The sequence below is a fragment of the Ruegeria sp. CDSC025 genome (genome assembly GCF_059610805.1).
The window spans coordinates 230,687-327,806 of sequence record NZ_JBXWOJ010000004.1 but is presented as its reverse complement, the minus strand read 5'-3'; the positions used below and the strand labels follow the sequence as shown (position 1 = coordinate 327,806).

Below are 97,120 nucleotides of genomic sequence, written 5' to 3'. Positions count from 1 at the left end.
CCGAAACCATCATCTCAATGGATCACAGGCCAATGATGCACTAACAATCAAATTGAACCAGTCAGATGAGGCTGCTCAGCCCTTTTCAGGGCTTTTTCTGCCTGCTCTGCGTATTCCCAGTAAATTGCCGCGTGAATCCCAATAAAGCTGCCGCCCAATCTTGTTGACAACGTTTATCCAGAACGATGGCCTTCAATCGACGTGCCACAGGCTACTTGGCAGTAAGGCCACACGGCAGACCTTCGCCGCGCTTGCATCAACAAGCCCTACAAACGGCGGCAATAGCATCGGAAGCGGACTTTTAATCCAAGATGCAGTGGTGTGGAGCTTTGGACAGTGGCCATGCGGGACAAAGCCGCCATCGGGAAATAAAATCAAAATGGAAGCATTTCCTTATACGGCGGTCAATGCCCCCTCCCAATTTGTCCACTCATACGCAACAACATTAACCGAACGTGAACAATGTATTCTCAGAGTGTTCAACCGTTATCGTTCATACTTCCTTACTCAGGGCCGATCAATGCGTGCCCGGATGCACTGAAGGGGAACAGCATGATCAATACTGCCAATGAGGGTGCGCCTAGCATTCCTACAGCAATGCAATCCTCGCGCACCGTCTCAGGCGGTGAAATGTCAAACATCACGAATTCGAGCAACGGTCGCTTCCCTCCTATCGAAAATGCACTGTCTGAAATTATCAACAATAAGCGACTAGAAGAGGCAAAACGGGGCGTCTGATCTCTCAACAGAACGTCTGCGTATATCCCAAGTCACGTGGTGTTGTCTGGGATGTAGTGAAACCCGCTCCGGATCGGAGCGGGTTTTTTTATTTGTGATGTTGTTATGCCTGCTGGCTCGGGTCTATTTGACCTGATGATTGATTGGACAATCAGCAATCAGCTATCAAGACCAAGCAGAGTTTTTACGGCAGCTTCGACCTCATCCGTCACAGGCTTGTTGGCGGCAGCCTCCAACGCTTCACGCTCGGTCTGCGGTTGATTTTCTACAGCCTCAGTCAGCGCATCGACTTCTGCCACCGTATCGTTGTAGTCGACCGCAGCCTGCCGTTCGGCGCCTAGGTCTTCGGCCGTATCGAGGGCTCCCTGAAGTTCGTTATTGGCGTCCTTAAGCTCTGCTTCTATATCCGGATCTGTGCCCCCGGCATCGGCAAGAGCGTCCTCAAGCTCGTTCACGCGATCCTGCTTCTCCTGAACATCTGTCAGAGCCGCATCAAGGTCCTCTTCGATCTCAGAGACCGGGCGGTCCGGCGGGGTCATGCCATCCAGCTGTGCCTGTGTTTCCGCAAGCTCCTCACGCAATTCATCTCCGGCCAGAACCGCGTCACGAAATGCGGCGATGCGGCCCACACGGGAATTAGGAGAGGCGTTCTTGAGAGCATTCTCATTAGCGTTGGCGGCGTTCAGTGCGCCTAGTTCAGATGGGTGCACGCCCAGCAGATCCGCCATCTTGTACCCTTTCGGTTTCGGGGCGGGGCGAATTGCTTTGGTCACCTGATCCACTGGTTGACTTTTGCGTACGGTCTTTACGGCTGTGGATTTGGCTTTGGTCTTTTTGCCCCCAAACAGGTCTTTCAAGGAAAACTTGTTTTTTCCCGATGACTTTGACTTACCCGCGTTGGAAGATTTCCGGTTAGATTTTCCGGCCGCTTTATCACTATCGCTAATGGACGCACCAGATCCGCCATTACCGTTTCCACCACCATTGCCGTTTCCACCGCCGTTGCCATTGCCGCCGCCGTTTCCGTTACCGCCGCCGTTTCCCCCTTTGGCATAAGCAGCATCAGGAAACGCGACAGCTCCGACAATCGCGGTCGAGCCCAGCAGGGCGATGGCAATAGCAGAGGCTTTTAGCAGGTTGATCGGTTTGGTGTTCATATTGGTCCTCGTTCGTCAGGTGCGATTCTTGTCTGTCACGGTAATCAGCGGCGAGCAGACGCAAAAACTGGGTGTCGAAAACAGAGTCCGACACCCCTGATCTAAACCCATCATCGTTGAACCCACGCGTAACTGGCTGTTCACCGTAGGTTCACATAGAAATCGGTAGATTGAGCCGGCGTTTTCGCAGTAATGAGTGACAAGGATGAAAAAGCTTATTGCCATTGCCTGTCTACTTGCCTTTCTCCACCCCGGAGAGGGACAGGCTTCTGCACGTGAGTTGACGCAATCCGAGTTGCGCAAGGCGACAACCTCAGGCAGTGCCATTCGTTTGAAAAAAGTAATCAAAGGCGTTGAAAAGGCTTTTGGTGGAACGCCAGTTGACGCGCGCGCCTTTCAGGCTGACAGGCTATATTACCGTATTCTCGTCAAGAAACCGGATGGTAAAATCGTCAGTGTCATCGTCAACGCTCAGACGGGTGTTGTTGTCTCCAACCGATCCGTCGTTGGCCGCCAGATTTCTGAAGCTGCCCGCGCTGCGCCGGGTAATTCCGGCAAGGGCACTTCGCAGGGGAAATCTGCAAACAAAGGCAATAGCGGCGGTAACTCCGGTGGCAATGGTGGCGGTAATTCCGGTGGTAACGGTGGTGGTAATTCCGGTGGCAACGGCGGCGGTAACGGCGGTGGTAACTCCGGTGGTAATGGCGGAGGTAACGGCGGGGGCAAAAAGTAATGGTTATACTTCCATTCGCTCGCCTATAGTCCCTAAGTATGAGAGTATTGCTGGCAGAAGACGAACCGCACCTCTGCGAACAGATCAAAAAACTCCTGAACGCAGAAGGCCGCGTTGTGGATGTCGCCAATAGTGGGCTCGACGCCCTGCATCTGGGTGCGACCGAACCATATGACATGATCATCCTTGACCTCGGCCTTCCAGAGCGCGACGGCATTTCGATTCTGCGCGAATGGCGCAACGAGGGTGTCAAAACACCGGTGCTGATTCTGACTGCCCGCGATGGCTGGAGCGAAAGGGTCGACGGCCTGGATGCGGGCGCAGATGACTATATGACCAAACCGTTCCACATGCCCGAACTGGCCGCGCGTGTTCGCGCCATCCTGCGACGGCAAAGTGGACAGCTGAATCCCGTGATTGAAATGGGAAACGTCATTCTGGATACCCGTAACGGCCGGGTGACAGCCGATGGCGTGCCGGTTGACCTGACTGCTCAAGAAATCGCGGTGCTGACTTATCTGGCGCATAATTCTGGTCGGATGATTTCACGATCAGAACTTTCAGAGCATATCTATGAATACGATGGAGACCGGGATTCGAACACCATCGCCGTATTTGTTACCCGTCTGCGCAAGAAGCTTGGCACTGACCTGATCACAACGGTTCGGGGTCGTGGATATATGATCGATTCGGCCTGATGTTATCGCTGCGACAACGGGCATTGCTGGGGGGAATTGCATCTGGGGCAGTGTCTGTGGGCGTAGGTACACTGGCGGTTTTCTCATACATTGATGCACGGGTGTCCAACCGGTTCGACTCTGCGCTGCTGGATCGTCACACACAGCTGGTTGTCGGGCTGAATGTCACAACCGAAAACCCGGAGGCACTACGAGATCTGATATTTGACCCGGCTTATGGCACCCCATATTCCGGACGGTACTGGCAGGTCAGCAGCGCCGACGGTGTGGTCTTCACCTCTCGCTCGCTGTTTGATGAGGTCATCGCGGAACCCCCCGGTATTCCTGACATCCCCACAATCTGGGACACAAGCGGTCCGGAAAATGAAGTGCTGCGCAGCGCTTTTCAGAAGATCACTTATGAAGATGGCACGGTATGGGGCGTCAGCGTCGCCGAAAGTCAGGCTCAGCTCGTGGCCGAGCGGCGCGCGGCGCAGAAAAGCCTGCTGCCGGTGTTTGGCCTAGTTGGCCTGATCGGTTTAGCCGGCTCGTTGTTTCTAATTTCAGTTGTTCTGGGGCCATTGCGAAAGCTGCGTACGGATGTGGCCCATCGCTGGGATCAGGACGAAGACCTTAGGCCCACAGATTACCCCGAAGAGGTCTCGCCATTGGTCGAGGACCTGAACCAGCTGTTGCGTCGGAACCGCGAGATCGTCTCGGGTTCGCGCCGCCAGGCCGCAGATCTGGCACACGCATTGAAAACTCCTACAGCCATATTGCGCAATGAACTTGTGACATTGTCCGACGCCGGAGCGGTGACAGATACCGCACAAGAGGCGCTGGACAGGATCGATGCTCAACTTGGTCGATCTCTGGCCAGGCTGCGGGCATTGAACGCTGCTGACCTGACCCATTCGCGGACCGATCTGTCTAACTCCATCGAGCGCCTGGCGCGGCTGTTCTCGGCCATGGCGGACCGCGAAGGCAAATCGCTGCAGATCGATGGCGATCCGGGTCTTTGGGTGCGCATGGATACGCAGGACGTAGAAGAGATTTTGGGCAACCTTCTGGACAATGCTGTCAAATGGTGTCGAAGCGCGGTACGGCTGACCGCGAAACGTAAGCAGAAATACATCGAAATCAGTATCGAGGATGACGGTCCCGGAATTCCAGAAGACGCCCACCGCGAAGCCTTGCGATCTGGCGGACGATTGGACACCTCGGTCGTTGGTAGCGGGCTTGGGCTGGCGATCGCGGTCGACTTACTGAAAGCCTACGATGCCAGACTAGATCTGGACCGCTCTGAATCGCTGGGTGGGTTGGTGTGTCGGATTGTGATCCCGACCTGAAGTCGCCCGGAATCTGATCTGCAAAGTGTCGTTTGAACAATTCGCAACTTTAACTACCAATGGGCCCGAACCTGTCGTCTGACGATCTCAGTAGGTCATCGGGTTGGTTCAGACCGCACAAAGTCGGCTTAATGGACGAAGCAGGCGTTCGACTGGGTTCACATTTTCAGAAAAATGAAGGCACTTTTTTTCTGCGCATTGGATTGGGCGATCAAAAGTTACAGCCAAAATACTTCTGTGAAGGTAAACCGATAGGAAGAACTGCCGAAGACAATGTATTCAGTCAAAAAGCCAAATTGCTTAAGTGAGGGACTCGGTGACTTCTGAGAACGCCATAATTTACCTGTCTGACGACGACCTCGGGGGTTTAGGCATCCAACCTTCGGAAGTTGCCGATGCCATCGAGGCTGCTTTAATAGCCAAGGCAGACGAAAAGCTTCACACTTCTCCCAAGACAGTCATCTTGCCCGGCGATGGACGCTACGCAATGTCTACATTGGCAATGGGAGATGATGGATTCATCGTGACCAAGCAGGTTACAGTGTGTCCGGAAAATCCGGCGAGGGGTCTTCCCGCGATAAACGGTGCCATCATGGTTATGGATGCGCAAACCGGACTACTTCGCGCGGTCTTGGGAGCGAATTGGATTACGGCAATCAGAACTGCGGCTCTGTCAGTGGTGGCAGCGCGACGGCTTGCTGACCCTCATGCCGAGACGGTGGCTTTTGTGGGCGCGGGCGTGCAAGCTCACTCCCATCTAGCTGCGTTTTCAGAACTGTTTCCCTTGAAACGAATCCGCGTGTTCGGGCGTGGTAAAGAGAATGCCGACAAGCTTTGTCGTTATGCTAGGGGCATGGGTCTCGAAGCTGAAACATGCGCCAATGCCAAGGAGGCTTTGAGTGATGCTGATCTGATAGTGACATCGATAACGTTGGACTATTCCATTGAACCCTTCTTGGATGCCCGATGGCTGAAGCCGACTGCCTTCGCAACCATAACTGATGCGTGCATCCCGTGGGTGCCGGCGCACATGACTGGTATTAAAACGGTAATTGTCGACGACCGTTTGCAGGAGCTGGAAAGCGACAAGCCGATGTTGCCATACGAGCAAATTGCTGGCGACTTGACGGAATTGGTCGCTGGCAAAGTCGACGTCCGAGCACGCAATAAACCGGCGGCTTTTGCTTTCAGAGGGATTTCACTGGGGGATTATGCTGCTTCGGTCCTCGCAGTTCGCCGGTTCACCGAAAAACCCGTGAAGTGAGGCCAAAGACATGAACACCCACTTTGTAATTAGATACCGGAATGGTCGCTTTGGGCTCAGATACGCCATTCTCTGCGATCAGTTCAATTAGTTAGTCGCAGCCCAAAGCGGGCATTCGCCACTGAGCTTTGGAATTTCAACTGCGCGGGACGGGAGTTACTATTGGTGCTGAAGGTTTGAACGCACGCTCCGAGCGCTTCGCCACGGCAAGAATGTAAGAAAGAAATTGACCGTGAAAAGCACGGCGGCTGAAACAGCACTCTTTAAGGAAGCAGGCGCCACCGCACACTTTCGGGCAAAACAGGTTTAACCCAAGGTGTTTCCGGTGATGAAGGTGTACGAACTTTCGACCAGATCGATGACTATATCCAACTCTTCTGGTGTGGTCGGAGTATAGATCATGACAAAGCCACTCCATCCGGGGCGTTGATTGGCCCAAGGGTGTCCTACGGCCCAGCCAGCCTCAATTGCTTTTCGCGCCAATGCTGGGTCGAGCGAAGCGTGCAAGCTGCCATCAGGATGCATATGCGCAAACTCAAACCCACCGACGATAGAGTTCGGTTGAGACAACAACATGTCAGGATCAAGCTGAAAGCCAAGCGCGCCAGGTAATGATATGCGTGTTGGGCCAAGTGTGACCCCTGGGAATTGCGCAACTCGCTCCAGCAATAACTGGGCCAAATCGGCATTAATTTCGACACCAATCTGAGTATGCGGTACGCCGCTTGTCGTTTCGGGACGGGGCGAGGTGCGCTCCGGCAAGGAGCGCTCTTGCGCGGACGCCATTGAGCACATCAATACCACTACCGTCACAGCAACCGCCAATGTTCTCAGGTGCACATTCATCGTGTTGACCATCTGCCAATCAAAAAGATTGAGTGCTGAACGCAGTATCAGCGCACTTGCACACATCATTCAGCCTTTAACGCTTCGATATTGATCAAGAGCTCTATTTCGTCGCTCACCGCAGGTGCAAACGCCCCAAGTCCGAATTCAGACCGCACGATAGTCGCCGTGGCTGCCAGCCCCAAGGTTGGCGTGCCCTCTTTTGGGCCAAACGGGTATGGCGCTGACTTGTTAAGCGTTGTTTCCAGGACAACAGGTTTGGTGATGCCATTCATGGTCAGGTCGCCAGAAATATTCGCGGAATTGTCCCCGGTCACTTCAATGCTGGTTGAGGCGAATGTGACCACGTCACCGTCACTCGCGCTAAAAAAGTCATCGGACATGAAGTGTTGCAAACGGGCATCCCAGCCCGTGATCATAGATTTTACAGGCATAGACACTGTGACAGATGACGCAGACGGATCATCTTCGTTGAACTCTATCTCACCGCTAAAACCTGAGAACATTCCATATGTTTCTGAGAACCCGATGTGGTTGTAGCTGAACAATACCTGGCTGTGTCCAGGATCCAGCTCGTAGGTGCCACTCTCGGACAATGCGGTTGTCGCGCCCATCGATAAGAGTACCACCAGCGGGGTTGCTGCCACTTTGAACATTGATACGCTCCCGTTTTGAAAAGACGTGTTTGTGGGATTTAGGTTTTGACCGACCATACTTTTAGAACAAAATGTTCTACTATGCAACAAGATGTTCTATAGGAGGGACGATTGAAAGAAGATCCTAGGCTGATCGCCACACGACAGACCGCGCTTGATGCCGCGCAAAAGATACTAATGGATGAGGGCGTGCTGCACGTAACTCATGGCGCAGTTTCGAAGGCAACGGGCATTTCGCGCAGCACACTTTACAGGCACTGGCCAGATGCGCGCAGTCTGCGTGATGCAGCATTCAGGCGCATCGCAACACCGCCGAACATACCACCCAAAACCGATGGCCCGCTGCGATCTGATCTGCGCTGGTTACTCGGAGTACTGATGGGAGCTTTGAATGACACACCATGGGGTCAAATCGCGCCTCAAGTTGTCGCTGCTGCGTCCACCGATGCAGAAGCGCGGTTGGTGATCACTGAATTTATGAAAGACAGGTTCGCAAGTGTTGAAGCAGTATTTGCAGCCGCAATAGGCCGCGGTGAGATCACCGCCGACGTTCCGGTTGACCAGCTTATAGAACTAGCAGTGGCTGCACCTTATTTCCGCAAACTCATACGTCACGAGGCACTGGACGAAGATTGGTTGGATCAACATGTTGATCTGCTTTGCAGTATAGCGAAAACCAATTCGGGACATTGAACATCGCCTGAATTTGCAGACAAAGCGACCAAGAAGCCTAACGATCTCCAAGATCGCGGTGAGGCTATGTTCGCTGCGTGACATCAGCACGTCGCATGGTCAAAACGAACCGCTACTCACAACGTTGATGTCTGTACCCTGATTTGTCGCTGCCGCTCATTCCTATTGCAACATGAACACCTTGGGCTCAGTGTTGCCATTCTCCGCAGCAAGCACGATAGGCCGCTAGCAGCCCGAAGCGGACCTTCAAGACAGGAATTTGCAGTTTCGTTGATGCGAGCCTACCCGCCGTTCGCTACTCTCGCATAAAAAGCATTCACAGTCTCGGTTAGCGGCCATTCAACAACGCTTGCCATGAATTGACTTTTGGTGCGAAGGAAGCTTTCGCTTGGATCTATGTTAGGCTCAGGATGCATTGATTTTTGCTGCGCTGCGTGATTCACAACTCCAAATATGGAGCGATGACATGAGCGACCTTTATTGGCTGACAGACGAGCATATGGCCAAGCTTTCCCCTTTCTTCCCGAAGTAGCACGGCAGGCAACGGGTCGATGATAGAAGGGTGTTGAGCGGGATTATCTTCATTAATCGCAATGGGTTGCGTTGGCGAGATGTGCCCTGGGAATCCGGACCTCAAAAGACGCTCTACAGCCGGTGGAAGCGTTGGAGCGAGAAAGGCATCTTCGCACGGATGATGGCTGGTCTAGCTGCCGAGCACGGTGAAAAGAAGATGGTTATGATCGACGCCACATATCTAAAAGCCCATCGCACGGCGTCCAGCTTGGGCGTCAAAAAGGGGGGCGTGGCCGCCTGATTGGCAGAACCAAAGGCGGCATGAATACCAAGCTGCATGCTATCTGTGATAGCCAAGGTCGCCCGCTCAACCTGTTCGTTACCGCCGGGCAGGTCAACGATTACATCGGTGCTCGGGCTCTGCTCAGCAGCATACCAAACGTGGATTGGCTGCTCTGGGAACGCGGCTATGACGCCGACTGGTTCCGAGAAGCGCTAAAAGACAACGGGATACGCGCCTGCATCCCAGGCCGTAAGCAATGCAAGACACCGGTCAAATACGACAAGCGCAGATACAAACGCCGCAACCGGATCGAGATCATGTTCGGCAGGCTCAAGGATTGAAGGCCCGTGGCGACACGTTATGACCGTAGTCCCAAGGTCTTCCTCTCAGCCTTCGCACTCGAGGCAACCGTTATGTACTGGTTATGAATCTTGACCCTAAGTAGAATTGGTCAAGTAGAGAACTCTGTCGGTTTCAGCGCCAAGCCTTGTTGCAACAAACGTCATTGAGCCGCCTGGCGCTCTTTTTCCGGCCAGAATTCATCTACCACGACATATGCGATGATTACAAAGAAGGCGGCGCTGGCAACTTGCAAAACTCGAATGATGCTCTTGACGTCAGCCTCGTCTGAAAACGGTGCAACCGACCCGCCATATACTATGAGAGCCGTTGTAATGGCTGAGCCGGCGGCGGCGGCGAGTGGGGCTTGAGATTTACCGAGTGCTCCGAGTGTCAGGCAAAAGAAAAAACACAGTAAAATGGGGGTGAGAATAACCGGCGCTATTACGTTTGTCTCATAGCAAATGATGGATACTGCCGCCCCAAGCAGGTTTGCCGTCAGCATAGCTTTTGCAACCGATTTACCCGCGGTAGGCATCGCTGCAAGTTGTTGGCTCAGCAGCGCGACAAAGAACAGAACCAGCAATGCAGACGCGCCGGAAACAAAAAATGCCATAGCAAACGGGACTGTGACAAGCGACATCCTGACTATGCGACGATTTGGGTCGAAGCTTGGCGGCGCTGCAGCTTTTTTTTGAGCCGCCGTTTGAGGTTCAGCGGGTATCAATACGAACATCAGTGTCGATACGAAGCCTGCGAACAGCAGGTTCAACGGTATCCAATACACGAGCACCAAAGCCAGGTCCTGTGATTGCAGAACCAGGTTCGGAATCATCAATGCGCCCATGAGAGCTATGACACCGGGTAATACTCCGGCGCCGGAAACTGACCACATGAAAGACAGGATTATTCCAATCGCCACCAGCATCAGAAATACAAGCGGATATGGTGAGAAGATCGACGACACCAGGAACGAAATGAACATCAACCCAATAGAGAAGACAAAGAGCTTCGCAAATGCTGTCAAAGGCAATGCGGCAGGTGCTTGCAGAAAAAGGGCGGCGAACACCGCCCCGACGACGGCAAGCGGCCACCCAAGAAATAGGCCCAATGAAAAGACGCCGGTAACACCCAGCGCAAGCCGGGTGACAGAGCGTTGGTCCTCAGTACGCATAGGACAGAATTGAAACCACGCGGATGTAGGTGCGACCTACGAGGTTCAGCAACGAGTTGTCGCTTAGGTACATGATCACATCGGCTTGCCCATTCAGTTGAAAGCGAAGGTCATCTTCGGCGCTTCCGGCTTCATAGCCAGGTAAAACGATCCTGACTGGGAATCTCTCAGGCTCGCGCAAAAAACCTTTAGTGCTTGGCGGGCTCGCCAATTGCCCGGGCACATCACCGCCACTTAGGGAAACAGCCGCACTAAAGCTCTCAATGACGCCCGGAATAACCTGACCTGGATGCATGTCCAACACTACATCAACCGGAGACCCTATCGAGGCTCTTCCTAGGTTGTTCTCGGAAAAATACGCCTCAATCCAGACGTCAGTTGCGTCCAGAAACGTCAACAGATCCTGGCCGGATCGCGCATATGTTCCGGGGGCTATCAGCAAATTAGAGATGACACCTGTCGCCGGAGCGCGCAACTCAGTCCACTCAAGGTTAAGCTCCGCATCCGCCAAGGCGGCCAACGCGCGCTGGATTTTCGGGTTTTCGATTCCGTCGTCACCAAGTCTCTGTTTTGCTTTTTCCAGATCTGCTTTTGCGTTCTCATAGTTTGCCTCGGACTCTGCCAGTTGCCCTCGCGCATCATCGGCCTTTGAGACGGCAATCAACCCTTTCTTTTCGAGCGCAAATACGCGTTCTGTTTGAATGCGCATCGTATCCAGATCGCTCTGCGCCCTTGCTAGTTTGGCCTGTGCCGCTCTTACTTCTGCCGAAGATGCACCGACTTCTTGAGTGGCTGCTTCGAGATCAGCTTCCGCCTTGTCGCGCTGAATTTCGTAGGGTCGCGCGTCGATCCGGACGAGGACATCTCCGGCCGAGACGATTTGACCATTTTCGACCAAGACTTCAGTCACAGTTCCAGTCACCTGCGGGACGATCTGGGTCGCCACGGCTTTTACTCTGGCGTTCCCGGTAAATGGCGTTTTCCGATCAGCGACCAGGTACCAGACAAGAAAAATCAGAATGACCGCCAGGGTTGCCCAAATTGTCTTCCTCATTTCGCCGCGCCTTCAGCAGTGCCCTCGGCTTCGGGCGAGGTATCAATCCAAACTTTGAATAGCTCATAGAAAACAGCGAAGAGAACCGGCCCCATAAAGACGCCGATCAAACCGTACGCCATCATACCTCCGAGAACACCGATGAGGATGACCAACATGGGAGTCTCAAGGCCTTTTGAAATGAACACGGGTCTTAGAAAACTGTCCATTATCATGACGGGAACGGCCAATATGGTGAAGATCAAAGCAGTCCCGCCGGACATGGAACTCCAAGCGTAGATAATAACCGGTATTAGAACCAATCCGGGCCCGATTTGGATAATCGAGAGTATCAGGCAGATAAATGCCAGAGTGGCGGCCGAAGAAATCCCAAACAAAGCCAATAGTATCCAAACGCAGACCGCTTGAATGGCAGCTACGCCAATCACGCCTTTTGTAACGTTCCGAATTGTTGCGCCTGCCAGGGTTACGAATTCTCCACCGCGCGGAGCGAAAACACGGTTGGCAAAGCGCTGAAGACCTTGGACCATATTTGGCCCGGGGCTGAACAACGCCCCCATTATCAATACGGACAGAGCTAAGCCAAGAAGCCCGATGCCGATGCCCAACACCTTTCCAAACAGCGACTTGGTGATCTCAAGGATTTGCGCGCCATATTTCGTAAGCGCGCCGTCAAGATTGCGCTCAAACATCCCCCAGACATCGGAAATTTTGTCTCCCACCAATGGTAATTCCTTGAGGCCCTCGGGCGCAGGGGGGACTTTCAGCTCACCCTTGTCTGCTTGTTCCGCGAATTCAGCCCCTAGTTCTGCAGCACCAGACACCGCAGTTGCGACTGGCCCCAGGGTCAAAACAAGGCCCAGCAAAACCAAGATCGTTGTGGCAAGCTTTTTCCGACCTCCCAGCTTGGACTGCAGCCAATCAAATGCCGGGTAAAGCGCCACACAGAGGATAGTTGCCCAGATAACCACGCTTGCAAGCGGGGCCACCATGACCAAAGCGCTGTAGAGAAATAGTCCGAGAAAGAGCAATCGTATTGCCAGATCGACAATCTTTGCGTCCTGTGTCTTTTCCATTCCATCCCTCCATATGTTTTTTGAATGTTATACTCAAAAAACATAATATGTATATTTTTTTAGTTTTAGTGATCATCTATCAGCTTGAAGACGCAAATGAATCCAGGCCGCAGCTTGAGATGCACAGACGGGCCAATGCCTGTGCAGGAACTCGGTTTGGCTCATTTGAGTGCAGTCTATTAGTCCGCTTTTTTGTCGTCCTGGGACAAGATTGTATCCGCCACTGTGGTCGCCGCGGTCACGAAGACACCGAGGCCCACGATGATGTAAATCATTGTGAAGATCTTCCCTGCCGCGGTTTCAGGTGAGAAGTCACCAAACCCCACAGTCGAAATCGTCACGACAGAAAAGTAGATTGAGTCGAGCCAACTCCAACCCTCGACAAAGTGGTAAAAGACCGAGGCCCATAAAATCATTCCAACCGTGAAGGCAAGAATGCCTTTCACTCTACCGTCTTTGAAAGCGACGCCTATCCCACGTGTTATTCTAGTTAGTGAGTTCATCCTGTCCTCGTCGTTTGAAGAATTCACATATAACAGTAATTAGATAAATGTGGGAAATTGAGGAAATCTGGCTGCCAATAGCTTGGGGATGCGTCGAGCCGCTGAAGTCGCAACCCCTGCAACGTGTCCAGTTCTGGTCGGTCAAACTCACTTCAAGCCAGCTGATTGGAAGCTGGGTCAGCGGTACAAAAGTTATTTTGTCATCTACCCGTGATTTAGCTGTCCGACCAAATCAGCGAGAGTTATCAGCTGTACGGTCAAGATCATTCAGAGGTCGGGAAATTTACCGACCATATAATCCATTAACCTAACAAATAAATGGTTTAGGTTGCCCAACGTATGAATCGGAACATTAGGAGAAAAGCGTGCGATACGTTGCAAAAGGTGTATTGGTTTGTAGCGCTGTCGCGTTTGTGGCTGTGTTAGCAGCTTGGCTTTTCCTGTCTTCTACGTTGTTTTCTTCTGTAAGGACCACCTTCGTTGAAAACCTGATCTCCAAGAAACTTGGTCAGGACGTCATCATAGAGGATGAAGTGCGTCTGGGCCTTGGCCGGCACTTGCAGGTGTCAGCGGCGGGGCTGGTACTACCCGGTTCGCGGAGAGCGAACGAGAATCTGGCAGCAATCGACGAACTTGAGTTCGAAATTTCCACGCGCGACCTCTGGAACAGTAATCTATCGTTGAGCAACCTTTCTCTCTCGGGCGTTCACCTGAACCTGATCACAGGCAAAGACGGCGTCGGAAACTGGCAGTCCCTTTCCCAATCAGATGTAGAAGCCGGGCAAGCTGCTAAGTCTCCTAAAATGCCTTTGGCTGGAGTTCTAACGGACCATAAAATTGACCTGACCGATATCACCGTTTTTTACCAAAACGATCTAAACGGGCTTGAGCTGGATCTGCAGCTTTCTGAGCTGCTTCTAAAACGCGATACGGAAACCGACGTTGCGACCGCAGTTGGGGCCGGTTCGCTAAACGGAGAGAGGTTTGATCTGAACGCGACATTCCCTGCGGAAGACCCGTTTCAGGTAGCGGTGAACTTCGAACAGATTTCGATTACCGCAGAGGAATCCCCCATAGAAGACGGGCTGCAAGTGAAGACGACCCTAGAGGTTGTAGAACTTGGCCAGCTTCTCGATATCCTGAAGCTTGACCGTGTCCTGGAAGGTTCAGGAAGTATTGGTGCAACATTCAAATCGGTCGACGGCGTTGCTCGGATTGATGATCTAAGTGTTTTGACGGAGTTGGATGGCGGGCAAAGCCTCTCGCTGACAGGACAAATCGGAGAATTGGGAAATCCGGAAGACGTATCGTTGACAACCCGCATTCGGTTGTATCCTGAAGATGCTGAACCAGCCCCCGCCGCATCGCGGTATGATCTTAAACTTATCTCGGTCGACATGGTTATCGACAGCGTCCCCGGGCAGATTCCGCAGCGGCAAATGGTCATTAAGACCAACGGATTCACATTGGACACGTCTGGCGAGGGCCCGCCTCCGATCAAGTTCTCCGAACTTTCCAGAACACCAGAAGGCAGCTTAAGGGTCGGAAGCATCAACTTGAGAATTGGGGACCCGGCTGATCCGTTTATCATTTTGGACGGTTCGGTCGATGACGCGCTGCAGTTACAAGGAATATCAGCAGAAGGTCTAATGGATATTCCGGCAAGCAGTTTGATCTCACCAGAACTGTTAGGACCGGACGACCAACTCGGCAGATTTTCCGGCGACTTTCATTTGAATGGCGACATCAATCAGCTATCGCTGACGAATTTAGATGGAAAGACAAGTGAAACAGAAGTCTGGAACCTCGAAGTACATGGCACTGTGAAGAATGTACTCAAATTCGAGGACCTGGATTTGGCAATTGATGTCGAAGTCCCATCAGGAGCGGACCTTTTGGAGGCACTATCGCTTGAACGTGTGGAAACCGGACAGGCTCGCCTTGAGATTGACCTCGCTAGCGAAGGCACCGATTGGAACGCGAGTGCCAATGTAGAGGTTGCTGAATCTGTCCTCGAAATTGTCGCCGATCTTGATGATGCAACAAGTGATCCTGCGCTGAAGGGTTCCATAGAGAGTGACCTGATAAAGATAGATCATATCCGAACCATCGTTCAGGCCGCCGCACAGTTGCGGAAGCTAGGCGGTACGGAGCCCGATGAGGAAGATGTCAATCAAGAAGCAGATGACACTGGCCCTTTGAGAGATGTGACGCTTAAACCAATTGGACGTTCAGTTCTCTTGTCCGGTATGGATATGGATGTCGACATTGACCTTCGGCACATAGAGGGCGCCAAAGGCATTAGCAGTTTGCAGAGCGAACTGACGCTTAACAAAAATGAGCTTAAGGCCGGACCTTTGAAATTTGAATACGGTGGCGCTCATTTCGACGTCAGCGGGCAAATGGATCTATCGAACGATGCGCACCTGCTCACGTTGACCGGCAAGGCAGGCGGCTGGCAGCTGGATGACATTCTTCACGGTCTGAACTTCAAAAAAGGTGCAAGCGGTACGATTTATGCAGATTTTTCGGTGTCAGGAGGAACCGATTCACCCAAGCACTTTGCCAACAGCATGAACGGCAACGCCACAGTTTCATTACGTGATGGCTCGATCGAGACCCAGCTTTTGGATTTGGCGGGGCTGGGTGTGCTACCTTGGGTGTTTACCAAAGAGAAACAAAAGGTTGCTCCAATAGTATGTTTGCGTGCTCCGATTAGTATTTCCAATGGAAGTATTTCGACGAAACAAACCACATTGGAGACAGATCATGTCCAAGTCGTTGTCTTTGGCGGTGTTAATGTGGCGGGCAAGGTTTTGGACCTGAATTTGCAGCCCCGCAAGATTGGCGAACCTCTTTCGAAGAGCCCCTGGCCCGTGACCTTGAAGGGCCCAATAGCAAAGCCGAAGATCAAGGTCAAAGACGGTCCGAAACGACTGAAACGATCGGATGGTGCGCACAAAATGCCAGCAAAAAGAAAACTATGCGTTCCGGATATTTTACAACTGCAGTAGTGGTTGAGGCAGTTGGTTCAGGAACATATCTAGAATTGAAGAAAGATGGCAATGCTCCCGAAAAGGGATTTCCGCTTTGAGACCAAAGCGGACACCAAAAAAATGCCAGGCGACGCCAACAATTAGCGTCGCCCGATAGTCGTGGCCGTCGCTTTATTCTACCAATTTCAGATCACCAGGACGCCAGGTTTTGTCGAACCAAGGCTCGAGCGGTCCGTAGAGGCGCATCATCACGTTGAAGCTTTGCCCTGGCATGGTTTGCGCCCAGTTGTTCTCCCAACCTTCTGGGGCTTTTGGTCCCATATGCGCTGACTTCAGACAGCTTTTTCAAGAGACCAACTCAGGCTCTTGGTAATATTGCTTACACAATGCGACCACAGACAGCCGGATGGGTCACTTGGTTAACCGATCTTCTGAGTATACGTGAGGGTCAATGATCGCGACTATGTCGTTTCCACTGTCCTCCAAGCCAAGTCTTTCGCAAAGCCGTGCAGAGGGAATGTTACCCGGAGCGATGCCTGTCTTGAACCCTGTGGCGCCAAGCTTTTCATGCGAGTGTATTAGAGCTATCGCCCCCAAGACTTTTGCAATGCCCTCGCCCATGCGTTCAGGTTTGGTCGAGAGTTGCCCCCATTGTGCGCGACTATGCAGCCGACTGCTGGAGGGATGACACAGAACTGAACCCGCAGTTGCGACTGGAGCACCTGATCGATCAACGACGACCATAGCAAACCCGGGACGAGACAATCCGCGCATCACCGGCCCTATTGGCGGTAGAACACCATGGCTCAACGCGACTTCCGCGAAAGCTTCAAGCCATTCTGGTGGAGAGCTGCGATCAATCACTCGTATGGTTAAATCCTCGGGCAAAGCATGAGTTGCGACCACTTGGCGAGCGGCTTCGACACAGTTCAGACCGCCAAGATAGCAAGCAATCGTGTCGGTTTTTAAACCCTCGCTTTCAATTCGTTCTCGCGCCGTCGCCACCTCCTCACGCGGTATGCTTTCTATCGCCGTGATGCCAAGAATTCGGGCCATTGCGACGGCATCATCCAACGCCCCGCTATACTCGTTGGCAATCTGTATACCACGCCCATGGCTACAAAACCGAGGGTCATCACCCAACAGCTGCATAAGATGCTCGCCCATGGTTGACATGCGTCGCTGTGCTTCACTTCCGAATACTTCCATGAGATCTCCCTTGAAGTACCACATGACAGTTCTGAGATGATCGTTTGATAGGGGTCGTGTCGTCAAGCGGACGTCACGCGCAAGACTGCGACACAAAGAGGATTTTGGGAAAGGGCGAATTGCAGCTATGTCCGCAGGGCCGCCGTTCGTTCCTCATTGTGAACTGGATGTGTCGCAAACTTTTGCAACGACCATAGGCAGTCAACTACCGGACACACCAATTCTGCGATCTCGGCAAACAGCCGAAGGCCCGACGTGGTAGTGCTGGGGAATTGCCGCTTCCGGATCATTTTGGCGACCTCGATGCCGTCCAAAGTAGCTGATGCGGATCTGAACGATTTGAACCCACACATATGCCGTACACGACGCTTGATAAACCGATGATCCTGTTCGATTAGGTTATTCAAATACTTGGACCTGACCGTTTGGATTTTGGCTGGGCAGCCAAACCGATTAAGGATTTTGTTCACCACTCGAATGCCAGCCGCGTTGGCGCCGCTTTTGTCGATGACGATCTTGCTCGGGATTCCATTTGAAGACAGCGCTTTGGCAAAGAACCTTGCTGCTGCTGGACGGTTCCTGCGCTCAGACAACATGAAATCAAGAGTATTCCCAGCTTTGTCGACGGCCCGATAGAGGTACATCCAGTTGCCGCGAACACGAATATAGGTTTCGTCCATGCGCCATGAACTCGGCGTTGGACGCTTCTTTGACAGCGCACGAGCTGCGACGATAGGCGAGTATTTCACCACCCACCTATTCAAAGTGGCATGGTCAACTCGGACACCGCGCTCAGCCATGATCTCTTCCAAGTCACGATAGGACACCGTGTACCGCAGATAGAAGAAAACAGCGTACAAAACTGCATCCTTGGGGAAATGACAGCCCTTTAACGAGATCATGCTCAAATAACCTGTTCGAAAATTATTCGACCAGTAAAAACCTCAGATCATGCATGCTCGTCAACTAGACACCAGAGTTTGCGACACATCCTGTTTTTTTCAGTCATGTCCGTATCTCCTGTTCGAGCGAAAGAACAAAACCAGACCCTATTTGGGAACTTGCTGATAAAAGAAAAATGATAAATAAACCGAGCTAACGCGAATTTTTCTTGGTGGTAAATGCCGTCCAACCAGATAAGTCTAACCTGGCTGCGTAGCTTTGAAGCCGCGGCCCGACATCTGAATTTTACCAGTGCAAGCGTCGAATTGGGGCTGACGCAGGCTGCCGTCAGCCTGCACATCCGATCATTGGAACAGCAGTTGCAGCACAAGTTATTTGTGAGGCGCGCAAGACATCTGTCTCTCACAGAGCTTGGTCAGGCTTATTGCTCAACTGTCCGGCAGGCGCTTGCTGATATCGATATGGCCTCGGCAAACCTTTTCGGGTCGATGGCGACGAAGACAGTTACGATCAAGGCGCCGATATCGACCGCTTCACTTTGGCTTGCGCCCCGTCTTCCGTCGTTCAAGAAAGACCACCCGACGATAAATCTTCGCCTTGTGACAAATATCTGGACAGAGACCACCAATTTAGAAGAGATCGACGTAGAGCTACGCTTGGGTCGTGGCAACTGGACCGACGCACTCTCCGATAAGCTCTCTGATGAAACGATCGTCCCGATATGCGCCAAAGGCCGGAAGAACAGTGCAAAGCAAGTGCAGGATCTGCTGTCTGGTCCATTTGTTCACATATTGGGCCATGAAGGCCATTGGGAACGATACTTGAGTGCATATGACTGCACCAAGCCGCAAGACGCCCCGCAATACCTGGTAGACACAACCATTTCGGCGCTGCAACTTGTCGCGAGTGGCGGTGGCTATGCCCTAGTGTTCTCGCGACTGGTCAATACCGAAAATGGGCTCGCCTCGGGCGTTCGATTTGCCGGCAAACCGCTGCCACATCCGGATGCACATTTCCTAATGCAACCTGTTTCCAAAAAATCTGTACGACCAGAGGTCGAGATTTTTGTGGACTGGTTGCGTAAGCAGTTTAAAGAAGATGTTTGATCTTGGGATGAAAACAGATTTGCAGCGAGAGGGACGGTTTTGTCGACCACGATCTGCAACGGAATGTCCTTGTTGACCAATGCCTCCGCGAAGAATTGCTTCACGGCCGCGGTATCGCGGCTTTCAAACGGCATAAAATCAAGGGTTTCGCCGTCGCGATCAACCGCTCGATACCGATACATCCAATGGCCGCGCACTTTGAGATGGGTTTTGTCCATGCGCCATGAAACTGCACTAGGGCGCTTGCATTTGTGCGTCTCAATCTTGACTTGGGGCGAGAATTTCACCACCCAATCTGCTGATTGTCACATGATCAACCGCAACGCCCCGCTCAGCCAATATCTGCTCCAGGTCGCGTTAAGGCACTGAGTATCGTGAGTAAAAGTAGATTGCGTGGACAACGATGTGCTTTGGAAAATGGCATCCTTTGAACGAGAGCGTGTTGAGCATCCGCTTTGCAGATTGACTCACGCATCATGCCGGTCGGGGTTATTCCAGGCAATCAAGTTGAAAAGTTTGCGGCAGAGCCTGCAGGAGAAATTCCACCTGACTAAACCGGCAACGCGGTGCTTCAGGTGCCACTAGATGCGTTGAAAGATTAACTGCCGGGATTGCTGGTTTCTGCCAGCTCGTGAACAGGTGGCATTTGGTCGGGTAACCGATTTCAATGGCCAAAAAGTGCTGCATAGAGTCCGAATGCTCCGACGGCGATGAGGCTGAGTGCCCAAACGACATCAAGATTGAACCATGTCTTTGAGAGGAACCTGAGCCCCAGCCAAAGGTAGATCACAACTGCGATGGTGCCGCCAGCAATTGTCATCGACAACGTGTGTACTGCTGCAACAAGAAACGCAGTCGTCACGTTGCTGCTCATAAGTGTTTGTGCTGCGGCATGACCGGTTTCGTTCGCTCCAATCGCACAGATGCCCAGAAAAATCGGCACCAGCATCAAACCAGCCCCATGCGCCATCGCAGCGAGGAATGACCAGAGCGCCAACCGGGCAGGATGCACGCGCGCCAGAATTTTCGGATGTCTTCGGTTGATCAGCAGATAGAGGCCCATGGCGATAACCAAAAGCCCGGCGACCACGCGGATTTGAACTTCCCACTGAACAAGGAACATCATCAGTGAGAGCGGCAACAAGATGCCAATCATCGCGAGGAAATGCCCCGTGGCCAGCATTGCCAGCGCTTTTGGCAGGGCGCTGTGCTTTCGCTCCATCAACGCCGCCGAAACGGCCAACGGCCAACCCATGCCGGGGTTGATGCCGTGGTAGAGTCCAGAAAAAATGACAGCCCACCAAAGGGCTGTCATTGTTGTTATGTCGCCCATTTCTTAGACGGACGGATAGCAGAAGCTGTCGGTCGAACAGTCACCGCCTTCTAGGCGAATTTGGTGGCTGCGCAGACCTTTGGGGAAGTCGACATAAAAGTCATTGTTCAGCGTCAGCCCCCCGTTTTCGCCCACATCGGCCATCACCATTTGTCCGCCTTCGTCGTCGGGATAGAACTGGTTGTCCCAGGTGGAATAAAGCGAGTTGGTCCAGTAGACGCGCTTGCCGTCGCGGCTGATTTCTACCATTTGCGGGCCATAGGCAAAATCCTTGCCGTTGGAGTGCTTGGTGCCGCGGGCGATGCCGCCCAGCTCGACTTTTCCGGTCAGCTTTGGGTTCATCGGGTCGCTGACATCGTATTGATGCATCTCGCCCAGCCCCCAGCACGCAACATAGAGGTATTTGTCGTCTAGGCTCAGGTCGATATCGGTGACCAGCGGCGGCACGGCCTCGAACCCTTGCAACAGTGGCGGCAGGTTCTCTGGCTTTTCGGGGCGCGGGTCGATGGTGATCGTTTTCTTGGACTGCCATTTGCCGTCGTCACCGCGCCACCATGTGAAAATTGCGCCTTGCAGGTTGGTGGTGTCCACCACGACACCACAGAAACCATAAGATTTTGTCGGGTCATGCGCAGGGCGAATTTCCAGTGCCATCTGGTAATTGTCGCCGAAATCCATCGTCTGGATATTCTTGCGCGCGCGCAAGTCCCAGAAGTGGATCGAATGACCATACTTGTTCGACAACAGGTCCTCGGGCACCACGCCGTTTTCAAACTGCGGCGGCAAACCCCATTCGGAACTAACCATGTAGTCCTGCGGCAGATTCCACCAGAAATCATAGTGCTTGTCCTGCTTGCCGCGATCCATCTCGTATTGCCCGATAATTTCGAACGTCTCGCAATCCATAATGAAGATGCCCGGAGGTCCGTCTGTACCGTCTTCGCCGCCACCTCCAAGGCAGGAAACATAGATCCCTTCGGGACCGCAGTGGATGGTGTGCGGGCGCGAATACCCGGTTTTTGCAAATAGTTCTTCGGGTTCGATCGTCTTGTGGATCTTGGCCTTCAACGGGTCTTTCACGTCGATGATGTAAATACGTGAGGATCGGATTCCAGGTACGATCAGATAACGTCGTTCCAGAAAGGCGTGTCCGGTCAGAGGAGACAGAGATGACGAACAGGCGTTCCAGCCGAAATGGTGAAATTCGTCGCCTTTGTTGGGGACAATGACCTGATGTACGATCTGGCCATAGGTGTCGGAGTCCGGTTTGAGGTCAATGACCGCGATGCCATCAGATTGCGATCCGTCCGGGCTGAGCATAACAGTGAAGGCGTAGTTTTCCACCGGTGCCTGCATGGCAAGCTTAGGCGAGGCGTGAAACGTTGGATCTGGTCTCAGGTTCATTTGGTTTCCTCCGGTTTGTTGAATTTTTCCTATTCTCAGTGTCATCCTTTTGGCCAAAAGGGCCGGTAGTTGTTCGTTTCGTTATGTATCCGTCACGTTGCACAGCTGGATTGCGCCACTGACCTTCTTGGACAAACCTTTCAATTTCTCGCCGATCTTCATGCGGTATTCGGTGCGGAACCGGCGAATGGGGCCAACCGCACCAATACTGAAAGTAGCTCCGATGTTGCCGATCGATACCGGTGCCGCAACGCTGGCAATTCCGATGTCGATTTCCTGATCACAATCGGCAAAGCCGCGTTCGCTAATTATCTCGAATTCGCGGCGTAGCTCATCTTCGGTCGTCTTGGTGTGTTCAGTATACGCCTTCAGGCTCCCTGACATGATGCTTTCGCGAAATTCCGGTTCCGCAAAGGCGGCAATGGCTTTCGAGCACGAGCAGGCATGCATGGGACGTACGCCCAAGCCCGGATGAATGAAGGCACGAGCGGGATCATCGGGTGTTTCTACGTGGATGATTTCAACTTTGTTGTCGCGAAAGCGCGCAAGAAAAACCGTTTCATTAAAATTTGTCGCTGCGAGGCGCATAAGGGGGGCTGCACAGCGTCGGACATCGGCATCGGACTTTCCAAGCAAGGCAATCCTGATCATCCGCTCGCCAATGATGTATTTTCCGTCATCAGAGGGTTCGTCGAGGAGATTTTGTTCAACAAGTGACTGAATGAGCCGGTAACATGTGGGCTTGGGCAGATCGGTTGCACGTTGAACCTCTGCCACCGAAACAGGGCGTCCGACGACTGCGATGATTTCAAGTATCTGGATCAGACGTTCTAGGTGCATGTTAATGAAATTCTCACAATACGAGACTGTATATCGAATGATGGGAATCTTTCGTCCAAACGCAAGTATAATCTTTGGGAAATCTATATGCGGACAATGGCGGTGGCTGCGATTGAGACCGAAAAATTCCTTGAGATCATTGAGGTGGAGCTAGATGGATCACAGGCTGGCGAAGCCCTGATAGAGATCTATGCGACGGGGACTGTAGCTATTACCAACCCGGCCGAGGCCGAAATTGACTGAACCGGTTTCGCGTCGGATAGGGCGGGATAGGCCCAACGCTATTCAAAGATTACGACCTGTTGGCGCGGTTCAGATCATTAGTGTCTGCCCTATGCATGCACCTAAGTAGATCCATGCGGTTGTTGAATTCTGGCAAGGAAAGTTACCGACTTCATCTTTACTGAAGTTAATTAAAGCTAATTGAGTTTGACTGATATCGCCCTGTAGCTGCATTCTGCTCTGAATCGGAATTGCCGAATTTGGAGCCAGACGTGACCACTTCTGAACCTGATCGCGTCGTTTCAGTCGGCGAGCAATGCTCGGCTGCCAGATGTGAACCGTCGGTAATCCTTGAATGTGCCGCTACCGGAGACGTAGCGCTAACCGCCACGCTGCATGAGAAAATCGGCACGTGTGTTCGAACCAAAGGCCTGTCGGGTTCATGGTAAAAAGCCAACTAACCTGTGCGGAAAAATAATGAAAAAGTGACAACTGGGAGGAACCTTATGTCATTACCTGAACCATTTACGGATCTAGAGATAGAAACGGCGGATGCCGGTTTCTATGAGAATTACAGCGTACCGATTGCGCTGATCAGCAAGGGCATCATGGTTGCCCTTGTACTGTGGGCGCTTGTCTTCCCGGCCAATGCCAACAGCACCCTCGGTAGCTGGAATGGCAAGCTGCTGGAAATCTTCAACAGCTTCTACATTGTTATTGTCGGCCTGTTTGCCATCTTTCTGGTGATTGTGGCGATCCTGCCGTCGACAGGGAAGCGGGTGATGGGAACACCTGGCGAAAAGCCCGAGTTCTCGAACTTCTCGTGGTTCTCGATGATGTTTGGTGCCGGTCTTGGTGTTGGTTTGATGGTTTTTGCTACGGCTGAACCGCTGGGCCTGTGGGGATCAAACCCCGAGGTCGTGTCCGGTGCAGTTGCTGGCAACGATCCCGAATCCGTTCAGTCGGCCTATCGGTATACCTTCCTGCACTATGGCTTCCACGCCTGGGCAATCTATGTGGTGACTGGCCTGTCGCTGGCCTATTACGCCTATACCCGTGACATGCCTCTGACCATCCGTGCGGCTCTGACCCCGCTGTTCGGTCGTTTGATGAACGGATTCCTTGGCCATGTGGTCGACGTTCTGGGCGTTGTTGCAACGATCCTGGGTGTGTCCGTGACCATCGGTTTTGGCGTCAGCCAGTTCATCGACGGTTTCTATGCCATCACCGGCATGGAATGGATCATGGACTTTGGCGGAGATGTTCCGACGCCAAGCAAAGTTGGACTGATTGCAGGTCTGGTCGTCATCATGGGTCTGTCGATTATTTCGGCGGTTTCGGGTGTGGGACGCGGTGTTAAATACCTCTCGAACCTGAACCTTGTCCTGTCGATCATCCTGTTGGGCACGTTCGTGATCTTCGGGTCCTTCGTCTTTGCCATGACCACATATGGTACGGCCCTGGTTGACTACCTTCTGCACTTCCTTTCGCTGAGCTTTGGTGCATATGGTCCGTTGTCGACCGAAGCCTTTGCGGCGGCTCTTCCGGCCGAAGCGCAGGCGCATGCGGACGCCCTGATGGGTGGCGCTACCAATGCCTGGGGCAGCTTTGACGGCTTCAAGAGCGGTCTGGAAGGCGCAGCTGCGGAGTTGGACGAAGCAACTTTGGCCGCAGCTTATGCAGCGGGCGAGCAGGGCCGTCAATTCGGCTGGCAGTCTGGCTGGACCACGTTCTACTGGGCCTGGTGGATTGCGTTCTCGCCGTTTGTGGGCCTGTTCCTGGCGCGTATCTCCAAAGGTCGCTCCGTGCGTGAGTTCATTCTGGGCTGTGTCTTCGCACCGGCACTGGTGTGCTTCGCCTGGATGACAGTACTGGGTGGCACCGCGATTGATCTGGAGCTGGCCGGTGCCGCAGAAGGCGCGATCATTGGTGCCTCGAACACCAACAAGCTGTTCGTGACCCTGTCCTACATGATCGACGGAGGGCTACTGTCCATGCTGAACGTCATGTGCGTGATCCTGATCATGACCTTCCTGGTGACCTCAGCTGACTCGGGCATTCTGGTGATGAACACCATCATGTCCGGCGGCAGCCAGGAGACCGGCATCAAGCACCGCATCATCTGGGGGGTGATCCTGACGGCTGTGATCGGCGCGCTGATCCTTGCTGCAGGGGAAAACAACCCGATGGATGCGTTGCGCAACGCGATGATCATCGGTGCATTGCCATTTACCATGGTGATGGCCCTGATGATGGTCTCGCTGACCAAAGCGCTTTACCGCGACGGACAGCGTGACAAGCATGCTGACGCAAGCACACAGGCTGCCGAGTAATCAACCTATAGCGTTACGAACCTTGCGCCGCCCCTTTGATCGGGGGCGGCGTTTTCGTGCAGCGGTGGGTTAAGTTCTGACCAGTGTTTCGTGCCAGACGTCAGACAGGCAGCATATTTGCAGAAGCAGCACAAATGCTACTGCGCGCACATGGTATGCCAGATCGGTGGTGATGCCTGGGCCATAATCCGCCTCTTCGCTGCAATCAGAGACGAACATTACCCGTTGCACGAGCTAGACTTGCGGCATTGTCAGTGCTGTCTCGAAGAACTGGTACGAATTGATCTCGTACAGTTTGGACGAAAAATTGCTATCGGAATTGGAATCGGCACCTAAAGAACGGTGCTGCCGCTTATGTGAATCCGGCGATTCAGACCTCGGTCAGGTGCTTTCTGACAGTTGGATCAATCCTATTACTTTGAATTGGGTAAATGCCACAAGCTGCGATCGCCTCGCGCGCAGTTACGCGTTCGTGCAGACGTTTCCAGATTGTTTTGGCTGCGTATGGATGGGGGTATGGGCGCCAAGCAACGCCCATGGTCATCCCTCGCAAATACTTCAGTTGCTGGCGATGCGCCGAGTACAAGATTGTATTGGAAACGCTGCCTTCGCGCGCGAGCTCGTGTTCGGTCACGAATATCCTGTTCCCGCGCATAGTTACAAAGCCAGCGTAGCGCGAAATCTGATGCATGCTCTTGTCTGGAGACGTGGCAATTTCACGGGACCGGATCGTGATTAGCCCTTCAACTTCCTGAATGCGGATCAATGAACAGAAGATTTTTCCTTCCCAAGATGGCGTGCAGAAATAGGAATGATAAAAACCTATGTAGCGCCTCAGGTTCTTCTGTTGCCCCCGGAAGGGTTCCAAAAACGCATCTGTGGGCGTTTTCCCAACTTGTGGCAGGACGCCTCTTAGCATTCGTTCGAAGCTTGCAGTTTCCTCGAAAAGCTGTGCTTCGGTCAGGTCGAAATGACGTGCAATGCGGCGCATGTTATGGGCAGAGGGCAGGCTGGAGCCATTCAAATAGCGATTGAATTGCTGTCTATTGACGCCGATTTCGCGGCAAATCTGCGAAATGTTTCCATGCTCTGCGCACAACGATCGTAAGTTGGCAGAAAAATACTCGGGCACAAGAAAAACCTTTCGCGTTTTGACGCTATATCACTGCAAGCTGCGTCAACTCGCATAAGATTGCACAATTTGATTTATCTGCAAATCGGTTTCTTCTTCAGCATCAGATCGTAACAGACAAGCTTCAGATGCCAATCGAAACAATCGAAAACACATGGATCACACTCGCCGATGGGCGACGGCTTGCGGCGCGCCTCTGGTTGCCCGAGACAGGCCCCACACCGGCCATTCTGGAATATCTGCCATATCGCAAACGTGACGGCACCGCGCCCAGAGACGAAACAACACACACGGTTTTTGCAAAGGCGGGCTATGCCTGTATTCGGGTCGACATAGCTGGCACCGGGGACAGCGAAGGGCAATTCGACGACGAATACTCGGAACAGGAACTGCATGATGGTGAGCAAGTCATAGCCTGGATTGCCGCGCAGGATTGGTGTGACGGCAATGTCGGGATGATTGGGATATCTTGGGGCGGGTTTAATGGTCTGCAGCTGGCCTTCAGGCAACCACCTGCACTGAAAGCCATCGTCAGTGTCGCTTCGACTGTGGATCGATATGCCGATGACATCCATTTCATGGGTGGGTGCCTGCTGAGTGACAACATGAATTGGGGCAGTCAGATGTTTGCCTATCTGACGCGCCCAGCAGATCCAGAGCTTCGAGCAGATTGGCGACAGGACTGGCTTGCCCGACTGCAAAACGTCCCATTCTCTTCTGCAGATTGGCTGCGACATCAGACGCGCGACCCATATTGGAAGCACGGCTCAGTTTGCGAGGATTGGACCGCGATCCAAACCCCTGTCTTGGCGATTACAGGCTGGGCAGATGCTTACGTCAATTCGCCTCCGGCTTTGGCAGCCAACCTGACGGCGCCAACCAAAGCTATCATTGGGCCGTGGGAACACCGCTATCCGCACATCTCAAAGCTTGATCCCGCAGATTTTCATTCCGAAGTCGTTGGATGGTTTGACCGCTGGCTGAAGGGACAACAAAACGGCGCCGAGGATTTGCCTGCCTATCGGACTTACATGCAGGAACACTTCAATCCGACTGCGCAAAACGGTCCTCGGAAAGGTCGTTGGATTGCAGAGACGGCATGGCCGTCACCTCATGTCTCAGAACGGGTCTGGCATCTGGTTCCTGGAGGGTTTTCGCGGGACCCGGTGGTTGGTGCGGTCGCTGTCGCATCGCCTTGCTATGTTGGTGAAGACAGCGGGTATTTTTGCGCGGGCATGCGTATCGACAATGAACTTGCAGGGGATCAGGCCGGTGATGATGCCTTATCGGTCTGTTTTGACAGCTCGCAGCTGCAAGCACCGCTCGAGCTGCTGGGTCGGGCAAAGCTAAAGTTTCAGTTTTCAGTGGATCAGCCTGTTGCCCAGCTTGTCGCGCGACTGTGTGATGTTTCACCCGAAGGTGTGTCACAGCGGATCAGCTATCGTCCGTTGAACCTGTGTCACTACCACAGTCATGAGACGCCGCAGGTCCTGCAACCAGGTGAGCTCTACGAGGCTGAAATCACGCTGAACGAATGTGCGCACCATTTGCGCGAGGGCCACGTTTTGCGACTGGCGTTGTCGACGTCTTATTGGCCGATTGTCTGGCCAGCACCTCAATCGGCCACGGTAACTTTACACTTGCTGAATTGTGCTCTGCATCTGCCGGTGCGCGAAGTTGCGCATGAAATTCAAGCCTCTGAACCCGGCCCGGCGCAGGCGTATCCGGTTCTGGCAGCTGAGCAGTTGCGTTTACCTTCAGCGCAATCAGAACGCACGGTGACGGAAAGCGGTTGCGTGGTTCTGGAGACGTTTGATGACTATGGTAAAACGCGCGATCCCTACCACGATCTGATTGTTGGCAGCGACGTACGCATGCTTTACCGCATTCACCCCGATGATCCGAAAACCGCGTATTTCGAGACCGCTTGGAGTTTTTCGTTCGAGCGCGAAGAATGGCAGGTCGCCATCACGACCGAGTGCCGCATGAGCTGTGACACCGAGAATTTCTATCTCTACCGCAAACTACGCGCCACCGAAGGCGCACATGAAATCGAAGTCCTAACAAGGGAATGGTCCGAAACCGTTCCACGCGGACTTCTCTGACTTAATCTAAGGGAGGATACTATGAAGATCGAATGGACAAAGGCCAATGTTGGTCGCCGGAGGTTTCTGAAAGGCGCAACAGCGCTAGGGGCCGCTACAGCGCTTCCGATGGGGTGGGCGAACCGCGCGTTTGCAGCAGATGACGGTGTTCTGCGGGTGCGGGCTTATGGTGATGCACAGAACATGGATCCAGCACATTCCGTTGGTGTCGTTGAAGAAGAAGTGCATGCCTCCATCTACAACAAGCTGATCCAATACAAGCCGGGCGAGGAATGGGGTTGGCAAATGGATGCGGCAACTATGATCGAGCAGGTTGACCCGACCCATATCAAGTTCGCATTGCGTGACGATATTGGATTCACCAACGGATTTGGCGCGATGACTGCTGAAGACGTCAAATTCAGCATGGAACGGATCGTGGAAGACACGACCGACAGTCCGAATAAGCCCGACCTAGGGCCATTCAGCCATGTTGAAGTGACAGGAGACCGTGAAGGGACAATCGTTCTGAACAGCCCGTTTGCCCCGATCTGGTCGATTGCCCTGCCGTATATTACTGGAAACATCGTCTCGAAGGCAGCGGTCGAAGCCGCCGGTGGCCGGATCGGTGCTGATCCGGTTGCGGAATCCGGCCCGTATCTGCGAGACAGTTGGTCGCCCAAAGAAAAGACCGTTCTAAAGCGCAACCCTGACTGGAAAGGGGATGCCCCCGCTTGGGATACCGTCGAGATCTATCCGATCGATGATGAAAACACCGCCGAGATTGCGTTCGAGGCAGGCGAGTTGGACGTAACTCGCGTGTCGCTGGGCTCGGTTGAGCGGTATCGCGCCGGGGTTCCCAATGGTGGGTCGCTGGTTGAGAAACCTTCGCTCTACTACGTCTGGATGGGCATGAACGTCGAGCATCCGAAGCTGCAAAATCAGAAACTGCGGCAGGCGATTCAGCACGCAGTGGATGTTCCGAGCATCCTGGAGGCAGCATATTTTGGATCTGCTGAACCGGCTACCGGCATCATCGCACCGGGCCTTGCTGGCCATCGGCCATCTTCGCTTGTACCACCTGAGGCGAACTTCGAGAAAGCCGCGCAGTTGCTCGCGGAATCCGGTGAAACCAATGTCACGCTAACCCTCGATACGTTGAACAAGACGACCTTTACAACAACTGCACAGATTATTCAGGCGACGCTGGCGCAGATCGGAATTACGGTTGAGGTTAACGTTCTGGAATCCGGGGCATTCTGGGCGTCTGGTGACAATGAGAACCTACAGCTTGTTCTGAACCGTTTCTCGATGACGCCTGATCCGTATTATGCGACGTCGTGGTTCACACCAGAACAGATCGGAAAATGGAACTGGGAACGGTTTAACAGCCCGGAATTTAACGAAATCCATGAATCTGCGGCTGCTGAAACGGACATCGCAAAGCGAGCAGAAATGTATCAGCGTGCGCAGGATCTGATGGAAGAAAGCGGTGCTTATCGCTTTATCACTCACGAGGCGACACCGGTTATTCACAGCGCACGCGTCATTCCAGCGCTGCGGCCAGATGGCCTGTCCCTGCTTCGCTATTTTGGCAAGGCGACCTGATCTCCCCAGGTCGACCGGGTGCGGCGGGTGCGTAACGCTCGCCGTACCAACACCAACGCCATCAAGCCAAAAGGAGCCAGTTGGCCATGCTGAAATTCGCAACCCGTCGCTTCGGGCTGTCGCTGCTTATCCTGTTCGTGGCGGTCACCGTCATGTTCCTGATGATCCGCGCCGTGCCAGGCGATCCGGTCCAAATCATGCTCGGCCCACGCGCCACGCCCGAGCTTCAGGCCCAACTCACAGTAGCGTTGGGGCTGGACCAGCCAATCTGGAAACAGCTTTTGATTTTTTACGGAAACCTCTTGCAGGGTGACTTAGGAACCGATGTCTTTTCGGGTCGTTCCGTGACTGACATCGTGTTCCAGCAACTACCATTCACATTGGAACTGATTTTCGCGTCGATCCTGTGGTCAGCTACGCTGGGCATCGCACTCGGCGCCTATGCGGCTGCGCATCCCAATACGTTGATCGACCGAGTTGCCGCCGCGATATCTGTCAGTTTTGTGGCCGCTCCGGCCTTTGTTGTCGCGCTCTTGGCTCTTTTGGTTTTTGCAGTGCATCTACAGTGGTTTCCCGCGATCGGTGCCGGGGAAGGCTTCCTTGACCGTCTTGACCATTTGGTCCTGCCCGCCTTTGCCATCGGGCTCAGTTGGGTTGGCTATATTGCCCGGTTGGTACGCGCGTCGATGCTGGAGGTTATGGGTGAAAGCCATGTCCGCACGGCCCGAGCCTTTGGTATCGCCGAACGTCGCGTGGTCATGGTGTACGCGCTGCGGATCGCCATTTTGCCCGTGGTTACCGTGATCGGTGTTGGGATGGGTTTTCTTCTCAGCTCGGCGGTTTTCGCTGAAATCGTCTTTGCCCGACCTGGTTTGGGCAAACTGGTCATCGACAGCATTACGACCCGAAACTACCCGATTGTGATGGGCTCTGTCCTAGTATCAACAGCTTTGTTCGTGGTGTCGACCGCATTGGCCGATCTGATCAATGCGCTGCTTGATCCACGCGCGCGCACGGCTCATTGAGGAGGCAGGCACATGGAAAAATCTCGTTCCGAAATGGGCCAGATCATAGTCGGCGTTGCGCGCGACCCGCTTGGTCTCATGGGCTTAATCATCGTCGGTGTCATCGTTTTCTGCGCAATCTTTGCGTATTGGATCGTACCCTATGATCCGATTGCGATGGATATCAAATCCCGCTTGCAGGGACCGTCTATGGCACACCTGCTGGGCACAGATCAGTTAGGGCGCGATACGTTTTCGCGGGTCATCGCGGGGGGCCAAGTTGCGCTCAAGGTGGCATTGCCCGCCGTGTTCGGAGCAATGGCGATTGGCCTGACACTGGGCATGATTGCAGGGTATGGGCCGAAATGGCTCGATAATCTTCTAATGCTTTTCTTCGATACCATCCGTTCCTTTCCGACAGTGATGTTCGCGCTGGCTGTTGTGGCCCTGATCGGGCCCAGTCTGCAGACGGTCGTGTTTGTCGTCATGGCGACCTCGATCCCAACCTATGGGCGTGTCGCGCGGACCCAAACGCTGACATTGCGCAATTCCGAATTCATCTTGGCCGAACGGTCGATGGGGGCCAGCATGGCGCGCATTCTGGGTGTGCATATGCTGCCCAACATCATTGGCGTTCTGGCTGTGTTGGCGGCAATGGATATCCCTACAGTCATCGCGCTTGAGGCCGGCCTGTCCTTCCTGGGTCTGGGCGTTAAGCCTCCGACCCCGAGCTGGGGTGCTTTGCTTAAGGATGGCTATTCCCTGATCCGCCAAACTCCTTGGTTGGTTGTTGGCGGAGGTCTGCCGATCATTCTGGCAACGCTTGGCTTCACGTTTCTGGGTGAAAGCCTGCGCGATGTAGTTGACCCGAAACTGAGGAAACAGCGATGACCGAGACACTTCTGGAAATCGACCAGCTTTGCGTCGATTACGAAACAGGCCGTGGCGACCTCAGGGCATTGAGGGACATCACATTCAACGTCAACAAAGGTGAAATCGTTGGCATCGTGGGAGAGTCCGGTTGTGGTAAATCCACATTGATTTCATCCATTCTGCGTTTGACCGCGCCCAATACCCGGTTCCGTGAAGGAGAAATTAGGTTCAAGGGGAAGGATTTGCTGCAAGCTTCTGATCGGCACATGCGGGACCTGCGCGGGGCGGATATATCCATCGTCTTTCAGGATCCGATGCAAACGCACAACCCGGTTCTGACTATCGGTCAGCAGATGCTGGATATTCAGCACCGATCCAGACAGTCCAAGGCTGACAAGTTGGCGCACGCGGCCAAAATGTTGGGCGCTGTTGGCATTCCTGACCCTGAGGCGCGTCTGGCGCAATATCCGCATGAATTCTCTGGCGGGATGCGTCAACGGATCGCCATCGCGATGGCGTTGATGTCCGAACCTGATCTTTTGATTGCGGATGAGCCGACAACTGCACTGGATGCGACACTGGAGGTGCAGATCATTGAGCGCCTGCAAGAGCTGCAGCGCGAGTTTCACTGTGCCATCCTGTTCATCTCGCACCATTTGGGCGTGATCGCAGAACTCTGCGACAGGGTTGTTGTGATGTATGCTGGCGCAGTTGTTGAAAGCGGGGACGTGCGGGAGATTTTTCACAATCCTAAACACCCTTACACACGCCGACTGATCGAATGCGACCCCGGTCACATCAAAGAGCGAGCCCGTGTATTGCCAACCATTCCCGGTGAAGTGCCCGACTTGGCCAACCTGCCGGGGGGCTGCATTTTCAGGGATCGTTGTGATCAGGCCATGGCGCGCTGCGCCACCGAAGTGCCGCCACTGGATCAGTTGAAAGAAGGCCATCACGCTGCGTGCTGGCTGAACCATCGGGAGGTCGCATCATGAGCTTGCTGAACGTTGTGGACCTCAATACCAGCTATGGCCCGGTCAATGTACTGGCGGGTGTCAGCTTTACCGTAGAACCCGGAGAGACTTACGCGCTGGTTGGTGAAAGTGGGTCTGGTAAAACCACGGTCATTCGCGCCATTGCCGGGCTAGCACCTGCGCAAGATGGCTCGGTCACCTTCGAAGGTCAGGAAATTCGGGGTGCACCCGAAAGTGTTATGCGCCCGTTGCGCAAAGACATGGCGATGATGTTTCAAGACCCGGTTGGAAGCCTGTCGCCGCGTCTGACCATCCGCAGTCTGATTACCGAGCCTTACCGCATTCAGGGCATGAAGGACCGTGACATGGACGCCGAAGCCAAGCGCCTGTTGGAAATGGTCAACTTGCCCACGCATTTCGCGGACCGCTATCCTTATCAGCTATCTGGTGGCCAAGCTCGGCGTGTGGGTGTGGCACGTGCACTGGCACTGGAACCCAAATTGATCCTTGCGGATGAGCCCACTGCAGGTCTCGATGTGTCGGTTCAGGGCGAGCTGCTGAACCTGCTCAACGACCTGCGCGAAAGGCTGGGGCTTGCGATGGTGATTATCACGCATAACCTTAGCGTCGTACGCCATGTGGCTGACAGAATGGGCATCATGTATTTGGGCCGATTGGTTGAAGAAGGTACAACCGAGGCCATCTTTAACGAGCCGCGCCATCCCTATACCCGCTGCCTGCTGAGTGCCAACCCAGAGCCGGACCCGGATGCGCGGTTGGAACGGATCGCTCTCAAAGGTGAGCCCCCCAGTTTGCTCAAACGTCCGTCCGGTTGTGAGTTCCGCGAGCGTTGTCCCTTTGCCAAGGATATCTGCACCCAGACTCCGGAATGGGAAGTAAATGGCGGCCACGGGCTGCGTTGTCTGGCCCCGCTGTCGTAGTAGGAAACCCGATGCCAAGCACACTATATTTTAACGGCACAATCCTGACTATGGATGCACAGAACTCCTCTCCCGAGGCTGTTCTGACCGAGGGCAAAAGAATTCAGGCCGTCGGTGCTGAAGCAGATCTGCGCGCACGCATGCCGGCTGACTCACATGAGTATAACCTTCAAGGTCGTACACTGATGCCGGCGTTTATCGACCCGCACGGGCATTTCCCGGATCCAGGGTTCATACGGCTGTTCCGTGTCGACTTATCGTCGCCCCCTTTAGGGGACTGCAAGCACATGGCGCAGGCGTTGAACAGGATTCGGGAAAAGGCTGGCGAGACGCCCGAGGGTGAATGGGTCATGGGGGTGTTGTTTGATAATACTGCCATTCGCGAAGGCCGCATGCCTACGCGGGCTGAGCTGGACGATGTATCACAGCGTCATCCAATCTGGGTTATTCATGCGTCGGGGCACTGTGGCGTAGCCAATTCTGTTGCCCTTCAGAGGCGCGGGTTAAACTGTCAAACACCTGATCCAGAAGGCGGCCGCTTTGGCCGTGATCCTGAAACCGGAGCCCTGACGGGATTGATCGAAGGATTATCGGCCATGGGCGAGATGGGCGATACTGATTTCCTGATTGACCGCGAAAGGTTCTGGCAAGGCTTTGAGGCCTGTCGTGACGAATACCTATCCTATGGTGTGACCTATGCCCAAAACGCCTGGGCGTCGCAAACCATGTTGGAACACTTTGCCAGCCAGCCCGCGGATCTGGATCCTGGAATAGACATTGAGCTCTTACCTGTCGGAAGTCTGGAACCCGAATTGTCCGAGCATTGGATCGGTACGAACTGGCCCGGCAACCCGCATTTCACACTGGGTCCGCGCAAATTGTTCACGGACGGGGCTTTTCAGTTGCAGACCGCGTTTTTGTCTACCCCGTATTTCAAGCCATCCGATCCCTGTCACCCTTGTGGGATGGTTTACACCTCACAAGAACAGCTAGATGCCGACGTCAGAAAACTCCATAGCAAGGGCTTGCAAATGCATTGCCACTGCAATGGTGATGCCGGTGCCGAGATGTTCATAGATGCGGTGGAAAAGGCGCTTATTGCGCATCCCCGCCCAGATCATCGCCACACCATTATCCACGGACAGGCTCTGCGGGATGATCAGTTGGAGCGTATGGTCCAGCTTGGACTTACCGTCAGCTTTTTTCCGGCTCATATACATTTTTGGGGTGATCGCCACTACGATACGTTCTTGGGGCCGCAGCGCTCCGAGCGGATATCCCCTGCGGCGTCTGCTGAGCGGTTTGGCTTGCGATATACAATCCACAATGATGCCTCGGTCACTCCGACGCGTCCGATTCATCTTGCCCACTGTGCGGTAAATCGAAAATCCGTTTCTGGCCGCGTGCTCGGTGAAGATCAGAAGATCAGCGTTCTGTCAGCCTTACGCGCTCAGACCATCGACGCTGCTTGGCAAGTCTTCAAGGACGAGCAGCGCGGTTCTGTCGAACCGGGTAAAGTTGCTGACTTTGTTGTCCTTTCGCGTAATCCACTGCACGATCCGGACCGTCTGACAGATACGCGGGTGCTTGAAACGATCCGCAATGGCCAAAGTGTTTTTTCTGCACCCCATGCCGAACAAGAAATCGAGCACACATGATGGCGACCAAGCGTATTGCGATCGCGGGTTTTCAGCATGAAACTAATTGCTTTGGTGTGACGCAGGCCGGTCTGCACGAGTTTGAGATGGCCGATTCCTGGCCCAGCATGTTGCACGGTGCGCAGGTGATATCGGAAACGTTTGGCATGAACCTACCTATCGCCGGTTTTGCGAAGGCTGCAGCGGCAGCAGGATTTGAAGTCGCACCAACCCTGTGGTGTTCTGCCGAGCCGTCTGCACATGTAACCGATCACGCATTCGAAACAATTTGCGAGATGTTGTTGGATCGCATCCGGGTTGTGGGTGACATTGATGGCGTTTATCTCGATCTCCATGGGGCAATGGTCACCGAAAGCTTCGCTGACGGTGAGGGAGAGCTTCTGCGTCGTGTACGTGAAGTTGTGGGCTTCGAAGTGCCAGTGGTCGCAAGTTTGGACCTTCACGCCAACATCTCGGCTGAGATGGTCGACAATGCAGACTATTTGTCTGTTTTTAGAACCTATCCCCACTTGGATATGGCGGAAACGGGCGCACGATGCGTTCCTGTCCTGCAGCGGTTGCTAGCGGGCGAAACGCTCTACAAGGCTTTCCAACCGGTGCCTTACCTCATCCCTCTGCATGCGCAACATACGGGCTCCAAGCCATTCAGCGAGATCTATCAATTGCCGAAAAGATTTGAGAAGCAGGAAATTCTGGCAGAAATCGCCCTTGGCTTCACCGCTGCGGACTTCTCAGACACAGGCCCATCATGTCTTGCCTACGCGGCCACAGCCCAGAAAGCTGCTGCTGCCGCGGAAGAAGTCGTGCATTTGTTCGTATCTCGCGAAGCCGATCTTGATTGTTCAATGTTGTCTCTAGAGGAAACGGTTTCGATATGTCGCGAGAGGCGGGGAAAACCCATTGTTGTCGCAGATGTCCAGGACAACGCTGGTGCGGGCGGGACATCAGATACTACTGGCCTGCTGGCAGCACTGATTGAGGGCGGGACAAAGAGTGTCTTAATGGGTCTGTTCCATGACCCTGAAAGTGCAAAACAAGCCCATGAGGCAGGAGAAGGTGCACGGGTAAAACTTGCGGTCGGTGCAAAGTCCAACTTGGCTGGGCACGTTCCAGTCAAAGCAGAGTTTGAAGTTCTGGCTTTGGGTGATGGCCTTTGTCGCTATACCGGAAAAATGTATGGCGGTGGGATAGCTACGCTGGGCGAGACAGCTGCCCTACGTTTGGTTGGGCACGAGGCAAGTATTGACCTTGTTGTCACAAGTATACGGAACCAATGTCTTGATCGCGCACATTTTACTCATATCGGACTAGACCCAAAGAACTACGCGGTTATCTGTGTAAAAAGCACCGTACATTTCCGAGCGGACTTCGAACCTATTGCAGGAAATATCTGTTCCGTTTCTTCGCCAGGTGCCTTTCTCTGCAACCTGGAAGAAATCCCCTACACTTGTATCTCCAGAAGGCTGGTTAACACTCGCTGCGCTACCGTTGCCTCAACTGGCACAGGCTAGCGAATTCCGCTGATCTTGCGGGTCCATTATCATCTGTGAAGCGCGCCTTTTGCGGGCTGTGTGGGGTTTTGAGCGAGGCAGTTAACTGCCTCGCATTGTGCCCTTATTCTCGACGGCCAAATTCTAGGAGGTGATTTCGGCCAAGAGAATTTCAGCTCTCTGCCAGCAGACAATAGATAATCATCGTCATCCGCTCGGTTAGAATGTGAAACCAGGCGAACTTCTCAAAGACGGATAACGGATTTTGCGCCAGGACTTCATCCATGAACATGCCCTGATCGACGAGGGGTTTCATCGTGTCCTTGATCGCAAGCATCAAATCGACCGAAGCCTGCATGTCGAACTTGTTATGTACGTGTATCTTCGCGACCTAAACCCATCTCCTTGATCCGGCTGTCTGGATGTAGACTCCGTTCCTAGTGAGGATGTTTCGATCAGAGCCTGCGGATTTCCGATCAGATCACGGGCAATTTCAAAGACCGCATGGTACTTTCCTTTTCAACATAAGTTCCATTTCTTTCCCGCGCAGGGTATGTCAGGCCTGACCCAGCGAACCTGGTTCGTGAAAATGATAGAGGTCGTGAAGCAAACTATGGTCGGTGAATTGAGTTCCGAGCAGGCCGTGCGCGGCGCGATCCAGACGCATTCGAGGCGCGTCTGGCGGTTTGGGCTTGCCCTGTCGGGTGCTTCCGAAGTGGCCGATGATCTGTTGCAGGCTACTTGCCTGCGTGCGCTTGAACGCCACCACCAGGTCACGTCATTTGAGCGGTTGGACAGTTGGTTGATGACGATCTGCCGTTCAATCTGGTTGAATGAGCTGCGTGCCCGCTCGGTCCGAAAAGCGCAGGCACTGTCGTTGACCCCAGAGTCAGAGCTGATTGCATCCGGACCGGACTCGGAAACGAATATATTCGCCGCCGAAGTGTTTACCCAAGTGATGCAGTTGCCAGAAGCACAGCGAGAAACGGTGATGCTGGTCTATGTCGAAGGCTATAGCTACCGCGAGGCCGCAGCATTGCTGGAGGTGCCAATAGGAACGATCATGAGCAGGCTGTCCAATGCGCGACAAAAACTGAAAGTCGTGATGCAGCATGAGGCGGCAGATGCCGTTCGACGGAGTCGCAAATGAAGTTTTCCGATGAAGTTCTCAAAGCGTACCTGGAAGGCAAAGCGAATGAAGCCGAGGCTCAGGCGATAGAAGCTGCGGTTGCGGCCGAACCCGAGCTTGAGGCGCGCCTGATGGAGCTTGATCCATTCGCACCGGTGGTACAAGCGGTGTTTGAACATGTCCCGGCCGAGATGCCCCAGGTGGTTTTGCCTGACCCAAATGCCGAGATAAAAACCAGTGGCGGTCCTCTGCGCCTGTTGGCAGTAGCTGCATCTGTCGCGGTGATTTCTGTGTCGGCCACATATTGGGTAACCAGGCCTCAGCCCATGGGGTGGGCTGAGCAGGCGGCGATCTATCAATCACTATATGCGGCGGACACGATCGCGGGGATGGACAGCTCGGAACAGGCGTTGACAACTCAGTTTGATCAGGCCGAGGCACAGCTGGGTCTGTCCTTGAGACGTGACACTCTTGAGGCGTTGCCGGGGATGGAATTGAAGCGTGCGCAGGTGTTGTCCTTCAGGGGCAAACCGTTGGTTCAAGTGGTCTTTGCGAATGAACAGGGCCAGCCTTTTGCCTTCTGTGTCATTCGTCAGGGTGAAGGCGCGCCAAGCAAGGATTTGAAAGAGGCAGTGCTCAGCGGGTTGGCGACGGCGACCTGGTCCAAAGACGGTTATGGCTATATGTTGATTGGTGACAGCGATCAGACTGACCTGGAAAGTAAGCTGGATATTCTAACCGCGACCTTTGCAAGCTGAGGTCGCGTCAAAAACGCCTTGTGAACCTGCGGAAATACCAGAAATATAGAGGACATGACCACCACACCCGTCATTCCCGATCCGGATGAGGACGAGGACCCCCTCGGCCCGCGCAGCATCTATGATGATGACGACGCTGATGAGGATGATCTGTGGTTCCTGCCACCTGACGAAGAGGCTGTCGAGGATTTCCTGCCGCCCGGTCCAAGGGTCGACCGCAGTCTTTTGTTTGATCTCAGGGACTGGCGTGCGGCGCAGGCAGATCTGTCGTTGGAACTGGCCGACCTGGCAGTTAGTTTCGGCGCCTTGGACGAACGTTTGCGCGCCGGCCCGGATGGGTGGACACACCGGCTGGCGCTGATGGATGTATCCAATTTGGGATGGTGGACCGGAGACCGGATCAGCGTTGATCGGCTGGCGCTTTGGACCGGGCTTCGGATTGGTGCAACCGGGGATGATGTGCAGGCCCTGTACCGCGCGGGTTGGGCCGTACGGCGGCTAACATCCGGCGCCGCGCCATCGGATGGCGGGTGGGAGACCGGCCTGACAGCCTTTTTAGATCGTATTGCGCAGGGGATTGACGAAGTCCCCGAAGCCATCGCCGATCTTGCCGAAGTCATGCGCAATTCCGAGGGGCTGCACCCGGTGACGCAGGCCGCCATCGGTTTTCATGCCTGGCGGGCCCTGTCTCAAGGCATCGGACAGGATACCGAGGCTGCAATCATTGCCGCCCGTCATGCGGCCAAGATGGGGCGGGGCGGGGCTGTGTTCATGCCCTTGGTTCTGTCGGGTCCGGGTGCGTTGAGAGGTGTTGGTGAACCATCAGAAAAGCTTGCTGCCTGGATCAGGGGAACAGGGCAGGCGGTATTGTCCGCCTTGCTGCACCTGGACCGGGTCAGCGCCTGGGAGCAGCGCGCCAGAGAGACCACTGCAGAGTTGAGCGGGCGCACACCACCAAGACTGATCGACGTGTTTACGGCCTGGCCAATGGTTTCGGCCCCATTGGCGGAAGAGCTGACTAAAGCCTCACGCGCTGCGGTTCAGCGCAACATTGACCGTTTCAGCCGGAGGGGCTTGATCCGCGAGGTGACAGGGCAGGGACGTTACAGAGTTTGGACAGCGGCGCTGTAGTCCAAACAGGGCCATCAGACCAAAATGCCCGGTCTGCCGCATTGAATACCAGCTTCCGCAGGTTTTTGCCTGTGCAGATGTGAATGCCCATCCCATTTTTGCCCCCGCATTACTGGCTAGTGGGAACAGGTCTGAGGGCGGCAAAGTGTTTGGCCGGGTCGTATATATGTCAAAAGTGGTTCTTAAATCAAAAGTTTAACTCGCAATTTGTGAAAACTATTCTTGGTTGACGGTGTGGATGGCAAGCCACCTCAGGAGCAGTACTCCTTCGAAGGGTCCGGGCAGTGCTGTTGTCGAACAAACCATCATTTTAAATTGGGCTGCTGAAACATTGTCCGGCCTATTGCCGTCAGCAGAGGATCGGCTAGAGGTAGGTGAACGTGTTATTGGCGAAGGTATGGATCCGCCATCCGATCTGGAGGATTTGGCACAGGTCGAATAGTGACCGAGAATGCCCCGCTCCGCGACCCGCCGCCAATTCCGAGGCATGCCGATGCACCGTCTGAAAAAAGGCCTGACCAAATGAAGATCCAGGAAAACCGAACCTTTTCACAGCTCGAGGTCGGAGACGAAGCCCAGCTGACACGATTGTGCACGGTTGACGATCTTTACGCCTTCGCCTCGGCATCGGGGGATCACAATCCTCTGCATCTGGCGGCCTATGATGGTGACGGCGACGGCCACCCCGAGGCGGTGGCCCCTGCGCTTTGGCCCGCCGGTCTGGTGGCTGCCGTCTTGGGGAATATTTTGCCGGGTGCGGGAACCCAGACCCGAGCGGCCAATCTACGGTTTCACGCGATCGTTCTGGCCGGAGATGAGTTGACCGCAGTTGTTCGGGTTACAGAAAAATCCGACGATGGTGATGTTATCTGCACCGCCGAGGTTCGGCGTGTTGGCGACAGCACCCTGGTCCTGAGCGGAGATGTCCGAGTCACGCCGCCCGCAAAGCATATGGAATTCGATTCGATCGAGGTGCCGGGACTTATCGTTCAACGCCACCGCCATTTCGAAGCGTTACTGGCGAAAGCCAGACCCCTTGACCCGATGCCAACTGCTGTTGTTGCACCTGAAGAGCCAAACTCATTGGGGGGTGCTTTGCTGGGGTATAGCAACAGCATTATCACGCCGATCCTTGTGGGTGATCCCGGCAAAATCGCTGCCGCAGCCGAGGCACTGGGTGCCGATCTGTCCGGATTTGAAATTATCGAGGCCTATGGCCACCAAGCCGCCGCCCATCGCGCGGTTGACCTGGTGGTTGAGGGCAGGGCGCAAACACTGATGAAGGGGCATTTGCACACCGATGACCTGTTGCGCGCGGTTCTGCGCCGCGAAAACGGGTTGAGAACCGGGCGAAGGCTGTCACATATATTCGTTATGGATGTTCCCGGGATGTCGCGTCCGATCATGGTCACTGACGCGGCCGTGAATATTGCCCCTGACCTCGAAACCAAGGCTGATATTGTTCAGAATGCGATCCATCTGGCACATTCCATCGGGATTGAGACCCCAAAGGTAGGCGTGCTTTCAGCCATTGAGACGATCAACCCGCGCATGGCGTCGTCAGTTGATGCCGCCTTGCTGTCGAAGATGGCCGAACGGGGTCAGATCACAGGAGGGTTGGTTGACGGCCCCCTGGCTATGGACAACGCGGTCGATCTGAATGCGGCACGCACCAAAGGGATTACGTCCGAGGTGGCTGGTGCAGCGGACATTCTTGTCGCCCCAAACATAGAAGCAGGCAATATGGTGGCAAAACAACTGACATTCATCTCTCATGCCGAGGCGGCAGGGATCGTGGTCGGGGCTGCGGCTCCGATTATCCTGACCTCGCGTTCGGATGATGACGACTCGCGTCTGGCGTCCTGCGCGGTGGCGGCGCTTCATGCATATGCAAGTAAAGGCAAACTCCATGGCTGACCATGTTCTGGCACTGAACGCCGGGTCCTCATCACTGAAATTCGCGCTGTACGAACTGGTTGACGACAACCGTCCCAGCATGCGGTGGCGCGGACAAATAGAACGTTTAGGTGATGCACCACGCCTATTGGCCCAGTCGGCAGGCGGCAGATCAGTAGATCGTCCCCTGTCGAGCACCAAAAGCCATGATGAAGCAATCCACGCATTTCTTGAAATGGCGCGGGAATATCTTCCTGACATTCATGTGCGCGCGATAGGTCATCGCGTAGTGCATGGGGGCACGGTCTATTCCGAGCCTGTGCGCGTGGATGACACCGTCATCAACACTTTAGAAGGGTTTATTCCCTTTGCTCCTTTGCATCAGCCCTACAGTCTTGCGGGTATTCGCGCAGCCAGCGCTGCCTTCCCCGGAACAACTCAGGTTGCCTGTTTTGACACGGCGTTTCATCGCACCCATCCGTGGGTAAACGACACCTTTGCCTTGCCGAAAAGCTACTATGACAAAGGCGTTCGCCGCTATGGGTTCCATGGGCTGAGCTATGACTACATTTCGAACAAGCTGAAAAAAACGGCACCGGGTCTGTATGATGGCCGTGTGGTTATCGCCCATCTTGGAAACGGGGCATCCATGTGCGCGGTTTCAGGTGGGCGCGCTGTGGCTTCGACCATGGGGTTCTCGGCGCTTGACGGGTTGCCGATGGGCACGCGCTGCGGTCAGCTGGATCCAGGTGTCGTGCTGTATATGCTGCAGCAGGACGGAATGACCGCAGAAGAGATTGCCGAAATGTTGTACAGAAAATCCGGCCTGCTGGGCCTGTCGGGGATATCATCGGATATGCGCACGTTGCTGGCCGCTGATACGCCCGAAGCCCGAAAGGCAATCGACTATTACGTCTTCCGTATTCGGCGAGAGCTTGGCGCCCTGTCCGCTGCACTTGAAGGGATTGATGCGCTTGTCTTCACCGGTGGCGTTGGTGAGAACGCTGCCCAGATCCGGCAGATGGTGTGTGATGGAATGCGATGGATCGGGATTGAAATGGATCACGCCAGGAATGCCGATGGTGGAACAGTCCTGTCCACGGATTTCAGCCGTGTCCGGATTCTGACGATCCCCACAAATGAGGAGATGGTGATCGCGCGGGCTGCGGTGAATTTTCTGGAATAGGTCTTATTCGTTCGGCGTTTCTTTCCGGCGCCGGGCGTATTTCAGCAGCATGCTCAGCAAGGTCGTGATGGCTTCGGGCGCCAGTACGCCAACCGGGTCGCGGCGAATTCCGGCTACGGTGTTTTGGACCTCGGCCAGGGAATCCCTGATTTCAGATTCAATGTCTTGCAGCGCCATATCCCGAAGTTCGACTGCGGCCGAGGCATCGCCGTGTTGGTTTATCGAATTGGCGAGCAGAACCAGAATCAAAGCAAGTACCAGATTGGTCCCCGCCACAAGTATCGCAGCAACGGGCTTCGACAGGATCGCGGAAAGCCAGAAAAATCCGGCGAGATTCAGCATGATGATCGCCAGGCCCACCGCCACTCCGGCGGCTATGTAAAACCCGGCCCGTTTCACGGAGATCGCAAGCTGTGCGCGTGCGATCAAGCGTTCAGCGCGCAAAATGACTGAGACATTGCGGGATATGCGGCTCATGGGCGTCTCCTAGCGTGACCGGCCAAGCATGTAGCCTAGGGCAAAAATACCAGCGGCAAACAGAATTGATTTTCTGTGCGGCAGATCTTCGAATTCCTCAAGTATATCGTCAAGCTGTGTGGACCAGGATTCGAGGTTATCTGTAAGCCGGTCGGCGATGGTTTCGCGCGGCGGGGCGTCAGCCCCTTTATCTGGCGAAGCGTTTTTTGCCGGTGGCTGCTCGGCAAGCTGCCGTCGCAACTCTGCGATCTCTGCTTCAAGCTCGGCTTTTGTCACCATTGCTCAGGCTCCTTCCCGGCAGACCACTATCTGCGTGCCAGTATCGCCCATGGTAGACTGATTTTCCGATTTAGTAAAAGGGGCTTATCGGGTTCAAAGCCGGTGCCAGCGCGCCTATGCGCCAATGTCAATAATCCGCAACCAGCAGGAAATCCGGGATGGCGTCTTCCTCGATTGTCGCAAAGCGAGGGATCGGCTGTTCGAAGACGTTGTCGGTTCGGTCGTCATTGACGGTAGACACTTCGCCAATCAAACAATCGCCTTTTTCCGCCCAGAACGCGTGCCAGATACCCGGCATCAAGGTCACGCTTTGACCGGGCTTTAGCCGCAGCAGTTCGCCAGGTTGAAGCGTCACAGGGCAGTTGTCGCTAGGCACGGTCACAGGGGTATCGCGGTCAATGCCGCCCTGAGGGTCTGAGGCGTAGATTTCCATCACCAGATCGCCACCGCCCCGGTTGATGATATCCTCGGCTTTGACGATGTGCCGGTGCATCGGCGAAAGCTGCTTGTCCCGCGACACCAGCAGTTTCTCGGCATAGAGCATGCCTTGCCCCTTGTTCAGATCGCTGACATCGCCATTGCGTAGGGTGAACAGGAACAGGCCAAGTTCGTCAAACCGACCCTGGCCATAGTCGGTTATGTCCCACCCAAGCCCGCGTTCACGGATACCGGCGGCCTGTTCGCTGCGCATTTTCTCGGGCGACCAATCCGCAAAGGGCGGCAGCACCGCGCCAAAGGAACGGATAAAGGCCTCGGCCTCGGGTTTGATTTCGTTGATTTCGGAACGTTTCATCGGCTTCTTCGTTGGGTCAGAGTTCATGGGCCCAGGGCGGGTTTGCCCCGGCGCGCGCGACAGTTACAGCGGCGACTTCCGCCCCTTTCGAAAGGGCTACGCGCAGGGCGTTTGCTGGCAATGTGCGCAATTCGGATTTTGTTAAGTGGCCTGATTGATCTAGGGCGGACAAGACGCCTGCGTTGAAAGTGTCACCGGCGCCAACGGTGTCGACGACCTCGACCTTTTTTACGGGAACAGAAACGTCGGACCCGTCTGCAAGATACCCGATCGCGCCTTCGCTGCCCCGGGTGACGATCACCACCGAAGGTCCTGCCTGCAGCAACAGCGGAACTTTTTCAGCAAGGCTTTCTGGGCCCGGAATGATCCAGTTCAGATCTTCGTCCGAGACCTTGACGATATCCGCTTGCGCAATCATGCGGTTCAGCCGGGTGCGATACCGGGTCTGATCCCGGATGAAATCCGGGCGAATGTTTGGGTCCAACATGACGGCGCGCTCTGATCCAAAGCGGTCAAGCACCGCCGCATAGGCATCTGCGCAAGGCTCGCATGCCAGACTGATCCCGCCCAGATACAGCGCCGAGACCGAGGGCAGATGGGTTGGCATATCCTCTGGCGTCAACATCCGTCCGGCCGAGTTTTCATCGACGAAACTGTAGGCTGCCTGCCCATCCTTGAGCTGTACAAATGCCAATGTAGTCGGGCGGTCCGAATGGATTACCCGGTCGGAGTCAACATGGCTGGCCTTGAGGGCGGCCATAAGCTGTTGCCCGAACATGTCAGAGGAAAGCCCGGTCAGCAGACCCACCGGCGTATCCAATCGACCCAGGGCAATAGCCGTGTTGAAAATCGCACCGCCAGAATGGGGCACAAACCCCAGTTCGCCCGAGATCGTGGGCGTCTCGATCATATCGATCAGGGCTTCACCACAGCATAGGATCATGCCGGGACCTTTCTGTTTCTGAAACGTGCGGTCAGACTACCGCCTTAGCGCATTTTTACAGAAATTGTTAGCGCCAACAATGCCAAATTCATCCTGTTCCGAGACATACAGGTTCATGGATCGGCGCAACTCGCTGAACCGGCCTCCGGCATTAAAGGCGTCTCGGAAGGCGTCCTTGAACAGCCAGCGGTTCTTTTCGGCCACGCCACCCACAAGGAACACGCCACCGGCAGGCATCATGACGACCGCCAGATCGCCCATGACCGCGCCTAGATGTGTGGTGAACATATGCGCGGCCTTGACGGCATGGGCATCGGTTCCGTCGCGTGCATCCTGAAGGATATCGCGCGCGGTTCGGGGCTCGGCCTTTGCCCGACCCCCTGCCAGTTCGATGGCCTGATAAAGGATCGGCAAACCCGTACCGCTGAGGAACATTTCCGCCTCAAGTGTCAGGGTGTCGTCAAAAAAACACTCGGGGGCCACCTGCCGCGCGGCGTTGAATATTTCGACCTCGTCCTGACTTCGGGGCGAGAGGCCGATATGGCCGCCTTCGCCGGACACCGTGTGATAGCGGCCATTCGAATATAGCAGCGATCCGACACCTAGCCCGGTTCCAGGCCCGACGACCAGACGAGTGCCGGTCGGCGGATGCTTGGCCCCTTGCAAGACTTCAACATTGTCATGGGAAATTTCGGCAACAGACCACGCAGCGGCAGTGAAGTCGTTGATCACAAAGGTATGTCGGGCGCCCGTTGCCCGGGCGATATCATCCTCTGACAGATCAAGTTGGGCGTTGGTCAGCCTGATTGTACCGTTGCGGACAGGTCCTGCCCCGGCGGCAACCACGGCCCGTGGGTCGGTTCCGATCTCGTCGCGCAGGCTATGAAAGGCCTCAAGCAATTCGGGCAGTTTGCCGGTGGGGTATTTGCGCAGGTCCGTCAGTTCACCATTGGTGATAACGCCAAGCCGCGTATTGGTGCCGCCGATATCGGCCACGAGGTTCCAATGGTCGTGCATGGCCCCAGCCGGTTGCGCCAGCGGTAAGGACACTGTGCTTCCCGTCAGGGCGTTTTGTACTGCGGTATAGGACGCCTTGGGTGTGCGCTCCATCGTCTGAAAGTCCACATCCACAAGGCCAAACCTCTTCTCATATCCCAGCGCCCATTCGTAATTGTCCAGCAGGGACCAGATGAAGTAGCCCTTGATCGGCACGCCCTGTGCCAAGGCGTCCTGTACCGCCGAAAGATGTTGGTTCAGATAGTCGATCCGGTCGCTATCCTGCTGCCGTTCGGGGCTGGCCATGCCATTTTCCGTCACCAGAATCGGCAGGTCCCCGGTGTAATCCTGCTTGGTGCGGGTCAGAAACCGGGTCAGGGCGGCGGGTTCGATCTCCCACCCCATCTGAGTTTTGGGCAGCGGTCCGGCGATTTCCTGCAGACTGGGCCAGGTGGTCTCCGAAGGCGCAATCAACTTGCGGGTATAGTAGTTCAGACCACACCAATCGACCGGCGTACCGATGATGTCGAAATCATCCTGCCAGCCAGCGGGCAGGTAGGGCTCTAACCCCTCCAGAACGTTGTCTGGATAGGCCTTGTTGAAAACGCCGCCCAGAAAGAACCGGTTGTAGATGCCGTCATACAGATCAGCCGCGCGGCGCGCTTCGGGGCTGTCATCTGCGGGTTCGGCCCATTCCAGGTTGAAAACCGCGCCCAGGTTGGACATGCCAAGGCCCCGCATCGCGTCGATGGCGCTGCCATGGGCCAGAAGGACGTGGTGCATCGCGCGGGCGGTTGCACGGATGTCGCGAAGACCCGGGGCGTGATGGCCTTCGAAATGGCTCAGCCAGCTGACGCACCACGGCTCATTTATGGGGGCGACGCTGTACATCCGATCGCCGATGCGGCCCATGATGACCTCGGTGAAATCGGCGAACCACCCGGCGATATCTCGATTGCGCCAGCCGCCCAGATCGGCCAGAAACGAAGGTAGTTCCCAATGGTAAAGCGTGGCGCAGGGGCGGATACCGCGTTCCAGCAGCGCATCGGCCAGCCGATCATAGTAATCCAGCCCGGCCTCATTCACCTGACCACGGCCTTCGGGCAGAACCCGCGCCCAGCTGGTTGAAAACCGGTAGCAATCAAAGCCGCCATCGCGCACCAGATCCAGATCCTGCGGGAACCGGTTCAGGTGGTCACAGGCCAGATCCCCGTTTTCATTTCGCACAACATTGCCGGGGGTCCTGGCAAAGGTATCCCAATGGGTTTGCCCGGCCCCTCCCTGTGCGTGGCCTTCGATCTGATAGGCCGAGGTTGCGACGCCAAAGAGGAAATCTTTGGGGAAATCAGTGCGGTTGTATTTCATATTCAGAACCTGTTGGGGGCGGGACCGGTCGAGCCGCCAACTACCAGCTCAGCCTCCAGCAATCTAGTTTTGGCCGGGTCTTCGGGCGCATTTATTCGTTCGATCAGCATTTCGGCAGCTATTTCACCGGCCAACCGAACCGAGGATCGCGTGGCGGTGAAGATCGGTACATCCTGCCCGTTTTTCAGATAGGACAGGTCGTCATCATGGGCGATCACCGAAACATCGCGGCCCATCTGCAGCCCTGCTTCGTTCAATGCCCGCCGAACTCCGATGGCCGAAATCATTGACGAAACCAGGATGGCGGTCGGAGGGTTCTTAAGTTGAGCCATATCGCGCGCTTCGTGGTGGCCATATACCTCTGTCATCTCGGCGCTGCGCATCAATTCAGGGTCCGGTGACAGACCGGCTTGATTCAGGGCCTGCAGGTAACCGGCCCGGCGGCGTTGGGCGAAATCCATATCTTCAAGTCCGTTGATAAGGGCGATCCGTCGATGCCCCAGGTCGATCAGAAACTGGGTGGCGCGCTTGAACGAGCTTTTGTTGTTCACATCAACCCAGTCATAGGGTGCGTCTATTCCAGTGGATCGTCCGTGCACAATGAAGGGCGCGCCCATGCGATTGAGGACTTCAATCCGCTGCTCGTTCACCTTGGGGCCCTGCAGAACGACACCGTCCACGGCACCACGCTGAAACAGGTCGCGATAGGCGCGTTCAATAGATGTGTCGTCGGCGCTAGTGAACATCATGTCATAGCCGTGTTCAGCATATCTACGAGCAGCCCCGGCGACAAAATCGCCAAAGATTGGGTTAACCATTTCATGCTGGGATGAGCTGGGAATCACGTGCCCGATCACGTGTGATCGACCTGTCGCAAGACCCTTGGCTCTGCTGTTCGGGCGGTACCCGTGTTTTGTTGCGGCGGCCTGAACCCTTGTGCGCGTGGCTTCGCTGACCTCGGGGTATCCGTTCAGCGCGCGGCTGACGGTTGTTTGAGACAAACCAAGGATTTCAGAGAGCTGCTTTAGGTTCATATTTGTTCAAAGCGCCTACAAATTACTGCGTATTCCTGTTTTTGCGGGCATTTTCGCTGGTGGTCAACAGATTTCACGAACATCTTGTTTGATATTTATATTTATGGGCCTTCGCAAAGCAATCGTTGACAGGTGAAGGCTGTTAGCGCATAAACTCACTCCAGCCAAAGCGCTTTGGATATTTGAGACCAAAGGCGCGAGATATCGTTGGGAGGAGAAATTCATGAAACACTCGCTTTATGCTGGCGTCGCCGCATTTACCCTGATCGGGGGCGTCGCACAGGCCGACAAGGTTACCGTATTCGGCCCGTGGCTGGGGCCGGACCAAGAGAATGTCGAAAAGGTTCTGGATGGGTTCGCGGCGGCGACCGGGCATGAGTACAGCTATGTCGGCTCGGACAGCTTTGAGCAGCAAATCAGAATTGATGCCGAAGCCGGATCGGCGCCCAACGTAGCAGTGTTCCCTCAGCCCGGTCTGGCGTCAGATATGGCCAAGGCGGGTTTCCTGACTCCCCTGAGTGAAGGAACCGCGGATTGGATTCGCGACAACTATGCGGCTGGTCAGTCCTGGGTGGATCTGGGAACCTACCAAGGTCCGGACGGGCAGGATCACCTATATGGCTTCTTCTACAAGGTCGACGTGAAGTCGCTGGTTTGGTTCGTGCCGGAAAACTTCGAAGATGCCGGTTATGAGATTCCGACTACGATGGAAGAGCTCAAGGCGCTGTCCGATCAGATCGTTGCAGATGGCGAAACGCCATGGTGCATCGGGCTGGGTTCCGGCGGAGCGACAGGTTGGCCAGCGACTGACTGGGTTGAAGACATGATGCTGCGCACGTTGCCGCCCGAAGATTATGACGCCTGGGTCGCCAACAAATTGAAATTTAACGATCCTAAGGTTGTCGCCGCGATTGAAGAATTCGGAGCGTTTGCGCGCAACGATGATTACGTGGCCGGCGGAGCCGGCGCGGTCGCAACGACTGACTTTCGTGACAGCCCGAAGGGCATGTTCAGCTCGCCTCCGCAATGCTACATGCACCGTCAGGCTTCGTTCATTCCGGCCTTCTTCCCTGAAGGCACGGTTGTGGGCGAGGATGCCGATTTCTTCTATTTCCCGGCCTATGAAGGTAAGGATCTCGGCAGCCCGGTCCTTGGGGCCGGAACAGTTTGGGCAATCACCAATGACAGCCCGGGCGCGCATGCGCTGATGAAATACCTGGAGACACCCGAGGCGCATGAAGCCTGGATGGCTCTGACCGGGTTCCTGACGCCGCACAAAGGCGTCGATACCTCGGTCTTCTCAGACCCAACGCTGAAGAAGATGAACGACATTCTTCTTGGTGCAACGACGTTCCGGTTTGACGGTTCTGACCTGATGCCGGGCGGCGTGGGTGCAGGCACCTTCTGGACTGGTATGGTCGACTATACGGGCGGAACACCTGCCCAGGACGTCGCCGACGAAATCCAATCCTCGTGGGACGCGCTGGACTAAAGCGTCTGAGATTGGGCAACCCGCTCTGCCGGGTTGCCCGAACCTATCGTCGCAAGGGAGAGCGGCATGCACCCGGCATTTCAAGGCCTGCTGACCATCGCCATCGGCGTGTCAGGTTGCGTGGGCTACTTCTATCTATCCAATCAGTTTCTGGACAAAGTTCTGTTCCCGCCTCGGGGGCCGAATGCTGGCCGGAATATCAACCGCGCGAACATGATCCGGCCTTGGTTGTTTCTGTTCCCAGCGCTGGCTGCTTTGGGCTTGTATCTGGCCTATCCGGTTGTCGAAACCCTACGCCTGTCACTGACTGATCGTGTCCCAGGCGGCGGCTACAAATGGGTCGGGCTGGACAACTATATCCAGATGGCCAAGGAGCCCAAGTTTTGGGAAGCCATGCGCAACAACATGTTATGGCTGATCGTGGTGCCTGCAATGTCGACAGCGTTTGGCCTATTGGTGGCTCAGCTGACCGACCGCATCCGCTGGGGCAACATCGCCAAGTCTCTGATTTTCATGCCGATGGCCATCTCGTTCGTGGGGGCCTCGGTGATCTGGAAGCTGGTCTATGACACCCGTCCGGTTGAGCAGGACCAGATCGGGATGCTGAACGCGCTTTACATCTTTTTCGGAGGGGTCGAGCCGCAGACATGGTTGACCATCCCCTTCTGGAACAGCTTTTTTCTTATGGTTGTGCTGGTCTGGATTCAGACTGGTTTTGCCATGGTCATCCTGTCAGCCGCCCTGCGCGGCATTCCCGAGGAAACCATCGAAGCTGCCATTCTGGATGGGGCCAATCCGTTCCAGATTTTCTTCCGTATCAAGGTGCCGCAGATCAAGACCACCATCCTGGTGGTCTGGACCACGATCACCATCACCGTGCTCAAGGTCTTTGACATCGTGTTTGCCATGACAAACGGCCAGTGGGAAACGCAGGTTCTGGCCAATTACATGTATGACAAGCTGTTCCGCACCAATGACTGGGGCGTGGGCTCGGCTTCGGCCATGGTGATCATGCTGCTGGTGGCACCGATCCTTGTCTGGAATGTGCGCAATGCGCGCAAAGAGATGGAGTAGGCCATGAGCGAAATAGCAGGAACCAAACCCGCCCTTCGCTGGGCTGTCCATGCCTCGGTTCTTTTACTGGTCGTGCTCTGGGTGGTGCCGACGCTGGGGCTGTTGATCTCATCCTTTCGTACTGCCGACCAGATTGCCACAAGCGGCTGGTGGCGGTCGTTGTTCCCATCCGAGCAGAACCTGACCCTGCGCGCTGCAGCACCTGAAACTCAGGTGCTGGAGAATGGCGTTTACGTGATCGAAGGCAACCTGTTCGAGGCGGGCACACAGGCGGCGATCTCAAAATGGGGCACCAGTTCCCGGGCGATTGATGATTTTGTACCCGGTGACACGGCAGAGCTGCGCAAGGGTGGCACGATCACGGTGGATGCCGACGGCAAATACCGGATGGAAAACACCGAAGAGTTCACCGGCAGTCGCGGCACGCGCGTCTTTGTGACGGCGGAACTGCCTCCCGAGTTCACCCTGGCCAATTACCACAAGGTCCTGCTTGCTGAAGACAGCACCGACAGTATGGGGCGGGCGTTTTTCAACACGCTGACGGTCACGATACCGGCGACGATCATTCCGATCCTAGTAGCCGCCTTTGCCGCTTATGCGCTGGCTTGGATGGATTTCCCAGGTCGGGCACTGTTAATCGCCGCGGTTGTTGGCCTGTTGGTGGTGCCGCTGCAACTGGCACTGATCCCACTGCTGAAATTTCACCTGAGCATCGGAATTGAGAAAGGCTATCTGGGCGTCTGGATGGCCCATACCGGGTTCGGGATGCCATTGGCCATCTACCTGTTGCGCAACTACATGGCCGGGCTGCCGCGCGATCTGATCGAAAACGCACGTGTAGACGGCGCGACCGAGTTCCAGATCTTTACCAAACTGATCCTGCCACTCAGCTTTCCGGCATTGGCGTCTTTTGCCATCTTCCAATTTCTCTGGACTTGGAATGATCTGTTGGTTGCCAAAGTGTTCCTAATCGATGCGTCCGGCCAGACCACAGTGATGACAAACCGGATTGTCGAGCTGCTTGGAACGCGGGGTGGAAACTGGGAAATCCTTGCCACGGCGGCGTTCGTCTCGATCGCTGTGCCGTTGGCTGTTTTCTTCGCAATGCAAAAATACCTGGTCCGTGGTCTGCTGGCCGGGTCGGTCAAATAGAGGCGTCTGATGAACGTGCAGAACACAGCAGAACTTTCCAATGCAACCAAGGTGGCCGCTGACTGGTGGCGTGGTGGCGTCATCTATCAGATCTATCCGCGCAGCTTTCAGGACAGCAATGGTGACGGGATCGGAGACCTGAAAGGCATCACCCAGCGATTGGGGTACATTGCCTCTCTGGGCGTTGATGCGATCTGGATTTCGCCCTTCTTCAAATCTCCGATGAAGGATTTCGGATATGACGTCAGCGACTATCGCGATGTTGATCCGATGTTCGGCACGATGGAGGATTTTCGGGACCTGCTGGATCACGCCCATGCCCAGGGGTTGAAGGTGATGATTGATCTGGTTCTGTCGCACACGTCAGACCAGCACCCTTGGTTCAGCGAAAGCCGCGCCAGCCGTGAAAACGCCAAATCCGATTGGTATGTCTGGGCCGATCCAAAACCGGACGGTACGCCCCCGAACAACTGGTTGTCGATTTTCGGGGGCTCGGCCTGGCAGTGGGACTCGCGACGTTTGCAGTATTATTTGCACAACTTCCTCACCTCGCAGCCGGATCTGAACTTTCACTGTCCGGATGTGCAAGACGCCTTGCTGGATGTTGCCAGGTTCTGGCTTGATCTGGGTGTCGATGGGTTTCGTCTGGATACAATCAACTTCTATTTCCACGACAAACAGTTGCGAGATAATCCTGCCCTGCCCGTCGATCAGCGCAATGCCTCAATCGCGCCGATGGTAAACCCGTATAACCATCAGGACCACCTGTTCTCCAAAAGCCAGCCCGAGAACATTGCCTTTCTGGAACGCCTGCGGGCCCTGACCGATCAATATGAAGGTCGCGCCTGTCTGGGCGAGGTGGGCGACGCACAGCGTGGGCTTGAGATAATGGGCGAATACACCAGCGGTAATAAGCGCATGCACATGTGCTATGCGTTTGAGTTCCTTGAAAAGCGCGCTTTGACTGCCAGCTATGCACAGCAGGTATTTGATCAGCTCGAGGACAAAGCAGGTGATGCCTGGCCTTGCTGGGCATTTTCGAACCATGACGTGGAACGTCACGCGTCGCGCTGGCGTCTGGACGATGCAGCCGCCAGACAGCATGCAGTTTTGATGATGTGCATGCGCGGCTCGGCCTGCTTGTATCAAGGCGAAGAGTTGGGCCTGCCCGAGGCGGACGTGGCCTTTGACGATCTGCAAGACCCGTATGGCGTCGAATTCTGGCCTGAGTTCAAGGGCCGCGACGGATGCCGGACGCCGATGGTTTGGGCTGCGCAGGATGAACAATCGGGCTTTAGCACCGGCAAGCCTTGGTTGCCTGTCAGTGACCCTCAGGCCGAGCGTGCCGTGGACCGATCAGAGGCTGAGCCCAAGTCCATGCTTCACCATTATCGTCGTGCGATTGCATTCCGCCATGCCCATCCGGCTTTGATGTTGGGGGCGCAAAAGAACATGACGCAGATCGGGACCGTTCTGACCTTCACACGTGAAGATCAAGCGGAAGAGGTGTTCTGCGCATTTAACCTCGGTACCGAACGTTCCGAAGTAATCTTGCCAGGCGGGAACTGGCGCGTGATCGGAGAAGAGCTGGGTGGCGTCGCGGGAACGGGGACAGTGTCTCTGGGTGCTGCACAATTCTGCCTGCTGTTGAGGGAGGAGGAATAAACCATGTCAGAGCTAAACCTCACAGATGTCGCCAAAACCTATGGCAATGTGGATGTTCTGAAGAACATCAATCTTGAGATTGAGCGGGGCGAGTTGATCGTTTTCGTCGGGCCTTCGGGCTGTGGCAAATCCACCTTGCTGCGCATGGTCGCCGGGTTGGAAAAGATCTCGGGCGGAACGCTCGAGATTGAAGGGCAGGTGATGAACGATGTGCCGCCAGCACAGCGAGGTATCGCGATGGTGTTCCAAAGCTATGCGCTGTACCCGCATATGACCGTTCGCGAAAACATGGCCTTTGCGCTGAAGATAGCCAAAATGCCGGCGGCTGAAGTTGGCGCCGCGGTCGATCGGGCGGCCCGCATCCTACAGCTTGAACCTTATCTGGACCGGTTGCCCAAAGCGCTATCCGGTGGTCAGCGTCAGCGTGTCGCAATCGGGCGCGCCATTGTTCGTGACCCCAAGGTTTACCTGTTCGACGAACCGCTTTCGAACCTGGACGCGGCGCTGCGTGTCGCCACCCGGATCGAAATCGCCCGCCTGAAAGAGGCGATGCCGGACAGCACGATGATCTATGTCACCCATGATCAGGTCGAAGCGATGACATTGGCCAGTCGGATCGTCGTGCTGGCCAACAAAGGGATCGCTCAGGTTGGGACGCCGTTGGAACTATATGAGACGCCCGACAATGAGTTTGTCGCGCAATTCATCGGTTCACCAGCAATGAACCTGATGTCGGGGGTCATTACCGCCACCGGCGCACAGACAGTCGTCAAGCTGGACGGTGGCGGCACGGCGATATCAGCGGTACCAACCGAGGCTGGAGACGAAGGCAAGCAGGTGAATATCGGCGTCCGCCCGGAAGATTTTGTGTCCGTGGGCAGCGACCCAATCCTTGAAGGGGTTGTAGACTTTACCGAGGCTTTGGGCGAGGTGACGCTGTTATACTTCGCGGTAGAGAATGGGACGGATGCCCTTATTGCCAAGCTTCCGGGCGTTCAGAAGAATATGCGGGGCAAGACTGTGATGGTCTCAGCGAATCCTGACAAGGTTCATTTGTTCCATCAGGGGGTTTCCATGCGGAAATAACCCTTTCCAACACGGTTCTTGACAAGACCCCTGATGCTGTTTCAACTTGATTGAAACGTTTCATTTTGTGGTAGAACCGTGAAAATGCGAGTTTCAGCGCAGTTATACACAGTCCGGCAGGTTGGGGATTTGGCGGCCCAGCTTGACTTGGTGCGTGCCTGCGGGTTCACCGATATTGAAACGGTCGGGTTCCACGATCTTACCCCCAAGCAGGTTACCAATGTGGTTAGACAGGCTGGTTTCACCGTTCGATCGGCCCATTTTGACTGGGAAGAATTTGAAACACGGTTTGATGACATTCTTAGAATGCTTGAAGCTTTGGAATGCCCTGTGGCGGTCATGCCTTGGCTGTTGCCCAAGGCTCGGCCCGGCACCGCCGAGGGGTGGAAGGCAGTGTCGGGCCGGTTGGCGAAATGGGCTGATGCCCTGTCTGCCGACGGTGTGCGCCTTGCCTATCATAACCACGATTTTGACCTTGTCGATCTTGGGCAGGGCTCGCCATTGGATATGGTCCTGTCGCATGAGGCCATTGGATGGCAGCCGGATATCGGTTGGCTGTATTCGGCGCTTTCTGACCCCGCTGCACTGCTGAGCCGTTATTCCGACCGGATCGTTTCCGTCCATGCTAAAGACGTTGATCCATTGGCCGGACAAGGCGACGAGCGCTGGCGAAATCTGGGGCAGGGGGTTGTGGACTGGCCTCTGGTCCTGCGTGTTCTGGCTGACAGTCCCTGCGCTGACCTTTTTGTGGAACATGACGAAACTGCCGATCACGCGCAAACATTGCAGACGGGACATGACCTGTTGATGCGAATGCGCAGCGTTGAGGTGACATAGTGGCGCGCGCGACGATCAAGTCGATTGCAAAGCAGACGGGGTTTTCTGTCGGAACCGTCTCGAACGCGCTGCGTGGTGCGGAAACCGTCAAGAAAGAAACGCGGCAGCAGATTCAGTCCGCCGCCGAACAGCTTGGATACCGGGTCAATCTGGACGGGCTGAAGCTGCGGACAAAAAAGTCCTATCGCATCGGCGTTCTGGTCAGCGTGTCACCTGATTCAGATGAAGAATGGGAAGGTGTCGAATTCACACGCATTGTCGCGGGTATTTCGCGGGCTTTGAAAGGGTCGCGTTATGAACTTGGCGTTCACAGCGTGGCGGGCCTGCAGGGAACGATGGCGACGCTGAAGGAAATCGTTCAGAACGGATTGGCGGACGGGGTGATATTCTCGGGTACGCGCCACGCCGATCCGCGCATTGCCTATCTGCAACAGAATGGTTTCCCCTTTGTCACCATGGGTATGAGCGACAGCGGCAGATCACATGCCTATGTCGATATCGACAGTCAGGCAGCAGGTCACGATGCAACACAACGATTGCTAGCCTTGGGGCATCGCCGGATTGCCCTGGTGAACCCTCCGGATGACCTGGTTTATGCGACGCAACGCCGAACGGGCTATGCCCAGGCGTTCAGAGCGTCCGGTCTGACCGTTGACCCGGCCCTGATCTTCAGCGGGCCTACGACCGCACGAACGGGGTATAATGCCTTTGAAGCCTTGATGCGGCTATCCGACAGGCCAACCGCGATCATCTGCGCGAACGAAGCCATGACCCTGGGCGTGCTTTCTGCTGCCCATGCGGCGGGTGTTGAGGTCGGTCGCGAACTGACCGTGATCTCGACCGATGATCTGCAACTTAGCCGTTATTTTGTCCCTCCGCCCAGCACCTATTACGTCCCTATTGAGGAAACCAGTCGATTGCTGGGTGAGTATATGCTCAAGGCTTTGGACGGGGTTGACCCGTCCGAAACACAAAAAAAGATCAGGGCCATTTTGATCGAGCGGCAACCTGACACAGTCGCGCCGGAAGCGGCGCTAAACACCTGAACCAACAAAGGAGTAACCGGAGATGTTAAGAAACCTATTTGCCGCCGCCGCCCTGACCGCGCTTGCCGCGCCTGCTGTGTTTGCAGCGGATCTTGAAGGGCGCGTACTTAAGATCGGAACAGATGCCACCTATCCGCCCATGGAGACGGTCGATGAGTCCACGGGTCAGATTGTGGGATTTGATGTCGATGTCATGAATGCGATCTGTGAAAAGGTGAACTGCGTCCCGAATTTCGTAAATACAGCCTGGGATGGGATCTTTGCCGCGCTTCAGCAAGGGGAGTTCGACCTCGTGATCTCGGGCGTCTCGATCACGCCTGAACGCGAAGAAAACATGGATTTTTCCGAGCCTTATATCATTGTAAGTCAGGCGATCCTGCTGCAGGTCGACAATGCTGACATGACGTTGGATGACTTCAAAGCAGGTGGTCAGAAGCTAGCCGCGCAGACTGGCACCACCAATGCCCAGCTGGCCGAAGAACTGGTGGGACGCGAGAATGTCAGCCTGTATGACAATTTCTCTGCTGCGATCCTGGCGTTGCAGAATGCTGACGTACAGGGGGTAATCATTGATGGAACCTCGGCATCGGCATATGAACAGGAATTTGCCGGGGAATTGGCTGTAGGCATCACAGGCCTTCAGTCTGATCCGCTGGGTATTGTGTTTCAGGAAGGTGACGCAACCGTTGACGCCATAAACGAAGGGCTGGCCGCCATTCAGGCTGACGGTACGATGGACGCATTGGTTGCCAAATACTGGGGCACTGATTGAGCCGTTGAAACCCTTTCTGACCCGGCGGGAAAACCTGCCGGGTCACGCATAACCCGAGGGACGCCATGATCCGCCTAAGCTCGATCCGGCCGAGTAATCTTGTTTTGCTCGCCGCTGCCCCGTTCATCATCTACCTGTTTGCTTCATCCTCGAAATATCTGAGGTCATTGGTTGCCATTTTGGGGATTGGTGAAAATGCGGGGCCCATTTTTGTTGGGTTTCTTCTGATACTGGCCGTGGCCATATTGGCCTATCTCTCGGCGCGCCGCATCCGGTTTCAAACCATCGCGCCGAACTGGTTGAGGATTGCGGCGGTTTTGGCAATCCCGGCCTCGGCCGGGTTGGCGATCCTTGGACTTTTCCAGCCTCAGGTGCTGATGCCCTTTGCGGAATCCGTCTTCTTTAATGCGCTCAGCGAAAATACGTCTGAGTTCATTGACCGATCTTCGCAACCTTGGGTCTTGTTTCCCGAGATCGTCGCAAAGGTGCAAATGAGACTACAGGCCCTGCTGGTAGGGTTTGCGATGGTGGTCGCGGTGATCCCTCTGACGGCCCGTTTCCCACGATCCATGAAAGCCTATGTTCAGATTGGACTCGAACTGCTGACCGGGCTGGTTTTGTTTTACCTGTTGTTTCTTGCGCATTGGCAATTTGCGACCGGGGTCGCGATAACGTTCCGTGCAGCGATCTTTGCCTATATCTTTGCGGCCATTATGGGTCTGGTCTGGGTCGGTTTGCAGTCCTTCAAGCCCAAAGCTCGGACAACCGTTGTCTATGGGTCCATCAGCCTGACACTATTGGCCGTGTCGGCGTTCTTTTTTATGCAACCAAAGGTGAGCTTTGTTCTGGTTGGCAGTACTGAAGCAAGAATTGCCATTGTTCGGGGTACGCCGCAGGCCCAGGCGGATTTGATCCGGTTCGGAGAGTTCGACGGAGGTGAAGGCCAACAGTATCGCATTCGCAGCGCCCCCGATGCCGCCTCTGCGCTGGATCAGATCACAACCGTCGACAGCGTATCTGGTGCTTTTGTTCCGGCCGGCGTTCATACGCAGGGCTATCCGGTGATCTGGCAATCCAGTTTTCTGCCGGACAAGTTTCGTAACCCGGCGCTGACTTTTGCGGTTTTCGGGTTTTTGCTTCTGACACTGACGGTCGGAGGCGCACAGCATAAGCTACATCCGCTGGCTGTAGGGGCCGAGTTTTTTGTCGATACCATTCGCGGCATTCCAATGCTGGTCATCATCCTCTATATCGGCTTGCCGCTTGCCGGTGCGGTCAAGGATGCGACAGGTGGCGGCATCGACATGACCAACATGACCCGCGGCATCATCGCCATTTCCATAGGGTATTCGGCCTATATGGCCGAGATTTTCCGATCAGGGATCGAGGCCATCCCACGAGGTCAGATCGAAGCAGGCGGCTCGCTTGGGCTGTCCCGCTGGCAGACTGCCCGGCTTATTATCCTGCCCCAGGCATTGCGCATAGTGACGCCACCTTTGGGCAATGAATTTATCGCGATGATCAAGGATACCTCATTGCTGTCCATCCTTTCAGTCCGCGACATGACTCAGCGCATGCGCGAGTTTCAGGCCTCAAGTTTTCTGCCCTTCGCACCATTCAACACAGCGGCGATCCTCTATGTCGTGGTGACGCTTGGTTGCGCTAGTTTCCTCAAATGGATCGAACGCCGCAGCGCACGGGAAAACCGATGAGCAGGCTTGAGCTGGGCGTTTGCTATTACCCCGAGCAATGGGACAAATCGCTGTGGCGCGACGATGCAAAGCGCATGGTCGATATGGGTCTGGATTGGGTTCGGATTGCCGAGTTTACCTGGGGCCTGATCGAGCCGGAAAGAGGCCGGTTCGAATGGGGCTGGCTGGACGAGGTGATCGGCATTCTGGGCGATGCCGGTTTGCGCGTGATGATGTCAACGCCTACGGCTGCACCTCCGAAATGGCTAGTGGATGACTGCCCTGAGATCCTGCCAGTGGGGCCGGATGGCCGGGTGCGTGGGTTCGGGTCGCGCCGACATTATTGTTTTTCCAGCGATATCTACCTGTCCGAGGCCCGTCGGATCACCACGGAATATGCCCGTCGATATGGCGAAAATCCATTTGTTTGTGCCTGGCAGATCGACAATGAATATAACGATCACGATACGGTTCTGAGCTATTCCAATGCCGCTCGCACCGGTTTTCGCAGATGGTTGCAAGACCGCTATGGCACGATTGAGGCGCTTAACCGAACATGGGGGACAGTGTTTTGGGGGTCGCTCTATTCCGATTTTGATCAGATCGAACTGCCCATAAGTTTGGTGGCCAGCCCGAACCCGACCCATGCTCTGGATTTTGCCCGCTATTCTTCGGATCGGGTGCGGGATTTCAATCGTGCTCAGGCGGATATTCTGCGCAGGTTTGCGCCGGGCCGCGATATTACCCATAATTTCATGGCAGGCAGCTTTGAGTTCGACCATCACGCTGTTGCGGCGGATCTGGATGTGGTCGGTTTTGACAGCTATCCGCTGGGCAACCTGTTGGGATCGTCACTGTCTGATAAAGACAAACGTCGATACCTGCGAACAGGCGCGCCGGATTATCAGGGGTTTCACTGCGATTTGTATCGCAGCCAGGGCAGGGGCCGAATGTGGGTTCTGGAACAACAGCCCGGCCCGGTGGACTGGGCCGAAAAAAACCCCTCACCAGCGGATGGGATGGTCAGGCTTTGGACGTGGGCCGCTTTTGCCCACGGTGCACAGGCAGTAATGTTCTTCCGATGGCGTCAGGCGAAGTTCGCGCAGGAACAATTCCACACGGCGCTTCTGCGATCGGATGGCAGCCCGGATCAGGCCGCGCTGGAACTGGCGCAGGTTGCAAAAGAGCGTGCTGCCCTGCCGGAAGTCACCCGGCAGAAGGCAGCTGTGGCAATTCTGTTGGATTACGAATCCATCTGGGCTGCAGATATCCTGCCACATGACGACGCATTCCCGAATGCCGGGATTTTCCGGGTTTGGTATGCTGGCCTGCGTGCATTGGGGGTCGATCTGGATTTCGTTGGTCCCGATGATGATCTGACGGGATATTCATTGATCGTATTGCCGCAAAACATGATCATCTCGCCCGATCTGGCAAAGAGATTGCACCACAGCCAGGCCAAATTGCTGATCGGTGCCCGTGCGGGCAGCAAGACAGTGGACATGTGGACCCCTGAAAATCTCGCTCCCGGAGAGTTGGCCGATCTTGCAGGGATAAAAGTCATACGCGTCGAATCCCTGCCGGATCTGGCGGGTGAATCCGTAAGCCTCGAGAGCACCGGAACCTTTGATTTTAAGGGCTGGCGGGAAGTCATCGAGACCGAAAATCAGGTAATCGCGCATTTCGTAAGTGCTTACAGGGCTGGCAGCCCGGCGATTGTGCAATCGGACCGGGCTATGTATCTGGCGATGATCCCAAACGGGCCGTTGCTACGGGCGATCCTGATTAAAGCGCTGACATGGGCGGGCCTTCCGATACGGGAATGTGGCCCGGACCTTCGTGTTACACAGCGGGGTGACCTCGGCTTTGGGTTCAACTTCGGGGCTGCCGCACAGGTTCTGCCGGATGACGAAAATCGGCAATATATTGTTGGTACTTCAGAAATCCCATCCTATGGTGTCTCAGTCTGGAAGTGGAAGTAAACCAGAGCTTGCGGACATGATTGCAAACTGGACCTATGAATTCTGCAAACTGTCCCTTTTGGACTGACAGCTTTGCAGCAACCCTCTAGCCTGTGATTGCATAACAATAGGACTGAAAGTCCAACTATGGGAGAATCGAATATGGCCGAACGGAAAAACCTTTCCAGACGTACTATCTTGAAGAGCGCAGGGGCGGCAGCACTTGCTGCACCGCTTTACAGCAAAAGCGCGCTGGCGTCCTCGGGTGAGATCAACATCTTGATGTGGTCCGATTACCTGCCACCAGCATTCTTGCAGGAATTCGAAACACTGACCGGAATCAAGGTGAACTATACCGGTATCGGGTCGAACGAAGAAATCATCAACAAGATGAAGGCCACCAAGGGTCAGGGTTTCGACATCGTGTCGCCGACCAATAACCGGTCTTTGCAGTGGGAACCGCTTGAGCTGTTGCAGCCTTTTGACATGAACAAGGTTCCGATTGATCTGGTGAACCCGGCGATGGCCGCGATTGGTACAGATGCCTGGAACTTTGCCGACTCGGGCGTGCACTGGTTGCCGCATATCTGGGGCACCGAAGGCATCGCATATCGGACTGACCTGTGGCTGCCTGAAGGTGATGCACCGTCCTATGGCGATGTCTGGTCCGAGGCAAACGCAGGTAAAACCATGGGCCGCGCGCACTCGATGATGCTGGGCGCAGGCCTGTACATGGAGCGCGCAGGCGAGATGGAGCCCGGTTCCGTCTGGGCCGCTTATGGCGACGAAGATACCATGCGCAAGGTTTGGGGTCAGATCGCAGATTGGTGTATCGAACGTAAGAACCGCATCAAGCTGATCTGGAACGACGCCGACACACAGAAGAACGGTCTGTTGAACGAAGGCGTGATTGTTGGCCAGACATGGGATGGCCCGCCGCTGGCACTTAAATCTGCAGGTGAGCCTGTGCATTATCAGGCTCCGGTTGAAGGGGCGATGGCCTGGGTTGATGGTATGGCAATTCCAACAGGTGCTGCCAATATCGACCAGATTTATGCCTTCATCGACTTTGCCTACCAGGCCAAACCGGCCGGTGTTGCGATCGACAGCCACGGGTACAACTCGCCCGTTCTGGGTGCCGACCAATATTCGGGCGACACCTACAAGAAGAACTTCGCCGAAGCCTATCCGGGCGACTCGCTGGCCAACCTCAACCCGTGGCCGGCCGAAGCGCCTTGGTATGCGGAAACCCGGACCGAGTTCGTCAACAAGTTCAAAAGCGCCTGATAGCTTTTCAAAGAAGTGCCCTCCGCTAAACGCGGGGGGCTCCCAACCCGCACGCCACTGCGTGACGGAACCCATTTGGGTGCGCACCACCAGCGCATCAATCGGAGATACCAAAAATGAGTGCAGGGGTCGGTGTAGATCTTGAAAACCTGTGGATCCGTTTCGGCGATTTTGTCGCGGTGCGGGACGCAAATGTGAACATAAACGGGGGCGATTTCTTTTCGTTCCTGGGACCATCCGGTTGCGGCAAGACAACGATTTTGCGCGCTGTTTCGGGGTTTCTGGACCCCAGCGAGGGTAAGGTTCTGATCGGTGGTAATGACATGCGCGGCATCGGGCCCAACAAGCGCCCGACTGCCCTGATCTTTCAGAACCTCGCGCTGTTCCCCCTGATGAAAGTCTGGGAAAACATCACTTTCTCGATGGAGATCAAAGGCGCCAGCGCGGCCGAGCGCCGCAAGCGGGCCGATGAGCTGTTGGACATGATCGCGCTGCCGGGACAGGGTGACAAGCTGCCCAGCGAGCTTTCGGGTGGTCAGCGTCAGCGCGTGGCGATTGCCCGCGCCCTATGTGCCGAACCCGATGTACTGCTGCTGGACGAACCGCTTTCGGCGCTGGACCTCAAGCTGCGCCAGCATATGCGCACCGAGCTGCGCGAGATTCAGAAGCGTGTCGGTATCACCTTCATCTATATCACCCACGACCAGGGCGAAGCGCTGACCATGTCGGACAATATCGCCGTAATGCGTGCAGGAGTGATCGACCAGATTGCCGATGGCAAGACAATTTACAATGACCCCAACACGGCTTTTGCGGCCTCGTTCGTGGGCGAAAACAACGTTTTCCGCGGCAAGATCAAGCAAGTCATGGGAGATGAGGCGCTGATTGCAACCAACCGATCCGGCGATCTGGTTGCACGGATTTCCACTGTAAATCAGGGCAAGCTGAAAGAAGGCGATGACGCGATGATGTTCATTCGCCCCGAGGCGCTGGCGATTGCCCCGGACGGTGCAGTGGGCGACCATTTTGTAACCGCCCGCGTGAACCATGAAGAATTCGAAGGTAACGCCTTCAATATTTTCACCGAAGGCGATGGCGGCAAGGAAATTAAGGTATCGCTGCCCAATCTAGGCCAATCTTTCGATGACCATACCGGGCAGACCATCACGTTGGAATATCAGACCCATAATGCGGTTCTGGTTCCAGCGGGTGAGCTGGCCGCGGAATAAGGGGATAAAAATATGCCCCATTTTCTGAAAGAATTCTTCAACCGCAACGGCACCGGCATGGGATTGATGATACTGGGTTTGGTCCTGTTCTGGACCATCGGCCTGATCATCCTGCCGCAGCTGTCGATGCTGGATTTCTCATTCCGGCCAAACCTGCCCCCGCCCGAGATCGGGGGGCCAAAAGATGTCTATACGCTGGAGAACTACAAATACCTGATCTATGGCCCGGAAGGCGGCAGCCAGGACTATAACTCCGTCGATCTGAGGGTGTTTTTCCGCACCCTTCTGGCCGCGGTATGCGTTACGATCTTCAACCTGATCCTGTGCTATCCGATCGCCTATTATCTGGGTCAGTCCAAGGGCAGTCACATCCGCATCTTTGCGATCATGCTGATCATCCCCTACTGGATCAATGAGATCCTGCGCGCCTTTGCCCTGCGAATCATCTTTGGCGAAACCGGTGTACTGAACACGCTGTTCACTGGGCTGGGGGTCTGGGATATGCCGTTTGATTTCATCCGCAATGACATCGCGCTCTATGCCGGGCTGGGCTATGCCTATATCCTGCTGATGATCTTCCCGATGTATAACGTCATAGAAAGTCTGGATAAAAACCAGATCGAGGCGGCGCGAGATTTGGGAGCCCCCTGGTGGCGTATCCATTGGCGCGTGGTCATTCCCTATGCCAAGCCAGGGATCAGTTCGGGCTGTACTATGGTGTTCATGCTGTCCGCAGGTGCGCTGGCCGCGCCGCAAATTCTGGGTGGGCCGTCCTCCCTGTGGTTCACGCAGCTGATCTATCAGCAGTTCAACGACAACAATGACTGGCCGCAGGGTGCCGCCTACGCCATCGTTCTGCTGGTGACCTGTATCTTGTTCGTGCTGGCCGTAATGCGCCTGTTCAAGGTGAATATGGGGGATATCGGGAAATGAATTTGTCCTTCCTCCGTGTAAGCATCTGGGTCTACCTGGTGCTGTTCTTCCTGTACCTTCTGGGTCCGCTGGTGATCATGTCGGTCACGGCCTTCAACTCGTCCGAATTCCCAAGGATGACACCGTGGGAGTGTCTGACCTTCCAGTGGTTTGGCGAATTGTTTCAGGACCAACGCATCCTGAACGGCATCAAGAACTCACTGATCATCGGTGCCGGAACGGTGGTTCTATCGGTGGCGATGGGTCTAGCGGGCGCGCTGATGCTGACGCAGATCTGGCCGAAACTGCGTGCGACCTACTATACGGTCATCATCGCGCCGATCCTGATCCCGGGCGTTGTTCTGGGTATCTCGACACTGGTGTTCTGGGACCGGATCAACCGGATGTTGGGCTTGGGTGCCGACAGTTTCCTGTCAAACGGGATATTCCTGACGGTGATCGGCCAATCCACCTTTATCGCCAGCTATTGCATGCTGGTGCTGGTGGCACGGTTGCAGCGCTATGATATGGCGCTGACCGAGGCCGCGCTGGATCTGGGTGCAACCCATGCTCAGGCGTTCCGCAAGATCATGCTCCCGTTCATGCGTCCGGCGATTGCCAGCGCGGCAGTGCTGGCGTTCTTGGCCTCGTTCGAGAACTACAACACCACCACCTTCACCTTTGGTGAATACCCCACGCTGACCATCGAACTGGCACAGAAGGTGCGCTATGGCATCACGCCCTCGATCTCGGCGCTGGCCTTCATCATCGTGGCGCTGACGGTGTTCTTTGCCCTGCTGAACGAGGCCAAGCTGAAGCGACAGGAACTGGTGGCTGCTGCACGCAAGAACGCCACGGTCGAGGAACTGGCGGGTAAAATCAAGCTTCCCAGCTTCTTTGCCGGGAACCTTGCTGCGGTTCTGCTGGTTGTCTTTGCGGTTGCCACGATCACTGTGGTCGGAACCGCAACCGCCTATAATCCGGCTCAGTGTGTCGCAGATGTCAAAGAGCAAAAGCGCCTTGAAGCTGATCTGCGTATTCAAGAGCTGCGCAAGCAGCGCGAAGAACAGCGCAAAAAGCGCGAGGCGGAAGCGGCTGAGCAAGAGGGAGAGGGTGCGCAGGAATCGGCCCCGAAACCCTCGAATAACAGCGGTTTCGGCAATGTGTTTGCGCCGAATACTCTGGGTGACGAAGAAGAGGATTCTGGTACTGAAACGCCTTCGGGCAATGGCGGTGCCTTTGATCCCAACAGTTTGCAGGCGAACTAAGCGCCTCGCAGTTTGCGCCCGCCGGGGTTACCCCTCGGCGGGCGTGTCATTTTCCTGAATGAACACATCACAGGCTTCGATCATCCGGCCGTTCCATTCAACCGGCGCCGAATTGTAGTTGATCAGGAATGTATGCCCGGCGGTCTGGCGCCGCCGCAAACCCTGAGGCATCGGATGCAAGGCAATGCCTGTCAGAGCAGCGGCCATGCTGATCACGCGATCCCATAACGTGTCATCCGGGAACCCGGCCAGATACCACATGTGGTCGGTCCCTTTCAGGGCAGGTGTTCCGTCTCGAAATGTCAAAAGGTCCGGGGCCTTTCCTGACAGGCGGTCGACCCAGTGACGGGCTGCGCCGCCACCATCAACTTCCCGGGTCACCTGAGGGGGCAGGGTTTCCACAAGATCGACAGTGCAATCCAGTGCAGTCAGCCCGGGGCGACCAGTTGCGGGTATCTGAAAGTCCTGCGTGATGGCGCCAGAGCGCGGGCCCAGAACAGCCAGATCACAACCATTGGTCAGGCGTTGTTCCAGATCGGGTCCGATGGTCGCCAGACCCGGTGCAAGGATCACCTTATATCCCGCCTTTGGGATGTTATCCGCAGGCAGGAAATCCACTGACAATCCAGCCCGGCGCAGGGCTTGGTAGGTTGAAAAGACCAGTTTGAAATAGTCGAACCCAGCCCCTTGAGGTTGCGTCGCCCAGGCCCAATCCGAGGCATAGTCGAACAGGATCGCGACATCCGCTCTGGCCTGTGTGATTGCTCGCAGCCCGGCCAGATCATCGGCGGTTTGGCGTGCCTCGGCCAAAGCCGGGGCAGAGCGGTTGTCCGGCGTCAGCAGTCCTGCATGCATCTGTTCTTGCGCAAAGGGCGCCTGCCGCCAGCGGAAATAGCTGACCACCTCGGCCCCATGCGCCACGGCCTCAAGCGACCACAGGCGCACCATGCCGGGCAGAGGTGCAGGGTTGTAAGGGGCCCAGTTCACCGGGCCGGGTTGCTGTTCCATCACCCACCAACGCCCGCGCCCCACAGCGCGATACAGATCGTGATGAAAGGCCTGCATGTCAGGATCGCCTTGCTGCAGAAAGGCCGACTTATGCGCCTTATCCGCCTCAAGCCGGTCAGATAGAAACCCGATCGGATAGCTGTCCCATGTGGCGATATCCAAATCGGCACCCACTGCGAAGTGGTCGAAATCCAGCACACGCCCCATGTAATTGTGCAGCAAAGGCGCATCGGTCAGGGGCCGCAGCACTTCGACCTGTGCCCTGTTGAAGGCCACCACCTGATCTGCACTGAACCGCCGGAAGGCCAGAACATGGGCCGGGTTGGGTTCTGTCACTGTCAGGTTCGGCAGGTCGATCTGATCAAACCTGTCATATTCCATTGACCAGAACACATTTCCCCACGCTGCATTCAGGGTTTCAATCGTGCTGTATTGACCTTCCAGCCAGTTTTGAAAGGCGTGTAGGGCGGGTTGGCTATAGCTGACAGTGGTGTCGTGGCAGCCATATTCATTGTCGATCTGCCATGCTGCGACATGCGGGTTGCGCCCATAGCGTTCGCCCATGACACGTGCGATCCGAACGCATTCTTCGATATAGCCGGTGTGGCTAAAGCAATAATGTCTGCGAGAGCCGAACTTGCGCGGCTGACCCTGCGCATCCACGGCAAGCATGTCCGGGTGTTTGTCCAGCATCCAGCGTGGCGGCGTCGCTGTTGGCGTGCCCAGCACCACTTTCAACCCGGCAGAACCTAAGGTTTCGATTGCGCGATCCAGCCAGTCGAAGTGCAGATCGTCCGACGTGGGCTCCATCCGGCTCCAGCCGAACTCGCCTATCCGCACCCATGTCAGGCCGGTTTCGACCATACGTGCTGCATCGTCCGCCCACATCGCCTCTGGCCAATGTTCGGGGTAATAGCAAACGCCAAGTTCCGGGTTCATAGGATGACTCTGTGCTCTGCCTGACCTTTGCCTGCGTCGGGCGCGGCAAAGGTCATTCCGTTGGTAGGTTGGGTTTCAATCTGTGTCGCATCCAGCCCTTGGCGAGCGGTGGTGCAGAACAGCGTTGTCAGGTCTGGCCCGCCAAAAGCCGGGCACGAGGCATGGGCCGCGTCAAAACCGACCGCCTTCAGGAACCGACCCTCAGGCGAGTAAGCAGCCACGCGGTTGGCGCCCCATTGGGCGATCCAGATATTTCCGCTCGTATCGACCACTGCTCCATCAGGGTTCAGCTGGTCTTTGGTAAGGTCGAGGAACACGGTGCTTTGGCCTTCTGGCCACCCGGTTTCCGGGTCCAAACTCCAGCGCATGACCTGTCTGGTGACCGTGTCGGTGAAATAGGCGCAAGAGCGATCCGGCGCAAAACAGATGGCGTTCGAGATCGTGACATCCGGCACCAGCCGCCGCAGTTCTCCGCGCCAGAACCGATAGATGGACCCAGCGCCGGGTTCGGCGTTCTTGCCCATGGTGCCGATCCAGAAACCGCCCCAGGGATCAGCGCGGCCATCGTTGGAACGGGTGACCGTATCGTCCGCCTCTAGATGGGTGACCAAGCTACGCGCGCCGGTTTTCTGGTCAAAGCGCCACAGCCCGGTCTCGGAAGCCATCAACAGCGTGTCCCTGTCCACCCAGCCCGCTGCTGAAACATTTTCCGGGAACTGCCAGCTTTGCTGATGCCCGTCCTTCTGGGTCATCAGGCGGTTGCCGGTGATGTCGAACCAGAATAGCTGCGCCCGTTCCGGGTGCCACAAAGGCCCTTCGCCCAGATCGCAGGGACGGTCGTCAAACACGACACTCATTGGGCGGCCTTGTCATAGGCCAAGACGATCTTTCGCGCGCGCTCTGCAATGTCGGCAACGGCCATTCCCGGTTTATACAGGGCCGACCCGATCCCGAACCCGTCCGTCCCGGCCTTGAGCCATTCGGCAAAGTTTTCGGGGCCTGCCCCACCGACGGCAAAGACCAGCGCGTCCTTGGGCAGGATCGGGCGTATTGCGGCCAGGCCCGAGGGCCCCGCCATCACGCCCGGAAACAGTTTGAGCCCGGTTGCCCCTGCCCTGAGCGCGCCAAAGGCCTCGGTCGGGGTATAGACGCCTGGCCAGCTTTGTATGCCCAGTTTGATCGTCTGCTGTATCACCTCAGCGTCGAAATTTGGCGAGACAATCAGCTTGCCGCCGACCCCGGCCACCGCATCGACCTGTTCGATGGTCAGGACGGTTCCGGCGCCGATCAATGCGCGATCGCCGAAACGTTCCGCCAGAATGCCGATGCTGGTCAACGGATCGGGTGAGTTCAGGGGCACCTCGATCCGGTCTATGCCCGCGTCGATCAGGGCCTGCCCGACCTCGGCGGCCTCGGTGGGTTGCAGACCGCGCAGAATTGCAATGATAGGACGGCTCATGCGGTTTGCCTCGTCAGATTTCGGGCCTGCAAAAGACCTGCCAATGTAGATTGCGTGCTGTCGGCTATTTCAACAAATGCACCCTGCTGTTTCAGCGCGATGGCATAGATTTCCGAGAGGCTTTGGTCCCCGATAATGGCAATCTGCTGGCCCAACCAATAGGGACGGGACGCGGCCAGTTCCGCTCCGATCAGGTATCCCGACAGACGCGCGCGTGCGACACCGGAGTCCTGACCCTGCAGCAGATCAGTGGCCCGCAGGCCGAAAAGGCGCGCGGCAAGTTGTTCCGGTCGGGACAGGGCATCCGCCACAGCCTCGGCAAAAGCTGCGTCGTCCCAGCCTTCGCTGACCGTATGTTTCAGGACGGATTGATTGCTGAGCAATCCGAAGATTTCGCCTGTCATGAATGTGCGGAAGCTGACGACTTCATCCGCGCTGACCTGTACCCATTTGGTATGCGTTCCGGGCAGGCAAATGATGCCGTCCCAGTTTGGCCGGTGGGCCAGAAAACCGGCGATCTGTGTCTCTTCTCCGCGCATGACATCGGGGGGGCTTGTTTGCTTTAGCCCGGGTACGACAAAGGCGCGGATACGGGGATCTGTTGCCGGAACGCGGACAGGTGCATCGGGAACAGGAACCGAAGGTACAGCGGAATATGGTGCCTCGACCCAGCCTTGGCGCGCACCCACCATACCGCAGGCGACCACATCCATGACCGTATCGCCAAGCCAGCCCTCGATCAGGTCCAGCAGTGCTTTTTGAAACCCATCCCGGGGAATTTGATCCATGCCGCTTGCGGACTGAGCCTGGTCCAGAATGGTGTCACCCTGCATTGCCCATGCCCGCAGATGAGTTGTTCCCCAATCAACAGCGATCCATTCGATTGTCATGTTCTCATCCTGTTACTACAACACCGCCATCAACGGCCATGCATTGCCCGGTCATGGCGCGACTGGCTTCCGACGCAAGAAACAGGGTCGGTGCGATCATATCCTCGGGCGTCAGGTGGTCCTTTAGGCATTGGCGTTCCAGATGTGCGGACAGATCTTCTGGCGTGGCCCACATGTCCAGCTGTTTCTGTGTCAGAACCCATCCGGGGGCCAGCGCATTAACGCGGATTTTCTGCGGGCCAAGCTCGCGCGCCAACGACCGGGTCATCCCGGTGATCCCGGCATTTGATGTCGTATAGATCGGATAACCGGAATTACCCATCATATAGCTGATCGAGCTGAAATTGATGATTGATCCGCCCTTGTCCTGCATTTGACGTGCGGCTTCTTGGCAGGCAAAGAAATACGCCTTCAGATTCACCTCGATCATCCAGTCCCAGAATTTGGGCGTGGTTTCGTCAAGCGAATGGCGCTTGTCGTTGGCGGCATTGTTGATCAGCACACCAAGGGGGCCATGGGCCTCGGCGGCTTTGGCCATTGAGGCGCGCAGCAGGTCGGTATCTGTCATGTCGCCTTGCAGAAACAGCGGCCCGCGCCCGTGCTTGGCGCGCATCTCATCAACAAAGGCACTGGCGTCGGAGCGCCCGATAAAGGCGACCTGCGCACCCTGCGCCAGAAATCCGTCCGTTAAAGCGGCCCCGACACCAGAACCACCTCCGGTGATAAAGACGGATGCACCGTTCAGGTCGTGGAAAGTGGCGGGTTGGTCCATCAGTGGCTCTCTCTGGTCACAAGGCGGGTGTCTTTGCCGACAAGAAAATCCAGGTCCGCACCCTGATCGGCCTGCAGGACGTGGTCTATGTAAAGCTTGGCATAGCCGCGGGTGTAATGCGGAGCATCCGGTTGCCATGCGGCGCGTCGGGCGTCCAGTTCAACTTGGTCAACCAGCAACTCGAGCGCGCCCTTGCTAGCGGATACACGGATACGGTCACCGGTTTTGACCAGCGCCAGCGTGCCGCCCGCCTGGGCTTCGGGGCTGACATGCAGGATGACAGTGCCAAATGCCGTGCCGGACATCCGTGCGTCCGAGATACGGATCATGTCGCGCACACCGTCCTTCACCAGCTTGGCCGGGATCGGCATATTGCCAACCTCGGGCATGCCGGGATAACCCTTGGGTCCACAGCCTTTCAGCACCAATATAGTCTCGGGCGTCACCGGCAGGTCATCCCTGTCGATATTGGCCTTCATATCTTCGATGCTTTCGAAGACATGGGCCACAGCCTCGGTCTCCAACAGTGCGTCCGTGGCCGCCGAAGGTTTCACAATGGCCCCGTTCGGCGCCAGATTGCCGCGCAGCACACGCAGGCCTGCGGCAGGTTTTATTGGGTCGTTGAAGGGACGGATCACATCGCGGTTGAAACATTCTGCACCTTCGTAATGGGCCGAAATATCCTTGTTCAGAACCGTTTTGGCAGGTCGTAGGAAGGGTTTGAGTTCGTTTAAAACCACAGGCACGCCACCTGCATAGCAGAAATCCTCCATCAGGTATTGGCCCGAAGGCATACAGTTCACAAGCAGCGGGATATCCGACCCGATCTCAAAATCCTTAAGTGTCAGGTCGATGCCTACACGACCGGCCAAAGCCAGCAGATGCACCACGGCGTTGGTAGAGCCGCCCACGGCAGCATTGACCAGAATGGCGTTTTCAAAGGCTTCTTTGGTCAGAATGTCCGAGGGTTTGAGGTCTTCATCCACCATCTCGACGATCCGTTTGCCAGTCAGATGCGCCAGCGCCATTCGGCGAGCATCTACGGCGGGCAGCGCGGCGTTGGTGGGCAGGCTCATGCCCATTGCTTCGACCAGGGATGCCATGGTCGACGCGGTGCCCATGGTCATGCAGACACCGGCGCTGCGCGACATGCCGGATTCAGCATTCATGAAATCCTGCAGGGTCATTTCCCCGGCGCGCACGGCTTCGGAAAACTTCCATACATCCGTGCCCGAGCCGATATCCTGCCCGCGATACTTACCGTTCAGCATCGGGCCGGAACTGACAACGATGGCGGGCAGATCGACCGAGGCGGCTCCCATAAGTTGCCCCGGCGTAGTTTTGTCACAGCCACCCAGCAGAACCACGCCGTCAATCCCATAGGCGCGGATGGATTCTTCGACATCCATGGCCAGTAGGTTGCGAAACAGCATGGCGGTGGGCTTCATCTGGGTTTCACCCAGCGACATGACCGGGAATTCGACCGGGAAGCCGCCAGCCTCCCACACGCCGCGTTTGACGCCTTCGGCCAGATCGCGCAGGCCGGAATTGCACGGCGTCAGTTCGGACCATGTATTGCAGATGCCGATAATGGGACGCCCGTCAAAGGCATGGTCGGGAAAGCCCTGGTTCTTCATCCAGGACCGGTGGATGAAACCATCCTTGTCCAGCTTGCCATACCAATGCTGCGAGCGGCGTTTTTTTGTCATTATTGTCAGCCCTTTAATATTTGGTCATGCCGCTTTGGCCGGTTTGCACCAGTCTGGCAACCAATCCGCATGCGCGATCAAAAGATCGCTGACCAGATTACGGATCTGGCGCAGGTCGAGCTCGGCGGCTGTGTGTGGGTCCATCATGGCGGCGTGGTAAATGTATTCGGGGTTCTGGTCGGTCAGCGCCCGCACGGTCAGTTCCTGCACGTTGATCTGGGTGCGCATCAGCGCAATCAGCTGCGGTGGGATGTCGGTCACGACCGAGGGTTGCACCCCGTTGCTGTCCACCAGGCATGGCGTTTCCACAGCAGCCCCCAAGGGCAGTTGCGGGATCTGGCCGGTATTGGGCAGGTTGCCATAGGCGGTGTAGGGCGTATTCGTCACGATGGCGTTCATCAGGTCCGCCGCGAATTCGTGGCTGCGGCACACCTCAACCGCACGCCCGGCGGTCAGGGTCTTGGCCTGTTCTTTCCAGTCCTCGACCTGCTCGACGCAGCGGGTGGGATATTCATCCAGTGGGATCGAGAACTGCTCGATCAGATCGTCGCGCCCGTCCTTGATGAACCAGGGCACATATTCGGCCAGATGTTCCGAGCTTTCGGTGCAGAAATAGCCCAGATGATCCATCACTTCGTATCGGACCTTGTTGGGGCAGCGTGGCATCAAAAGGGGCGGTTTCGGCAGCTGTCCACCGGCATATCCCTGTCGGAGCGCAGGATAGAGATCGCGGCCCCGATGCTCGAGCTTGAGGAAGAAAGCCACATGGTTGACGCCTGCGACCTTATAGCGAAACTCGTGCTTGGGCAGGTCTAGATCATGGGCCAGTTCCTCGACCGTATTTTGCACCGAATGGCACAGTCCGACATGTTTCAATGTCGGAAACCGTTCGGCCAAAGCCCAGGTGTTGATCGCCATCGGGTTCACATATTGCAACAGCGTCGCGTTGGGGCAGAGCTGCATCATGTCCTGCGCCACCTCCCACAGAACCGGAACGGTGCGTAACCCGCGCATGATCCCGCCCACGCCCAGCGTATCGGCGATGGTTTGACGCAGGCCATATTGCTTGGGGATCTCGAAGTCAGTCACTGTGCAGGGGTCATACCCTCCGATCTGAAAGGCGGTAATCACGAAATCCGCCCCCTCCAATGCGGCGCGCCGATCGGTATGGGTGGTTATGGTGGCCCCCGTGCCGACCGAGCGCACCATGGCGCGGGCCACGGATTCGCTCTCAGCCAGGCGCTGTGTGTCGATATCCATTAAGGCAAAATGGCTGTCGGCCAGGGCGGGGGTCAAAAGAGCATCGCCCACGATATTGCGCATGAAGATCGTGGAACCGGCCCCGATAAAAGTGATTTTGGTCATCAGGCAAACCTTTAGCTTGATGTTATTTCACGGCACCGAGTGTCAGGCCCGCGATAAAATGTTTCTGCATCAGGAAGAACATGGCAACCGGCGGCAGCGCCGCGACAATGGAACCGGCACTCATCAGCTGATAGGCGGCGCGGAACTGCGCGTTAAAGCTGGTGATCCCTGCGGTTACAGGCTGGCTCTCAGCACCTTGCGTCAGCACTACAGCCCAGAAATAGTCGTTCCATATGAAGGTAAAGATCAGCACACTGAGCGCCGCAATGGCGGGCTTCATCAGCGGCAGCACCACGTACCAGAAGATACGCCATTCACTGATCCCTTCGACCCGCGCTGCCTCGATCAGTTCAAAGGGCAGGGCGCGGATGAAATTCCGCATGAACAGGGTGCAAAACCCGGTCTGGAACGCGATGTGGAACAAGACCAGCCCGGTCTTGGTGTTGTACAGGCCCAGGTCCAGCGTCAGGTCGCGCACGGGCACCATGAGGATTTGGAAAGGCACGAAATTGCCCGCTACGAACAGGAAGAAGATCCAAAGGTTCGATTTGAATTTGTAGATGCCGAGTGCAAACCCCGTCATGCTGCTGAGCGCGACGCACCCGATGACCGTGGGAACGGTGATCAGGAAGGAATTCATCAGATAGCGCGGCATATCCGAATTGAAAAACACCTGCCCATAGTTGAATGCGCCCTCAAAGCTGGACGGCATCCCCCAGTAGTTGGCATTGGTGAAATCCGCGGCGGGTTTGACCGAGAACAGGGCGACGGCCAGCAACGGCCCGAGCCACAAAAGCAAGGCCAGCGGCAGCAACGCCTGATAGGTGATCTGCGCTGCACGAGGTTGTTTTTCGATTGGCTTGGGAAACATCTCAGTGCCCCCTTTCTTCGCGGTACATCGACCACAGGAAATAACCGATGAAACACAGCATGATCAGGAACAGGATCACCGCGATAGCTGCGCCATATCCCATGCGGAATCCGTATTCGGACAAGGCGACCTCGAACATGTAATAGGCCAGCACGCGCGATGATCCGAACGGACCGCCCTGTGTCATGATTGAGATCAGGTCAAAGCTGCGAAGCGCGCCAATGATGGTGACGACAAAGGCAATGAAGGTGGCAGGGCGCAGTTGCGGCAGGATGATATGCCACAACATCCGCCAGCTCTTGGCACCGTCCAGCCGCCCGGCTTCGATTTGTTCGGGGTCCACGGCGTTGAGGCCGGTCAGGTAAAGGATCATGCAATAAGCTGTCTGCGGCCAGAGACCGGCAAAGATGATGCCATAGGTGACGAAACGCTCGTCACCCAGCACGTTCACCGGGCCCATGCCAAAGAATCCGAGGAATTCGTTCAGCAGGCCGAATGTGGGATCGTAGAACCATGTGAACACAAGGCCAACGACCACCTGAGAAATCACGAAGGGGAAGAAAAACAGGGATTTATACAGGCGAATGCCCCAGACCGTCTGGTTCAGGAACAGCGCGATGAACAGACCCGCCGGAATCGCCGCCAGATAGAGCAGCAGCCAGATCAGGTTGTTTTTGAGCGAGATGTAAAAGGCATCCCGGTCCGACCATTCCCAGTACAGGTCTTCATAATTGCGAAAGCCGACATATTCGGCAGCCCCCAGGCCGTCCCATTCGTAAAGCGACAGGTTGAAGGACTGAAAGACCGGAATGATCACATAGACCATAAAGAACAACAGGCCTGGGGCCAAAAATAACCAGGGCGCGATGCGCTGTTGGTTTCGGTGGAACCAGCTTTCTTGTTCGTGGGTATCGACGGCGGTCATGGGCGTCCCCGGTTCTGGTAGGCGGAGTAAGGCGGGTTGATACCCGCCTTACGCAGGTCATGGCTCAGGATTGGCTTTGCCAATCCTGACCGGTTCAGTTGTCGTAGATGCGCTGACGCGCCCGTTCGAGTTTGGCCAGGATTTTGTCCGCATTGTCTGGCTTGACCATGAATTCCTGGAAGCCTTCCATCGACGCCTTGGCCATTTCTGCCGGTGCGTCGCGGTCCCAGAACTGGGCGACTCCGCCCGGGCTGTTTGACGACAGCATGGTAAAGCCCTGCTGCAGGAACTTGTCGGCATCTACCGAGGACTGAGCATTGACCGGCAACTGGCCGAGATTCGAGCCATTGTTGATCTCGGTCTGTTCATCCGCAGACACAACGAAGCGCAGGAATTCACGGGCGGCTTCTTTGTTCGCCGCGTTTGACGGGATGTGGAACGTGTCGGTCGGTGCATCTTCGGCCAGTTCGACATCGGGGTTGATGGCAACAAACTGGTAGAAGTCCAGCTGGTCGTCACTCAGGCCCGCCTCACGCAGCGGCGCCACGGCGAAGTTGCCCATCAGATAAGCCGCCGCATCACCGTTGACCATGAAGGGCAGAGCTTCTTGCCAGCTATAGGTCTGGTGGTTGTCGATGAAGGCACCCATATCGATCAGCTGTTTCCAGTTGGCGAAGGTCTGCTTGACCCGGTCATCCTCCCAGCTGATTTCACCATTGGCCAGCTGGTTGTGGAAGTCATAGCCGTTGGTGCGCATGTTCAGGTAGTCGAACCAGCCACCGGCAGTCCACAGGAACTTGGTGCCGATCGTATAGCAGGCGCGACCGGAATCGACGATCTTTTGGCAATTCGCCAGCTCTTCTTCCCAGGTTGCGGGCTCGGTCAGGCCCAGCTCGTCAAAGATGTCTTTGCGATAATAAACGCCCCACTGATAGTAGGTGTAGGGCACGCCCCACTGTTTGCCGTCGATCGTCATCGCACCTTTGGTTGAGGCCAGATTGTCCGCAATCGCAGGTTCCGCCCACAGGTCCGAGACGTCTTCGAACAGGCCAGCCTCGACATAGGGTTTCATCCGATTCGCCGCGTACCACGTGGCGACATCCGGCGTATCCGCAGTCAAGAAGTTGCGGATCTGGGTTTTGTAGGCCTCGCGGTCGATCACCGTTGTCTCGATGGCCAAATCCGGATGCTGTTGCTGAAATCTGTCGATCATTGCTTCCATCGTGGCCCGGGGTGCCGGGTTCGATGTGTCCAGGAATATCCGCAATTCGCCGGTAAGCTCGGCAGAGGCGGGAACAGCAAGTGCAACGCTCATGGCCAGCGCGGCCGTGGTGCGCTTGTAGATGGAATGCATGGTTTCCTCCCTTAGCTTCCATTTTAGTTCCATATATTGGAACTTAGTTTTATATGTTGAAAACTACACATCGACTCGGTTAGTCTTGTCAAGACCCTCTTGGCTGAGGCCGCAGGTTAATCCGAGGAGACAGAGCGACCGTGGCAGGTGATGGAACGATAGGGAAAGCATGTGACGTGCTGGATCAGGTGGCCGCGTTTCAGCGGCCAGTTCGCTTTGCGGAACTGCTGGAATGCAGCCGCTTTCCCAAAGCAACGCTGTATCGGTTTCTGCAATCCCTTACCAATCAGGGGATGTTGTCCTATGACCCGGACAGGCAGACCTATGCGCCGGGTTTGCGGCTGGTTCGACTTGCCCATGCCGCGTGGACGCAAAGCTCACTGGCGCCGATCGCAAGGCCGTTTCTTGATACGCTCAGCGGTGAAACGGGCGAGACTGTGCATCTGGCGCAGCTCGATTCTGGTCAGGTTCTGTATGTCGATAAGCGCAATGCCGCCCAGCCGGTTGAGATGTATTCACAGGCGGGCAAGGTCGGACCGGCCTATTGTACGGGTGTGGGCAAGGCGATGATGGCCTTTCTGGACGAGGCTGAGCTGAACAAGGTGATCTCACAGCAAAGCTTTCACCGGTTTACGGATAAGACCTTGGCCTCGGAAGCTGCGCTGCGGTCCGATCTAGAGCTGATCCACAGCCGGGGCTACGCCCTGGACGATGAAGAACACGAGACGGGGATCATTTGTGTTGCCTGCCCGATCCGAACGCCGGGCGGGCGGATGCTGGGTGCAATATCGGTGACCGGCTCGACCGAGCGGATGAATTTCGACCAGCTCGAGGCTTGGATTCCCCGCGTGCGCCGGGTGGCCGAACAAATCGCGGCCGAAGCTCAGGCCTGGCGGTTCCCTGAAACACGCCCCGATGGCCAGAAGGACAGGATACAAGCGACATGACCGGAGTAACTCTGAACCAAACGATTAAGCGGTATGGCCAGACACAGGTGATTCACGGGATCGACCTCGAAATCGAGGATGGTGAATTCTGTGTCTTTGTTGGCCCATCGGGATGTGGAAAATCCACTTTATTGCGGATGATCGCAGGGCTTGAGGAAACGACCGAGGGCCAGATTCACATCGGGGCGCGTGAGGTGACGCATCAGGACCCGGCGAAACGGGGCGTGGCGATGGTGTTCCAGACCTATGCCCTGTACCCGCATATGACTGTGGCCGAGAATATGGGGTTTGGCCTGCGGATGAACGGCGTGGCAAAAGCCGAGATCGACAGGAAGGTTCAGGAAGCCTCGGGTATCCTGAAGCTGGACCAGTATCTGAAACGCAAACCCAAGGCTCTGTCGGGTGGTCAGCGCCAACGCGTTGCCATCGGGCGTGCGATTGTGCGCGGCCCCGAGGTGTTTCTGTTCGATGAACCTCTGTCCAACCTGGACGCCGAATTGCGCGTTGAGATGCGTGTGGAAATTGCCCGGCTTCACAATGAAATTGGCGCGACCATGATCTATGTGACTCACGATCAGGTCGAGGCGATGACCATGGCCGATAAGATCGTGGTGCTGCGCGATGGTCGGATCGAACAGGTCGGTGCGCCGATGGATCTGTATCGGGATCCAGATAACAAGTTTGTAGCAGGGTTCATTGGCTCGCCCGCCATGAACTTTCTGGATTGCGACATCGTCGATGGTCAGGTGACTCATCCGGCGATCACTCAGCCTCTGCCCGTCCCAGCATCGGTTCCTTTGGGTCTGTCTCGGGTCACGCTGGGTATCCGCCCGGAACATATTCAGGTTGATCGGTCGGGCGATACCTGCACTGTTGATCTGACCGAGGCGCTTGGCGGCGTCAGCTATTCCTATTTACTGACATCGAATGGCGACAAGCTGATCGTTGAAGAGCGCGAAGACGAGCGCAGTAAGCAGGGTACACGCATCGGTATTTCGATCCGCCCGGAACGCACCATGCTGTTTGATCCTGAAACCGGCCTGCGGTTGAGATAATCGCCGTTTAGACAGTCAAAAACACCTGCGTCAGACGAAAGGTCCAACGCGGGCTTTTTGCGTCGAATTATATATGGATTTTGTATCCAATATCCGTTATCGCGTGAAAACGGGCGCCTGACGCCTATCTGGACCCCTGTAACTAGAGGATAGCACCGTATGTCGACCAATGTATTTAGCGGTACGATGCCCGCGCTCATGACCCCTTGCTCGGCGGATAGGCAGCCGGATTTCAACGCACTTGTTCGGAAGGGCAAGCAAATGATCGACGCAGGCATGTCTGCGGTTGTCTATTGCGGATCCATGGGCGACTGGCCGCTTTTGACGGATGCACAGCGCATGGAAGGGGTGGAACGTCTGGTGGATGCCGGGTTGCCGGTTGTGGTCGGAACCGGGGCAATTAACACCAAATCCGCAGAGGCCCACGCTGCACATGCGCAAAAGGTCGGCGCTGTCGGGTTGATGGTCATTCCCCGGGTTCTGTCCCGCGGGAGCTCATCAACTGCGCAAAAGAACCATTTCAAGGCAATCCTGTCCGCTGCGCCGGACGTGCCGGCAATTATTTACAACAGCCCATATTATGGTTTCGCAACAAAGGCTGATCTGTTCTTTGCCCTGCGCGCCGAACACCCTAACCTCATTGGGTTCAAGGAATTCGGAGGCAAGGACGATCTGCGCTATGCAGCGGAAAACATCACCAGTCAGGATGATGATGTGACGTTGATGGTGGGTGTGGACACCGAGGTTTACCACGGTTTCGTCAACTGTGGTGCAACCGGGTCGATCACCGGGATCGGAACGGCCCTCCCACGTGAGGCGTTGCTGTTGGCTGCGCTTTCTCAAAAGGCCGCGCGGGGCGATGCCGAAGCCCGGTTACGGGCGCAAGAACTGACCGAGGCCATTCAGGTGCTGTCCAGTTTTGATGAGGGCCCGGATCTTGTGCTGTATTACAAGCATCTTCTGGTGTTGAACGGGGAAGAGGAATACCGCCTGCATTTCAATGAAACTGACGCCCTGACAGATGCACAGCGGAATTATTGCGAACAGCAATACGCGTTGTTTGGGGCTTGGTTCGCCGATTGGTTGAAACAAGGTGGGGTGATCGCAGAATGCATGTGATCGACAGCCACACCGGAGGAGAACCGACCCGGGTCATCCTCGATGGCGCACCAGATCTGGGCTCTGGCCCTCTGGCTGAACGCGCCCGGCGGCTGGACACCGAATACAGGGATTTCTATCGTTCGGTCATGCTTGAACCGCGCGGACAACCGGCCATGGTCGCGGCCTTGTTGGTGGAACCGGTTGATCCAACCTGTGTCACCGGCGTGATCTATTTTGATGTCGATGCTGTTTTGGGAATGTGCGGCCACGGAACCATTGGCCTGACCGTCACTCTAGCGCATCTTGGTCGGATCGATGTTGGAATACATCGGATCGAAACGCCAGCCGGAGTTGTCACGGTCGAGCTGCACGATGCCAATACTGTCACGGTCACGAATATCGAAAGCCGCCGCGTTCACAGCGACATTTCACTTCATGTGCCCGGTTTCGGTGAGGTTGCAGGGGATGTGGCCTATGGTGGAAACTGGTTCTTTATCGTCGATCCAAGCCCGCTTTCCGTCATTCCGGCCAATATTCGGGAACTGACCGATAGGGCCGTTGCTATCCGCAAAGCCTCGATCGCGCAGGGGGTTGGCGGCGAGCAGGGTGAACCGATTGACCATGTAATCTTTCAGGACGCATCGCCCGAGCACGCGATTCACAGCCGCAACTTTGTTCTGTGCCCGGATGACAATTACGACCGGTCGCCCTGTGGCACCGGCAGCTCCGCCCGCCTGGCCTGTTTGGCTGCTGATGGTCGATTGGTACCCGGTGAGGAAATCGTGCAGCAAAGTGTGATCGGCAGCACTTATCGCTTGTCCTATCAGCCCGGTCCGAATGGCGGTGTCATTCCTTCGATCACCGGGCAAGCCCATATTATGGCTGAATCTCGCCTGATATTTGCCCAGGCAGATCCATTTCGTTCAGGGATCAAGGCATGACCCAGCAGATCATTGTCATCGGGGCCGGCGTAATCGGCATAACCATTGCTCTGGAATTACAGCGCCGGGGTCACTCCGTTTTGGTGCTGGATAAAGAAGGTGTTGCCGCGCAGACATCGGCTGGAAACGCTGGGGCCTTTGCGTTTCCCGAGGTTGAGCCTCTTGCGACGCCCGGCATCATGAAAAAAGCACCGAGATGGCTGCTGGATCCTCTGGGGCCTCTGTCTATCCCGCCTGCCTATGCGTTGCAGATTGCGCCCTGGATGTACCGTTTCTGGCGCGCCAGTCAGCCCGGTCGCTACGCCGAGCTGTTGGCCGCTCAGGCCAGCCTCATGCAACTTTCCAGCGCCGCGCTTGAGCGGTTGATTACAGCGGTTGACGGCGAGGCGATGATGCAGCGGGACGGGCAGATGCAGCTTTACGAATCCGATGCCGAATTCCGCGCGAGCCTGCCGGCCTGGGAAGTGCGCCGCCAGCACGGAATAGACTTTGAGCTGCTGGAAAGCCCCGAGGCGATTGCCGAAAAACAACCGGGTCTCAGCCCGCGATTCACCCATGCAGGTTTTACGCCCAACTGGTTGAATACCGTCGATCCCAAGAAATGGGTCGAGCGCCTTGCCCAGACCTTTCAAAGCCGGCAAGGCCGGATCGAGCGGCGCGATATTCAGGCGTTGGTGCCACAGCAAAGCGGCATGCGCCTTGAAACGGCGGAAGGGTCCGTGGACGCGGCGAAAGTAGTCGTGGCTGCCGGCGCATGGTCTCATCACATCGCTAGAACTCTTGGTGACCGGTTCCCGCTTGAAACCGAGCGAGGATACAACACGACCCTGCCCGAAGGTGCATTTGATCTGCGGATGCACCTGTCCTTCTCGCGGCATGGGTTCGTTGCCAGCCGGATCAACAATGGCGTCAGGATCGGCGGCGCGGTCGAGTTGGGCGGTCTGAACCTCGCCCCCAATTTCAAACGAGCCGACACGTTATTGCACAAAGCAGTAAAATTTCTACCCGGCCTCAAGACCGAAGGAGGCACCCAATGGATGGGGTTCCGGCCGTCGATGCCTGACAGCATCCCGGTCATCGGTGTTTCTCCAAATGCGTCTGGCGTGTTCTATGCGTTCGGCCATGGGCATCTTGGGCTGACCCAATCCGCAGGCACGGCCGAACTTGTTGGGGCCATGGTTGACCGTCAGGCCCCCCCGATTTCGCCAGCCCCCTTTGCTGCTGGCCGGTTCTGAGGGAGGGGGTCGTGCGCAGTATCAAAACTCTCCACGTGATCTCCGCCCATGCCGAAGGCGAGGTCGGAGATGTCATCGTTGGCGGTGTTCTTCCGCCACCCGGTGATACCTTATGGGAGCAGCGGTCGTTCATCGCGCGCGACCAGTCCTTGCGCAACTTTGTCCTGAATGAACCGCGCGGGGGTGTATTTCGTCATGTAAACCTGTTGGTGCCGCCCAAACATCCGCAAGCAGATGCAGGCTTCATTATCATGGAGCCCGAAGACACACCGCCAATGTCTGGTTCAAACTCGATCTGCGTGGCCACCGTGCTGCTGGATAGCGGGATCATTCCGATGCAGGAACCGGTTACACATCTGACGCTTGAGGCACCGGGCGGGCTGGTCCCGGTGCGCGCCGAATGCCGGAATGGCAAGGCCGAGCGCATATTTGTGCAGAACCTGCCCAGTTTTGTAGACCGGCTCGCCGTTCCGCTTGAAGTGCCGGGCCTTGGCACACTGACCGTGGATACGGCCTATGGGGGCGACAGTTTCGTGGTGGTCGATGCGGCGGCGCTTGGGTTTGACATCGTGCAGGACGAGGCGCGTGACATTGCGCGGCTGGGTGTAGCGATCACCAATGCGGCCAACGAACAAATTGGGTTTACGCATCCCGAAAACCCGGACTGGAATCACATTTCATTCTGCGCTTTTTGTGGCCCGACCGAGCGGGTAGCAAATGGCCTGCGCGGAAAATCCGCCGTGGCGATCCAGCCGGGCAAAGTTGATCGGTCCCCTACCGGTACCGCAGTTTCTGCCCGCATGGCCTTGATGGCCGCCAAGGGAGAAATGGCAGTCGGGCAATCTTTCCAGGCGGTTTCGATCATCGGCTCGTCTTTCACCGGACAGATCGTCGAGGCCACAACGATCGGGGGGCGTGCCGCGATCATTCCCGAGATCAGTGGCCGCGGATGGATTACCGGTACACATCAACACATGCTTGACCCGGACGATCCCTGGCCGGGCGGATATAAGCTCAGCGATACCTGGGGCGTCTGAATTTTGCCCATTGGCAAGCAGTTTTGATGATTTTCCGCAAACCGTGTCAAAATGCGCGGTCTCTGGCGATTGATCCCAAGCCAAACGTCATTTAAGGGAGGCCCTGTCAATACAGAGTCATCCCGGGACGGCAGTCTTGTTACGTCCCTTACGCGCCACGCCGATGTGGCCCCAACTCTTGGATCGCACGCCCCGAAAGGCTTAAAAAAGGTAAAAGAATATGGCAGATAAATCGAACTTCGACATATTGTATACCATTGTAGACGAAGCGCCCGAGCTGGCCAGCGCCTCATTCCTGCCCATCATTCGAAAGTTTGCATCCGCCGCCGGTGTCAGCGTCGGAACCAAGGATATTTCACTTGCTGGGCGGATTATTTCGACCTTCCCCGAAAAGCTGACAGATGCGCAGCGCATCACCGATGATCTGGCCGCATTGGGTGAGTTGGTGAAGACACCCGATGCCAATGTGATCAAGCTGCCCAACATCTCGGCCTCGGTGCCGCAGCTGGTGGCCGCCGTCGAAGAGCTGCAAGCACAGGGTTATGACATCCCGAGCTATCCCGAAGAACCTGCGACTGACGAAGAAAAAGCGATCCGCGCGCGGTATGATGCCATCAAGGGTTCGGCTGTGAACCCGGTTCTGCGCGAAGGTAACAGCGACCGTCGCGCCGCGCGCGCCGTCAAGAATTATGCCCAGAAGAACCCGCATTCGATGGGTACATGGGCCGCTGACAGCAAGACTAAAGTCTCGTCCATGTCCGGCAATGATTTCTACGCGAACGAGAAATCGGCCACCATTACTGCGGCGCAAGCCGGTGACGCCAAAATCGAATTTGTCGGACAAGACGGCAGTACTACGGTTCTGAAAGACGGCTGGCCGCTGGCCGAGGGCACCGTTGCCGATGCGACCTTCATGTCCGTCAATGCGCTGTCGTCTTTCCTGGCCGAGGCCATCGAAGACACCAAAAAAGACGGCACCATGTTCTCGCTTCACCTGAAGGCCACAATGATGAAGGTCAGCGACCCGATCATCTTCGGCTATGCGGTCAAGGCGTGGCTTGCCCCGGTATTCGAGGCCTATGGCGCTGAATTGGATGCGCTGGGTGTGAACCCGAACTCGGGTCTGGGCGATCTGCTGGAGCGGGTTGCAGGCAACGCCGATATCATGACCGCCATTGACGCGATCAAGGGCGACCGCCCGTCCATGTATATGGTTGACAGCGACAAGGGTATCACCAACCTGCACGTGCCGTCTGATGTGATCATCGACGCCTCGATGCCTGCCGTGATCCGTGCTGGTGGCAAGGGTTGGGACGAAACCGGGTCCAAGGGTGACACCAACTGTGTGATCCCCGACCGCTGCTATGCGTCTATTTATGATGAATCCGTCAAATTCTTCAAAGCCAATGGCGCGCTGAACCCAGCCACCGTCGGAGCTGTGGCCAATGTGGGTCTGATGGCTCAGAAAGCCGAAGAATACGGCAGCCACCCGACAACATTCCAGGCGCCTGCGAATGGAACCATTCGTATCGTTCTGGCAAATGGCGAGACACTGCACGAGCATACGGTTGAAAAGGGCGACATCTGGCGTGCCTGCACCGTGAAGAAGGCTCCGATCGAGAATTGGATTCAACTGGCGCTGGACCGTCAGCGTCTGACCGGATCCGAGGCGATCTTCTGGCTGGACGCAAACCGTGCCCATGATGCCGAACTGATCAAATCCGTCCAACCAACACTGGAAGCTGCTGGCGTGGCGGACAAGTTCCAAATCCTGGCACCGCGTGAGGCGACCCACCAGTCGTTGGAGACCATCACGGCCGGTAACGACAGCATCGCCATCACCGGCAACGTGCTGCGTGACTATCTGACGGACCTGTTCCCGATCCTTGAGTTGGGCACCTCGGCCAAGATGCTGTCGATCGTCAAGCTGATGCAGGGCGGTGGATTGTTCGAAACCGGTGCGGGTGGGTCTGCCCCGAAACACGTGCAGCAACTGGTCGAGGAAAACCACCTGCGCTGGGACTCGATGGGTGAGTTCTGCGCGCTTGGCGAGTCTTTGAATTTCCTGGCCGACAGCAAAGGCAACGCCAAAGCCGGAGTTCTTGGCGCCGCTGCCGAGGCCGCAACGCAGGGTATTCTGGACAACAACAAGTCGCCCAGCCGCAAAGTCGGGCAGCCGGATAACCGAGACAGCCACTACTGGTTCGCGCGCTATTGGGCCGAGGCGCTGGCCGCGCAATCCGATGATGCTGATCTGGCCGCCGAGTTCGCGCCGATTGCTGCAGAGTTGGCCGCGAAAGAACAGCAGATCCTATCCGAACTGGCCAACGCACAAGGGGCAGCGGCAGATCTGGGTGGTTACTATCACACCAACCCGACCAAGACTGCAGCAGTCATGCGCCCGAGCGCGACACTCAATGGTATCATTGACGGGTAATCCAGGTGCCCTGTCCTGATTTGGGCAGGGTTCTGAACCTGGCGTGAAAATTAAAAAGGGACCGACCCCCAAAGTCAGTCCCTTTTTGAGCGAGTGGGGAGGCCGAAACCTCTCCGGTGTAGTTGCGTTAACTGTAACAAAACCTTGCTGGCTGGATATTAGGGGTTTCCCGTATATTCATCCGTCTGCTGTGCCGCTGACGATACACCCGCCAAATTCATTGTCCTCCGGCGACGGAAAGGACTATGTCGCCGTACTGAATTCGGGAACAATAGGCCGTACAAGGACGGATTATGCGCGCAATGTGATAGCGCCGTGCGCCCACTAGGCGTTGAAAGAGCGGGTGATTTGCTTTTCGGCATAACGGTGGTAAAAAAATCTGGTTTTTGTTTTGTATTCGAGTGTTGTGTGCTGTGTGTATTTATCCTGTTGTTTTTGAGCGTTTTTCATATTCCAGAGGGTCAGGCGATGCGTCTGCTTCCTGCGCTTTTCAGGCCGCCGCAGAAAAGCTTGCCGATGATACGCAAATCGGTTCAACTGAATTCGCCCGGTTTCGCCGTTAATGACGGCAAATGTCGATATCGGTCGAAAGGGACCAGATGGAATGACTGAAAAAACCCGCAGTTCGCGTTTCGGGTCAATCCTATGTCTGGTCGCCGCTCTCTATTTCTTTGGGGTCGTCGCATACGCGCTGATGAATTCAGCGGAATTTGCCAATGGAACCGCGCGGCTGATCCGGTACATTCTGGCCCCGGGCGCGATTGGGCTGGTGCTGGCCTTGTGCGCGGTCTTCTTGTCGAACGAAGCCAGGCTGACTGTTGGTTTGAGCGCGGTATCGCTTTTGGCGGCTCTGTTTGCATTTGAGGCCTATCTGACCATCAAAATAATCCCCGGACGCCTAGGGCTAGTCGGGTTTGTCGGCGATGAGGTAAGCGTCGAAGAATACAAGGAAAACTTGCCTCCGGGCAGGACAATGAAACATGTAAACGATGCGCTGGATACACAACTGCTCGAATCTGCGTATCTGGCCCCCATGCCGGGTGACAAGATGCTATTGTGCTCGGTGTTGGGCGAGCCGGTGACCTACACGCCGGATCGTCTGGGGTTTCGCAATCCACCATCGGTCTATGAAAACGATGTGAGTGTGATGCTGCTGGGTGACTCGTTTTCCGAGGGGTTCTGCCTGAGAGAGGGTGAGCATCTGGCGGATAAGCTGCGTCAGGGCATGCCGAACCTGCTTAACACCGGCCACAGGGGCATTGGCCCGCTGTATCAGCTGGCGATTTTGGGCCGGTACGGGCCAGAGTTCCAGCCCGACCTCACGCTGTTCTCTTTCTTTGCGGGCAATGACTGGCGCAATCTGGAACGAGAGCTTGAAAAGCCATGGTTGAGCGCAGCACTAGACCCGGCTGTAGATTTTGGCCCAATCGAGCATCCGGACCAGTCGGAATTAACCGCACCGGTGATATCCGGATGGTGGGCAGAGACCACTTTATCCTGGGGCGATTACCTGCGGGCGCAACGGGTGTTCAGAAACTTTCTGGCATTGCAGAAAACGGCCGAGATCCTTGGGATTCACTATCCCAAGGCAACTGATGAAAATCCGGTATTTACCGATGTTCTGATGCGGGCAAAACAGATTACATCAGAATGGGATGGTGAGATTGCCATTGTGTATGTGCCGACGGTCAGCCGCTATATGGGTCTGGTCGCCCAGCCCTTTATCCACGACCCGCTGCGAGTATTGGTGAAAGATGCGGCTGCGCAGGCTGGGCTGGACGTGATAGACTTAACGGATGTTATCGAAATGCAAGAGGATCCGGCATCGTATTATGCGCCGGATTCTCATTTCAACGAAGCAGGCGCAGAACTGGCCGCTCGGGCAATTACAGAGGGGCTGCGCCAACGCAATTTGATAGAACAGTAACGAATTGGTGTGTTTTGCCAGGACCGCGCAACAAGCGCGGTAAAGAGGTGTGAAATGAAGATTTTGTCATTCAAGTCGGGTCACGACGGTACGGTTGCGGGTATTGATGCCCAAAACGGTAACCTGCTGTTTTCCTATGAATCCGAGAAAGACAGTTTTCCCCGCAACACGTCAGTCACACCGGATACATTTATCGACTCTGGCCTGTGGTTCCGGGACTTGCCTGATATCCTGGCCCTTAGCGGCTGGTCAACGACCGGAACACAACATGTGACGACCTCGGGGGCAGGGTATTTCGGCATTGGCGAAGATGCTCAGACCGTGGGGAAACGGACGTTTTTTGGCAAAGAGATCGACTATTTCTCATCGACCCATGAAAGGGCACATATCTGGGGCGCTTATGGGATGTCTCCGTTTCGTCAAGGTGAACCTTGTTATGTGTTGGTTTGGGAAGACACGCTTGGCGATTTCTACAAGATTGATGAAGATCTAAAGCTGTCTCATGTCGGTCGGGTGATGACCGGGCCCGGTGCCCGATATTCGTTCCTGAGCGCACTGGTTGATCCCGATTATCCCGTGCTTTCGCGTGAACAACGGCGTGAAGACCCCGGGAGGATGATGGCGGCATGTGCCTATGCAGAGCCCGGTTCACATGACGCGGATGAACATGCGCTGATAGATTATCTTTTGTCAGATCAGCCATTGGCCGAGATTCTACGCAAGGACCGTCTGACCGATTCCCCGTTTTTCAACGTCGGAATGCACAGTCAGCAGTTCAGCAATCTTGCACAGAAACTCTCGGATGCGATTTTTTCACGGTTCCTTGCCTTTGCCGAACAGAACCTGACAGAGGGCTATCCGCTGGTGATTGCCGGCGGATGTGGATTGAACTGCGATTGGAACACTAAGTGGCAGAATTGCGGCTTGTTCCGAGATGTATTTGTACCACCTTGCAGCAGTGATTCCGGCTGCGCCATAGGAACTGCGGTTGATGCCATGCGCCACTATACGGGCCAGGCAAAGCTGGATTGGACGGTTTATTCCGGACAGTCCTTTGTGGATGATAAAATCGACAGTAGCGGCATGCGGGTCAGCGAGCTGCGTCTGAACGATGTCGCGGACGCGTTGATGTCCGGTGAGCTCATCGGTTGGGCCAGAGGGAACTGTGAAATCGGTCCGCGCGCATTGGGCAACCGCTCGATTCTGGCGGCCCCGTTCTGGGCCGAATCCCGCGTGCGCCTGAACAGGGCTAAAAACCGGCCGGATACAAGCCCCGTGGCCCCATCCTGCCTTGAGGAAGATGTCAGCCAGCATTTTGAGTGGGAAAACTCCGCGCCTTATATGTTGCATCTGCAGAAGGTGACCAATCAGAACCTGGCCGCGATCACGCATGTAGACGGAACAGCAAGGGTCCAAACAGTCCGCCGGGATCAGAATGCTTTCTTTTACGACCTGCTGAACGCATTCAAGTCGGCTTCGGGCACGGGTGTATTGTGCAATACGTCACTGAACTTTCGCGGAGCGGGGTTCATAAACAAAACCAGTGATCTGCATCACTATGCAAGATCGGCAAAGCTGGACGGCTTTGTCGCAGGAAACACGTTTTACAGGTTTAACTAGTAATATTGGCGCGCTTGCGGTGTCGCCGCACTTTTGGAGGTTAAGTACTTTGTCGTATGAATCAGGTCTGCAAAACTTTGAAAGACGCCGCCTCTTAGCTTCTGCAACAGCAAGGATTCCGGCCTATTGTCTCTTGTGTGGAAACATTGAGCAAATAACGACAAGAAAACTCGGAAAAATGGCCAAGCTGTCCAATCATTAGGATAAGAATTCGTTCGAACATGGGCGCAGCATCAAAGATTTGTATTTCAGGCGACGGTGATCTTGGTCGCTACAAGGGACGATAGAGAATGGATCAAAACCATATCGCAAACCAATTTGGCCAGCAGCGTCTGGATGGCATATGGCGGATGATTTACCGTCATCTGAAGTTGATCCTCGGAGTGACCGCAGCTGTGATCGTCGGCACGTTTATGGTCGTCAATCAACTGGACCCAAGATACAAATCCCGCGCCGAAATCGTTCTCACATCTCTGGATATGCGCGTCCGCGCCGACAGTGTCGAACTTGAATCCTACGAGCTGACCCGCACTTTGATTGAAACCGAAATCGACATCCTGCGGTCACGAGAGTTTGCGGCAGAGGTCGCCCTGGCGCTGGACCTGTTCGAGAATGAGGCTTTTGCCGGGGCGCAAAACCCCGCAAATCCGCAATCCACATCCGTTATCCGCAATCGTGTAATCGACAATACACTGTCGACATATAACGTACTTCGGCAAGGAGAGAGCCTTGCGATTGAGATCATCTCAACAGCCGAAGACCCGCAGCTGGCAGCCGATATTGCCAATACAGTTGCAGAAACCTTTATCCTTCGCCTGCAGCAGCGGCGGCAGCAAGGTCTTTCATCTTCCATTTCTTTTCTTAAGGACCGCGTAAATGAACTGGGTGACGAACTGACCCGTGACGAACTTCAGATGGCGGCCTTTATTCTTGAAGAAAATCTGGCGGATGAATCCGTGCCGGGTAGGCTTCGGTCGGAACTTGCGCGGCTGAACTCGCAAAAAGATGTGCATGAGATCAACGGAGCCAGCAGCGAAGAGGTCGACAAAATTGCTGACCAGATTGCCGTTGTTGAACAGGCATTGCGCAGCCGGACCGGTTCGGAAATTGCATTGCTGCGGATGGAACGCGCGCTAGAGCTTCTTCGGATCCGGTATCAGACGACGATTGAAAAGCTGAATGATTTCGAAACCCAGCAACAGTTTCTTGGCCAGGCGGTTCAGCAGGTTTCGGTTGCTCATGCGCCGACTTCGGCATTCTGGCCGAATACCAAAGTCGCCGTCGCAGTCAGCGCGATTGTCGGGTTCTCTCTGGCATTTGTGATCGCCCTGTTGATGGAGGGCAGCAACACGCGGATCGTCAACGAAAACCAGATCGAACAGCAAACCGATCTGACCAATCTGGGTTTCCTGCCGGATACGGTGATGGATTCGGACACGGATGGTCAGCAGGAGTTGTTGCGCTTTATCCGTGATCAGGGCCGCTCGCCGTATGTAGAGGCGCTGCGTAGTGTTTTGACGATGTGGTTTAACACAAATGATGACGGCAGCATCGTCATGGTTACCTCTGGTGTTCCTGGAGAAGGCAAGACCGTGGTTGCGGTTTCGCTGGCCCTAGTGGCGGGTACAGATGGGATGCGCGTTCTATTGTTGGATATGGATAACCACCGTTGCCGTGCCTCAAAAACACTGGGTCTTAACGGGGCGGCCCCGGTCGAAATCGAGGACGCGCTGAGCGGTGCCGTGCAACCCAGCCAGATTTATGTCGATGGCGAACGGGTACCGGGGGTTTCGTCGATCAGTCTGAACCTGCGTCCAAAAATATCCCGCAAACAGTTGATGCAGCAACTTGGCGAATACGGGCGCATGTTGCGCAATCAGTACGATCTTGTGTTGGTCGATACGCCGCCGACATTGGTCATTGATGACACGATCCGACTTGGGCCGCTTGTCGACGGTACGTTCTTGGTGGTGCGCTGGGGGCAGACCACCGAAAAAATTCTCAAGGATGCAATCGAAAAGCTGCGGATGAGCAATATCAAGATTTCCGGTACGATCATGAATGGTGTGAACATGCGGAAGCAAAGGCAATATGGGTATGGTGCCTATACATATCATTACTCGGATGAGCCTGGGAAAAGCAGCTGATTACGGTTCGCAGACCCTTGTAGGATTTGTTAGATTGGTGATTGGGTATTGGTTTTTATTTGCGAATATGAGGGCACAGCGCCCGCGACGCTTTTGCGGCGTGGTCCAATGACCGGCAGCCGCCAAGGGGTGGAATTGGCCGGTCGTTTGTGCGGCGGGCGGGTGGGTCAGACATGACCTCTCAGCCCGGCGCAACCTCAATCCCGACTGCTGTGCTTCGGCGTTTACTGCGCAATCTGAAATGGATCTTTTCCTCTCAGATAGCAGTCGCTTTGCTGGGCCTTGTGTTTCTGCCGGTGGCCGCCCGCGCACTTGGGGCCGCAGGCTTGGGGGTAATGGCAATAGGCGAGGCCTATGCGCGGATCGTTTCCCGATTCCTTCATCTTGAGCCCTGGCAGGCGGTGATTAGATATGGAAGCACTGCGCTGGAGGAAGAAGACCGCGAACGATTTCGCCGACTTGTCGGGCTGTCGGTCCTGATTGACGTGGTTGGGGGCGTATTGGCCGCCGGCGCTGCGATCGCATTCGCACCGATCATCGCCGGATGGCTGGGGCTGGATCAGGATCTTGCATGGGTGCTGCCGGTCGCATCGCTGGGAATTCTGGTTTCGCTGAGGCCAACCGGGTTGGCTTTGTTGCGGTCCTTCGACCGGTTCGATCTGTTGGCCAAACTGGATATTTTCGCAGCGTCTGTGCGGATGGTGCTGGGGGTGATTGCCTGGCAACTGGGGTTTGGGCTGCCTGGCTTTGTCGCGATATTTGTTGCTGTCAGCCTTTTAGACGGCGTTCTGGCCTTTGCCGCGGGGCTGCGAGAAATGTCGCGGAATGGCTATGGCCGTCCGATGCTTGGAATAAAACAAACTCTGGGTGAAAATTCCGGGTTTCTGCGCTTTGTTTGGAACAGCAATCTCTCTGTCATCTTGCGTCAGACCACGCAGCGCCTGGACGTGATCATATTGGGTGTTCTGATTTCACCGACGATGGTGGGATATTACCATATCGCGAAACGGTGCGGCGAAGCTGCACTGCGTCTTGGACGACCGCTAAGCCAGGCGATCTATCCCGAGTTCACCCGGTTTGCCGCCCGAAATGAATTTGACCGTTTGCAAAAAATGCTAACGGGTCTCAGCGCCGGGTTCTGGGGGGTAATTGCCCTTGTCTTGATTCCAGTGATCTTGATGCTGGAACCGATCGTTACTGCGATTTTTGGTGTGGATTATGCCCCTGCAGTACCGGTCGTGCGCGTGCAGGCAATCGCGGTAGGTATTTATCTTGGTGGGATACTGCTGAACCCTGCACTGCTGAGTCTGGGGCAAGACCGGGCCTTGGTTCGGATCGGTTTGTTGAACACTATTTTGTTTCTGATCCTCATTGCACCGATGGTTTCTGTTTTGGGCGTGGTCGGTGCCGCAGTGGCGCATATGCTGTGTAATTCCGTTTGGTTAGGGCTGTGTGTGTTACACTTGCGGCGTACATTGCTGAACCCTGCATTACACGGAAAGGAGCAGGTGCGCCCATGAGACCTGCATCGGTCCAATCAGTTTCCTTTGGCAAGCCGACCAATGGAATCGGCTATTTGCCAAGCGTAGACATGGCAGCTCTCTATTTCCTGATGGCGGCTGTAGCCCTGGCGCCGATGAACTATCTCAGAGTGGATTTCGTCTATTTCACCCTCTCGGATTTCTTCTTTGTGCTGGCTGGGTTTGTCATGCTGGCAACTGGCCAGCTGCCGGTTAAGATATTCGGTCCCGCAAGCGGGTTCTGGTACAGTTCGTTCCTGTTTTTCACAGGGGGCCTGACCGTAGGTTCGTTGATCAACGGAGATCCGACCGAGCTGCTGACTGTGTTTGTTCAGTACTTCTTTTCGTTGATCGTGCTGCCAATCCTGATCGGCAATCGAAGCTTTGATCAGATCGTCCTGCTGATGAAGGCATTTATTATTGGAATGGGCATTGTTGTGCTGTTTGGCATCTATGCAATCAACTTCATGGAAGACCCGACACACCGGTTTGTATCCGCCAATGGTCGCATGCTTTCGCTGGTCGAGCGGGCAAATGAATGCGCGCTCATGCTGGCGATGGCCATCGTTTTCCTGCTTAGCCTGATCCTGCAGAAGCAAAGCAGCCGCATCTGGGGGCTGATCGTGCTGCCAATCCTGTTTTACGGCGTCATTCTGACCGGTTCGAATTCTGGTCTGATCGTGACCATAGTGGGGACTGTCGCCATTATCCTCAGCAGCGGGTCCCCGCGTCATGTTGTGATCCTGATCGCCAGCACGTTGATTGCGGTTTTGGTGGTCCTGAACTTTGGTGAGCTTTTCTTGCCCGAGGTCTTTCGCGAACGAGTTCTGAATGCCGTTCTTGCAGGTGACATTAGCCAGGCGGGCACGTTCTCTGACCGGTTATTCCTGCTGCAAGAGGCCTTCGAGGTATCCCGTGGCACTTTGTTGATCGGGCTGGGAGCAAACCAGTACAGCCTGGCCAGCGAACAGGGAATCGTGGTTCATTCGGCCTATTTGCTGACTCTGTCCGAAGGTGGCTTGATTTCTCTGCTCGGTATGGTCGGCTTTATTTTGGCCAGCATATACTTGGCCTGGATGGCCATTTCTGTCGGCCGCTCGCCATCGGTCGGGGCACTGACCATCGTTGCCATGCTGATGTATGTCGTGCTGCTTGCCGGGGCGACGACCTTTTATGCCCGGTTCTGGAACGTACCCTTTGTCCTTGCCATTGCGCTTAGCGTGTCGCGCCTGCCGGTGTTAGGACCAACGAATACACTTAGGAGATTGTCGTGAAATTATTGCAAAAACTGATGCTTTCTGTGATCGCGGCTTCGGCTTGTTTTATCGGTGCGCTTCAGGCCGAGGAATATGTTCTGGCACCGCAGGACAAGATCAATTTGCGTGCGATGCGCTGGGATCCGGTGGGCGCGTCTTTTGTGAACTGGCAAGGCGTTTCCGGTGAATATGCGCTTTCTTCGGGAGGAATGCTGATGGTGCCTCTGGCCGGTCAGGTTCATGCTGAAGGGCGAACGACCGAAGAACTGGTACTGCTGCTGGAAACTCAGATGCGCACTCGCGTGGGGATGGCAGAACCGCCTCATCTGGCGATCGAAGTCATCGGCCATCTGCCTGTATACATATTGGGGGATGTCCAGATTCCAGGCTCGTACCCCTATCGGCCACAACTGACCGCGCAGCAGGCGATGGCGCTTGCGGGCGGGGAATACCGGTTGCCGTTGCAAAATGACGTAGGAACGAACTTTACCGGATTGCGGGTTCAGGGTGAAGTTCAGTTGTACAATGAACAGATCGAAGCTCTGCAAGCCGAACAACGCCGACTGCTGGCTGATCTGTCAACACTAACCCCGGACGGTGGTGATGCCAAAATTGAACCCCCGCAAGGTCTGCAGGGGGAGATTCTGCAAGCGGATCAACAAGCCCGGGAAGGGCAGGGTGAACGCATCATCCAATTACAGGAAACCCTCAAAGATCAGATCGATAGCCTCGAACGGCAGCTGGAATTGCGGGCAAATCAGATCGCGATCACGCGCAAAGATCTGGATGATGCTCTGGCACTACAGAAAAAGGGCCTTACGGTCAGTTCGCGCGTGTCATCTCTGTCCAACTCGCTGAACGATCTGGAAAGCAAAAGTGTGGATATCGAGATCGCTCTGGGCTTGGCACGGCAACAGCTGAACCGCGCGCAACGCGATGAGCTGGAGTTGCTTGATACCGCGCGCTCGAATGCGCTGGTGCGGCTGAATCTGGTGCAGATCGAACTCGAGGATTTGCAGACCCGGCTGGGCACCGCGAAAATCCTGCAGGCCGAGCTGGCAGCGCTTGGCGTAGTTGAAGAGGTTGATGCGGTCGAAGAGATCGTGATCGAATACTCGGTCACCCGCGCAGCCGGAGGAGCCGCAACGGCGATTTCGGGTGACACTGTCTTGTCCCCCGGGGATACGCTTTCGGTTTCTCGAACCTTCGTCACGCAAACACAATAGATTTCAGTTCAATGATTTATGGTTCAGCGCGCGGTTCTGATGTCCGGCGCTGAGCCAAAAAGGCGGCAGGCCAGAATGAAAAAGATACGCGTTTTATTTCCCTTTGCAGGTTGGGCAGATCTGGGCGGCAGTCATGTTTCCGCGCTCAAACTTGCGTCCTGTCTGGACCGGGATCAGTTTGAACCATTGGTCCTTTGCCACAACGAAGCGGGGTCAGTCGGGCAGTATGCTCAATCGCTGGGTCTGAATGTCGAAGTATTGCAGGGCCCCAGGCTTATGGGCCCTCCAAATAACAAAACGGATACAGATGTTGGCTTTCCGGAATACTGGACCCGGACCTACGGCCAGCTCGTCCGGTTTTTGCGGGACAAAAAGCCAGATATCGTCCACACAAATGAGGGCCGATTGCATGTGAATTGGGTGTTTCCGGCCAGACGGTTGGGGATCAAGCATATCTGGCACCACAGGCAGGATCCGCGCGCGGTAGGCGTTAACTATGTCGCGCCGGTGTTTTCGAACCGTATCCTAAGCGTGTCGTATTTTTCGAAACCCTCGCGCCCGATACGCTCGGTTGACAAAAAGTTTCAGGTCATCCGCAGCCCCTTCGACCTGAGCATTCAGCGCCCGGATCCAGACGCTGCGCGTCGGATGATCCTGAACGAAATCGGTGCGCCGGAAAATGCAGTTCTTCTAGGATATTTTGGCCATCTGGAACCGCGAAAACGGCCGGTTCATTTTGTCCAAAGCCTTGTGGC

82 protein-coding genes and 4 pseudogenes (1 of these 86 only partly in view) are annotated in these 97,120 nt (G+C 55.6%); 53 read left to right on the top strand and 33 right to left on the bottom strand.

Annotation, left to right across the window (positions count from 1 at the left end):
- Window positions 1-552: 552 nt before the first annotated feature.
- Entirely contained in the window at window positions 553-738 is a 186-nt protein-coding gene (locus tag AC2FH8_RS09100; RefSeq protein ID WP_142636042.1) for a hypothetical protein, read from the top strand.
- 158 nt (window positions 739-896) lie between these two features.
- Here AC2FH8_RS09100 and AC2FH8_RS09095 read toward each other — a convergent pair whose 3' ends face one another.
- Window positions 897-1,895 carry a hypothetical protein gene (locus AC2FH8_RS09095; RefSeq protein WP_185956657.1) on the bottom strand — a complete coding sequence of 333 codons (999 nt, stop codon included), beginning with the start codon at window positions 1,893-1,895 and terminating at the stop codon, window positions 897-899.
- A 205-nt stretch (window positions 1,896-2,100) separates the two neighbouring features.
- Between AC2FH8_RS09095 and AC2FH8_RS09090 the strand changes: the two genes are divergently transcribed.
- The 5 genes from AC2FH8_RS09090 to AC2FH8_RS09070 all read left to right on the top strand — a co-directional run bounded on the left by AC2FH8_RS09090 (window position 2,101) and on the right by AC2FH8_RS09070 (window position 5,918).
- A complete protein-coding gene (locus AC2FH8_RS09090) occupies window positions 2,101-2,628 on the top strand; it encodes a PepSY domain-containing protein (RefSeq protein ID WP_496689476.1) in 528 nt (175 codons plus the stop codon).
- Between the two features lie 38 nt (window positions 2,629-2,666).
- On the top strand, window positions 2,667-3,326 hold the full coding sequence (locus AC2FH8_RS09085) for a response regulator transcription factor (RefSeq protein WP_142636050.1): 660 nt from the start codon (window positions 2,667-2,669) through the stop codon (window positions 3,324-3,326).
- A 56-nt stretch (window positions 3,327-3,382) separates the two neighbouring features.
- On the top strand, window positions 3,383-4,654 hold the full coding sequence (locus AC2FH8_RS09080) for a sensor histidine kinase (protein WP_496689474.1): 1,272 nt from the start codon (window positions 3,383-3,385) through the stop codon (window positions 4,652-4,654).
- Between the two features lie 131 nt (window positions 4,655-4,785).
- A complete protein-coding gene (locus tag AC2FH8_RS09075) occupies window positions 4,786-4,962 on the top strand; it encodes a hypothetical protein (protein WP_496689472.1) in 177 nt (58 codons plus the stop codon).
- 8 nt (window positions 4,963-4,970) lie between these two features.
- Window positions 4,971-5,918: an ornithine cyclodeaminase family protein gene (locus tag AC2FH8_RS09070; protein WP_496689470.1), complete on the top strand. Its 948-nt coding sequence runs from the start codon at window positions 4,971-4,973 to the stop codon at window positions 5,916-5,918.
- Window positions 5,919-6,224: 306 nt separating this feature from the next.
- On the opposite strand, the gene AC2FH8_RS09065 is transcribed toward AC2FH8_RS09070, so the two are convergent.
- Together AC2FH8_RS09065 and AC2FH8_RS09060 are read right to left on the bottom strand one after the other, a co-directional pair.
- Complete coding sequence (locus AC2FH8_RS09065; protein ID WP_496689468.1) at window positions 6,225-6,764, bottom strand: luciferase domain-containing protein; 540 nt, start codon at window positions 6,762-6,764, stop codon at window positions 6,225-6,227.
- Between the two features lie 65 nt (window positions 6,765-6,829).
- Window positions 6,830-7,420, bottom strand: coding sequence for a YceI family protein (locus AC2FH8_RS09060; RefSeq protein WP_496689466.1), 591 nt, complete (start codon window positions 7,418-7,420; stop codon window positions 6,830-6,832).
- A gap of 111 nt (window positions 7,421-7,531) precedes the next feature.
- On the opposite strand from AC2FH8_RS09060, the gene AC2FH8_RS09055 reads away from it, so the two are divergent.
- A complete protein-coding gene (locus AC2FH8_RS09055; RefSeq protein WP_496689464.1) occupies window positions 7,532-8,113 on the top strand; it encodes a TetR/AcrR family transcriptional regulator in 582 nt (193 codons plus the stop codon).
- Window positions 8,114-8,579: 466 nt separating this feature from the next.
- Window positions 8,580-9,337 (top strand): annotated as a pseudogene (locus tag AC2FH8_RS09050) (IS5 family transposase).
- 74 nt (window positions 9,338-9,411) lie between these two features.
- Here the strand turns inward: AC2FH8_RS09050 and AC2FH8_RS09045 are convergent.
- The 4 genes from AC2FH8_RS09045 to AC2FH8_RS09030 all read right to left on the bottom strand — a co-directional run bounded on the left by AC2FH8_RS09045 (window position 9,412) and on the right by AC2FH8_RS09030 (window position 12,998).
- A complete protein-coding gene (locus tag AC2FH8_RS09045) occupies window positions 9,412-10,422 on the bottom strand; it encodes a DUF2955 domain-containing protein (RefSeq protein ID WP_496689462.1) in 1,011 nt (336 codons plus the stop codon).
- Complete coding sequence (locus AC2FH8_RS09040; RefSeq protein ID WP_496689460.1) at window positions 10,412-11,476, bottom strand: HlyD family secretion protein; 1,065 nt, start codon at window positions 11,474-11,476, stop codon at window positions 10,412-10,414. Before AC2FH8_RS09040 ends, AC2FH8_RS09045 begins: the two co-directional genes overlap by 11 nt.
- On the bottom strand, window positions 11,473-12,552 hold the full coding sequence (locus AC2FH8_RS09035) for an AI-2E family transporter (RefSeq protein ID WP_142636066.1): 1,080 nt from the start codon (window positions 12,550-12,552) through the stop codon (window positions 11,473-11,475). Before AC2FH8_RS09035 ends, AC2FH8_RS09040 begins: the two co-directional genes overlap by 4 nt.
- A gap of 179 nt (window positions 12,553-12,731) precedes the next feature.
- The gene (locus tag AC2FH8_RS09030; RefSeq protein ID WP_246097203.1) at window positions 12,732-12,998 is read right to left on the bottom strand and encodes a potassium channel family protein; all 267 of its coding nucleotides are present in this window, start codon (window positions 12,996-12,998) and stop codon (window positions 12,732-12,734) included.
- A gap of 422 nt (window positions 12,999-13,420) precedes the next feature.
- On the opposite strand from AC2FH8_RS09030, the gene AC2FH8_RS09025 reads away from it, so the two are divergent.
- Window positions 13,421-16,069 carry an AsmA family protein gene (locus AC2FH8_RS09025; RefSeq protein WP_496689458.1) on the top strand — a complete coding sequence of 883 codons (2,649 nt, stop codon included), beginning with the start codon at window positions 13,421-13,423 and terminating at the stop codon, window positions 16,067-16,069.
- Window positions 16,070-16,222: 153 nt separating this feature from the next.
- On the opposite strand, the gene AC2FH8_RS09020 is transcribed toward AC2FH8_RS09025, so the two are convergent.
- From AC2FH8_RS09020 to AC2FH8_RS09010, 3 genes and pseudogenes are all read right to left on the bottom strand, one after another.
- Entirely contained in the window at window positions 16,223-16,372 is a 150-nt protein-coding gene (locus tag AC2FH8_RS09020; RefSeq protein ID WP_281972998.1) for a DUF1214 domain-containing protein, read from the bottom strand.
- 90 nt (window positions 16,373-16,462) lie between these two features.
- Window positions 16,463-17,260, bottom strand: a complete 798-nt coding sequence (locus AC2FH8_RS09015; RefSeq protein WP_496689456.1) for a GNAT family N-acetyltransferase — start codon at window positions 17,258-17,260, stop codon at window positions 16,463-16,465.
- Between the two features lie 263 nt (window positions 17,261-17,523).
- Window positions 17,524-18,162: pseudogene (locus AC2FH8_RS09010) on the bottom strand (IS6 family transposase); the annotation flags it as partial.
- Window positions 18,163-18,381: 219 nt separating this feature from the next.
- On the opposite strand from AC2FH8_RS09010, the gene AC2FH8_RS09005 reads away from it, so the two are divergent.
- Window positions 18,382-19,269 (top strand): LysR family transcriptional regulator, encoded by an 888-nt coding sequence (locus tag AC2FH8_RS09005; protein WP_271948687.1) that lies wholly within the window; start codon window positions 18,382-18,384, stop codon window positions 19,267-19,269.
- 41 nt (window positions 19,270-19,310) lie between these two features.
- Here the strand turns inward: AC2FH8_RS09005 and AC2FH8_RS09000 are convergent.
- The 4 genes and pseudogenes from AC2FH8_RS09000 to AC2FH8_RS08985 form a co-directional block, all read right to left on the bottom strand.
- Window positions 19,311-19,487 (bottom strand): annotated as a pseudogene (locus AC2FH8_RS09000) (DDE-type integrase/transposase/recombinase); the annotation flags it as partial.
- Between the two features lie 446 nt (window positions 19,488-19,933).
- Window positions 19,934-20,602, bottom strand: a complete 669-nt coding sequence (locus AC2FH8_RS08995; RefSeq protein ID WP_496689454.1) for a hypothetical protein — start codon at window positions 20,600-20,602, stop codon at window positions 19,934-19,936.
- A 3-nt stretch (window positions 20,603-20,605) separates the two neighbouring features.
- A complete protein-coding gene (locus AC2FH8_RS08990) occupies window positions 20,606-22,006 on the bottom strand; it encodes a selenium-binding protein SBP56-related protein (protein WP_281995033.1) in 1,401 nt (466 codons plus the stop codon).
- An 81-nt stretch (window positions 22,007-22,087) separates the two neighbouring features.
- Window positions 22,088-22,846: an IclR family transcriptional regulator gene (locus tag AC2FH8_RS08985; RefSeq protein WP_496689451.1), complete on the bottom strand. Its 759-nt coding sequence runs from the start codon at window positions 22,844-22,846 to the stop codon at window positions 22,088-22,090.
- Window positions 22,847-22,933: 87 nt separating this feature from the next.
- Here AC2FH8_RS08985 and AC2FH8_RS08980 point away from each other — a divergent pair, with 87 nt between their 5' ends.
- Both AC2FH8_RS08980 and AC2FH8_RS08975 read left to right on the top strand, forming a co-directional pair.
- Entirely contained in the window at window positions 22,934-23,089 is a 156-nt protein-coding gene (locus AC2FH8_RS08980) for a hypothetical protein (protein WP_281995035.1), read from the top strand.
- A gap of 485 nt (window positions 23,090-23,574) precedes the next feature.
- Complete coding sequence (locus AC2FH8_RS08975) at window positions 23,575-25,401, top strand: BCCT family transporter (protein ID WP_496689449.1); 1,827 nt, start codon at window positions 23,575-23,577, stop codon at window positions 25,399-25,401.
- Between the two features lie 370 nt (window positions 25,402-25,771).
- On the opposite strand, the gene AC2FH8_RS08970 is transcribed toward AC2FH8_RS08975, so the two are convergent.
- Window positions 25,772-26,533, bottom strand: a complete 762-nt coding sequence (locus tag AC2FH8_RS08970) for a helix-turn-helix transcriptional regulator (RefSeq protein WP_496689447.1) — start codon at window positions 26,531-26,533, stop codon at window positions 25,772-25,774.
- A 128-nt stretch (window positions 26,534-26,661) separates the two neighbouring features.
- Between AC2FH8_RS08970 and AC2FH8_RS08965 the strand changes: the two genes are divergently transcribed.
- From AC2FH8_RS08965 to AC2FH8_RS08930, 8 genes are all read left to right on the top strand, one after another.
- Entirely contained in the window at window positions 26,662-28,638 is a 1,977-nt protein-coding gene (locus AC2FH8_RS08965; RefSeq protein ID WP_496689445.1) for a CocE/NonD family hydrolase, read from the top strand.
- A 21-nt stretch (window positions 28,639-28,659) separates the two neighbouring features.
- Window positions 28,660-30,225: an ABC transporter substrate-binding protein gene (locus AC2FH8_RS08960; RefSeq protein WP_496689443.1), complete on the top strand. Its 1,566-nt coding sequence runs from the start codon at window positions 28,660-28,662 to the stop codon at window positions 30,223-30,225.
- 86 nt (window positions 30,226-30,311) lie between these two features.
- A complete protein-coding gene (locus AC2FH8_RS08955; RefSeq protein WP_271948705.1) occupies window positions 30,312-31,250 on the top strand; it encodes an ABC transporter permease in 939 nt (312 codons plus the stop codon).
- A gap of 12 nt (window positions 31,251-31,262) precedes the next feature.
- A complete protein-coding gene (locus tag AC2FH8_RS08950; protein ID WP_271948708.1) occupies window positions 31,263-32,120 on the top strand; it encodes an ABC transporter permease in 858 nt (285 codons plus the stop codon).
- Entirely contained in the window at window positions 32,117-33,097 is a 981-nt protein-coding gene (locus tag AC2FH8_RS08945) for an ABC transporter ATP-binding protein (protein ID WP_496689440.1), read from the top strand. The genes AC2FH8_RS08950 and AC2FH8_RS08945 overlap by 4 nt, the downstream gene beginning before the upstream one ends.
- Entirely contained in the window at window positions 33,094-34,017 is a 924-nt protein-coding gene (locus AC2FH8_RS08940; RefSeq protein ID WP_142636099.1) for an oligopeptide/dipeptide ABC transporter ATP-binding protein, read from the top strand. The genes AC2FH8_RS08945 and AC2FH8_RS08940 overlap by 4 nt, the downstream gene beginning before the upstream one ends.
- A gap of 11 nt (window positions 34,018-34,028) precedes the next feature.
- Window positions 34,029-35,675 (top strand): amidohydrolase, encoded by a 1,647-nt coding sequence (locus AC2FH8_RS08935; protein ID WP_281995040.1) that lies wholly within the window; start codon window positions 34,029-34,031, stop codon window positions 35,673-35,675.
- Window positions 35,672-37,186, top strand: a complete 1,515-nt coding sequence (locus tag AC2FH8_RS08930) for a M81 family metallopeptidase (protein WP_281995041.1) — start codon at window positions 35,672-35,674, stop codon at window positions 37,184-37,186. Before AC2FH8_RS08935 ends, AC2FH8_RS08930 begins: the two co-directional genes overlap by 4 nt.
- 151 nt (window positions 37,187-37,337) lie before the next feature.
- On the opposite strand, the gene AC2FH8_RS08925 is transcribed toward AC2FH8_RS08930, so the two are convergent.
- Window positions 37,338-37,523 (bottom strand): hypothetical protein, encoded by a 186-nt coding sequence (locus AC2FH8_RS08925; protein ID WP_496689437.1) that lies wholly within the window; start codon window positions 37,521-37,523, stop codon window positions 37,338-37,340.
- A gap of 195 nt (window positions 37,524-37,718) precedes the next feature.
- On the opposite strand from AC2FH8_RS08925, the gene AC2FH8_RS08920 reads away from it, so the two are divergent.
- The 5 genes from AC2FH8_RS08920 to AC2FH8_RS08900 all read left to right on the top strand — a co-directional run bounded on the left by AC2FH8_RS08920 (window position 37,719) and on the right by AC2FH8_RS08900 (window position 43,265).
- On the top strand, window positions 37,719-38,315 hold the full coding sequence (locus tag AC2FH8_RS08920) for an RNA polymerase sigma factor (RefSeq protein ID WP_281972986.1): 597 nt from the start codon (window positions 37,719-37,721) through the stop codon (window positions 38,313-38,315).
- Window positions 38,312-39,052 carry a hypothetical protein gene (locus tag AC2FH8_RS08915; protein ID WP_282027170.1) on the top strand — a complete coding sequence of 247 codons (741 nt, stop codon included), beginning with the start codon at window positions 38,312-38,314 and terminating at the stop codon, window positions 39,050-39,052. The genes AC2FH8_RS08920 and AC2FH8_RS08915 overlap by 4 nt, the downstream gene beginning before the upstream one ends.
- Before the next feature lie 54 nt (window positions 39,053-39,106).
- Window positions 39,107-40,183 carry a helix-turn-helix domain-containing protein gene (locus tag AC2FH8_RS08910; RefSeq protein WP_496689435.1) on the top strand — a complete coding sequence of 359 codons (1,077 nt, stop codon included), beginning with the start codon at window positions 39,107-39,109 and terminating at the stop codon, window positions 40,181-40,183.
- A 522-nt stretch (window positions 40,184-40,705) separates the two neighbouring features.
- On the top strand, window positions 40,706-42,100 hold the full coding sequence (locus tag AC2FH8_RS08905) for a bifunctional enoyl-CoA hydratase/phosphate acetyltransferase (RefSeq protein ID WP_281972984.1): 1,395 nt from the start codon (window positions 40,706-40,708) through the stop codon (window positions 42,098-42,100).
- A complete protein-coding gene (locus AC2FH8_RS08900) occupies window positions 42,093-43,265 on the top strand; it encodes an acetate/propionate family kinase (protein ID WP_496689433.1) in 1,173 nt (390 codons plus the stop codon). The genes AC2FH8_RS08905 and AC2FH8_RS08900 overlap by 8 nt, the downstream gene beginning before the upstream one ends.
- Before the next feature lie 3 nt (window positions 43,266-43,268).
- On the opposite strand, the gene AC2FH8_RS08895 is transcribed toward AC2FH8_RS08900, so the two are convergent.
- From AC2FH8_RS08895 to AC2FH8_RS08865, 7 genes and pseudogenes are all read right to left on the bottom strand, one after another.
- Window positions 43,269-43,742, bottom strand: a complete 474-nt coding sequence (locus AC2FH8_RS08895; protein WP_281972981.1) for a hypothetical protein — start codon at window positions 43,740-43,742, stop codon at window positions 43,269-43,271.
- A 9-nt stretch (window positions 43,743-43,751) separates the two neighbouring features.
- On the bottom strand, window positions 43,752-44,021 hold the full coding sequence (locus tag AC2FH8_RS08890) for a hypothetical protein (protein WP_496677238.1): 270 nt from the start codon (window positions 44,019-44,021) through the stop codon (window positions 43,752-43,754).
- 127 nt (window positions 44,022-44,148) lie between these two features.
- On the bottom strand, window positions 44,149-44,814 hold the full coding sequence (locus tag AC2FH8_RS08885) for a D-lyxose/D-mannose family sugar isomerase (RefSeq protein WP_496689431.1): 666 nt from the start codon (window positions 44,812-44,814) through the stop codon (window positions 44,149-44,151).
- Between the two features lie 16 nt (window positions 44,815-44,830).
- Window positions 44,831-45,757 (bottom strand): carbohydrate kinase family protein, encoded by a 927-nt coding sequence (locus tag AC2FH8_RS08880; protein WP_142636120.1) that lies wholly within the window; start codon window positions 45,755-45,757, stop codon window positions 44,831-44,833.
- 36 nt (window positions 45,758-45,793) lie between these two features.
- On the bottom strand, window positions 45,794-46,774 hold the full coding sequence (locus AC2FH8_RS08875; RefSeq protein WP_496689483.1) for a glucokinase: 981 nt from the start codon (window positions 46,772-46,774) through the stop codon (window positions 45,794-45,796).
- Window positions 46,775-46,813: 39 nt separating this feature from the next.
- Window positions 46,814-48,118: pseudogene (locus tag AC2FH8_RS08870) on the bottom strand (GH1 family beta-glucosidase); the annotation flags it as partial.
- 2 nt (window positions 48,119-48,120) lie between these two features.
- Window positions 48,121-49,152: a LacI family DNA-binding transcriptional regulator gene (locus tag AC2FH8_RS08865; RefSeq protein ID WP_271948730.1), complete on the bottom strand. Its 1,032-nt coding sequence runs from the start codon at window positions 49,150-49,152 to the stop codon at window positions 48,121-48,123.
- A gap of 223 nt (window positions 49,153-49,375) precedes the next feature.
- On the opposite strand from AC2FH8_RS08865, the gene AC2FH8_RS08860 reads away from it, so the two are divergent.
- The 14 genes from AC2FH8_RS08860 to AC2FH8_RS08795 all read left to right on the top strand — a co-directional run bounded on the left by AC2FH8_RS08860 (window position 49,376) and on the right by AC2FH8_RS08795 (window position 66,624).
- On the top strand, window positions 49,376-50,644 hold the full coding sequence (locus AC2FH8_RS08860; protein WP_142636126.1) for an ABC transporter substrate-binding protein: 1,269 nt from the start codon (window positions 49,376-49,378) through the stop codon (window positions 50,642-50,644).
- 66 nt (window positions 50,645-50,710) lie between these two features.
- On the top strand, window positions 50,711-51,718 hold the full coding sequence (locus tag AC2FH8_RS08855; RefSeq protein ID WP_142636127.1) for a carbohydrate ABC transporter permease: 1,008 nt from the start codon (window positions 50,711-50,713) through the stop codon (window positions 51,716-51,718).
- A 3-nt stretch (window positions 51,719-51,721) separates the two neighbouring features.
- Entirely contained in the window at window positions 51,722-52,870 is a 1,149-nt protein-coding gene (locus tag AC2FH8_RS08850; protein WP_496689429.1) for a carbohydrate ABC transporter permease, read from the top strand.
- A 9-nt stretch (window positions 52,871-52,879) separates the two neighbouring features.
- Window positions 52,880-54,535, top strand: a complete 1,656-nt coding sequence (locus AC2FH8_RS08845) for an alpha-amylase family glycosyl hydrolase (RefSeq protein ID WP_496689427.1) — start codon at window positions 52,880-52,882, stop codon at window positions 54,533-54,535.
- Between the two features lie 3 nt (window positions 54,536-54,538).
- Window positions 54,539-55,621: an ABC transporter ATP-binding protein gene (locus AC2FH8_RS08840; RefSeq protein ID WP_496689425.1), complete on the top strand. Its 1,083-nt coding sequence runs from the start codon at window positions 54,539-54,541 to the stop codon at window positions 55,619-55,621.
- 84 nt (window positions 55,622-55,705) lie between these two features.
- On the top strand, window positions 55,706-56,458 hold the full coding sequence (locus tag AC2FH8_RS08835) for a sugar phosphate isomerase/epimerase family protein (RefSeq protein ID WP_496689423.1): 753 nt from the start codon (window positions 55,706-55,708) through the stop codon (window positions 56,456-56,458).
- Window positions 56,458-57,504: a LacI family DNA-binding transcriptional regulator gene (locus AC2FH8_RS08830; protein ID WP_271948740.1), complete on the top strand. Its 1,047-nt coding sequence runs from the start codon at window positions 56,458-56,460 to the stop codon at window positions 57,502-57,504. The genes AC2FH8_RS08835 and AC2FH8_RS08830 overlap by 1 nt, the downstream gene beginning before the upstream one ends.
- A 22-nt stretch (window positions 57,505-57,526) precedes the next feature.
- Window positions 57,527-58,276, top strand: coding sequence for a basic amino acid ABC transporter substrate-binding protein (locus AC2FH8_RS08825; protein ID WP_142636138.1), 750 nt, complete (start codon window positions 57,527-57,529; stop codon window positions 58,274-58,276).
- A 65-nt stretch (window positions 58,277-58,341) separates the two neighbouring features.
- Entirely contained in the window at window positions 58,342-59,988 is a 1,647-nt protein-coding gene (locus AC2FH8_RS08820; protein ID WP_281995053.1) for an amino acid ABC transporter permease, read from the top strand.
- Window positions 59,952-61,949: a beta-galactosidase gene (locus tag AC2FH8_RS08815; RefSeq protein ID WP_496689421.1), complete on the top strand. Its 1,998-nt coding sequence runs from the start codon at window positions 59,952-59,954 to the stop codon at window positions 61,947-61,949. The genes AC2FH8_RS08820 and AC2FH8_RS08815 overlap by 37 nt, the downstream gene beginning before the upstream one ends.
- Before the next feature lie 141 nt (window positions 61,950-62,090).
- On the top strand, window positions 62,091-63,215 hold the full coding sequence (locus tag AC2FH8_RS08810) for an extracellular solute-binding protein (RefSeq protein WP_142636144.1): 1,125 nt from the start codon (window positions 62,091-62,093) through the stop codon (window positions 63,213-63,215).
- A gap of 116 nt (window positions 63,216-63,331) precedes the next feature.
- Complete coding sequence (locus AC2FH8_RS08805; RefSeq protein ID WP_142636146.1) at window positions 63,332-64,444, top strand: ABC transporter ATP-binding protein; 1,113 nt, start codon at window positions 63,332-63,334, stop codon at window positions 64,442-64,444.
- A 12-nt stretch (window positions 64,445-64,456) separates the two neighbouring features.
- Window positions 64,457-65,377 carry an ABC transporter permease gene (locus AC2FH8_RS08800; protein ID WP_496689419.1) on the top strand — a complete coding sequence of 307 codons (921 nt, stop codon included), beginning with the start codon at window positions 64,457-64,459 and terminating at the stop codon, window positions 65,375-65,377.
- Window positions 65,374-66,624, top strand: a complete 1,251-nt coding sequence (locus AC2FH8_RS08795; protein ID WP_142636150.1) for an ABC transporter permease — start codon at window positions 65,374-65,376, stop codon at window positions 66,622-66,624. Before AC2FH8_RS08800 ends, AC2FH8_RS08795 begins: the two co-directional genes overlap by 4 nt.
- A gap of 27 nt (window positions 66,625-66,651) precedes the next feature.
- Here the strand turns inward: AC2FH8_RS08795 and AC2FH8_RS08790 are convergent, their stop codons facing one another.
- From AC2FH8_RS08790 to AC2FH8_RS08745, 10 genes are all read right to left on the bottom strand, one after another.
- Complete coding sequence (locus AC2FH8_RS08790; RefSeq protein WP_496689417.1) at window positions 66,652-68,571, bottom strand: beta-galactosidase; 1,920 nt, start codon at window positions 68,569-68,571, stop codon at window positions 66,652-66,654.
- Window positions 68,568-69,428, bottom strand: coding sequence for an SMP-30/gluconolactonase/LRE family protein (locus AC2FH8_RS08785; RefSeq protein WP_142636154.1), 861 nt, complete (start codon window positions 69,426-69,428; stop codon window positions 68,568-68,570). Before AC2FH8_RS08785 ends, AC2FH8_RS08790 begins: the two co-directional genes overlap by 4 nt.
- Entirely contained in the window at window positions 69,425-70,030 is a 606-nt protein-coding gene (locus AC2FH8_RS08780; RefSeq protein ID WP_142636156.1) for a 2-dehydro-3-deoxy-6-phosphogalactonate aldolase, read from the bottom strand. Before AC2FH8_RS08780 ends, AC2FH8_RS08785 begins: the two co-directional genes overlap by 4 nt.
- On the bottom strand, window positions 70,027-70,920 hold the full coding sequence (locus AC2FH8_RS08775; protein WP_142636158.1) for a 2-dehydro-3-deoxygalactonokinase: 894 nt from the start codon (window positions 70,918-70,920) through the stop codon (window positions 70,027-70,029). The genes AC2FH8_RS08780 and AC2FH8_RS08775 overlap by 4 nt, the downstream gene beginning before the upstream one ends.
- Before the next feature lie 4 nt (window positions 70,921-70,924).
- Window positions 70,925-71,692 carry an SDR family NAD(P)-dependent oxidoreductase gene (locus AC2FH8_RS08770; protein ID WP_142636160.1) on the bottom strand — a complete coding sequence of 256 codons (768 nt, stop codon included), beginning with the start codon at window positions 71,690-71,692 and terminating at the stop codon, window positions 70,925-70,927.
- The gene (locus tag AC2FH8_RS08765) at window positions 71,692-73,401 is read right to left on the bottom strand and encodes an IlvD/Edd family dehydratase (RefSeq protein WP_496689414.1); all 1,710 of its coding nucleotides are present in this window, start codon (window positions 73,399-73,401) and stop codon (window positions 71,692-71,694) included. The genes AC2FH8_RS08770 and AC2FH8_RS08765 overlap by 1 nt, the downstream gene beginning before the upstream one ends.
- 24 nt (window positions 73,402-73,425) lie before the next feature.
- Window positions 73,426-74,766: an alpha-glucosidase/alpha-galactosidase gene (locus tag AC2FH8_RS08760; RefSeq protein WP_496689412.1), complete on the bottom strand. Its 1,341-nt coding sequence runs from the start codon at window positions 74,764-74,766 to the stop codon at window positions 73,426-73,428.
- 22 nt (window positions 74,767-74,788) lie between these two features.
- Window positions 74,789-75,637 carry a carbohydrate ABC transporter permease gene (locus AC2FH8_RS08755; protein ID WP_142636166.1) on the bottom strand — a complete coding sequence of 283 codons (849 nt, stop codon included), beginning with the start codon at window positions 75,635-75,637 and terminating at the stop codon, window positions 74,789-74,791.
- Window position 75,638: 1 nt separating this feature from the next.
- Window positions 75,639-76,562, bottom strand: a complete 924-nt coding sequence (locus AC2FH8_RS08750; RefSeq protein WP_142636168.1) for a carbohydrate ABC transporter permease — start codon at window positions 76,560-76,562, stop codon at window positions 75,639-75,641.
- Between the two features lie 94 nt (window positions 76,563-76,656).
- Window positions 76,657-77,916, bottom strand: coding sequence for an ABC transporter substrate-binding protein (locus AC2FH8_RS08745; protein WP_142636170.1), 1,260 nt, complete (start codon window positions 77,914-77,916; stop codon window positions 76,657-76,659).
- A 140-nt stretch (window positions 77,917-78,056) separates the two neighbouring features.
- Between AC2FH8_RS08745 and AC2FH8_RS08740 the strand changes: the two genes are divergently transcribed.
- The 14 genes from AC2FH8_RS08740 to AC2FH8_RS08675 form a co-directional block, all read left to right on the top strand.
- Entirely contained in the window at window positions 78,057-78,863 is an 807-nt protein-coding gene (locus AC2FH8_RS08740; protein WP_496689409.1) for an IclR family transcriptional regulator, read from the top strand.
- Window positions 78,860-79,918 (top strand): ABC transporter ATP-binding protein, encoded by a 1,059-nt coding sequence (locus tag AC2FH8_RS08735; protein WP_271948765.1) that lies wholly within the window; start codon window positions 78,860-78,862, stop codon window positions 79,916-79,918. The genes AC2FH8_RS08740 and AC2FH8_RS08735 overlap by 4 nt, the downstream gene beginning before the upstream one ends.
- A 159-nt stretch (window positions 79,919-80,077) precedes the next feature.
- The gene (locus tag AC2FH8_RS08730; RefSeq protein ID WP_281995060.1) at window positions 80,078-81,037 is read left to right on the top strand and encodes a dihydrodipicolinate synthase family protein; all 960 of its coding nucleotides are present in this window, start codon (window positions 80,078-80,080) and stop codon (window positions 81,035-81,037) included.
- A complete protein-coding gene (locus AC2FH8_RS08725; protein WP_496689406.1) occupies window positions 81,028-81,960 on the top strand; it encodes a 4-hydroxyproline epimerase in 933 nt (310 codons plus the stop codon). Before AC2FH8_RS08730 ends, AC2FH8_RS08725 begins: the two co-directional genes overlap by 10 nt.
- Window positions 81,957-83,195 carry an NAD(P)/FAD-dependent oxidoreductase gene (locus AC2FH8_RS08720; protein WP_496689404.1) on the top strand — a complete coding sequence of 413 codons (1,239 nt, stop codon included), beginning with the start codon at window positions 81,957-81,959 and terminating at the stop codon, window positions 83,193-83,195. The genes AC2FH8_RS08725 and AC2FH8_RS08720 overlap by 4 nt, the downstream gene beginning before the upstream one ends.
- An 11-nt stretch (window positions 83,196-83,206) precedes the next feature.
- Window positions 83,207-84,232: a trans-3-hydroxy-L-proline dehydratase gene (locus AC2FH8_RS08715; RefSeq protein ID WP_496689402.1), complete on the top strand. Its 1,026-nt coding sequence runs from the start codon at window positions 83,207-83,209 to the stop codon at window positions 84,230-84,232.
- Between the two features lie 220 nt (window positions 84,233-84,452).
- The gene (locus AC2FH8_RS08710; RefSeq protein WP_496689400.1) at window positions 84,453-86,669 is read left to right on the top strand and encodes an NADP-dependent isocitrate dehydrogenase; all 2,217 of its coding nucleotides are present in this window, start codon (window positions 84,453-84,455) and stop codon (window positions 86,667-86,669) included.
- A gap of 604 nt (window positions 86,670-87,273) precedes the next feature.
- Window positions 87,274-88,596 carry an alginate O-acetyltransferase AlgX-related protein gene (locus tag AC2FH8_RS08705; RefSeq protein WP_496689398.1) on the top strand — a complete coding sequence of 441 codons (1,323 nt, stop codon included), beginning with the start codon at window positions 87,274-87,276 and terminating at the stop codon, window positions 88,594-88,596.
- Window positions 88,597-88,650: 54 nt separating this feature from the next.
- Window positions 88,651-90,216 carry a carbamoyltransferase C-terminal domain-containing protein gene (locus AC2FH8_RS08700; RefSeq protein WP_496689396.1) on the top strand — a complete coding sequence of 522 codons (1,566 nt, stop codon included), beginning with the start codon at window positions 88,651-88,653 and terminating at the stop codon, window positions 90,214-90,216.
- 290 nt (window positions 90,217-90,506) lie between these two features.
- Window positions 90,507-92,363, top strand: coding sequence for a GumC family protein (locus AC2FH8_RS08695; protein ID WP_496689394.1), 1,857 nt, complete (start codon window positions 90,507-90,509; stop codon window positions 92,361-92,363).
- Between the two features lie 173 nt (window positions 92,364-92,536).
- Window positions 92,537-93,883, top strand: a complete 1,347-nt coding sequence (locus AC2FH8_RS08690; protein ID WP_496689392.1) for a lipopolysaccharide biosynthesis protein — start codon at window positions 92,537-92,539, stop codon at window positions 93,881-93,883.
- The gene (locus tag AC2FH8_RS08685) at window positions 93,880-95,157 is read left to right on the top strand and encodes an O-antigen ligase family protein (protein WP_496689390.1); all 1,278 of its coding nucleotides are present in this window, start codon (window positions 93,880-93,882) and stop codon (window positions 95,155-95,157) included. The genes AC2FH8_RS08690 and AC2FH8_RS08685 overlap by 4 nt, the downstream gene beginning before the upstream one ends.
- On the top strand, window positions 95,154-96,365 hold the full coding sequence (locus tag AC2FH8_RS08680; protein ID WP_496689388.1) for a polysaccharide biosynthesis/export family protein: 1,212 nt from the start codon (window positions 95,154-95,156) through the stop codon (window positions 96,363-96,365). The genes AC2FH8_RS08685 and AC2FH8_RS08680 overlap by 4 nt, the downstream gene beginning before the upstream one ends.
- Before the next feature lie 75 nt (window positions 96,366-96,440).
- Window positions 96,441-97,120, top strand: the 5' portion of a protein-coding gene (locus AC2FH8_RS08675) for a glycosyltransferase family 4 protein (protein WP_496689386.1). Its footprint extends 484 nt past the window's final position; 680 of the gene's 1,164 nt are visible here — the first part of the coding sequence; the start codon lies at window positions 96,441-96,443; its stop codon lies beyond the right edge, outside the window.

What these genes read in the sequence shown, in the direction of transcription:
- AC2FH8_RS08945 (WP_496689440.1), top strand. Translation starts at nt 32,117, where the DNA reads ATGACCGAGACACTTCTGGAAATCGACCAGCTTTGCGTCGATTACGAA.
- AC2FH8_RS08790 (WP_496689417.1), bottom strand. Translation starts at nt 68,571, where the DNA reads ATGAACCCGGAACTTGGCGTTTGCTATTACCCCGAACATTGGCCAGAG.
- AC2FH8_RS08735 (WP_271948765.1), top strand. Translation starts at nt 78,860, where the DNA reads ATGACCGGAGTAACTCTGAACCAAACGATTAAGCGGTATGGCCAGACA.
- AC2FH8_RS08855 (WP_142636127.1), top strand. Translation starts at nt 50,711, where the DNA reads ATGCACCCGGCATTTCAAGGCCTGCTGACCATCGCCATCGGCGTGTCA.
- AC2FH8_RS08860 (WP_142636126.1), top strand. Translation starts at nt 49,376, where the DNA reads ATGAAACACTCGCTTTATGCTGGCGTCGCCGCATTTACCCTGATCGGG.
- AC2FH8_RS09085 (WP_142636050.1), top strand. Translation starts at nt 2,667, where the DNA reads ATGAGAGTATTGCTGGCAGAAGACGAACCGCACCTCTGCGAACAGATC.
- AC2FH8_RS08880 (WP_142636120.1), bottom strand. Translation starts at nt 45,757, where the DNA reads ATGATCCTATGCTGTGGTGAAGCCCTGATCGATATGATCGAGACGCCC.
- AC2FH8_RS08905 (WP_281972984.1), top strand. Translation starts at nt 40,706, where the DNA reads ATGAAGATCCAGGAAAACCGAACCTTTTCACAGCTCGAGGTCGGAGAC.
- AC2FH8_RS08690 (WP_496689392.1), top strand. Translation starts at nt 92,537, where the DNA reads ATGACCTCTCAGCCCGGCGCAACCTCAATCCCGACTGCTGTGCTTCGG.
- AC2FH8_RS09095 (WP_185956657.1), bottom strand. Translation starts at nt 1,895, where the DNA reads ATGAACACCAAACCGATCAACCTGCTAAAAGCCTCTGCTATTGCCATC.
- AC2FH8_RS08700 (WP_496689396.1), top strand. Translation starts at nt 88,651, where the DNA reads ATGAAGATTTTGTCATTCAAGTCGGGTCACGACGGTACGGTTGCGGGT.
- AC2FH8_RS09015 (WP_496689456.1), bottom strand. Translation starts at nt 17,260, where the DNA reads ATGGAAGTATTCGGAAGTGAAGCACAGCGACGCATGTCAACCATGGGC.
- AC2FH8_RS08920 (WP_281972986.1), top strand. Translation starts at nt 37,719, where the DNA reads ATGTCAGGCCTGACCCAGCGAACCTGGTTCGTGAAAATGATAGAGGTC.
- AC2FH8_RS08985 (WP_496689451.1), bottom strand. Translation starts at nt 22,846, where the DNA reads ATGCACCTAGAACGTCTGATCCAGATACTTGAAATCATCGCAGTCGTC.
- AC2FH8_RS08980 (WP_281995035.1), top strand. Translation starts at nt 22,934, where the DNA reads ATGCGGACAATGGCGGTGGCTGCGATTGAGACCGAAAAATTCCTTGAG.
- AC2FH8_RS08730 (WP_281995060.1), top strand. Translation starts at nt 80,078, where the DNA reads ATGTCGACCAATGTATTTAGCGGTACGATGCCCGCGCTCATGACCCCT.
- AC2FH8_RS08930 (WP_281995041.1), top strand. Translation starts at nt 35,672, where the DNA reads ATGATGGCGACCAAGCGTATTGCGATCGCGGGTTTTCAGCATGAAACT.
- AC2FH8_RS08875 (WP_496689483.1), bottom strand. Translation starts at nt 46,774, where the DNA reads ATGCACGACCATTGGAACCTCGTGGCCGATATCGGCGGCACCAATACG.
- AC2FH8_RS08750 (WP_142636168.1), bottom strand. Translation starts at nt 76,562, where the DNA reads ATGACCGCCGTCGATACCCACGAACAAGAAAGCTGGTTCCACCGAAAC.
- AC2FH8_RS08770 (WP_142636160.1), bottom strand. Translation starts at nt 71,692, where the DNA reads ATGGACCAACCCGCCACTTTCCACGACCTGAACGGTGCATCCGTCTTT.
- AC2FH8_RS08965 (WP_496689445.1), top strand. Translation starts at nt 26,662, where the DNA reads ATGCCAATCGAAACAATCGAAAACACATGGATCACACTCGCCGATGGG.
- AC2FH8_RS08845 (WP_496689427.1), top strand. Translation starts at nt 52,880, where the DNA reads ATGAACGTGCAGAACACAGCAGAACTTTCCAATGCAACCAAGGTGGCC.
- AC2FH8_RS08775 (WP_142636158.1), bottom strand. Translation starts at nt 70,920, where the DNA reads ATGACAATCGAATGGATCGCTGTTGATTGGGGAACAACTCATCTGCGG.
- AC2FH8_RS08755 (WP_142636166.1), bottom strand. Translation starts at nt 75,637, where the DNA reads ATGTTTCCCAAGCCAATCGAAAAACAACCTCGTGCAGCGCAGATCACC.
- AC2FH8_RS08850 (WP_496689429.1), top strand. Translation starts at nt 51,722, where the DNA reads ATGAGCGAAATAGCAGGAACCAAACCCGCCCTTCGCTGGGCTGTCCAT.
- AC2FH8_RS08805 (WP_142636146.1), top strand. Translation starts at nt 63,332, where the DNA reads ATGAGTGCAGGGGTCGGTGTAGATCTTGAAAACCTGTGGATCCGTTTC.
- AC2FH8_RS08810 (WP_142636144.1), top strand. Translation starts at nt 62,091, where the DNA reads ATGGCCGAACGGAAAAACCTTTCCAGACGTACTATCTTGAAGAGCGCA.
- AC2FH8_RS08935 (WP_281995040.1), top strand. Translation starts at nt 34,029, where the DNA reads ATGCCAAGCACACTATATTTTAACGGCACAATCCTGACTATGGATGCA.
- AC2FH8_RS08950 (WP_271948708.1), top strand. Translation starts at nt 31,263, where the DNA reads ATGGAAAAATCTCGTTCCGAAATGGGCCAGATCATAGTCGGCGTTGCG.
- AC2FH8_RS08840 (WP_496689425.1), top strand. Translation starts at nt 54,539, where the DNA reads ATGTCAGAGCTAAACCTCACAGATGTCGCCAAAACCTATGGCAATGTG.
- AC2FH8_RS08725 (WP_496689406.1), top strand. Translation starts at nt 81,028, where the DNA reads ATGCATGTGATCGACAGCCACACCGGAGGAGAACCGACCCGGGTCATC.
- AC2FH8_RS08685 (WP_496689390.1), top strand. Translation starts at nt 93,880, where the DNA reads ATGAGACCTGCATCGGTCCAATCAGTTTCCTTTGGCAAGCCGACCAAT.
- AC2FH8_RS09035 (WP_142636066.1), bottom strand. Translation starts at nt 12,552, where the DNA reads ATGGAAAAGACACAGGACGCAAAGATTGTCGATCTGGCAATACGATTG.
- AC2FH8_RS08900 (WP_496689433.1), top strand. Translation starts at nt 42,093, where the DNA reads ATGGCTGACCATGTTCTGGCACTGAACGCCGGGTCCTCATCACTGAAA.
- AC2FH8_RS09100 (WP_142636042.1), top strand. Translation starts at nt 553, where the DNA reads ATGATCAATACTGCCAATGAGGGTGCGCCTAGCATTCCTACAGCAATG.
- AC2FH8_RS08895 (WP_281972981.1), bottom strand. Translation starts at nt 43,742, where the DNA reads ATGAGCCGCATATCCCGCAATGTCTCAGTCATTTTGCGCGCTGAACGC.
- AC2FH8_RS09020 (WP_281972998.1), bottom strand. Translation starts at nt 16,372, where the DNA reads ATGGGACCAAAAGCCCCAGAAGGTTGGGAGAACAACTGGGCGCAAACC.
- AC2FH8_RS08820 (WP_281995053.1), top strand. Translation starts at nt 58,342, where the DNA reads ATGATCCGCCTAAGCTCGATCCGGCCGAGTAATCTTGTTTTGCTCGCC.
- AC2FH8_RS08960 (WP_496689443.1), top strand. Translation starts at nt 28,660, where the DNA reads ATGAAGATCGAATGGACAAAGGCCAATGTTGGTCGCCGGAGGTTTCTG.
- AC2FH8_RS09090 (WP_496689476.1), top strand. Translation starts at nt 2,101, where the DNA reads ATGAAAAAGCTTATTGCCATTGCCTGTCTACTTGCCTTTCTCCACCCC.
- AC2FH8_RS09065 (WP_496689468.1), bottom strand. Translation starts at nt 6,764, where the DNA reads ATGAATGTGCACCTGAGAACATTGGCGGTTGCTGTGACGGTAGTGGTA.
- AC2FH8_RS08795 (WP_142636150.1), top strand. Translation starts at nt 65,374, where the DNA reads ATGAATTTGTCCTTCCTCCGTGTAAGCATCTGGGTCTACCTGGTGCTG.
- AC2FH8_RS08785 (WP_142636154.1), bottom strand. Translation starts at nt 69,428, where the DNA reads ATGAGTGTCGTGTTTGACGACCGTCCCTGCGATCTGGGCGAAGGGCCT.
- AC2FH8_RS09060 (WP_496689466.1), bottom strand. Translation starts at nt 7,420, where the DNA reads ATGTTCAAAGTGGCAGCAACCCCGCTGGTGGTACTCTTATCGATGGGC.
- AC2FH8_RS08695 (WP_496689394.1), top strand. Translation starts at nt 90,507, where the DNA reads ATGGATCAAAACCATATCGCAAACCAATTTGGCCAGCAGCGTCTGGAT.
- AC2FH8_RS08955 (WP_271948705.1), top strand. Translation starts at nt 30,312, where the DNA reads ATGCTGAAATTCGCAACCCGTCGCTTCGGGCTGTCGCTGCTTATCCTG.
- AC2FH8_RS08940 (WP_142636099.1), top strand. Translation starts at nt 33,094, where the DNA reads ATGAGCTTGCTGAACGTTGTGGACCTCAATACCAGCTATGGCCCGGTC.
- AC2FH8_RS08705 (WP_496689398.1), top strand. Translation starts at nt 87,274, where the DNA reads ATGACTGAAAAAACCCGCAGTTCGCGTTTCGGGTCAATCCTATGTCTG.
- AC2FH8_RS09040 (WP_496689460.1), bottom strand. Translation starts at nt 11,476, where the DNA reads ATGAGGAAGACAATTTGGGCAACCCTGGCGGTCATTCTGATTTTTCTT.
- AC2FH8_RS09045 (WP_496689462.1), bottom strand. Translation starts at nt 10,422, where the DNA reads ATGCGTACTGAGGACCAACGCTCTGTCACCCGGCTTGCGCTGGGTGTT.
- AC2FH8_RS08990 (WP_281995033.1), bottom strand. Translation starts at nt 22,006, where the DNA reads ATGAACCTGAGACCAGATCCAACGTTTCACGCCTCGCCTAAGCTTGCC.
- AC2FH8_RS08745 (WP_142636170.1), bottom strand. Translation starts at nt 77,916, where the DNA reads ATGCATTCCATCTACAAGCGCACCACGGCCGCGCTGGCCATGAGCGTT.
- AC2FH8_RS08800 (WP_496689419.1), top strand. Translation starts at nt 64,457, where the DNA reads ATGCCCCATTTTCTGAAAGAATTCTTCAACCGCAACGGCACCGGCATG.
- AC2FH8_RS08815 (WP_496689421.1), top strand. Translation starts at nt 59,952, where the DNA reads ATGGATCGAACGCCGCAGCGCACGGGAAAACCGATGAGCAGGCTTGAG.
- AC2FH8_RS08710 (WP_496689400.1), top strand. Translation starts at nt 84,453, where the DNA reads ATGGCAGATAAATCGAACTTCGACATATTGTATACCATTGTAGACGAA.
- AC2FH8_RS08910 (WP_496689435.1), top strand. Translation starts at nt 39,107, where the DNA reads ATGACCACCACACCCGTCATTCCCGATCCGGATGAGGACGAGGACCCC.
- AC2FH8_RS08765 (WP_496689414.1), bottom strand. Translation starts at nt 73,401, where the DNA reads ATGACAAAAAAACGCCGCTCGCAGCATTGGTATGGCAAGCTGGACAAG.
- AC2FH8_RS09075 (WP_496689472.1), top strand. Translation starts at nt 4,786, where the DNA reads ATGGACGAAGCAGGCGTTCGACTGGGTTCACATTTTCAGAAAAATGAA.
- AC2FH8_RS08835 (WP_496689423.1), top strand. Translation starts at nt 55,706, where the DNA reads ATGCGAGTTTCAGCGCAGTTATACACAGTCCGGCAGGTTGGGGATTTG.
- AC2FH8_RS08995 (WP_496689454.1), bottom strand. Translation starts at nt 20,602, where the DNA reads ATGGGCGACATAACAACAATGACAGCCCTTTGGTGGGCTGTCATTTTT.
- AC2FH8_RS08865 (WP_271948730.1), bottom strand. Translation starts at nt 49,152, where the DNA reads ATGAACCTAAAGCAGCTCTCTGAAATCCTTGGTTTGTCTCAAACAACC.
- AC2FH8_RS08780 (WP_142636156.1), bottom strand. Translation starts at nt 70,030, where the DNA reads ATGAGCCGTCCTATCATTGCAATTCTGCGCGGTCTGCAACCCACCGAG.
- AC2FH8_RS09005 (WP_271948687.1), top strand. Translation starts at nt 18,382, where the DNA reads ATGCCGTCCAACCAGATAAGTCTAACCTGGCTGCGTAGCTTTGAAGCC.
- AC2FH8_RS08890 (WP_496677238.1), bottom strand. Translation starts at nt 44,021, where the DNA reads ATGGTGACAAAAGCCGAGCTTGAAGCAGAGATCGCAGAGTTGCGACGG.
- AC2FH8_RS08975 (WP_496689449.1), top strand. Translation starts at nt 23,575, where the DNA reads ATGTCATTACCTGAACCATTTACGGATCTAGAGATAGAAACGGCGGAT.
- AC2FH8_RS08915 (WP_282027170.1), top strand. Translation starts at nt 38,312, where the DNA reads ATGAAGTTTTCCGATGAAGTTCTCAAAGCGTACCTGGAAGGCAAAGCG.
- AC2FH8_RS08885 (WP_496689431.1), bottom strand. Translation starts at nt 44,814, where the DNA reads ATGAAACGTTCCGAAATCAACGAAATCAAACCCGAGGCCGAGGCCTTT.
- AC2FH8_RS08720 (WP_496689404.1), top strand. Translation starts at nt 81,957, where the DNA reads ATGACCCAGCAGATCATTGTCATCGGGGCCGGCGTAATCGGCATAACC.
- AC2FH8_RS08925 (WP_496689437.1), bottom strand. Translation starts at nt 37,523, where the DNA reads ATGCAGGCTTCGGTCGATTTGATGCTTGCGATCAAGGACACGATGAAA.
- AC2FH8_RS08825 (WP_142636138.1), top strand. Translation starts at nt 57,527, where the DNA reads ATGTTAAGAAACCTATTTGCCGCCGCCGCCCTGACCGCGCTTGCCGCG.
- AC2FH8_RS08760 (WP_496689412.1), bottom strand. Translation starts at nt 74,766, where the DNA reads ATGACCAAAATCACTTTTATCGGGGCCGGTTCCACGATCTTCATGCGC.